107 protein-coding genes, 4 tRNA genes and 1 riboswitch (1 of these 112 only partly in view) are annotated in these 115,343 nt (G+C 28.4%); of the genes, 38 read left to right on the forward strand and 73 right to left on the reverse strand.

Features of this window, described 5'->3' with window-relative positions; genetic code table 11:
* The 3 genes in view from VC03_RS04860 to VC03_RS04870 are tightly spaced (each overlapping or abutting the next) and all read left to right on the forward strand, a layout consistent with a single transcriptional unit that may run on beyond the window.
* Positions 1–811: the 3' portion of a PTS fructose transporter subunit IIC gene (locus VC03_RS04860; protein ID WP_046328920.1), read on the forward strand. Its footprint begins 383 nt before the window's first position; the window shows 811 of its 1,194 coding nt (coding positions 384–1,194); its start codon lies beyond the left edge, outside the window; it ends in the stop codon at positions 809–811.
* Positions 798–1,994: a MalY/PatB family protein gene (locus VC03_RS04865; protein ID WP_052727709.1), complete on the forward strand. Its 1,197-nt coding sequence runs from the start codon at positions 798–800 to the stop codon at positions 1,992–1,994. Before VC03_RS04860 ends, VC03_RS04865 begins: the two co-directional genes overlap by 14 nt.
* A complete protein-coding gene (locus tag VC03_RS04870) occupies positions 1,969–2,952 on the forward strand; it encodes a M20/M25/M40 family metallo-hydrolase (RefSeq protein WP_046328922.1) in 984 nt (327 codons plus the stop codon). Before VC03_RS04865 ends, VC03_RS04870 begins: the two co-directional genes overlap by 26 nt.
* Before the next feature lie 308 nt (positions 2,953–3,260).
* On the opposite strand, the gene VC03_RS04875 is transcribed toward VC03_RS04870, so the two are convergent.
* From VC03_RS04875 to hpt, 8 genes are all read right to left on the reverse strand, one after another.
* The gene (locus VC03_RS04875; RefSeq protein WP_046328923.1) at positions 3,261–5,267 is read right to left on the reverse strand and encodes a YadA family autotransporter adhesin; all 2,007 of its coding nucleotides are present in this window, start codon (positions 5,265–5,267) and stop codon (positions 3,261–3,263) included.
* A gap of 145 nt (positions 5,268–5,412) precedes the next feature.
* On the reverse strand, positions 5,413–7,047 hold the full coding sequence (locus tag VC03_RS04880) for a TonB-dependent receptor (protein WP_046328924.1): 1,635 nt from the start codon (positions 7,045–7,047) through the stop codon (positions 5,413–5,415).
* Between the two features lie 294 nt (positions 7,048–7,341).
* Positions 7,342–8,115, reverse strand: a complete 774-nt coding sequence (locus tag VC03_RS04885) for a Nif3-like dinuclear metal center hexameric protein (protein ID WP_046328925.1) — start codon at positions 8,113–8,115, stop codon at positions 7,342–7,344.
* Positions 8,112–8,969: a hypothetical protein gene (locus VC03_RS04890; protein ID WP_046328926.1), complete on the reverse strand. Its 858-nt coding sequence runs from the start codon at positions 8,967–8,969 to the stop codon at positions 8,112–8,114. The genes VC03_RS04885 and VC03_RS04890 overlap by 4 nt, the downstream gene beginning before the upstream one ends.
* Entirely contained in the window at positions 8,966–9,418 is a 453-nt protein-coding gene (locus VC03_RS04895) for a DUF2207 domain-containing protein (protein ID WP_046328927.1), read from the reverse strand. The genes VC03_RS04890 and VC03_RS04895 overlap by 4 nt, the downstream gene beginning before the upstream one ends.
* On the reverse strand, positions 9,415–10,845 hold the full coding sequence (purB, locus tag VC03_RS04900) for an adenylosuccinate lyase (RefSeq protein WP_046328928.1): 1,431 nt from the start codon (positions 10,843–10,845) through the stop codon (positions 9,415–9,417). The genes VC03_RS04895 and purB overlap by 4 nt, the downstream gene beginning before the upstream one ends.
* Before the next feature lie 2 nt (positions 10,846–10,847).
* Positions 10,848–12,128 (reverse strand): adenylosuccinate synthase, encoded by a 1,281-nt coding sequence (locus VC03_RS04905; RefSeq protein WP_046328929.1) that lies wholly within the window; start codon positions 12,126–12,128, stop codon positions 10,848–10,850.
* Between the two features lie 222 nt (positions 12,129–12,350).
* Positions 12,351–12,881: a hypoxanthine phosphoribosyltransferase gene (gene hpt, locus VC03_RS04910; protein ID WP_046328930.1), complete on the reverse strand. Its 531-nt coding sequence runs from the start codon at positions 12,879–12,881 to the stop codon at positions 12,351–12,353.
* Between the two features lie 146 nt (positions 12,882–13,027).
* On the opposite strand from hpt, the gene VC03_RS04915 reads away from it, so the two are divergent.
* The 4 genes from VC03_RS04915 to VC03_RS04930 all read left to right on the forward strand — a co-directional run bounded on the left by VC03_RS04915 (position 13,028) and on the right by VC03_RS04930 (position 14,406).
* Positions 13,028–13,103 (forward strand) — tRNA-Val (locus VC03_RS04915).
* Between the two features lie 5 nt (positions 13,104–13,108).
* Positions 13,109–13,185 (forward strand) — tRNA-Asp (locus VC03_RS04920).
* A gap of 3 nt (positions 13,186–13,188) precedes the next feature.
* Positions 13,189–13,264 (forward strand) — tRNA-Phe (locus VC03_RS04925).
* 59 nt (positions 13,265–13,323) lie between these two features.
* Positions 13,324–14,406 carry an MGDG synthase family glycosyltransferase gene (locus VC03_RS04930; RefSeq protein ID WP_046328931.1) on the forward strand — a complete coding sequence of 361 codons (1,083 nt, stop codon included), beginning with the start codon at positions 13,324–13,326 and terminating at the stop codon, positions 14,404–14,406.
* A gap of 26 nt (positions 14,407–14,432) precedes the next feature.
* Here the strand turns inward: VC03_RS04930 and VC03_RS04935 are convergent, their stop codons facing one another.
* Entirely contained in the window at positions 14,433–15,254 is an 822-nt protein-coding gene (locus tag VC03_RS04935; RefSeq protein ID WP_046328932.1) for a hypothetical protein, read from the reverse strand.
* Positions 15,255–15,376: 122 nt separating this feature from the next.
* On the opposite strand from VC03_RS04935, the gene VC03_RS04940 reads away from it, so the two are divergent.
* The 17 genes from VC03_RS04940 (at position 15,377) to lysS (ending at position 32,926) form a co-directional block, all read left to right on the forward strand.
* Entirely contained in the window at positions 15,377–16,084 is a 708-nt protein-coding gene (locus VC03_RS04940; protein ID WP_046328933.1) for a queuosine precursor transporter, read from the forward strand.
* Positions 16,085–16,087: 3 nt separating this feature from the next.
* Positions 16,088–16,852 carry an exodeoxyribonuclease III gene (locus VC03_RS04945; protein WP_046328934.1) on the forward strand — a complete coding sequence of 255 codons (765 nt, stop codon included), beginning with the start codon at positions 16,088–16,090 and terminating at the stop codon, positions 16,850–16,852.
* A gap of 33 nt (positions 16,853–16,885) precedes the next feature.
* Positions 16,886–16,969: transfer RNA gene (locus VC03_RS04950), tRNA-Leu, on the forward strand.
* 22 nt (positions 16,970–16,991) lie between these two features.
* Entirely contained in the window at positions 16,992–17,786 is a 795-nt protein-coding gene (locus VC03_RS04955; RefSeq protein WP_046328935.1) for a hypothetical protein, read from the forward strand.
* Entirely contained in the window at positions 17,786–18,481 is a 696-nt protein-coding gene (gene trmB / locus VC03_RS04960) for a tRNA (guanosine(46)-N7)-methyltransferase TrmB (RefSeq protein ID WP_052727710.1), read from the forward strand. Before VC03_RS04955 ends, trmB begins: the two co-directional genes overlap by 1 nt.
* Before the next feature lie 8 nt (positions 18,482–18,489).
* Positions 18,490–20,112 (forward strand): uracil-DNA glycosylase, encoded by a 1,623-nt coding sequence (locus VC03_RS04965; protein ID WP_046328936.1) that lies wholly within the window; start codon positions 18,490–18,492, stop codon positions 20,110–20,112.
* Positions 20,109–21,569 carry an IMP dehydrogenase gene (guaB, locus tag VC03_RS04970; protein WP_046328937.1) on the forward strand — a complete coding sequence of 487 codons (1,461 nt, stop codon included), beginning with the start codon at positions 20,109–20,111 and terminating at the stop codon, positions 21,567–21,569. Before VC03_RS04965 ends, guaB begins: the two co-directional genes overlap by 4 nt.
* The gene (gene ligA / locus VC03_RS04975) at positions 21,569–23,551 is read left to right on the forward strand and encodes an NAD-dependent DNA ligase LigA (protein WP_046328938.1); all 1,983 of its coding nucleotides are present in this window, start codon (positions 21,569–21,571) and stop codon (positions 23,549–23,551) included. The genes guaB and ligA overlap by 1 nt, the downstream gene beginning before the upstream one ends.
* A gap of 22 nt (positions 23,552–23,573) precedes the next feature.
* Positions 23,574–24,578, forward strand: coding sequence for an aspartate--ammonia ligase (gene asnA / locus VC03_RS04980; RefSeq protein WP_046328939.1), 1,005 nt, complete (start codon positions 23,574–23,576; stop codon positions 24,576–24,578).
* Positions 24,578–25,249, forward strand: coding sequence for a dTMP kinase (locus VC03_RS04985; RefSeq protein WP_046329313.1), 672 nt, complete (start codon positions 24,578–24,580; stop codon positions 25,247–25,249). The genes asnA and VC03_RS04985 overlap by 1 nt, the downstream gene beginning before the upstream one ends.
* Positions 25,246–26,472, forward strand: a complete 1,227-nt coding sequence (hisS, locus tag VC03_RS04990) for a histidine--tRNA ligase (protein WP_046328940.1) — start codon at positions 25,246–25,248, stop codon at positions 26,470–26,472. The genes VC03_RS04985 and hisS overlap by 4 nt, the downstream gene beginning before the upstream one ends.
* A gap of 1 nt (position 26,473) precedes the next feature.
* A complete protein-coding gene (gene aspS, locus VC03_RS04995; RefSeq protein WP_046328941.1) occupies positions 26,474–28,201 on the forward strand; it encodes an aspartate--tRNA ligase in 1,728 nt (575 codons plus the stop codon).
* A 240-nt stretch (positions 28,202–28,441) separates the two neighbouring features.
* The gene (gene mutL / locus VC03_RS05000; RefSeq protein ID WP_046328942.1) at positions 28,442–30,085 is read left to right on the forward strand and encodes a DNA mismatch repair endonuclease MutL; all 1,644 of its coding nucleotides are present in this window, start codon (positions 28,442–28,444) and stop codon (positions 30,083–30,085) included.
* A 50-nt stretch (positions 30,086–30,135) separates the two neighbouring features.
* Positions 30,136–30,594 carry a 23S rRNA (pseudouridine(1915)-N(3))-methyltransferase RlmH gene (locus VC03_RS05005; RefSeq protein WP_046328943.1) on the forward strand — a complete coding sequence of 153 codons (459 nt, stop codon included), beginning with the start codon at positions 30,136–30,138 and terminating at the stop codon, positions 30,592–30,594.
* Between the two features lie 12 nt (positions 30,595–30,606).
* Positions 30,607–31,062 carry a hypothetical protein gene (locus VC03_RS05010; protein ID WP_046328944.1) on the forward strand — a complete coding sequence of 152 codons (456 nt, stop codon included), beginning with the start codon at positions 30,607–30,609 and terminating at the stop codon, positions 31,060–31,062.
* 6 nt (positions 31,063–31,068) lie between these two features.
* Positions 31,069–31,446, forward strand: coding sequence for a hypothetical protein (locus tag VC03_RS05015; protein ID WP_046328945.1), 378 nt, complete (start codon positions 31,069–31,071; stop codon positions 31,444–31,446).
* Position 31,447: 1 nt separating this feature from the next.
* Positions 31,448–32,926 (forward strand): lysine--tRNA ligase, encoded by a 1,479-nt coding sequence (lysS, locus tag VC03_RS05020; protein WP_046328946.1) that lies wholly within the window; start codon positions 31,448–31,450, stop codon positions 32,924–32,926.
* A 24-nt stretch (positions 32,927–32,950) separates the two neighbouring features.
* Here lysS and VC03_RS06885 read toward each other — a convergent pair whose 3' ends face one another.
* The 5 genes from VC03_RS06885 to VC03_RS05045 all read right to left on the reverse strand — a co-directional run bounded on the left by VC03_RS06885 (position 32,951) and on the right by VC03_RS05045 (position 43,552).
* Entirely contained in the window at positions 32,951–35,233 is a 2,283-nt protein-coding gene (locus tag VC03_RS06885) for a YadA family autotransporter adhesin (RefSeq protein WP_046328947.1), read from the reverse strand.
* Positions 35,234–35,382: 149 nt separating this feature from the next.
* Positions 35,383–37,155: a YadA-like family protein gene (locus VC03_RS06890; protein WP_046328948.1), complete on the reverse strand. Its 1,773-nt coding sequence runs from the start codon at positions 37,153–37,155 to the stop codon at positions 35,383–35,385.
* Positions 37,152–37,958: a hypothetical protein gene (locus VC03_RS05035; protein ID WP_046328949.1), complete on the reverse strand. Its 807-nt coding sequence runs from the start codon at positions 37,956–37,958 to the stop codon at positions 37,152–37,154. Before VC03_RS05035 ends, VC03_RS06890 begins: the two co-directional genes overlap by 4 nt.
* A gap of 211 nt (positions 37,959–38,169) precedes the next feature.
* A complete protein-coding gene (locus tag VC03_RS05040; protein ID WP_046328950.1) occupies positions 38,170–41,274 on the reverse strand; it encodes a YadA-like family protein in 3,105 nt (1,034 codons plus the stop codon).
* Positions 41,275–41,803: 529 nt separating this feature from the next.
* Complete coding sequence (locus VC03_RS05045) at positions 41,804–43,552, reverse strand: YadA family autotransporter adhesin (protein WP_046328951.1); 1,749 nt, start codon at positions 43,550–43,552, stop codon at positions 41,804–41,806.
* Between the two features lie 229 nt (positions 43,553–43,781).
* Here VC03_RS05045 and VC03_RS05050 point away from each other — a divergent pair, with 229 nt between their 5' ends.
* Positions 43,782–44,138 carry a hypothetical protein gene (locus VC03_RS05050; RefSeq protein WP_052727711.1) on the forward strand — a complete coding sequence of 119 codons (357 nt, stop codon included), beginning with the start codon at positions 43,782–43,784 and terminating at the stop codon, positions 44,136–44,138.
* 31 nt (positions 44,139–44,169) lie between these two features.
* On the opposite strand, the gene VC03_RS05055 is transcribed toward VC03_RS05050, so the two are convergent.
* The 16 genes from VC03_RS05055 to VC03_RS05130 all read right to left on the reverse strand — a co-directional run bounded on the left by VC03_RS05055 (position 44,170) and on the right by VC03_RS05130 (position 58,928).
* The gene (locus tag VC03_RS05055) at positions 44,170–44,634 is read right to left on the reverse strand and encodes a type II toxin-antitoxin system HicB family antitoxin (RefSeq protein ID WP_046328952.1); all 465 of its coding nucleotides are present in this window, start codon (positions 44,632–44,634) and stop codon (positions 44,170–44,172) included.
* Positions 44,635–44,882: 248 nt separating this feature from the next.
* Entirely contained in the window at positions 44,883–47,447 is a 2,565-nt protein-coding gene (gene ppc, locus VC03_RS05060) for a phosphoenolpyruvate carboxylase (RefSeq protein WP_046328953.1), read from the reverse strand.
* 6 nt (positions 47,448–47,453) lie between these two features.
* A complete protein-coding gene (locus VC03_RS05065) occupies positions 47,454–49,037 on the reverse strand; it encodes a DEAD/DEAH box helicase (RefSeq protein WP_046328954.1) in 1,584 nt (527 codons plus the stop codon).
* Complete coding sequence (gene ylqF, locus VC03_RS05070) at positions 49,027–49,908, reverse strand: ribosome biogenesis GTPase YlqF (RefSeq protein ID WP_046328955.1); 882 nt, start codon at positions 49,906–49,908, stop codon at positions 49,027–49,029. Before ylqF ends, VC03_RS05065 begins: the two co-directional genes overlap by 11 nt.
* Positions 49,901–50,575, reverse strand: a complete 675-nt coding sequence (gene rsmI, locus VC03_RS05075) for a 16S rRNA (cytidine(1402)-2'-O)-methyltransferase (protein ID WP_046328956.1) — start codon at positions 50,573–50,575, stop codon at positions 49,901–49,903. Before rsmI ends, ylqF begins: the two co-directional genes overlap by 8 nt.
* Positions 50,575–51,876, reverse strand: coding sequence for a S41 family peptidase (locus tag VC03_RS05080; RefSeq protein WP_046329315.1), 1,302 nt, complete (start codon positions 51,874–51,876; stop codon positions 50,575–50,577). Before VC03_RS05080 ends, rsmI begins: the two co-directional genes overlap by 1 nt.
* Positions 51,866–52,615 carry a TlyA family RNA methyltransferase gene (locus tag VC03_RS05085; RefSeq protein WP_046328957.1) on the reverse strand — a complete coding sequence of 250 codons (750 nt, stop codon included), beginning with the start codon at positions 52,613–52,615 and terminating at the stop codon, positions 51,866–51,868. The genes VC03_RS05080 and VC03_RS05085 overlap by 11 nt, the downstream gene beginning before the upstream one ends.
* Entirely contained in the window at positions 52,612–53,058 is a 447-nt protein-coding gene (locus VC03_RS05090) for a divergent PAP2 family protein (protein ID WP_046328958.1), read from the reverse strand. The genes VC03_RS05085 and VC03_RS05090 overlap by 4 nt, the downstream gene beginning before the upstream one ends.
* Positions 53,051–53,377, reverse strand: coding sequence for a YhbY family RNA-binding protein (locus VC03_RS05095; protein WP_046328959.1), 327 nt, complete (start codon positions 53,375–53,377; stop codon positions 53,051–53,053). The genes VC03_RS05090 and VC03_RS05095 overlap by 8 nt, the downstream gene beginning before the upstream one ends.
* Positions 53,364–54,080: a 23S rRNA (guanosine(2251)-2'-O)-methyltransferase RlmB gene (gene rlmB, locus VC03_RS05100; protein ID WP_046328960.1), complete on the reverse strand. Its 717-nt coding sequence runs from the start codon at positions 54,078–54,080 to the stop codon at positions 53,364–53,366. The genes VC03_RS05095 and rlmB overlap by 14 nt, the downstream gene beginning before the upstream one ends.
* The gene (murA, locus tag VC03_RS05105; protein WP_046328961.1) at positions 54,077–55,345 is read right to left on the reverse strand and encodes a UDP-N-acetylglucosamine 1-carboxyvinyltransferase; all 1,269 of its coding nucleotides are present in this window, start codon (positions 55,343–55,345) and stop codon (positions 54,077–54,079) included. The genes rlmB and murA overlap by 4 nt, the downstream gene beginning before the upstream one ends.
* Entirely contained in the window at positions 55,338–55,913 is a 576-nt protein-coding gene (locus VC03_RS05110) for a DUF1694 domain-containing protein (protein ID WP_046328962.1), read from the reverse strand. Before VC03_RS05110 ends, murA begins: the two co-directional genes overlap by 8 nt.
* A gap of 61 nt (positions 55,914–55,974) precedes the next feature.
* Entirely contained in the window at positions 55,975–56,979 is a 1,005-nt protein-coding gene (locus VC03_RS05115) for a PTS transporter subunit EIIC (protein ID WP_046328963.1), read from the reverse strand.
* Between the two features lie 277 nt (positions 56,980–57,256).
* Positions 57,257–57,529 carry a type II toxin-antitoxin system RelE family toxin gene (locus VC03_RS05120; protein ID WP_046328964.1) on the reverse strand — a complete coding sequence of 91 codons (273 nt, stop codon included), beginning with the start codon at positions 57,527–57,529 and terminating at the stop codon, positions 57,257–57,259.
* Positions 57,519–57,785 (reverse strand): hypothetical protein, encoded by a 267-nt coding sequence (locus VC03_RS05125; RefSeq protein ID WP_046328965.1) that lies wholly within the window; start codon positions 57,783–57,785, stop codon positions 57,519–57,521. Before VC03_RS05125 ends, VC03_RS05120 begins: the two co-directional genes overlap by 11 nt.
* Positions 57,786–58,301: 516 nt before the next feature.
* Positions 58,302–58,928, reverse strand: coding sequence for a hypothetical protein (locus tag VC03_RS05130; RefSeq protein WP_046328966.1), 627 nt, complete (start codon positions 58,926–58,928; stop codon positions 58,302–58,304).
* A 179-nt stretch (positions 58,929–59,107) separates the two neighbouring features.
* Here VC03_RS05130 and VC03_RS05135 point away from each other — a divergent pair, with 179 nt between their 5' ends.
* Complete coding sequence (locus VC03_RS05135; protein ID WP_046328967.1) at positions 59,108–59,581, forward strand: hypothetical protein; 474 nt, start codon at positions 59,108–59,110, stop codon at positions 59,579–59,581.
* 48 nt (positions 59,582–59,629) lie between these two features.
* Here the strand turns inward: VC03_RS05135 and VC03_RS05140 are convergent, their stop codons facing one another.
* The 12 genes from VC03_RS05140 to VC03_RS06610 all read right to left on the reverse strand — a co-directional run bounded on the left by VC03_RS05140 (position 59,630) and on the right by VC03_RS06610 (position 74,167).
* The gene (locus VC03_RS05140) at positions 59,630–60,088 is read right to left on the reverse strand and encodes a DUF441 domain-containing protein (protein ID WP_046328968.1); all 459 of its coding nucleotides are present in this window, start codon (positions 60,086–60,088) and stop codon (positions 59,630–59,632) included.
* Positions 60,089–60,359: 271 nt separating this feature from the next.
* On the reverse strand, positions 60,360–61,169 hold the full coding sequence (locus tag VC03_RS05145; protein WP_046328969.1) for a DUF4198 domain-containing protein: 810 nt from the start codon (positions 61,167–61,169) through the stop codon (positions 60,360–60,362).
* 70 nt (positions 61,170–61,239) lie between these two features.
* On the reverse strand, positions 61,240–62,430 hold the full coding sequence (locus VC03_RS05150; protein ID WP_046328970.1) for an acetate/propionate family kinase: 1,191 nt from the start codon (positions 62,428–62,430) through the stop codon (positions 61,240–61,242).
* A 2-nt stretch (positions 62,431–62,432) separates the two neighbouring features.
* Positions 62,433–63,194, reverse strand: a complete 762-nt coding sequence (locus tag VC03_RS05155; RefSeq protein WP_046328971.1) for a hypothetical protein — start codon at positions 63,192–63,194, stop codon at positions 62,433–62,435.
* A 63-nt stretch (positions 63,195–63,257) separates the two neighbouring features.
* Complete coding sequence (locus VC03_RS05160) at positions 63,258–66,320, reverse strand: YadA-like family protein (RefSeq protein WP_046328972.1); 3,063 nt, start codon at positions 66,318–66,320, stop codon at positions 63,258–63,260.
* A gap of 122 nt (positions 66,321–66,442) precedes the next feature.
* On the reverse strand, positions 66,443–68,572 hold the full coding sequence (gene nrdE, locus VC03_RS05165; RefSeq protein ID WP_046328973.1) for a class 1b ribonucleoside-diphosphate reductase subunit alpha: 2,130 nt from the start codon (positions 68,570–68,572) through the stop codon (positions 66,443–66,445).
* Positions 68,572–68,964 (reverse strand): class Ib ribonucleoside-diphosphate reductase assembly flavoprotein NrdI, encoded by a 393-nt coding sequence (nrdI, locus tag VC03_RS06740; RefSeq protein WP_046328974.1) that lies wholly within the window; start codon positions 68,962–68,964, stop codon positions 68,572–68,574. The genes nrdE and nrdI overlap by 1 nt, the downstream gene beginning before the upstream one ends.
* A complete protein-coding gene (gene nrdF, locus VC03_RS05175) occupies positions 68,965–69,972 on the reverse strand; it encodes a class 1b ribonucleoside-diphosphate reductase subunit beta (RefSeq protein WP_046328975.1) in 1,008 nt (335 codons plus the stop codon).
* A 66-nt stretch (positions 69,973–70,038) separates the two neighbouring features.
* Complete coding sequence (locus VC03_RS05180; RefSeq protein WP_046328976.1) at positions 70,039–71,181, reverse strand: cation:proton antiporter; 1,143 nt, start codon at positions 71,179–71,181, stop codon at positions 70,039–70,041.
* A 41-nt stretch (positions 71,182–71,222) separates the two neighbouring features.
* Positions 71,223–71,294: riboswitch (Fluoride riboswitch) on the reverse strand.
* A 51-nt stretch (positions 71,295–71,345) separates the two neighbouring features.
* A complete protein-coding gene (uraA, locus tag VC03_RS05185) occupies positions 71,346–72,608 on the reverse strand; it encodes a uracil permease (RefSeq protein ID WP_237223916.1) in 1,263 nt (420 codons plus the stop codon).
* 266 nt (positions 72,609–72,874) lie between these two features.
* On the reverse strand, positions 72,875–73,231 hold the full coding sequence (locus VC03_RS05190) for a nuclear transport factor 2-like protein (RefSeq protein ID WP_046328978.1): 357 nt from the start codon (positions 73,229–73,231) through the stop codon (positions 72,875–72,877).
* A gap of 15 nt (positions 73,232–73,246) precedes the next feature.
* Positions 73,247–74,167, reverse strand: coding sequence for a YARHG domain-containing protein (locus tag VC03_RS06610; protein WP_052727712.1), 921 nt, complete (start codon positions 74,165–74,167; stop codon positions 73,247–73,249).
* A 118-nt stretch (positions 74,168–74,285) separates the two neighbouring features.
* Between VC03_RS06610 and VC03_RS05200 the strand changes: the two genes are divergently transcribed.
* The 4 genes from VC03_RS05200 (at position 74,286) to VC03_RS05215 (ending at position 77,729) form a co-directional block, all read left to right on the forward strand.
* Positions 74,286–75,569 carry an amidohydrolase gene (locus VC03_RS05200; protein WP_046328979.1) on the forward strand — a complete coding sequence of 428 codons (1,284 nt, stop codon included), beginning with the start codon at positions 74,286–74,288 and terminating at the stop codon, positions 75,567–75,569.
* Between the two features lie 165 nt (positions 75,570–75,734).
* Positions 75,735–76,337, forward strand: coding sequence for an ABC transporter ATP-binding protein (locus VC03_RS05205; protein ID WP_046328980.1), 603 nt, complete (start codon positions 75,735–75,737; stop codon positions 76,335–76,337).
* On the forward strand, positions 76,327–76,956 hold the full coding sequence (locus tag VC03_RS05210) for an ABC transporter permease subunit (protein WP_046328981.1): 630 nt from the start codon (positions 76,327–76,329) through the stop codon (positions 76,954–76,956). Before VC03_RS05205 ends, VC03_RS05210 begins: the two co-directional genes overlap by 11 nt.
* Entirely contained in the window at positions 76,953–77,729 is a 777-nt protein-coding gene (locus VC03_RS05215; protein ID WP_046328982.1) for a MetQ/NlpA family ABC transporter substrate-binding protein, read from the forward strand. Before VC03_RS05210 ends, VC03_RS05215 begins: the two co-directional genes overlap by 4 nt.
* Before the next feature lie 104 nt (positions 77,730–77,833).
* Here VC03_RS05215 and rpsT read toward each other — a convergent pair whose 3' ends face one another.
* From rpsT to VC03_RS05355, 29 genes are all read right to left on the reverse strand, one after another.
* On the reverse strand, positions 77,834–78,097 hold the full coding sequence (rpsT, locus tag VC03_RS05220; RefSeq protein ID WP_046328983.1) for a 30S ribosomal protein S20: 264 nt from the start codon (positions 78,095–78,097) through the stop codon (positions 77,834–77,836).
* A gap of 67 nt (positions 78,098–78,164) precedes the next feature.
* Positions 78,165–78,425 carry a hypothetical protein gene (locus VC03_RS05225; protein WP_046328984.1) on the reverse strand — a complete coding sequence of 87 codons (261 nt, stop codon included), beginning with the start codon at positions 78,423–78,425 and terminating at the stop codon, positions 78,165–78,167.
* Positions 78,422–79,345 (reverse strand): DHH family phosphoesterase, encoded by a 924-nt coding sequence (locus VC03_RS05230; protein WP_046328985.1) that lies wholly within the window; start codon positions 79,343–79,345, stop codon positions 78,422–78,424. The genes VC03_RS05225 and VC03_RS05230 overlap by 4 nt, the downstream gene beginning before the upstream one ends.
* 10 nt (positions 79,346–79,355) lie before the next feature.
* The gene (locus VC03_RS05235; protein ID WP_046328986.1) at positions 79,356–80,027 is read right to left on the reverse strand and encodes a site-2 protease family protein; all 672 of its coding nucleotides are present in this window, start codon (positions 80,025–80,027) and stop codon (positions 79,356–79,358) included.
* Positions 80,021–80,608 (reverse strand): TrmB family transcriptional regulator, encoded by a 588-nt coding sequence (locus VC03_RS05240; RefSeq protein ID WP_046328987.1) that lies wholly within the window; start codon positions 80,606–80,608, stop codon positions 80,021–80,023. The genes VC03_RS05235 and VC03_RS05240 overlap by 7 nt, the downstream gene beginning before the upstream one ends.
* Positions 80,605–81,918: an MATE family efflux transporter gene (locus tag VC03_RS05245; RefSeq protein ID WP_052727713.1), complete on the reverse strand. Its 1,314-nt coding sequence runs from the start codon at positions 81,916–81,918 to the stop codon at positions 80,605–80,607. Before VC03_RS05245 ends, VC03_RS05240 begins: the two co-directional genes overlap by 4 nt.
* A gap of 1 nt (position 81,919) precedes the next feature.
* Positions 81,920–82,714, reverse strand: a complete 795-nt coding sequence (locus tag VC03_RS05250) for an endonuclease/exonuclease/phosphatase family protein (RefSeq protein ID WP_046328989.1) — start codon at positions 82,712–82,714, stop codon at positions 81,920–81,922.
* Between the two features lie 41 nt (positions 82,715–82,755).
* Complete coding sequence (gene efp, locus VC03_RS05255) at positions 82,756–83,328, reverse strand: elongation factor P (RefSeq protein WP_046328990.1); 573 nt, start codon at positions 83,326–83,328, stop codon at positions 82,756–82,758.
* An 18-nt stretch (positions 83,329–83,346) separates the two neighbouring features.
* Positions 83,347–83,982 carry an SIMPL domain-containing protein gene (locus VC03_RS05260; RefSeq protein ID WP_046328991.1) on the reverse strand — a complete coding sequence of 212 codons (636 nt, stop codon included), beginning with the start codon at positions 83,980–83,982 and terminating at the stop codon, positions 83,347–83,349.
* A gap of 12 nt (positions 83,983–83,994) precedes the next feature.
* Positions 83,995–84,615 carry an MBL fold metallo-hydrolase gene (locus VC03_RS05265; RefSeq protein WP_046328992.1) on the reverse strand — a complete coding sequence of 207 codons (621 nt, stop codon included), beginning with the start codon at positions 84,613–84,615 and terminating at the stop codon, positions 83,995–83,997.
* A 13-nt stretch (positions 84,616–84,628) separates the two neighbouring features.
* The gene (locus VC03_RS05270; RefSeq protein ID WP_046328993.1) at positions 84,629–85,453 is read right to left on the reverse strand and encodes a mechanosensitive ion channel family protein; all 825 of its coding nucleotides are present in this window, start codon (positions 85,451–85,453) and stop codon (positions 84,629–84,631) included.
* Positions 85,454–85,463: 10 nt separating this feature from the next.
* Complete coding sequence (gene ychF, locus VC03_RS05275; protein WP_046328994.1) at positions 85,464–86,567, reverse strand: redox-regulated ATPase YchF; 1,104 nt, start codon at positions 86,565–86,567, stop codon at positions 85,464–85,466.
* Complete coding sequence (locus VC03_RS05280; RefSeq protein WP_046328995.1) at positions 86,564–87,082, reverse strand: uracil-DNA glycosylase family protein; 519 nt, start codon at positions 87,080–87,082, stop codon at positions 86,564–86,566. The genes ychF and VC03_RS05280 overlap by 4 nt, the downstream gene beginning before the upstream one ends.
* Before the next feature lie 5 nt (positions 87,083–87,087).
* Entirely contained in the window at positions 87,088–87,855 is a 768-nt protein-coding gene (locus tag VC03_RS05285; protein ID WP_046328996.1) for an MBL fold metallo-hydrolase, read from the reverse strand.
* Positions 87,856–87,939: 84 nt separating this feature from the next.
* Positions 87,940–89,058 (reverse strand): GTPase, encoded by a 1,119-nt coding sequence (locus VC03_RS05290; protein ID WP_046328997.1) that lies wholly within the window; start codon positions 89,056–89,058, stop codon positions 87,940–87,942.
* The gene (gene xerA / locus VC03_RS05295) at positions 89,051–89,959 is read right to left on the reverse strand and encodes a site-specific tyrosine recombinase/integron integrase (protein WP_046328998.1); all 909 of its coding nucleotides are present in this window, start codon (positions 89,957–89,959) and stop codon (positions 89,051–89,053) included. Before xerA ends, VC03_RS05290 begins: the two co-directional genes overlap by 8 nt.
* Complete coding sequence (topA, locus tag VC03_RS05300; RefSeq protein WP_237223918.1) at positions 89,959–92,181, reverse strand: type I DNA topoisomerase; 2,223 nt, start codon at positions 92,179–92,181, stop codon at positions 89,959–89,961. Before topA ends, xerA begins: the two co-directional genes overlap by 1 nt.
* Positions 92,156–92,995 (reverse strand): DNA-processing protein DprA, encoded by an 840-nt coding sequence (gene dprA, locus VC03_RS05305; protein WP_052727714.1) that lies wholly within the window; start codon positions 92,993–92,995, stop codon positions 92,156–92,158. Before dprA ends, topA begins: the two co-directional genes overlap by 26 nt.
* 8 nt (positions 92,996–93,003) lie before the next feature.
* Positions 93,004–93,729, reverse strand: coding sequence for a tetratricopeptide repeat protein (locus VC03_RS06615; protein WP_052727715.1), 726 nt, complete (start codon positions 93,727–93,729; stop codon positions 93,004–93,006).
* 8 nt (positions 93,730–93,737) lie between these two features.
* The gene (gene asnS, locus VC03_RS05315; RefSeq protein WP_046329000.1) at positions 93,738–95,105 is read right to left on the reverse strand and encodes an asparagine--tRNA ligase; all 1,368 of its coding nucleotides are present in this window, start codon (positions 95,103–95,105) and stop codon (positions 93,738–93,740) included.
* An 88-nt stretch (positions 95,106–95,193) separates the two neighbouring features.
* The gene (locus tag VC03_RS05320) at positions 95,194–96,615 is read right to left on the reverse strand and encodes an ATP-binding protein (RefSeq protein WP_046329001.1); all 1,422 of its coding nucleotides are present in this window, start codon (positions 96,613–96,615) and stop codon (positions 95,194–95,196) included.
* Between the two features lie 911 nt (positions 96,616–97,526).
* The gene (gltX, locus tag VC03_RS05325; protein WP_046329002.1) at positions 97,527–99,005 is read right to left on the reverse strand and encodes a glutamate--tRNA ligase; all 1,479 of its coding nucleotides are present in this window, start codon (positions 99,003–99,005) and stop codon (positions 97,527–97,529) included.
* Between the two features lie 74 nt (positions 99,006–99,079).
* Positions 99,080–99,214 (reverse strand): hypothetical protein, encoded by a 135-nt coding sequence (locus VC03_RS06875; protein WP_257719619.1) that lies wholly within the window; start codon positions 99,212–99,214, stop codon positions 99,080–99,082.
* Between the two features lie 138 nt (positions 99,215–99,352).
* Positions 99,353–100,903, reverse strand: a complete 1,551-nt coding sequence (locus VC03_RS05330) for a phospho-sugar mutase (RefSeq protein WP_052727739.1) — start codon at positions 100,901–100,903, stop codon at positions 99,353–99,355.
* A complete protein-coding gene (locus VC03_RS05335; RefSeq protein ID WP_046329004.1) occupies positions 100,893–102,482 on the reverse strand; it encodes an NAD(P)/FAD-dependent oxidoreductase in 1,590 nt (529 codons plus the stop codon). The genes VC03_RS05330 and VC03_RS05335 overlap by 11 nt, the downstream gene beginning before the upstream one ends.
* Positions 102,479–103,678 carry a BaiN/RdsA family NAD(P)/FAD-dependent oxidoreductase gene (locus VC03_RS05340; protein ID WP_046329005.1) on the reverse strand — a complete coding sequence of 400 codons (1,200 nt, stop codon included), beginning with the start codon at positions 103,676–103,678 and terminating at the stop codon, positions 102,479–102,481. Before VC03_RS05340 ends, VC03_RS05335 begins: the two co-directional genes overlap by 4 nt.
* Positions 103,668–104,369 (reverse strand): epoxyqueuosine reductase QueH, encoded by a 702-nt coding sequence (locus VC03_RS05345; RefSeq protein ID WP_046329006.1) that lies wholly within the window; start codon positions 104,367–104,369, stop codon positions 103,668–103,670. Before VC03_RS05345 ends, VC03_RS05340 begins: the two co-directional genes overlap by 11 nt.
* Before the next feature lie 98 nt (positions 104,370–104,467).
* Positions 104,468–105,586 (reverse strand): tetratricopeptide repeat protein, encoded by a 1,119-nt coding sequence (locus VC03_RS05350; RefSeq protein ID WP_046329007.1) that lies wholly within the window; start codon positions 105,584–105,586, stop codon positions 104,468–104,470.
* 53 nt (positions 105,587–105,639) lie between these two features.
* Positions 105,640–106,413, reverse strand: coding sequence for an alpha/beta hydrolase (locus VC03_RS05355; RefSeq protein ID WP_046329008.1), 774 nt, complete (start codon positions 106,411–106,413; stop codon positions 105,640–105,642).
* Positions 106,414–106,543: 130 nt separating this feature from the next.
* On the opposite strand from VC03_RS05355, the gene VC03_RS05360 reads away from it, so the two are divergent.
* From VC03_RS05360 to VC03_RS05395, 8 genes are read left to right on the forward strand one after another with little or no spacing between them, the layout of a single operon-like run.
* Positions 106,544–106,783, forward strand: coding sequence for a type B 50S ribosomal protein L31 (locus VC03_RS05360; protein WP_046329009.1), 240 nt, complete (start codon positions 106,544–106,546; stop codon positions 106,781–106,783).
* Between the two features lie 55 nt (positions 106,784–106,838).
* Positions 106,839–107,468 (forward strand): uracil phosphoribosyltransferase, encoded by a 630-nt coding sequence (upp, locus tag VC03_RS05365; protein WP_046329010.1) that lies wholly within the window; start codon positions 106,839–106,841, stop codon positions 107,466–107,468.
* Positions 107,469–107,485: 17 nt separating this feature from the next.
* Complete coding sequence (gene tsaE, locus VC03_RS05370) at positions 107,486–107,971, forward strand: tRNA (adenosine(37)-N6)-threonylcarbamoyltransferase complex ATPase subunit type 1 TsaE (RefSeq protein WP_046329011.1); 486 nt, start codon at positions 107,486–107,488, stop codon at positions 107,969–107,971.
* Positions 107,940–108,611, forward strand: a complete 672-nt coding sequence (gene tsaB, locus VC03_RS06715) for a tRNA (adenosine(37)-N6)-threonylcarbamoyltransferase complex dimerization subunit type 1 TsaB (RefSeq protein WP_046329012.1) — start codon at positions 107,940–107,942, stop codon at positions 108,609–108,611. Before tsaE ends, tsaB begins: the two co-directional genes overlap by 32 nt.
* Positions 108,612–108,614: 3 nt before the next feature.
* Positions 108,615–109,493, forward strand: a complete 879-nt coding sequence (ftsY, locus tag VC03_RS05380) for a signal recognition particle-docking protein FtsY (protein WP_084710373.1) — start codon at positions 108,615–108,617, stop codon at positions 109,491–109,493.
* A 12-nt stretch (positions 109,494–109,505) separates the two neighbouring features.
* Positions 109,506–110,510: a phosphate acetyltransferase gene (gene pta, locus VC03_RS05385; protein WP_046329013.1), complete on the forward strand. Its 1,005-nt coding sequence runs from the start codon at positions 109,506–109,508 to the stop codon at positions 110,508–110,510.
* Positions 110,511–110,523: 13 nt separating this feature from the next.
* Positions 110,524–111,720, forward strand: a complete 1,197-nt coding sequence (locus VC03_RS05390) for an acetate/propionate family kinase (RefSeq protein ID WP_046329014.1) — start codon at positions 110,524–110,526, stop codon at positions 111,718–111,720.
* On the forward strand, positions 111,695–112,354 hold the full coding sequence (locus VC03_RS05395; protein ID WP_144406238.1) for a TMEM164 family acyltransferase: 660 nt from the start codon (positions 111,695–111,697) through the stop codon (positions 112,352–112,354). The genes VC03_RS05390 and VC03_RS05395 overlap by 26 nt, the downstream gene beginning before the upstream one ends.
* 32 nt (positions 112,355–112,386) lie before the next feature.
* Here the strand turns inward: VC03_RS05395 and VC03_RS05400 are convergent, their stop codons facing one another.
* Together VC03_RS05400 and VC03_RS05405 are read right to left on the reverse strand one after the other, a co-directional pair.
* A complete protein-coding gene (locus VC03_RS05400) occupies positions 112,387–113,259 on the reverse strand; it encodes an NAD(P)-dependent oxidoreductase (RefSeq protein WP_046329016.1) in 873 nt (290 codons plus the stop codon).
* Positions 113,259–115,241, reverse strand: coding sequence for an elongation factor G (locus tag VC03_RS05405; protein ID WP_046329017.1), 1,983 nt, complete (start codon positions 115,239–115,241; stop codon positions 113,259–113,261). The genes VC03_RS05400 and VC03_RS05405 overlap by 1 nt, the downstream gene beginning before the upstream one ends.
* Between the last annotated feature and the right edge of the window lie 102 nt (positions 115,242–115,343).

Here is a 115,343-nt window from a genome sequence, read left to right on the forward strand (position 1 = left end):
AGTTGATGGTGTTTTTGATAAAGTATCACCTGTTCCAAGTGGTTTCTTAGGAGCTATATTAATCGCTATATTTGTCGGATATACTGTTAAATGGCTAAATAAACATATTAAATTACCTGAAAATTGGTTAGCATTTAAAACTACATTTTTAATACCATTATTATCAGCTGTATTATGCATGATAGCTATGATTTTCGTAGTAACACCAGTAGGTGGATGGATAAATATACAAATTAGAAATATTCTAGAATTAGCTGGTAAACAAGGTGAATATGTTTATGCATTAATATTATCAGCAGCAACTGCTTTTGATTTAGGAGGACCTGTTAATAAAGCAGCAGGATTTGTTGCATTAGGATTTACAACTGAAAAAATATTACCTTTAACAGCAAGAAATATTGCTATAGTAATACCTTCTATTGGTCTTGGATTATCAACTATGATAGATAGATTATTAGTCGGTAGAAGAGTATATAATAAAGAATTCTATGATGCTGGTAAAACTTCTATGTTCTTAGCATTTATGGGTATAAGTGAAGGTGCTATACCTTTTGCATTAGAAAATCCTATGTTTGTTATCCCACTATATGTAATATCTGCAATAATAGGATCATTAACTGCAATTTTACTTGGTGCTGTACAATGGTTCCCTGAATCAGCAATATGGGCATGGCCATTAGTAGAAGGTTTACCACAATATATACTTGGTATTTTAGTAGGTTCAGTTATAATTGCTATTGTAAATGTATTCTATAGAAACTATCAAATTAAAAATGGAAAAATACAAGTAGATGACGATGATGAAATATAATTTTGATGAAATTGTTAATACAAATAATGATATAAGAAGAAAATGGAATAAAGATATAATTAAAAATATTTTTAATATAGAACCTACTGAAAATTTTATACCTTTGTGGATAGCTGACATGGATTTTAAAGTACCAGAAAATCTAAAAAGCGAAATAATAAAGTTTATTTCAGAGTCAAATATGGGTTATACTTTTCTTACTGATGACTTCTTTAATTGTATAATAAATTGGTATAATAAAAGGAAAAATATCGTATTAAAAAAAGAATGGATAAATATTACATATGGTACTGTTGGAGCATTACATATATTAAATCAAGTATTTCTGAATGAAAATGATTGTTCACTTATACTTACACCAGTATATGAACCATTTAAAAATGCAGCAACAGATAATAACAGAAATATTGTAACATCTAAATTAATTATAAAAGAAAATCGATATTATATAAATTTTTTAGATGTAGAAAATAAAATCAAAAAATTTCATCCAAAATTATTTATCCTATGTAATCCACATAATCCATCTGGAAGAATATGGAACTTAAATGAATTAAATAAAATTGCTAAATTATGCTATGAAAATGATGTTATACTTGTTTCTGATGAAGTCCATTCTGAAATGATTCATATTGGAAAATATTATAGTTCCTTAAATATTGATAATAGATATATTAATAATTTAATTGTTTTAAGTTCACCTAATAAAGCTTTTAATCTTGGTGGACTTAAAACATCATATTCTATCATACCCAATAAACTACTAAGAGAAAAATTTAAATGTGGAATGAAAAAAAATTCTGTAACATCTCCTAATATAATAGGTTTAATTTGTTTAGTTACAGCATATAATAAATGTGAAGATTGGTTAGATGAATTAACAAAATATATTTATGAAAATTATAAACTTTTTTCATCTAATTTAGAAAAAATAGGACTATCTTATCAAAAAATGGAATCATCATATCTAATATGGGTGAATTTAGAAAATACAAAAAAAGATGGAAAATGGTGGACAACTAAACTTAAAGAAAAAGGAATATTAGTTGAAACTGGTTATGATTTTATTGAGAATGGAGAAAATTTTATAAGAATAAATTTAGGTATCCCAAGAAAATATCTATTTAAAGTACTAGAAATAATGAAAGAAGAATGTTATGAACTTACTAGAAACTCTAAGTAATTTAGATGCTGTTGCTTCTAATGAAGATGAAATTAAAAACTTTTTAAAAACTGAATTGTCACAATATGCAGACGAAATTCTGTATGATAATCTAGGATCAATAATATTTAAAATTGGAAATAATGATAATTTTAAAATTATGCTTGATGCTCATATAGACGAAGTAGGTTTTATTGTAAAAAATATATTAGATAATGGAAAAATATTATTAAAAGAATTAGGGAATGTTAGTGATTATGCAAAATTTAATATTAGAGGTAGAATAACTACTACTTCTGGAAATAAAATATATGGTATAATTAATGGAGGTTCTGATGACTTACATTTCGATTTAGGAATAACTAATAAGAATGATATTGAAAAATTAGGGATAGAAGTAGGTAATATGGTTTGTTTTGCTACTGAATTTAAAGATTATAAAATAAATAATATTGTTGAAGGTAAAGCATTAGATAATCGTGTTGGATGTTACATTTTGGCACAAACTATAAAAAAATTAAAAAATAAAAATCTAAATTCAAGTATATATTTTGCATTTTCATCAAGTGAAGAAGTTGGATTAAGAGGTGGAAAAACTGCAGCTAGTTTAATAAATCCAAATATTGCTTTTGTAATTGATGTAGTTAGTGCAAAAAATGTATTTGATAATAGTGGTTTAAATACTCGAAAAAATGGAAATGGTTTTTTAATAGAAGTTTACGATAAAACTTTTATTCCATCTAAAAAAATGATTAATCTAGTTAAAAATATTGCTATAAAGAAAAATATTAAATACCAACTTGATACTATGAATGGCGGTGGAACTAATGCTGGAGAAATACATAAATTAGGAAAAGGTATTCCAAGTCTAGTAACTGCTATTTCTCTTAGATATTGCCACGGATCTCATAGTATGGTAAATATGAATGATGTAAATGATTTAATAAATGTATATGTTCAGTTATTACAAGAAATATAAAAAATGGAGTGTATAATAAAGTGTGTAAATTATAAAAATAATTTATGCACTTTATTTTTATTTAAAAACAATATATATCAATAGAAATAAATTGAAAGAAAATGAATTAATTTGTTATGTTAGTAAAAAAAAATAAATGTAGTAAAGCAATAAGCAAAGGCTATTGCCTAAAAGTGCTAAAGAGATGCAAGATGCTCTTTATGAGAAATATTAAAAATAGTGAGACCTATAATGCTTCTCATAGATTTTGAATACATTATATATTTAGTCTCACTAAAATAAAATTTACATAACTTGCTTGTCAAATTCTAATTTTTTTTAATTAATTTTCTTAATTCTTTCATTTCATTTTCTAATTCTTTAATTTTTTCGTTTTGTTCTTTACTTTCTTTCATATACTCTAGAATTTTCTTTTCCATTCTTTTTATAACGTCATCTTTTGTACTACTTACTACTGTCATACCAAAGCCTAGTCCTACTCCTACATTTCCTCTCATATTTGTTGATACTCCCAACTTATATGAAAATCTTTCTGTATTTCCACTGATTCCTACTGCTAATGCATGTTCTCCTCCATATGTTCCATATGCCCCTGTTATATTAACCAAACCTTCTCTTGGTTGTGTCATACTTGACATAGCTATTGCATTCGCTACTCCACCTAGGGCTAAGTTTGATTTTGCATTAATACCTTCTAATTTTTTATCTACTTCTGCTTTGTTATAGTAGTTTTCAGCTGAAAAAGAATTAGCCGCAACATAATCTTTTAATTGTTTTACATTTACTGCATCTGTATCAGCTGTTCCTTTTGCAACAAATTTTAATTGTCTTTGTGTAGTCTCATTACCAATTGATACTGCATTTTCTATTGCTTCAGAGCCATTACCTATTACTACTGCGTTATTTTTTTTATTAATTTTAACTTCATTCCCTAATACAATATTATTTTCACCATATATTTCATTATTATTACCATGTAATATATTATTATTTCCAACAGTAATATTTTCAACTCCAAATACTTGATTTTTATCTCCTTTAGTATAGTTTTTTTCACCTATAGAATTAGAACCATTACCAAAAGTTGCACTATTAGAACCTAATGTTACAGAATCAATACCTGCTGTTAAAGCATTAGTACCTATTGCATACGATCTAATCCCTATTGCATATGAAGAAGTTCCATATGCTAAATTATCTTCTCCTTTATATTCAATACTCTTTAAAAGTTCTTTCAATTCATTATTAAATTTTTCTTTCCATTCTGTAAAATATGCTACTCTTCCTTCATATTCATTTAACAAATCTTTTTCTTTTTCTACGTTTTTATTTAACTCATCATATGTTTTCCCTACATTGTAGTGTGACACTTTATTCCTAAAAGCAATTTTGTATAACTCTTCACTACAATTATCCATTTTATCAATTTCAAATTCTTTATGAGCTTCCAAAAAACTTTGTATTAAAGGCAATCTATATGTTTTTATTTTTGCCTTTATATCCTTAACATTTTCATTTATTATATTATTGTCTTGTGGTTTACCATAATATGGACTAATATCATATACATTACCTGCCATAGGCTCTTTTAATTTATAACTAATACAATCTGATAAATATTTTTTCAAATTTTTTTCATCATCTAATTTCAAATAATCCCAAACAACTTGATCATTAATAAATCCTTTTATTTTAGCCTTACTTAAATTAGAATTTCTATTATCATCAGCTTCATCTTTAAATGTAATATTTTCTATTGTTTCACCAACTAATCCTTTTTTATCTATTAAATAATCAGCTATTTTTCTTAAAGTAGCTCTGTAATCTCCAATTGGTGTACCAAACTTTTTATTAATTTCAATATTTTTTAATATTATTATATTAGCAAATTCTCTAAATTTTTCTCTATCATCTGTAACTTGTTTTAATTGTGTTTCTACTTTTTGTTTATCAATAAAAAAATCATTTATTATTTTCATTTGACTTTCTATAGAATTTATTCTTTTTAATTTATTTATATATTGTTCTTTTATATCCTTAACTCTATTATCTATATCTGCTTTTGTTTTTTGTATTTCATTTTCTATTTTACTCTTATCAATTAAATTTGAATTATAATATTCAAAATAATTATCTAAAGAATTAGAATTCGTTCCAATTGCAATACTATTTTTTGTTAAACTTATACCATCACTACCTTTAACATAAGAATTTTCACCTATTTCAAACTCATTTATTCTATTCTCAGATAAAGTAATACTACCAGTAATTACAAATAAAATTATTATTAATATTTGTCTTGTATTTTTATTCATTTCTACCTCTCCCTATCCCATTATATACCCCCCCCCCCGAAATTTTGTCAAGTTTTATTATCCAAATGTTAACTTTTTTTCATCAAAAAACCCTTAGCTACTATACTAAGGGTTTAAAACAATTATGTATCAAACGTATTGATAACTATTTCCATTCATATTTTAAGTTTAAACTTGTTTTAATTTGAGTATCTGTATACTTAAATTCTTTTCCAACTGTTTTAAATTTAACTGGAGTTTCAACACTTCCTGTTAATGTTAATGTGTCAGTTGGTTTGTATTCAGCTGATACTTTTGGTGTTAATGTTAATTCTGTACCTACTAATACTCCTTGTAGTGTATTTAATGTAAGGTGAGCTGTTGCTTCTGGTGTTACATTGAATTTTTCATTTACATCATATTTGTATTTTGCATTTACATCAAAATCAAATTTACCATGGTGTGCCATTCCTACTCCATTTAATAGTAGAGAAGCTCCTTGTAATTTAGATTTACCTGTTAATGTTAATTTTTCATTTAACATCTTGTATTCAGCTTCTAAGTTTACACCATATGTTACTATATCAGAACGTAATAAAGGTGTTTTTTCTAAGTTATAGTGTCCTAAGAATGGATTAACAGTTAATTTTAATCCTTCAACACCTGTATATATTGCTTTGAAGTCATATGTATCTGAGTAATTGTATGCTCCTATTGTATCTTTAAAGTCACCATCATCTAATTTTGCAACCTTATTTACATTTACTTTAAAGTCAAATGCTCCTTCTAATCTTAAGTCTTTTACACCTTCATAAGCTGCACCTAAGTGACCTGAAACGTAGTCTACTCTTTCTCCAGGTTTTACAACATTTTTAGCATAGTTATGTTTGATTTCAAGATTTGCTTTTACATCTCTTAATCCTTTAACGTATACATCTTTATCTTTTTCACTTTCAACAAAGATTTTGTGTGTTGATTTAACTATTGCACCATAATCAGCTGCTACATCATATGTTGCAGTATGGCTACCATTTAAGTATGCATATGTTTTGTTACTTAATGGGAAGTTAGTCTTAGAATTAAATCCAAATGTTAACATATCATGTTTGTAGCTTACTTGTCCTTCTAATTCTGCACTACCTTTATCTACATTTTTTGGAGTAACATTTTCAAGAGTTGCATCATTTCTAGCTTTATCTTTAGCTTTTTGTACAGCTTCAAAAGCAGCATTAACTTTATTTTTAGCGTCATCCATATTCGGTTTATTATTTATTAATTGTCCAAACATAGCTTTAAGTGATTCTGCAGATGCTGTTTTACTTCTCTTTAAATTGTTTGCTATTGGACCTGTTAGATTTTTTTCTGAAATTACTTTGTTTATTTCATCTCTTAATTTTTCTGTAGTTTCTTTTCTTGCTTCATCCACTCTTTTGTTTACATCAACGTGTTCTTCTAATACTCCCACAAACTTAGGACTAACACTTACCTTAACATACATATTAAGTCCTTCAGTTAATTCAGGTAATTCATATTTAGCCCATATGCTTGAGTGGTTTAATAGGTTTGGTTTTGTGATTTTACCTAATTCTAAGTCTTTTGCTACAAAGTCTCCACCAAAGCTAAATCCTGTTCCATTTACTTTAACTTCTGTTTTAACTCCTGTTTTCTTTGCTACAAATCTTGGCTTTTCACCTTTTACAAATGTAGCTTCATTTTCGTTGTATGCTTCAACTGATCCAGTTGTTGCTGCAAATGTAGTTACTGAAGCTATTAAGCTTGCTAATAGTAATGTCTTTTTCATAAATTTTCTCCTTTTTAATATAATATATTTATAGTAGTCAAGATATTTTACCTTAAATTAGAGGTAATAAGAATAAAGGTTTAATTAATTTGTTATTTATTTTTTAACCGCATTAATTTTAATATGTGTCAAGATTTTTATATAGTGATATTCTTTTATGTACAACTTTTTTAACCTTTTACGTATTTTTATATAATTAATAAAAAAATGTAGCAATATAGTATGACTAATATAAATTTAAAAATATTTTTATAAAAAAATGATGGAATTTTATCTTCCATCATTAATATATTATTAATAAATATAGACTGGATTGTTGTGAAACTCAACAATTTGTACATTTGTAATTTCTTTTAAATAGTTTGATAATAGGTCTACTGCATGAACTTCACTTTCAAGATGCCCAAAGTCTATTATACTAACACCTTGTTCTAATGCATCTTGTGCTTCATGATATTTAACATCTGCTGTAATGAATAAGTCTACCTTATCTTTTACCTCATTAAAAAAGTCCATACCTGATCCTGTTACAAGAGCAAAACTCTTTATATCTTTTTTTGTATAATACTCATCATATATTACTCTAAGTTGAGAAATATTTAACTTTTCTTTCACAACTTTCACCATTTCTTCAATAGTCATCTTTTTAGTTAGATCAAAATATCGAAGTGGTCTATTTTTAGTTTCATCCTCATACATTCTTTTTGCATCTAAATCTAGTAATTTAAACACATAGTCATTTAATCCACCTGTTGCAGAATCAAGGTTAGTATGCATAGCATATACAGCTATATCATTTTTTAAAAGACGCATAATTCTTGAGCCTATCATATCATCTTTTGTAATTTTCTTTAAAGATTTAAATATTAATGGGTGATGTGATATTATTACATCAACTCTTTCTTGTATAGCCTTATCAATAGCTTTAGAGTTAACTTCTAGGGCTATTAAGACCTTTTTTACATCTTTATCTTTGTCGCCTAATAGTAGACCAACATTATCCCAAGATTCGCAAATATTTTCTGGAAATTTTTCATTCAACTTATCTATCAATTCAGTTAATTTCACGCTTCCTCCGTTTCACTAACCTTTTTTAATATATCATTTAGCATTTCATCATACTTTTTATCCTCTATTTTCAATGCTTTGCATATATCATCTTTAGTATTCTTTTTATCTTCTAAATTTAAATACTTAATCAAAAGATTTTCTTCAAAATAGTTGAACATGAATATTTGTCTATTACTATTAAATTCATCAGTAACTTTTTCTGTATATGAGTATACATCGCCTAAATCCTCTATTTCTATACCTCTATACATTTGATCTAGATTTTCAAAGTATTCTTTCTTTAGGCCCATACCTTTCAATACACTATTTAATTCTTCATTCTTTTCTAGTCTATCTCTAACTTTTAAGTAGACTAGTATTGATATCTTAGTAGAAAATTCTTCATTTTCCTTCTTTATTTGTAGCATAAGTTGCTTAATAGCACAGTAAACATCAAAAATTTCACTTATCTTTTTTTCATCATACTTCTTAGATAATTTAGGATAGAAATTTTTTAAAAATTGTAAGGTTATTAAATTTGTTTCATTTATTAATTCAATCAATGAAAAGTGTGCCTTAATATTTTTAATAGCTTGTATTACACCTCTATCTATTAAGTTACTAAATACCTTATCCTTTATTCCTTCCTTATTTTCACCTTTTCGTATACTTTCTAGGTAAAACTTAGTTGTATCACTAATTTCTGATGTAGCATCTTTTTTATCATATGATTCTCTAACTTGTGCTATGTTATTATCAACAATATACGTAGAAAGAAGTAAAGCCTTAATATCATCTAAAATTAAAGTCTTTAACTCTAAATTTAAATCTATACTCTTACTTTTTTCTATTTTTTTCAATAATTCATTCATTTTTTCAAGCCCTCAACAAATTTTTCAACATCTTTTTCTACATATTTCTTATACTCTTCTTTGGTCTTTTTTTCTAAGCTCTTTTTAAATGCAACGCTTCTAACTATGCAGAATAAGCTTGCAAACCCTATTATACACATTAAAAGAATATTAGAATTAGGTTTAAAGCCAAAAGCGACTATGCATGTAATTATTAACATATATACAGCAAAAAAGATTACTTCTCTAAAGAATATTCTTTGTGCTCTTTTTACGTATTGTTTATAGCTTTCTTTTACTACTTTATTTAATTCATCTTGGTCATATTCTTTTAAAACTTCTTTGTAGTCTTCCTTCTTGTCTTCTATATACTCCCTTATTTTGTCAAAAACATATTCAGCTTGTACCAAATTATCTGAACTTTCTTTTAAGATATCTAATAATTTACGTATATTTTCTTTAACTGTCATAGAGTCACTTCCTCGTCTTCTATATCTAGATATTCTTTATTCTTTTCTAAAATTTTTCTAACCTTTTCTAGATACTCTTTTGTTTGTTCAACAGAAAATCCTATATATTTACTAGGTATTAATATATTATCTAATTCTTCCTTAGTTAATTTTAATCTACCATCAGAAACTATTCTATCTATTAAGTGATTATCATTTCCATGAATTTTAATACTCTTAACTTCTTCCATAGATAATTCTCTAATTATTTCATGTACTTCTTGTCTATCCATACCTTTTTTTACAGCATCCATTATTATATTCTCTGTTGCCATAAATGGCAATTCTCTAATTACATTCTTTTTTATCATTTCTTCATAAACTACAACACCATTTAATATGTCTTCTATTATCACCAATATTGCATCTACTGCTAAAAAGCTTTGTGGATATGAAAGTCTCTTGTTTGCTGAATCATCTAAAGTTCTTTCAAACCATTGTGTCATATGTACTAAATGTCCATTTAATTCTTGGCTTATTACAAACTTAGCTAATGAAGATACTCTCTCACATCTCATAGGATTTCTCTTGTACGCCATAGCTGAAGACCCTATTTGATTTTTACCAAAAGGTTCTTCTATTTCTTTTTCATGTTGCAACATTCTAAAATCATTAGTAAATTTATGTGCAGAACTTGCAAGTGATGCTAGTGTTTGTAATATATATGTATCTTGTTTTCTATCATATGTTTGTCCACTTACTTCTTGTTTTTTACTAAATCCCATTTTTTGAGTAACTAATTCATCAAGTTTTTTGAATTTTTCATAGTCATCTCCAAATAGTTCTTTAAAACTAGCACCAGTCCCTGTAGTACCTTTTACACCTCTAAATTCCAAGTTTTCTATTCTTCTATCAATTTCATCTAGGTCATACATAAATGACTTTAACCACAGTGTAGCTCTTTTACCCACTGTACTTAACTGTGCTGCTTGATAGTGTGTGTATGATAAGCAAGGTAAATCCTTATACTTATCAGAAAACTTAACTAAATTTTGTATTACAGCTAGTAATCTCTTTTTTATCAATATTAGTGCTTGTCTTATTTGTATCAAATCTGTATTATCACCAACATATGCACTTGTAACTCCTAGGTGTATTATCCCTCTAGCTTTTGGGCACACATCTCCAAATGTGTATACATGAGCCATGACATCATGACGTAATTTTTTCTCATATTCTCTAGCCACATCAAAGTCAATATTTGAGATATTATCTTTCATTTCTTTTAATTGTTCATCTGTAATATTTGATAAACCTAATTGCTTTTGTGATTCTGCTAATGTATACCACAATTTTCTCCAAGTTGTAAATTTATTATCACTAGAAAATATATACTGCATTTTCTTACTTGCATATCTAGTACATAATGGATTTTCATATCTATTCATACTTAAAACTCACTTCTATATATATTTTGTGTTCTTTCAGGCCCTACTGATACTAATGATACCTTAACACCTAAATGATTTTCTATAAACTCAATATATTTTCTACAATTTTCAGGTAATTCACTATATTCTTTGATATTAGTAATATCTTCAGTCCATCCTTTAAATGTCTTGTATATTACTTTAAATTTCTTAGATTGTCTTAAACTACTAGGATAACTGTCGTATACCTTACCATCTATTTCATAACCTACGGCAACTTTAATTTCTTCTAATCCTGTTAGTACATCTATTTTTGTTAATACTATATCAGTTAAACCATTTATCATAGTTGCATATTTACCCATAACAAGATCTAACCAACCACATCTTCTTGGTCTACCTGTTGTAGCTCCGTATTCATATCCTTTTTTTCTAATTAATTCTCCTAAATCATCTAATAGTTCAGTAGGATATACACCTTCACCTACTCTTGTTGTGTATGCTTTCATTACACCTAATATTCTATCTATTTTCTTAGGACCTACACCAGTACCTGTACATACTCCACCTGCTGTTGGTGATGAAGCTGTTACATATGGATATGTTCCAAAGTCTATATCCAACATTAAGGCTTGTGCACCTTCAAATAGAACTCTTTCACCTTTTTCTATTGCGTTATTTAATACGCTAACACAGTCAACAACCCTATTAGAAATCTTTTCTGCTAGCTTCATATATTCATTATACATTGTATCAAAATCAAAAGTTTCTTTACCGTATCTTGTTAAAATATCATTCTTTTCTTTTAAGTTCCATAAAAGTTTGTCTTTAAATCTATCTTTATCTAAAAGATCTCCTATTCTTATACCATTTCTTGCAATTTTATCGTTATAGCAAGGACCTATACCTCTTTGTGTAGTCCCAATCTTGTTTTCCCCTAAAGCTTCTTCTTTAGCTTTATCAATTGCAATATGATAAGGGAATATTATATGTGCTCTTTCATCGATGTATAAATTAGATAAGTCATATCCTCTTTTTTCTAATTCTTCCATTTCTTCTAGTAAGACCTTAATATCTACTACTACTCCAGCACCTATAATGCACTTACCTTTTGAACTAATTATACCTGATGGTAATAGGTGTAGTACAAACTTATCCTTTCCTACTACTACAGTATGTCCTGCATTATTCCCACCTTGAAATCTAACAACATAATCTGCTGTTGGTGCTAAAACGTCAATAATCTTACCTTTACCTTCGTCACCAAATTGTGTTCCAACTACTACAAATGTTTTATCCATTATTCTTCCTCCTGTACAACTCCAAAATTTAGCCCTTTTATATTATTTAATTTGCTCTATTTTTCCATACATATATTACACTATTATTCATAAAAAAGTAAATAGTTTGTGTATAAAAAATAGTTACTAGGCAAGTAACTATTTATACTGTTTTTTTTATTCTTGAAACGAATTCCCTTTACAACAATTTTATATCATATTTTAAATTATTGTTCAACTAACTTATTCTTTATCTTGCACAACTTCTCCTAAATAAGGTAATGTTCTATATTGTTGTGCATAATCTATACCATATCCTACAATAAATACGTCTGGTATTGTAAATCCTACATAATCTACCTTAACATCATGTATTCTTCTTGAAGGTTTGTCTAATAGGGTACAAATTTTAAGGGTTTTGGGATTTCTTTGTAATAGAAATTCCTTTATTTTGTATAATGTTGTACCTGTGTCTATTATGTCTTCTATAATCAATACATTTTTACCACAAATATCTTCATCTAGATCTTTTTTTATGTTAATATTTCCACTAGTATTCATTTCATTACCATAGCTAGAAACGCACATAAAATCTATACGACATTTACTTGTAATTTTTCTTGAAATGTCAGCTAAAAATAGGGCTGATCCTCTTAATAACGCTACTAAAATTACTTCTTCATCTTTGAAGTCTTCTGAAATTTGTTTTCCTAATTCTTCAATTCTTTTTGCGATCTTTTCTTCGCTTATCAGTTCTTCAATATGATGTTTCAAATTAATCCCTCCATAATAATTGTTTCGTAAAAATGCTTTTTACTTTTTATTTTACCACTTATATGATTTTTTCGCAAATTATTCCCCACAAAATATTTTTTTGTTGACAATAGTTTTTTTTTATTGTACACTATGCTAGTAAGTGTGGTCGCATAGCTCAGTTGGGAGAGCACCTGCCTTACAAGCAGGGGGTCATTGGTTCGAGCCCAATTGTGACCACCATACGTGGAGGTGTAGCTCAGTTGGTTAGAGTGCTTGCCTGTCACGCAAGATGTCGCGAGTTCAAGTCTCGTCACTTCCGCCATTTGCCCAGATAGCTCAGTCGGTAGAGCAAGGGACTGAAAATCCCTGTGTCCGTGGTTCGATTCCGCGTTTGGGCACCATAACTCTTTAAATACTTTGAGCTATAGTTTAAAGTATTTTTTTAAATTCAGGAGATTTTATGAAGTATTTAATTTTAACCGCTGCAACAGGTGGTGGTCATATTCAAGCTGCTAACAACTTGAAAAAAGAAATAGAAAAAGATGGAGATACTTGTATTGTTTATGGGCTTTTTTCAAAATCTAAATTTAAGATTGTTGAAAAAGGTTATGATTTCTTATTAAATTCTAACCTACTAAAAACATATAGCCTATTATACAAAATATCTGACATTGACTTTATTAATCAATTCATTTTAAAGAATACCTTTATACACTACGAATTGAATCTAAAAAAAGTTTTGGAACAAGAAAAACCAGATGTAATAATCTCAACACACCCATTTGGTGTTCCGATTTATTCACAATTAAAAACACTATTTCATTTTAAAATACCATACATACAGATAATTACAGACTTTAAAGCTCACTCTACTTATATAGATAAAAAAGTAGATGCGTATATCACTGGTAGTGATTATACAAAAGAAACTTTAATTAACAAAGGTATTGATAAGGATAAAATATTTGTATTTGGTATACCTGTAAAAGAAGAATTTAGAAATACTACTTCTAAAAAAGATGATAATAGCTTTAATATATTAATTATGGGTGGATCTTTAGGTCTTAAAAAAATGGAAAATGTTGTTGATACATTGATGCATTCTAATTTGGATATAACATTAGATGTGGTTTGTGGTAAAAATATTAAATTGCAAAAAAGAATAACTAAGATTTTAACTAAGGATATTATCGAAGGAAAAGCTAATGTATATGGCTTTACTGATAAGGTTAGTGAAATTATGGATAGATCTAAATTGATTATTACAAAGCCTGGTGGTCTAACTTCTAGTGAAGCGATTAATAAGCATATACCTATGCTGATACCATTTTACATACCTGGTCAAGAAGAAGAAAATACAAGCTTCCTTGTTGAATCAAATATGGCACTAGAAATACGTAATATTAACTATATACCTGAATATGTTAAATTTTTAAAGGATAATAAGGAATATTATGAAAAGATGGTAGATAATATGAAAAAATTATCTAAATGCTATTCGGTTAGTAAGATTATTGAACTTGCAAAGAGTTTAAAAAAATAGCTAGTAGAATTAACTACTAGCTTTTTTTATGCTAACATAATGAATAAATTAAATGTCTTTAGTATTGAATAAAAGTCAACAACTGCTTCTTTATTTCCTTCTATTAAATCTACAAAAATATCTCTTATCTTATCTGTAAAATCTTTTACTGTCTTGATATCAGAAGCTTTTATTACATTCTTTTTAACGTTATTACCCTTTAAATATTTGAAGATATAGTCACATTGTTCTTTTGATAATTCTATTTCTTCTATATTCATACAATAAAAATCAAATGCAACCTTAGTTAAAACCTTATCGCTTTCTGTAACTGTTAAGACTTCTGTAAATTCTCCTCTTTTTCCAAATTCTCTATTAATTAAATTTAAATTTCTAATACATGCGTCTACTAGTCTTACTAAACCATCTATACAGTATGCATGTATATTTATCTTACCACGATTTTCTTTTCTAATATTAGATATTTTTTCTAAGACTTTATCAACCTTATTTTTAGTTAATAAGTCTAATACTTCTTTTTCTTCTTTAGTATCAGCCTTTATATCTTCTAACTTTCTTGTATTTTGTAAAAATTGAATTACACTACTGTCAAATTCTAAATAAAATCTTCCCTTTACTTCTTTGACTTCCTTTTTAGAATTTAGCTTACTTTCTATCTTAGAATCAATATATTCAGCTAATTTTCCTTCTTTATTTCTAATATCTTCACAAAATACTTTTAAGTCTTCTAAAGTCTTTATATTATTAATCTTTTCTTCATATTTTTTGTTAATATTGTTCTTATTGATAAAGTTGATTATACCTTTTTTTGTCATAGGATGTAACTTATTTTTCAAATTATCTGACATAGCTTATTCTCCTTTTTTTAGTTAAGTAAATTATATATAATTTAATATTCATAGTCAAGCATAGTTTGTGTTTTAAAATATTTTATGTTATTATTTAATAAATATTTTTAAAAGGAGATTTTATGGGAAGAAACGAACTTATTTGGTTTTGCTATTTAGTAGTTAATTACGGTTTTATACTGTACGCTTACAAAAAATGGGGTAAAATTGGACTTATGTTATTTATACCTCTTTCTATCATTGTAGCTAATATACAAGTCAATAAATTTATATGTCTATTCGGGATAGATGCTACTATGGGAAACATTGCTTATGGGGGTATATTCTTAGTTGCTGATATTTTATCTGAAAATTATGGTAAAAAATATGCAAAACATATTGTTAGTATGGGATTTTTAACAATGATATTTATGACAGTTATAATGAACATAGCTTTAAAAATATCACCTACACCTATTGATACATTACAACCACACTTAGAAGCTTTATTCACACCATTGTATCGTTTAACTTTCGCATCTCTTGTGGCATATGGTGCATCAAGCCTTATAGACGTATACTCATATCAAGCGATAAGAAAGGTTTTCCCAAGCTTTGGATCTATATGGATAAGAAACAATCTTAGTACCATATTCAGTCAAATTATTGATAGTGTAGTATTTACGGTTATAGCGTTTATAGGGGTAGTAGATACTAAGACTCTGCTTTCTTTCATCTTTACAACTTATGCACTTAAATTTATTGTAGCACTTTGTGATACACCTTTTGTGTATATAGCTGCACACTGGAAGAAAACTGGTAAAATTAAGGAATTAATAGAAAGCGAGTAATATATGTTAAAACTTTTTTCATGGAATGTTAATGGTTTTAGGGCTGTATTAAAAAAAGGATTTATGGATTTTTTCAATGAAGTAAATCCTAGTATTATAGCCTTACAGGAAATTAAGTTATCTAGTGGTCAAATAGACTTTTCTATACCAGGATATACACTGTATTGGAACTATGCAGAAAAAAAAGGATATTCTGGAACAGCAATTTTTACAAAAAAAGAAGCACTTAACGTTCAATATGGTATAGGTATAGAAGAACATGACAAAGAAGGTAGGGTAATATCTCTTGAATACGACGACTTCTTCTTTGTAACCGTCTATACACCTAACTCTAAAGATGGACTTTTAAGACTAGACTACAGAATGGAATGGGAAGATGCCTTTCTTAACTTCCTGAATGAATTAAAGAAAAAAAAGCCAGTAATTGTTTGTGGAGATTTAAATGTTGCACATAATGAAATTGACTTGAAAAACCCAAAAACAAACACAAAAAACGCTGGATTTACTATACAAGAAAGAAATAAATTTAGTAATTTAATAGATAACGGGTACGTTGACACATTTAGATACCTATACCCTACTATGGAAAATATGTATACTTGGTGGTCATATAGACAAAATTCAAGAGCTAAGAATACCGGTTGGAGAATAGACTACTTCGTTGTTTCAGATAACTTAAAAGACAAAGTTGAAGATTCTATAATTCATTCAGATGTTTTAGGTTCAGACCATTGCCCTATACAATTAAATATAAACTTGACATTTTAGGCTAAATTTAATAAAATAGGGTGTCATTTAGGTGCCTGGGTGGCGAAATGGTAGACGCATCAGACTCAAAATCTGACGGAGAAATCCATAAGGGTTCAAGTCCCTTCCTAGGTACCATTTTTATATATTAGGAGGAATTATGTTAACACTTGAGATGACTAGTGATGAATTAAAAGCTGTAGAGTATAACGAAGAAGCTATAAAAAATATTCTAGTTTCAAGAGCGATATATAACGAAAGCTACAATTATGAATTTAACGAAAAGGAAGCTGAAGAAATTAAATATCTTGAAAAAAATGAAATAATACGTTTATACATGCACAAAACTGTAGAACCTAGAGTTATTGTCACAGAAAACTCTATTATAGACAGATATAACAAGGATAAGGCATATTTTGATAATCAAAACATACCTTTTACAAAGGCTCATGAAATAATTAAGAGTCAATTAAATGCTGAAGTAAACTATGGTCTTGAACAAGATTTAGTTACTAATTTAGTTCATAATATGGCTGATACTGTAACTTTAAAAAAGGAAGATATTATCTTTTCTAAGGGAGATCCTGAATTAATTAAAACTATGGTTCTTTTTGAACTACTAACAATAGAAGCTAATAAAATAGACTTCTTCAATAAGTATGCAAAAGATATAGATATACTTAAAAAAGAAGTTAGAATTAAATACTACGTTAACCACATCTGTTCTAAAGATATTAAAATAACTGAAGAACAAGTAAGTAAGTTCTATGTAGATCACACAAATGATTTTTCAGGTGTAGATATACAAGTTGCATACAACAACATTGCATCATACTTATTCCAACAAGAAATGGATAAAAGAACTAACGAATACATACTAAGTATTTCAGAAAAATATCATTTAGATGAAGAAGTTAAAAAATACAAAAAAGATGACAAGGATGTAGTTAACTAATGATAGAATACAAAGGAAAAGAACTTTGGACATACTTTTTTAATAAACCTAAAAACCACTACAATCAATATATGTTTGAGATGATTAACTATGAATCTTTCCTATATTTTGATGAAGAAGAAATTTTATCTTTCAAAAAGAATTGGTCTAAAGTATTTAATAATACCAACCCCATATTTTTAGAAATAGGTTCTGGTAGTGGTAATTTTCTAATAGAATTAGCTAGTAAAAACCCTTTATGTAACTATATTGGTGATGAATTAAGACTTAAACGTTTAGTTTATGCTAGTAGAAAAGCAAAAAATCATAGTCTTAATAATGTTAAATTTATTAGAATTGATGCAAATAAACTAGATAAATTCTTAGATAATGGTGAATTATCTGGTGTATATATTAATTTCCCTGATCCATGGGAAAATGAAGAACATAAAAGAATACTATCAAATGATCTTTTGGAAAAACTATACCCAATATTAAAAGAAAATGGTAAAATATTTTTCAAAACTGATCATACTGATTATTACAACTCTGTTTTAAAACTTATTAGTAAGAATGAAAAGTATAAGTTGGTGTTTAATACAGATGACTTACACTCTACCGAACTAAGACATGATAATATTAAAACAGAATTCGAACATTTGTTTATAAACAAGATAAAAACAACTATTAAATACATAGAAATTATTAAGTGTTAGGATAATATATGAAACTCATATTAAAGCAATATATAACTCCTAGTTTAAAAACTAGGGATTTTGAAATTAATCCTCTTACAAATACACTTATTACAGTTGGTGATAAACTTACTTTCTATAATAAAGAATATAAGGAGATTAAAAGTTTTAAAAGAAAAATAAATAACAGTGATAATATACGATATATTAAAGAGGAAAATCAATTATTTGCTTCCTCTACTTTTTATATCACAACATCAAAAAATGAAGTATATAAATGCGATAGTTCTACTAAAAAAATAATAGATTGCATTTTTAAACCTACTAATACAATTTTATCTATTGCAGTTAGTCCTTTAGGTAAGATTGTATATATAGACTCTAGTTCATCAAATTTATGCCTTATTGATACATTAAATAAGACTAAAAAGGAACTAGAACTTGATGATATATATAGCAATAATTATTCTGTATATATCTATAACGAAAATGTAATACTAAAAAGCAGAAAAACTGATGAAAACTCTAATAATATCCGTATATTTACAGCCGATTTAGAAGAAATTAGTAATATCTCTTCTAAGGATAATAATATATTTATAAAACTTGTAGGTATTAATCTACTTATGACAAAATTGGACGGATATGTAGAAATATGGGATGCATCTACAAGTGAGATTTATGATTACAGCCATATTTCAGAGTATAAGATAACATATCTTGAAAACGATGATGAGTGGTTCTATTTTGGAAACTCTATGGGTGAGATTATAGTCACTAATGATAGATTCAAAGTAGTTAGTAAAATAAAGGTATTTAAAAGTGAAATAAAAAAACTCCTATACATCGAGGAAGATACACTTTATGCACTTAGCGAAGATGGAGAAATTGCTATTATCCTAATAGTTGATGATGATAATACTTCTGTTGTAGGTAAATTTATGAAAATGTACAATATTCATCATGACTATACAGAGTTTTTCACAACAGAAAAGGTTTCTATTATCGAAAATTTCTTAAAAAAATTAAATATGAATAAGAAAAGCTATTCTCCACATGATAATAATATCTTCAAGGCATTAGAAACTAGTATCATGGATAAAAAAGTTTGTATACTAGGTAAAGAACCTTACCCACAACCTAATCTTTCAACAGGGCTAGCCTTTGAGATTAAGACAAAATCATGGGGAACAAAATTAGTAAATAAATCTCTTAAAAATATACTAAGATTACTTTACTATTCATATACTAAAGAATTAAAAGATGTTAATGAAATTTTAGCAGATATAGAAACAGGTAAATTTAAAATTTTACCACCCGATAAACTATTTAAATCATGGGTTGATCAAGGTGTGCTTTTACTTAATACAGCACTAACAGTAGAAGTCGGACTACCTAGTTCACACCATAAATTCTGGGATGATATATGTAAGGACTTAATTAAATATATTTCTATAAAAAATCCTAATATAACATACCTATTATGGGGAAAAGATAGTCAACAATTTGAAAAATACATATTATCTGGTAAAAAGATTATGCACAATCACCCATCAAATAACATTAATTTAGAAAATCCTAATGACTTTCTAAATGGTAAATCGTTTGTTAGTACCATGAGTACAATAAACTGGTTAGGAGGAGAAAATTGAGTAAAATTATAGCCGAAGGATTAACATTTGATGATGTATTACTAATACCACAAGCATCTAGTGTAATCCCTAGTGAAGTAAGTTTAAAAACTAATCTAACAAAAGATATCGTACTAAATGTTCCTATACTAAGTGCTGCGATGGATACAGTTACTGAATCAAGACTAGCAATTAGTCTTGCAAGAGTTGGGGGTATAGGTTTTATACACAAAAATATGACTATAGAACGTCAAGCAGAAGAAGTTCATAGAGTTAAACGTTCTGAAAGTGGTATGATAACAAATCCTATTACATTAAATGTAAATTCAGTACTTCAAGATGCTGTTGATTTAATGAGAAAATACAAGGTATCTGGATTACCTGTAATAAACGATAAAAATGAACTTTTAGGTATCATTACAAATAGAGATATTAAATATAGAGAAGATTTAACTCCAAAAGTTACTGATGTAATGACTAAAGATAACCTAATTACTGCTAATACAGATATTACATTTGAAGAAGCAAAACATATCTTGCTTGAAAATAGAATAGAAAAATTACCTATAGTAGAAGGTAAAATATTAAAAGGTTTAATTACTATAAAAGACATAGATAATATTGTAAACTACCCTAATGCTTGTAAAGATAAAAAAGGTAGATTAAGAGTAGGTGCTGCTGTTGGTATAGGTACTGATACTCTAAGAAGAGTAGAAGCTTTAGTTGAAGCTGGTGTTGATATAATTACAGTAGACTCTGCACATGGACATTCTAAAGGTGTCATAGAAAAAATTAAAGAAATTAGAAAAGCTTTCCCTAACCTACCTCTAATTGGTGGTAATATTGTAACAAAAGAAGCTGCAAAAGACTTAATAGATGCTGGTTGTGATGCTGTAAAAGTTGGTATAGGACCTGGATCAATTTGTACAACTCGTGTTGTTGCAGGTGTTGGTATGCCACAATTAAGTGCTGTTATGGAAGTTAGTGAATACTGTAATTCTAAAGGCATAGGAGTAATAGCTGATGGAGGTATAAAGTTATCTGGAGATATAGTTAAGGCTTTAGCTGCTGGTGCTGATTGTGTAATGCTTGGTGGCTTATTAGCTGGTACAAAAGAATCACCTGGTGAAGAAATCTTATACAACGGTAGAAGTTACAAGAGTTATGTTGGTATGGGATCTCTTATTGCAATGAAAAGAGGAAGTAAAGATAGATACTTCCAATTAGAAGCTGCAACAGATAAATTAGTCCCAGAAGGTATTGAATCTATGGTTCCAACTAAAGGTAGTATAAAGGATACAGTATTTCAATTATGTGGTGGACTACGTGCTGGTATGGGATACTGTGGTACAAAGACTATCGCTGAATTAAAAGTTAATGGTAAGTTTGTTAAAATTACTAATGCTGGACTTAAAGAATCACATCCTCACGATGTAATTATAACAAAGGAAGCACCTAATTATTCTGGAGCAAAATAATGCTAGATAGATATTTAAAATTAAAAGAATTAGTAGAAAAATATTCATATTACTATTATGAAAAAAGTGAAACACTAATCTCTGATGAAGAATTCGATAAGCTTTTAAAAGAACTTGAAGATATTGAAAAACTACATCCTGAGTACAAAAATCAAAAGTCACCCACTCAAGTTGTTGGTGGTTTTGTTAATACAAAATTTACTAAAGTTAGACATAATAAACCTATGCTAAGTCTTGCTAATACATATAGTATAGAAGATATTAAAGACTTCGATACTAGGGTTAGAAAAATATTAAATAGACCTGTTATCTATGTATTAGAGTTAAAATTGGATGGAATTAGTATAGATTTACAGTACAAAAAAGGAAAACTTGTACTAGCCTTAACTCGTGGAGATGGTATTTTTGGTGAAGATGTTACAGATAATGTTTATCAAATACAAAATATACCTAAAATTTTAAAAAAAGATATAGACATTGAAGTTAGAGGTGAAATAATCTTACCTATTTCTGAATTCAACAGAATCAATAGAGATAGAGAAGCTAATGGTGAACAAGTATTTTCTAATCCAAGAAATGCAGCTAGTGGTACTATACGTCAATTAGATTCAAGTATAGTTGCAAGTAGAAAACTTTCTTGCTTCCTATACTATGTAATAAATACACAAGATTTTAACATTACTACTCACCTTGAAAGTATCAATCTTTTAAAAGAACTAGGTTTTGAAACTGCCAATGTTTTTGAAACATATACTGATTTTTCAAGTATGAAAAAAGCTATAGACGAATGGGACATAAAAAGAAAAAAATTAGACTTTGAAACTGATGGACTTGTTCTAAAAGTTAATGACTTATCTACATATGATATGCTTGGTTATACTGCTAAAAGTCCTAAATGGGCAATAGCGTATAAGTTTAAACCAGATCAACTATATACCAAAATTTTATCAGTTGACTATCAAGTAGGTAGAACTGGTGTAATAACCCCAGTAGCTAATTTTAAGCCTATTAATCTTTCTGGATCTATTGTTAAAAGGGCCTCAATGCATAATTTTGATGAAGTAGAAAAAAAGGATATTAGAATTCATGACACTGTCTTGGTTGAAAAAGCTGCTGAAATAATACCACAAGTTGTTAATGTTGATTTTTCAAAAAGAACAGGTTTAGAAGAAAAGATTATAGAACCTAAATTTTGTCCCGCTTGTAATGAAAAACTATATAAATCTGATAAATTAGTTGCTATTAAATGTATTAACCCCTTCTGCCCTGAAAGAATTATGCGATCTATTGAATATTTCACTTCAAGAGACTGTATGAATATCAAGGGATTGGGTGAAAAAATAGTAAAAAAATTAATTGATATTGGTTTAATTACTAATATATTGGATATATACAACCTACATAATTTTAAAAATGAATTAATTACCTTTGATAAGATGGGACAAAAGAATGTAGATAATTTAATAGGTAATATTGAAAAATCTAAATCTAATTCTTTTAGTACTGTACTTTATTCTTTAGGTATACCCTATGTAGGTAAAACTACAAGTAACCTAATTTGTGATAATATTACAGATATTGATAAACTAATTAATGCTAGCTTTGATGACTTAGTTAGTATAAAGGGTATAGGTGATAAGGTTGCAACTTCTATCATCGAATACTTTAAAGAAAAAAATAATATACGCCTTATTAAAGGCTTGCAAGAAATAGGCTTTGTACTTGAAACAAAACAAAAAGAAAAAAAATACAATAAATACATTAGTGGAAAAACATTTCTTGCAACTGGTACACTTAAAGAATTTACAAGAGATGAAATAAAGGATATAATCATAACTAACGGTGGTAAATACTTATCTAGTGTATCAAAAAATTTAAATTACTTAATTGTTGGTGATAAAGCTGGTTCTAAGTTAGAAAAAGCAAAGAAATTAAATATTGCCATACTAACAGAACAAGACTTATTAGATATGATAAAATAAAACAAAATAAAAGGAGACACTTATGGCAAACACAATTATACCTAAAGGATATAAATCAAAACATACTATACTTGAAACAGAAATATTAATTAAATTAATTAAAGACTTCTTTCAAGTAGAACTTGCAAAAGAATTAAAATTAACAAGACTTTCTGCACCACTTTTCGTTAGAAAAGAATCTGGATTCAATGACACTTTAAATGGTGTTGAAAGACCAGTTAGCTTTGATATGTTAGAAGAACCAGGAAGACAAATAGAAATAGTTCACTCTCTTGCAAAATGGAAGAGATTTGCATTAAAAAGATATGGTGTACAAACTGGTTATGGAATTTATACAGATATGAATGCTATTAGACGTGATGAAGAATTAGATAATCTACACTCTATTTACGTTGACCAATGGGACTGGGAAGCAATAATAACTAAAGAAGATAGAAATATTGACTTCTTAAAAACTATGGTTAAAAAAATATACAGTGTATTTTTAAGAACTGAAGATATGTTATCTAAAAAAATACCTGATTACAAAAAATTCTTAAGTAAGGATATCTTCTTCTTAACTTCACAAGAATTATTAGATATGTATCCTAATCTTAGTCCAAAAGAAAGAGAAAAAGAAATAGCTAAAAAATATGGTGCTGTTTTCATTATGAAAATAGGAGATCTTTTATCTAATGGACAAAAACATGACGGACGTGCTCCTGACTATGATGACTGGAAATTAAATGGAGATATTATTGTATATAACGAAGTTTTAGATATACCATATGAATTATCTTCTATGGGTATTAGAGTTGATAAAAAAGCTTTATTAGAACAATTAGAAAAAGCTAATGTAAAAGAACAATCAAACTTCCATAAAATGCTATTAAATGACGAATTACCATTAACTATAGGTGGTGGAATAGGTCAATCAAGAATTTGTATGTTATTCTTAAAAACTGCCCATATAGGTGAAGTTCAAGCATCTCTTTGGACAAAAGATATTGAAGAAGCTTGTGAAAAAGCAGGTATCAATCTATTATGATAGGAAAATTAATTGTTATAGAAGGTACTGATGGTAGTGGTAAACAAACACAATCTAATCTTTTGTATGAGAATTTATCAAATTTAGGGTATAAGGTTAAAAAAATTACTTTCCCTAATTATGAAAGTAATGCTTGTTATCCTGTTAAAATGTACTTAAATGGTGAATTTGGTAATAACGATGATGTAAATGTTTTTGCATCATCTACCTTCTATGCTGTTGATAGATATGCTTCATTTAAGACTACATGGGAAAAGCTATATAACGAAGGGTATATAATAATAGCAGATAGATATACTATTTCTAATATTATACACCAAGGTAATCGTATAACAGATGAAAAAGAATTTATGGAATACAATAAGTGGATAATAGATCTTGAATGGAATAAATTTAACCTTCCTACTCCAGACTTAATAATTCTATTGGATATGCCTTATACATATTCAAATCTTCTTATAAAAAATAGAAAAAATAAGATAAATGGAAGTATGAAAAAAGATATATTAGAAGCTGATGAAAAACAAAAAAAGCGTGCATATGATGTTACAAAAAAAATTGCTAAAATGTACGATATGAAAATCATTAATTGTACAATAAATGATAGTATAAAAGATATAGAAGATATTCAAAATGAAATACTAAAATTTGTAAAGGAGATTATTAAATGATACAAATTTTAAAAGGTATGAAAGATATACACTATGATAATATGGATAAGTTTTCTTTTGTAACTAAGACAGCTGATGAAGTATTTACAAGATATGGTTACTCAAGAATAATTACACCCATATTAGAAGAACTAGACCTATTTAAAAGATCTGTAGGTGATGAAACAGATGTAGTTTCTAAAGAAATGTATGTATTCAAAGATAAAGGTGATAGAAATGTTGCACTAAGACCTGAGGGTACTGCTGGTGCTGTAAGAGCATTTTTAGAAGCTAAATTATACAACATACAACCAGTTACAAAATGGTACTATTACGGAAGTATGTACAGATATGAAGCTCCTCAAAAAGGAAGATATAGAGAATTTAATCAAACTGGTGTTGAATGCTTTGGAATTAGAAATCCCCTACTTGATGCAAGCCTAATATCTATGGCTTTAGAATTTTTAGATAAGCTAGGTATTAAAAATTTAACTCTTGAAATTAATAGTTTAGGGAATAAGGAATCTAGAGTTAAATATATTAAAGCTCTACAAGAATACTTAATTAAAAACTATGATAAATTATCAGAAATATCTAAAGTTAGATGCTATAAAAATCCATTAAGAGTTTTAGATTCTAAAGATGATGATGAAATTGTTAGTAATGCACCTAGCTTATACGACTACTTTGATGATGAAAGTACCAAGTACTTTAAAGATGTTTTACACTACCTAGATAAATTTAATATTAAATATGTGGTTAATAACAAGCTTGTACGTGGTTTGGACTATTATAGCGATACTGTATTTGAAATTAAATCAAACGCATTAGGTTCTCAATCAACTGTATTAGGTGGTGGTAGATATGACAAGCTAATTGAAAACTTAGCGAATAAGTCTATACCTGCTATTGGTTTTGCTGCTGGTATAGAAAGAATCTTACTATTACTAGATGAAACCCTACTACCTAAAAAGAAAGAAAAAATCTTTATAGCCTACTTTGAAGAAACTAAAGATTACTTGTTTGATGTCTTAAATGAATTAAAAGACTGTGATGCAGAAATTAATTATGAATATACTATTAAAAACTTTAGTTCTCAAATGAAAAAGGCTAATAAGTTAAATGCTTCTCGTGTTTTAATACTAGGTGAAGATGAATACAAGAATAATAGTGTATCAATTAAGGACTTTGAAACTGGTTTACAAAAGACTGTAAAATTAAATGAATTGAAAGGAGAACTATAATATGTATAGAACAAATAAGCTAAATGAATTAAGAATAGCTGATTGTGGTAAAACTGTTACTCTTTCAGGTTGGGTATCTACTATACGTAATCTTGGATCATTTGCATTTATTGATTTACGTGATAGATATGGAATTACACAAATTTTAGTTAAAGATGACCTTACCGACTTAGTTAAAGATATTAAAAATGAATATGTCTTAAAAGTAACTGGTTTAGTACAAGAAAGATCTTCTAAAAATCCTAAATTAGATACTGGAGATATTGAAGTATTAGCTAATAGTATAGAAATTTTAAGTAAGTCTAAGGCCTTACCGTTTGAAATTAATGATGAAGAAGTTGCAAATGAAAGTTTAAGACTAAAATACAGATATCTTGATTTAAGAAAACCTAGAATGTTAAATAATATTATTAAAAGAAATACTATGCTATTCTCAATGAGAGAATTTCTAAACCAAAATGGCTTTCTAGATATTGACACACCAGTACTAGCTAAAGCTACACCAGAAGGTGCTCGTGACTTTATAGTCCCTAGTAGAATTCAAAAAGGAAGTTTTTATGCTCTTCCTCAATCACCTCAATTATTCAAACAAACTCTTATGATTGCTGGTCTTGATAAATACTATCAACTAGCTAAATGTTTTAGAGATGAAGACTTAAGAGCTGATAGACAACCTGAATTTACACAATTGGATATAGAAATGTCATTTGTTGAACAAGAAGATATAATAAATATGGCTGAAAAATTAGCTAAAAAAGTATTTCATGATGTAACTGGTAAGACTATTGACTATACTTTCCCTCGTATAGAATACAATGATGCTATGGAATTTTATGGATCAGACAAACCAGATACAAGATTTGAAATGAAGTTAATAGATATTAAAGACTGTGTTCAAAACAAAGGATTTAGTATCTTTGATAATGCTGAATATATAAAGGCTATTGTAGTTAATAAGCTACTATCTAGAAAAAATGTTAAAGACTATGAAGACTTTGTTAAGACATATTATCACGCAAAGGGTCTAGCCTTCGTTAAAAAAGAAAATAATGAATTAAGTTCACCAATATTAAAATTCTTTGAAAAAGAAACAATTGATAAGTTAGAATCTGTACTTCATTTAGAAAATAATGAAACAGCTCTAATAATCTCAGACACAAAAGAAATAGTTTTATCTAGTCTTGGTGCTCTACGTCTTAAGATTGCTGATGAACTTAACTTAATTGATAAAGATAAATTTAACTTCTTATGGGTTGTTGACTTCCCTATGTTTGAATATAGCGAAGAAGAACAAAGATATAAGGCATGTCACCATCCATTTACTATGTTGAAAAAGGAAGATATTCCTCTATTAGAAAAGAATGACTTAAAATATATTAAGTCTGACACTTATGACATAGTACTTAATGGATATGAAATTGGTGGTGGAGGTATTAGAATACATGATTCTAATCTTCAATCATTAGTATTCGATAGATTACTAATTGATAAAGAACAACAAGTAGATAAATTTGGTTTCCTACTTGAAGCACTAAAATACGGAGTTCCACCTCATGGGGGACTAGCATTCGGTATTGATCGTTGGTTGATGGTTATGCTAAATCAAAATTCTATTAAAGAAGTTATACCATTCCCTAAGACAAATAAAGGACAAGATCTATTAACTGATGCTCCTAGTGATGTTGACGAAAAGCAATTAGAAAAGGACTTACAGTTAAAAAAATTATAGACAATATTATGTTTAACTGATATAATAAATTATAAAACTAGAGTTTAGAGTACTAACAAATTTTTGGGCTTTACTCAAATTTACTGGGGGTGTCCCTAGATTACGTGCCTCAGGTTAATCACGAATGACTTAGAGCTTAAACGGATTCTGTACACGTTTTCTAAATACCTGCCACTTGTCTTTTCGTAAAAGGCATCCAAAAATTTGGTACTAACTCTAGTTTTTATTATGAGGTGATTTATGGGTATTATTAAAATTCTTGATGAAAATGTTTCTAACATTATTGCCGCAGGTGAAGTTGTTGAAAATCCTGCATCTATGCTAAAAGAACTCTATGAAAACAGTGTCGATGCTAAAAGTTCTAGTATAGAAATCAGTATGAAAAGTGATTTAAGCTATTTTAAAATTGTTGATGATGGTATAGGTATGAAAAAAGAAGACGTATACCTATGTATACAACGTCATGCAACATCTAAATTACAAAAAAAAGAGGATATATTTAATCTTAAAACATTTGGTTTTAGGGGTGAAGCACTTGCCTCTATTTCTAGTGTTTCAAAATTATGTATATCAAGTAAAACAGATACTGATAAACTAGGTACGAAAATAACGGTATATGGTGGGAATATAATAAACGATACAAGTGTTGCAATGAAGACTGGTTGTATTATTGAAATACGTGATCTATTCTACAATACACCAGCTAGAAAAAAATTTTTAAGAAAAGAAAAAACTGAAATAAGTGCAATAAAAGATATATTAGTTAAATTGGCTCTGTCTAATCCAATAATTAAAACTAAATTAATAATAGATTCTAAAGTAATATTCTCAACTTCAGGAACTAACATGGATAATACCATAATAGAACTACTAGGTAAAAATATATTTAAGAATTTAAAAAAGTTTAAGTATGGCTATCTTGGTAATCAAGAAATTTACCGTGGCACTAAAAACTATATCTACACCTACATAAACAATAGATACTGTAAATCTAACATAATTGAACGTGCAGTAATTGATGGATACTATACCAAATTAATGAAACATAAATACCCTTTTGCACTCATTCTATATGACATAGACCCTACGCAAATTGATGTGAATGTACATCCCTCAAAAAAGATTATTAAATTTTCAGATGATAAGATTGTATACAAGCAAATTAGAACTAGTATAGAAGAATTTTTCTATGAAGATGATAGAAAAACCTATACTCCTGTCATACATGAACAAAAAGAAGTTTCAATAAATGAAAATGTTAGTACAACACAACAAGAATTATTCACATATGATGCTCATGATGATGTCGTAGAAAAAAATAACTATGATATATTAGCCCAAGTATTTGATACGTATATTATAGTAAAAAACAAGGATAGCCTTGATTTTTACGATCAACATGCCATGCATGAAAGAATAACTTATGAAGCACTTAAGGACAAATACTACAATCAACAAATGGCAAAAAAACAGCTACTAATACCTGAGGTAATAGAACTATCTCTTACAGAAAAAAATGTATTACTTGCTAATATTAAAATATTTGAAGATTTTAAATTTGAACTTGATGAAATAAGTGAAACTGAAATAATTATACGTGCTGTTCCAGATTTTGAACTTAGAAACTCAAATGAAAGAATTATTAAAGGCATAATAGAATGCCTAATGGAGAATAAAACTGTTACAGATATTAGAGAAAAAGTAATAATCTCTATGGCTTGTAGAACTTCTATTATGGCTGGTCAAAAATTAAGCTATAATCAAATGACTGAATTAGTTAATAAGCTGCATGAAATAAATAAGTTTAACTGTCCTCATGGTAGACCCGTAATCTCTACAGTAACGAAAAATCAATTAGACAAATTATCTAAAAGAAAAATTTAGTTTTTACTTGTAATTTTTTTTAAAATATGTATAATAAGGTAGGATATTATATGCTAAAAATTAATATAATCACAGTTGGAAAAGTAAAAGAACAGTATATTAACGACGGAATAAAGGAATTTTCTAAACGTCTTTCTAAGTATGTTAGCTTAAAAATTGTAGAATTGGCTGAAGAGGCTGACAATGCCACTTCTGTCGATATAGAATCTAATAGAATATTAGCTTATCTTGAAAAAACTAAAGGTTATACTATACTTCTTGATTTAAAAGGAAAAGAACTTGATTCTGTAGAATTATCTAATAAAATATCTAAACTTACTATTAATTACAGTGAAATATCCTTTTTAATAGGAGGATCTAAAGGAATAAATAATATGGTACGAGAAAAATGTGATTATTCACTTTGTTTTTCTAAGTTTACCTTCCCCCATCAACTATTTAGATTAATACTATTAGAACAAATATACAGATCTATCTGTATAATAAATAATATAAAATATCATAAATAATGGAGGTTGAATATGTACTCATACGATGATGAGTTTACTTACACTATTGACGGAGAATTAGAATATTTTACATGTATTGGAAATGTTAAAATAAAGGATAACGAATATATTATTGGTGAAAATGACTATGGTCAAAAAAGGGCGTTTAAAGTTGACGAGGATGAAGAAGAACTTTACTTACTAGATGATGATGAAGAAGAATATGTTTTTGAATGTTTTCAAAGACAATCATTAGATGAAGATCCTGATTTTGGTGATTTAGATGATGATTATGAATATGAATCAAAATACATAGAAGGTCATAATGATGATGACGATAATGAATTTGATGATTTTGTTGATGACAATGAAAAAAGTAATTATCCTGTATTTGATTATGATGACAATGATGATAAAGATATTTATGATAGTGATATAGATGATGATAGCTTCATAAATGATTTACTTGAAGATGAAGAAGAAGAATAGAAGAAAATGATTAATATAGATATCTGTAGTGTATTTAATTACTATGATAGCAATACTGAGAATATTGATTCATTAAATCTTGAATTTATTAGGTTAAATAAAGAAACTCTTTATTGTGAAAATGAAAAACTCTATTTAATTTTAGAAGAAAATAAGATTACAATAAAAAAAGACGATAAGCTTAGCTATACTAAGGTATTTGACCTTGATAACTATACTACCGCCTTTTTAAAACTTGATAATATGGTTATGAATACTAAAATAAAAACCATATTCTTAAGAAATACTAATAACCATATTAATATTAATGCTAAAGAATATTCAATAAATGATGAGTTCTTATCTGAAATTAATATTAATATATATTTTAAAGGAGAAAATTAAAATGGCTGAACAAACAACTAGCTATATCATGGGTGAAAAACTTAAAAAAGTTCAACAACTACGTGATATGGATATAGAACCTTATGGTAGATTTTTTGATAAAAAAGATATGATAAAAGATATTTGGAACAACAAAGATGATAGCGAACGTATATTTATTACCGCTGGACGTATAGTTTCATACAGAAGAATAGGTAAAAATGGATTTGCTCACTTAAAAGATCCATCAGGTAAGATACAAATATATGTAAATAAAGGTGAAGTTGGCGAACAAGAATATGAAATATTCAAAAATATTGGTGTTGGTGATTTTATCGGTATAGAAGGTAGACTATTCTACACTCAAACTGGTGAATTAACACTAAGAGCTATAAAATACACTGTTTTATCTAAGAATATTCGTCCATTACCTGATAAGGTTCATGGTTTAACTGATGTTGAATTAAGATATAGACAAAGATATGTTGATCTTGTCATGAATGATGAAGTAATGGATACAATGAAAAAAAGATTTAAGATTATTAGCTACATCAGAAGATATTTGGAAAATAAGGGATTTTACGAAGTTGAAACACCTATGCTACATCCAGTTGCAAGTGGGGCTAACGCTAAACCTTTCGTAACTTTCCACAATGCACTAGATCAAGAAATGTACTTAAGAATAGCACCTGAACTATACTTAAAAAGACTATTAGTTGGTGGATTTGAAAAGGTATTTGAAATTAACCGTTCATTTAGAAATGAAGGTATTTCAATTAAACATAATCCAGAATTTACAATGATGGAACTTTATCAAGCTTTTGCTGATTTTAATACCATGATGGATATAGCTGAAGATCTAATATCTTCTCTTGCTTTCACATTATACGGTAAGTATGAATTAGAATATGAAGGTAAGATGATAAATCTTGCTAAACCATGGAGAAGAGTCACTATGGCTGATATAGTAAAGGAAAAGACAGGATTTGATATACATAAGGTTACATCTGATGAAGAAGCTATTAACTTTGCTAAAAGCATAGATATACCTTTAGATCCTAAGGTTAAATACACTAAATATGGTATCTTAAACTTACTATTTGAAGAAAAGGTAGAATCTACATTAATTAATCCTACTTTTGTTACAACTTATCCAAAAGAAATTTCACCTTTATCTAAAAATTCATATAAGAGTGAAGACTGGGTAGATAGATTTGAATTATTCATAACTGGTAGAGAATATGGTAATGCATATTCAGAACTAAATGACCCTATGGAACAAAAAGCTAGATTTGAAGACCAAGTTAAGAAAAAACAAGAAGGTGACGATGAAGCTTGCGATATGGACCTAGACTATATCAGAGCCCTAGAATATGGAATGCCACCTGCTGGAGGTCTTGGAATAGGTATTGATAGATTAACAATGCTATTAACAAATTCTGCCTCAATTAGAGATGTAATCCTATTCCCAACATTAAAGAAAGAAAAGAATATAGATTAAAAAATGCCAGACACATCTGGCATTTTAATTTTGACCTAATCTTTTCATGACTTTTTCAAGTTGTTTTTCTAATCTATTAGTCTTTTCAGTTTGTTCTTTTAATCTATTTTCAAGATCACTAATTCTCTTATCCTTACTATTTACACTACCAAGCATTACTCCAGCTCCAATACCAAAGGCAAGATTACCCTTACTATTAACTGATCCACTTAGTTTGTAGATAAAGTTTTGATTATCATTTGTTCCACTAAATCCAACAGCTACTGCATGAGAACCACCATAATATCCATATGATGCTGCTAAATTAAACTTCTTATCTCCCATTACTTGTGGTAGATTAGCCATAGCCACTGCATTTGATACTCCACCTAAAGCAAGGTCTGATTTCTTATCTACTTCTTTAACATCTTTTTGTAGTTGTTGTATATCACTAGTATTCTTTTCTACTTTTGTTCTAACAGCCTTTAATTGACTTACATTTACTGCATCTTTAGCTTTGACACCATTAGCTACATTTGTTATGACTTTTTCACCATCTTTAACACGTAATATTACATTCTTTTTTTCATCACTTTTTAACTTAGAATATTCTTCTTCAGATAAAACTTTTTCATCTAAAACATATTCAAATGTATTTGAACCTCCAACATTTTCATTTACTTTAAAGGTTGCTATATGTTCTTTTGGTGTTTTAGTTTCTGTTGGTGTAGGTGCAATTTGTGGTGTTACAGCAGGTTTACTAGTATTAGGTTGTGTTGTTTGAGATTGTTTACTAGTTTTATCATCATCTACTGATATATCAATACCATCTCCTTTTAACACCAAAGTATCTCCTAATTTAACGTTTATAGTTTTTTCTCCTGCTTTTACATTTATATATTGGTTCTTTATTACTTGTTTTAGTTGTGCAACATTAACTGCATCAGTATCTTCACTACCTGCTGCAAGTCCTGTTAATTGACGAGTCATTCCTGTATCTTCATTACCTATAGATACTGCAGCTCCTGTTGATTTCCACATACAAATTGCCTTATTATATGCCATTGAATTTTCAGCACTTAATCTTTCAACCTCTTCTTTTAAATTTTTATCATCGGGCTTAGTTTTTAATTCATCTTTTTTTACTTTCAAATTATTATATGCCTTAACCCATTCATCATATTTTTCATCATTCCCTATTTTTTTATTCAAATCTACTTTATCAACAAATGGAACATAACCTAAAGTCCCTTTATCTCTATTTGATATAGAACCATAACCTAAAGCTACACCAGTTTCATAATTTACTTTTGAACTTACACCTAATGCTGTTGCAAATCCAACATTAGCATTTGAATAAGGTCCTATCGCTAATGACCAGTTACCATTTACATTTGCTTTATATCCATATGCCATACTTGCTAGTCCTATAGCATTTGAATTACTACCACTTGCAATTGTATAGTTCCCTATAGCATTTGAATCACGACCAATTGATATAGCATCTTCACCTGATGAAACTAAAAAAGATCCTAAAGCTAAACCATGTTGTCCTCCTCGGTATTCTTTTTCTTTTTCTTTTTCCCCATATTTATATTTAGATTCTGAACCTATAACTTCATTCCCATATCCAAATGACATTCCTAAATCTTCAACTTTAGAACTTTTACCGAAAATAACACTACCACCACTAATTGTATTTGTCATACCAGTAACTACATTTTGATCAGATCCTTTTTTATTGTATTCCCATACTGCTAATTCATTTTTTTTATCAGCATTTTTATTAATTGCTGTCCATCCAACTAAATTCCCTTGACCTATAACTACATTGTGTTCTCCAGATACTTTTGTAAGCTTATTATCTCCATTATAGTAATCTATTCCTACAACAACATTATATGCACCATCGACTTCAAGATTATTACCTAAAACAACACTATTATTTTTACCATTTTTTATACCTGTAAGTTTAGAATTTACACCAATTACAATACCATTATCTCCTCCTTTAGCACCATCATTAGTATAATTACTATTTGGACCTGTTTCATTTGAATTTACTGAAATATAATGTAATCCATCATTTAAATTTATTGTATATGCTTTATTATTTTCATCAATAACTACTAGCTTATACTTATTTTTTTCTTCATTTGTAAGCTTATTGTATTCTTCTTCTGTTAAAACTTTCTTACTTTGTGCATCAACATATATTTTAATATTATCTGCGTATCCTATACTACCATAGAATAAGAATGGTAATATTGTTAATATCATTAATTTAAGTTTAAATTTAAAACTAAACTTAATGTCATTTATATTCATATATAATCCCCTCCAACTCTGTATTCTACCCCCCCCCGCATATTTTCAAGGCTTTTTTAGCATTTTATATAAACATTTTTTAACATCAAAAAAGATGAAGCTCGCAACAGTTTGCAATACCTCATCTTTTTCCTATTAATGTTTATTAACTATTTATTCATTAATCTTTTCACAATATCTTCTAGTTTTTGAATTCTTTCATTTTGTTTTCTAATATTTTCTGCAAATATATTATTTTGTTTAGTTAATTCTTCTATTTTCTTATCCTTACTATTTACACTACCCATCATAACACCAGCTCCAATACCAAAGGCAAGATTACCCTTACTATTAACTGATCCACTTAGTTTGTAGATAAAGTTTTGATTATCATTTGTTCCACTAAAGCCTATAGCTAACGCATGAGAACCTCCATAATATCCATATGATGCTGCTAAATTAAACTTCTTATCTCCCATTACTTGTGGTAGATTAGCCATAGCCACTGCATTTGATACTCCACCTAAAGCTAGGTCTGATTTCTTATTTGCATCCTCTATCTTTTTATTCATTTCTTCTTTTTCCTTGGCTAATAGACCAGCACCTTTTGTTATATCCTTGAAAAAGTCTTCTTCCTTAGCATTAGGCTTATTTTTCTTTTCTTTCCATACTTCAAAGGCACTCTTTCCATCTTGTCCATCTTTTCCATTTTTTCCATCTTGCCCTTTATCACCTTTATCGCCTTTTAACCATTTAACAAAGTCTCCTTCACTTTTGCCTGCATTACCATCTTGCTTTAACCAACTTTGATATGCTGATTCACCATCGCCTTTTATTCCTTGTTCTCCTTTTAATGAATCAATAAAATCTAATTCAGTTAAGTCCTTCAATTTTTTATTATGCTTATCTGCATATTCAATAGCTTTAGATGATGTAGCCCATATATCATATGCACTCTTTCCTGCTTTTAATGTAACTTTTTTATCTACATAACTTCTCATTGCTTTTAATTGAGCAACATTAACTGCATCTGTATCTTCACTACCTGCTGAAAGACCTGTTAATTGACGAGTTATACCTTTATCAGGATTACCTATAGATATTGCACTAACTGTACTAAAATACGGTGTTACTCCTTTAATTTTATCTTCTAATTCTTCTAATGCTGTATCTAATGTTTCTCTTTCAGTTTTTAAACTTTTTATTTTTACTTTTTTTTCATTTAAATCTCTTTCCAAAGAATCTTTTGTTTTTTTAATTTGTTGCAAAATATAATTTTCATGGACATTAGTTTCATTAAATTCATTAAGACCCTTTATATTAATTTCATTTTTTTCATTTTCTTTTTCTAAATTTTTTATGTCATAAATATTATTCTTTATTTCCTGTTTTTTATCTTTTATTTTTTTTATATAATCAGTGTATTTTACACTTTCATCTAATCCTAAATCTTTATTTGTATATTCTTTATCTTCAACAACATTATATCCATACTTCCCTTTTTCTCTATCTGCTAGTGCTTCGCTACCTATTGAAAATCCTTCTTCAATTTTTGTTACTGCACCTTTTCCTATAGATACTCCTTCAGTTGCACTAGGTTCTACAGTTCCTCCTGAAAGTGCAAGTGAATTTTTAGCCTTTGCATAACTCCAACTACCCATTGCAATTGCATTATTCCCATATGCTTCTGATTCATAACCACTCGCAAATGAACTATTACCATAAGCTTTAGTATAATATCCAAATGATATTGATTCTTTACCTGCTGAAAGTGTATTATATCCATAAGAAATTGAATGAATTCCTGAAGATATGGCATTTTCACCACCTGCAAATGTTCCTTTATTACCTGCAACACTTTCTATTCCTATTGCGAATGCTCCTTGTCCATATGAAGCATTTCTAACACCTATAGCAGTTGAATTATTACTTGGTTTATTCATTTCAAATAAACCAAATTTTTTTTAAAACTATAATAATTATTTTTCCAATCATAATTTATAGCATAAGGCTTATTTTTCTCCTTAATTCCAGGATTATCTCTTTCTTGTTCATAGCCAATTATTAATTCTTTATCCTTTATACCATTGGATATCTTCTTTTTAATTGGTTTCAATTGCATTCCAGCACTATTCCCCCAACCCAAAGCAATGTTAGAATTTAAATCTTGTCTACCCCAATTATCTTTTCCTTTATACACGTTATTATTAAACATTGCTAAGTATTGTGCAGTATCATCATTAGCAGTATATATATTCCCATGCAATCCATCAAATTGTAAAGCTCCTAGACTAAAATTATGGTTATTTAAGTCTAACTTTGTTTGTGCAAATGCTCCTCTTACAAATTTTTCATTACCTATACTTACACCTGAAATTATTTGATTTTTACCATCAAGATTAATAAATCCTACAGAAAATTTAGCTTCCCCTCCATTTTCACCATCTTCTTTTATTTCTATTTTAACGCCTGGATACGTTCCACCATTTTTTGATGTTTTAAATTTACCAATTTCTATATTTTTTAAATCTTTTTCTATTTGTTTTTTTACTGCATTTGGTATTTTTTTATCTATTTTTTTCCCTAATTCATCATCCAAATAGTCTAACCATTGATTTATTCGATCATCTACATAATCATTTATTTTATCTACATCTCCATTAGCATATATATTACTTACTCCTGTAAGGAATATACTTGAAATAATTAAAATTAAATTAATCTTTTTCTTACCACTTTTTTTCATACTAATACCTCAACTTAAAAATATTTCAGATAATTGTACCCCCCCCCATTCTATTTTCAAGGTCTTATTTAGTATTAGTAAATACCTTTATTAACTTATCAATGACTACATTATTACTTTTTATTATATATTGTGTTTTATTATCTCACATTTTTTAACTGTATGTAAAAAGACAAGTACACTTTCATATACTTGCCAAAATACTTATTATTTATTTTCTAATAATTGATTCTAATTTTTGTATTATTGTATCTTGTTGAACCATTCTTTGCTTTATTGCACTGTTTTCTTTTTTTAATTCTTTTATTTCATCATCTTGATTTCTATCCTTTTCTATTAATTTTTCTATAATCTTATCCTTACTATTTACACTACCCATCATAACTCCAGCACCAATACCAAAGGCAAGATTACCCTTACTATTAACTGATCCACTTAGTTTGTAGATAAAGTTTTGATTATCATTTGTTCCACTAAATCCAACAGCTACTGCATGAGAACCACCATAATATCCATATGATGTTGCTAAATTAAACTTCTTATCTCCTGATACATTAGGTAAGTTAGCTATAGCTACTGCATTTGATACTCCGCCTAAAGCTAGGTCTGATTTCTTATTTACTTCCTTAATATCATTTTTTATTTCAGTTATATTATTATTAATTTCTGTTTTAAAAGTAGAGAATTCTATTTTATCTTTTTTTGCATTACCTTTTATTGTTTTTAAATCTTTAACCACAACTAAATAATTATCATTATTATCATCTGGCTTAGTACTTGGCTTATCTGATGTAGATCCTTGTGATACAGTTGTAGGGTTAATAGAACTTTCAACATTACCTACTTGTAATTTATCTACTGCTTTTATGATAATATCTTCTGCTTTAACATCTTTACGGTTATTTTTTTCTATAACATAGTATCCTTGTGCATCTCTATATACCTTTTTATTATCCTTTTTTGAATAATACTCAAATGGGTTTGAATAGTAGTCTACATAGTTTTTTAGTTCTTTTAATTGTGCAACATTAACTGCATCAGTATCTTCACTACCTGCTGCAAGTCCTGTTAATTGACGAGTTATTTTTTTATCAGGATTACCTATGGATACTGCACCATATGTAGATTTCCATGTATAATTTTCTGCATTATTAGGTGAAAGATATCCTAAAACACCTTTTTCACGATTACTCAATGAATATGAACCTAGTGCTACACCATTTTCAGTATTAGTTAAACTGTAATCACCTATTGCAACACCATGCATTATTTCATTATCTTCTTTTTTGTAACCATATATTTCGCCATTTTCATAACTAGAAAATACATATTCTGCATTTTCACCTGTTGTCTTATTCTCTTTATCATTCTCATCCTTAAATACAATTCTTTTACCTTTAGCAATTGTTGCAGATTTTCCAAGTGCTATAGATCCACCAAATGCTATTGCATTATGCCCTAATGCTATTGATGGTGCTTCAAATTTTTCTGGACTTGTTGATTTTGAAAATGCACCTTCTCCTATACTAATACTATTATACCCTTCAGATCTGCTTTCCATTCCAAAAGCAATATTTCTTGAACCTTTAGAAACTGCATAATTCCCAAGCGTAATATTTTCACTAGGATCAATATTATCTCTTATTTTATATGTATTTGCATTATATCCTATACTTATTTCCATTTGACCTGCTTTTGCATTATGACCAATTGCAATTGCAGAATTAAAAGTCGCACTTGCTTCATCTCCTATAGCAATTGTACTACTACTATTATCATTTGAAGCAAATGCTTTATTTCCTATTGCTATACCATTATTAATTGATTTAGTTTCATTACCTATAGATATACTATTTTCACCAGTAGATTGAGCTGTATTACCCATGGATATACTATTTTCACCAGTAGATTGAGCTGTATTACCTATAGATACTACAGCTTTTCCTAAACCTTTAGTCATATTACCGATTACTACATTTGATTCAAATTTATTATTTTCTTCATTAGGTGAACTTGCATTATATCCTATAACTACAGAATTATTTGTTTTATTTTCTGTATTATCACCTATTGTTATTGAATTATTACTTAAAGATTTAGCATTAAATCCTAAAGCTACAGAATTATCTAAAGCTCTAGAAAAAGCTCCAACTGCTGTACCTTTTTGACCTTTAACATGAGAAAAATATCCTATAACTGTGTTATAGTCATCAGTAGGACTATTTAAATTTTTCTTTAAGAAGAATTTAATTTCTTCTCCTTTTTCATTTTTTATAGTATGTTCACCATATTCTTTAAAAAACTCTTCTTGTATTTTTTTCTTATTTGCTAAAGTCCCTGCTTCAATTTCTATTTGCTTTTCAATATAGTCTCTTATGAACTCTTCACGTTTATCTTGAGGAATATTTTTATCATCTGCTTCACGATTGGCTAGCATTTTAAAATTCTTATATTCATTTTCATCTTTATTTTTTTTAACTAAATCCTTTGCATATTCAAGAATTCCATTTTCATTTAATATTGCTTTTTCTGTGTTACTACTAGTTGCATAAGTACCTACAACAACGGAATTATTAGAATTAGCCTTTGCATAATTACCTACAACTGCACTATTTTCACCAGATAAAACTTCATATCCAACTCCAGATGTGCCTTTTTTTACAACAGCATTATTTGAAAATAGAGTTATTTTTGGTGGGCAATATTTTTTACCATCTTTTTCAATTAATACATCTTTTATTTCTTTATTAATTTCATTTTTTAATTCTTCATTTGATTGCTTTAATTTTTTAAAATTTTTTCCATATATTTCTATTATATCCTTACTTAAACCTTCTCTAATATATCTTCTTATAATTTCATCTTCTGACTCTTTATTTTTAGGCATTGGGTTTTCAGCGGAATTATTCTTATTATATTCTTGTTCTCCTTTAAAATAATACCCATATAATCTACCAGTATACATACTGAATGTTTCAGGATCATTATCTTTAAATATTTTTTTCTCTAATTCATTTGTTATATTTATAATACTATTATTATATATACGATCGTTAAATTTTGAATTATCAATAATATTATTGAAATACTTTACTAACTCCGTTGTATGTCTATTTAATACTTCATTTTCTGCCATATCATTAATTTTTTTGTATTCTTTATCATCCATCAATTTCAAATTCACTTTTACATTTTTATCATCTATATGTACACCATAACCTTGTGCACCTACAACATCATAATGTTCTGCAAATGTGTAACTACAAATCATTGACAGAATAATAAGATATATTTTATATTTACCTAATATATTCATAAAAACCACCTCTTTTTGAATATTAACACTTACAACAAATAATTGCAAAAAATTAAATAAATATTTAGATATACCTATTTTTTTGAGTGCCAAAAAAAAAAAAAAGCTAAACTTCTCTTATTTTTATTAAGAAAATTGTTTTAATTAGGGTGAAATATGTGTATTATATTAAAAATAAGGAATATTGCAAATTTAAATTTACTTGTCAACTGTAAAGAAAAAAAGATACAAAACACCGATAAAACGCGGCATAATGTATCCATTAAACATATTAATTAATTTATATTTTCCCTTCCTCAGCCAATTTCAGCTCTTTCTTTAATTCATTTTTCACTTCTTCCTTAGAATTTCTCTATTAAATTCTTCTGAAGTTAAATCTGACAAAAAAAGGGGTTTTCCATTATTTTTCATAATATTATCACTCCTTTAGTTTGTATCATATCATAATATATTTTGATTAACAATATTTATATTTGAAAATGGAGAATAAAAAAGCAAGCATACTTTTATACACTTGCCCAAATACTTATTATCTATTTTCAATAATTGATTCTAATTTTTGTATTATTGTATCTTGTTGAACCATTCTTTGCTTTATTGCACTGTTTTCTTTTTCTAATTTAGTTATTCTTTCATATAGTTCTTTTACATTAATATCTTTATGTTCCATGCTTTCTTCCTTATTACCAAGCATTACTCCAGCTCCAACTCCAAGGGCAAGATTTCCTTTATTGTTTACTGATCCACTTAGTTTGTATACTAATCTTCTATCCTTTGTTACCCCACTAAAGCCTATTGCTAATGCATGAGAACCACCATAATATCCATATGCTGCACTTAAATTATGTCTATAGTCTGAATATGAATTCACTTGTACTAAATTAGCCATAGCTATAGCATTTGCTACTCCACTTAATGCTAGGTCTGATTTTTCTGTAGAACCTTTTACTTCACTTTTTAATTTTTTCAATTGTGCAACTGTTACTGCTTCATCATCTTCTGCTCCATCTGCTAATCCTTGTATTCTTCTTTTTATTTTTCCTCCTCCAACTGATACAACATAATGTGGAGCATTTTTTTGATCAGTTAAATATGCACTTTTCTCAGATAACTTAGTTTCACTAAATGAACCTAAAGCTACTGAATCGCTAAATGTTGCTTTACTACCAGCTCCTATAGCTACAGAATTTACAGCATTAATTAAACTAGCACTAGCTCCTATAGCTATACCAAAATCACTATTTTTTGCACTTATATTTGTACCAAATATATTTGAACACTTTGAGTTATTTATTTTATTGTTATTACCTAAAAGTTTTGTTTTTTCACTTTCTACTACTTCATTTGATTCTCCAATTGCAGTTGTTTGTTTTGAATTTGTAATTGTGTTATTTTCACCAATTGCAGTTGTTTGATCAGAATCTTTAATTGCATTATTATTTCCTTGTACATTTGCATGATTACTATTTTCTGCTTGTATATTTGTACCAAATATATATGAATACTTTGATTTATTTATTTTATTGTTATTACCTAAAAGTTTTGTTTTTTCACTTTCTACTACTTCATTTAATTCTCCAATTATACTTGTTTGTTTTGAATTTGTAATTGTGTTATTTTCTCCAATTGCAGTTGTTTGATTAGAATTTGTAATTGCGTTATTATTTCCTTGTACATTTGCATGATTACTATTTTCTACTTGTATATTTCCACCAAATATATATGAATAATTTGAGTTATTTATTTTATTATTATCACCTAAAAGTTTTGTTTTTTCACTTTTTACTACTTCATTTAATTCTCCAATTGCAGTTGTTTGATTGGAATTTGTAATTGTGTTCTTTTCACCAATTGCAGTTGTTTGATCAGAATCTTTAATTATGTTTTTATTTCCTTGTATATTTGCATGATTACTATTTTCTGCTTGTATATTTCCGCCAAATATATATGAATACTTTGAGTTATTTATTTTATTGTTATTACCTAAAAGTTTTGTATTTTCACTTTCTACTACTTCATTTAATTCTCCAATTACACTTGTTTGTTTTGAATTATTAATTTTATTCGATGTCCCTAATATATTTGAAAAATTACTATTAGTAATAGTATCACTTGCTCCAAAAATATTTGACCAATTACTATTAGTAATCTTTGAAATGTTATATGGACTAATAATTATACTTGTTGGATCATTTACTTCCTTATTTTCTATAGTTTTAATTTCTGCTTCTGATATCATACATCCTAAAAGCATAATAAATAATATTGTTTTTTTCATTTATATCACCTCAAATAGTATTTTAGTACCCCCCCCCCGAAAAAAATCAATGTCTTTTTAAATATATTTATGCACTTTATTTAACTTTTTAAATATATATCTCTGTATCCCAACATATATATATTGTATTATACTACACACTTTTTTAACTTTATAATCTATATATATTAATGTACAAATATATAAATTAATTGTATGATATATCATATTTTAAATCGAAAGGATAACAATGCTAACATTAGAAGATTTGCCTAAATTAAAAATTTTTGCTGATAATTCAAATATTAAAGTTAATTTCTCTAAAATTGCTAAAGAATTAGGAAAATATAGAAGAACAGTAAAAAAAATATTATTATGGTTTCAAAAAAAAACTAAGACTAGAAATAAGCCATCTAAATGTGATAAGTTCTATGATACAATCATAGATTTACTTGAAAATAGACATGAATCTTTTTATTACATCAGTAATTTATGGAATTACTTAAATGATAATTATAATATGAATATATCGTATTCTACTTTTAGAACATATATTCTTAAAAGGAAAGAACTTTATTCATACTTTAAAAACACAAAAAAGGTATAAGCAATATTACCTATACCTCTCAAATTCTTTTTTACATTATATAATTTTCATCTATATCATCTATTCCAAGCTCTTTCATCAATGCTTCTTTTAAAACTTTAGAAAAATTTATATTATTTCTCTTTCCAATTTTATTTAACCATCTAGGAATTGAAACATTTTTTCTAATAATTTTTTTATCTGATAATTTTAAAAATCTATAATAATCAATAGGAACTAATGTCTTAAAATATTTTGCATTTTTTATCTCTTCATCAGTGCTATTTAATTCTTTTTTCATAAACTCTTCAACATCTATTTTATTAATATCTAAAGGAGTTGGAAATTCCTTATGTTCTTCATAGTAGTCATTTAGTTGTATTCCTAAAAACTCAGTAGCCATATAAAAAGCATCATTAATATTTTCGCCTTGTGTTGCACAAGGAAATCCAGGAAAGAAAACAGAGTATCCCCCTACTTCTTCTTCAAAAAATATTGCTGGATAAATTAAAATCATTATAACCTCCTAATTTGTTTAAGGATTCCTTTTTCAAGATATTTTCCTAACTCCTTACTATGAAAAGGTGCTATAGTAGCCCTATTTGAATCCATTGGCATACTTTCCACCTCAAGATTATTATACACAATTTTTGTGTATAATTCAATGTGTTTTTAGATTTTTTTCAAGAAATTCCTCTATTATTATGATTTAAAAGTATACTTAAACAAAAAAGCAAGCATACTTCCATACACTTGCTCATTTTCTCACCCTGAATTTCTTAGACCTGTTGCAATTCCATTTATACATGTATGTATTGCCTTTATTAGGTCTTCGTCATCCATTCCTTCTCTTCCTTTTTTCAATAGCTTAATTTGTAAGTTATTTAAAGCGTTAAAGTATGGCATTCTGTTTTCTAGGCTCTTTTTTAATTCTAAATTATCTTCTAATAGTTCTTTCTTTTCTGATACTTCAAGTATTAACTTCTTAGTTAGGTTATATTCCTCTAATATATCAGCAAAGATCTTTCTTGCATTTTCCTTATCATCATCTAATTCTATATATTCTCTAGCTATATCCATATCTGTCTTAGCTAAAAGCATATCTACATTAGATATTTGTGTTCTAAAGAATGGGAATGTCTTATACATCTCCTTTAATTTACTCATATCAGCACTTTTTAGAGCTGTACCTAGTCCATACCAGCCTGGTAGCATTATTCTTGCTTGTGACCAAGAAAATACCCATGGTATAGCACGAAGATTTTCTATGCTTCTACCTTGTTTTCTAGAAGAAGGTCTTGAACCTAAGTTCAACTTAGATATTTCTACAATAGGTGTTATTGTGTAGAAGAAGTCTATAAAGCCTTTTGTTTCAAATACCAAACTTCTATATTTTCTATAACTAATATCTGACAAGTCTTTTAAGATATTTTCATAATCTTTAAAGTCTTTTTTTGTATTACTCATGCTAACTTCAAGACTTGAAGTTACTAATGCTTCAAGGTTATATATCCCGTTGTTATAGTTTCCGTATTTAGCTTCTATTATTTCACCTTGTTCAGTTAATCTAATCTTACCCTTTATACTTCCACTTGGTTGAGCAAGTATAGCTTCATAACTAGGTCCACCACCACGTCCTACTGTTCCTCCTCTACCATGGAAGTAACTTATACTTACTCCATATTTTTCACCTAATTCTATCAAATTCTTTTGTGCTTGATAAAGTGAAAAACTAGATGTTAGATATCCACCATCCTTATTACTATCTGAATATCCCAACATTATTTCTTGTTCATTGTTGTTTTTCTTTAATAGTTCCTTAACTAAAGGAATATTAAACCATTTTTCCATTACTTTAATAGAATTTTGTAAGTCTTCTATAGTTTCAAATAAAGGAACTATATTAACATCCAAATTAGCTTCCTTTAAGAATATTAATGCTTCTAACATATCTGAAACACTAGTTGTGTGTGATATTATATTATGCTTTATTACATCTTTTCCAAACATATCATGCATTTTTTTAGCTGTTGTATATATATCTAATTCTTGCTTTAATAAATCGCTTTTAGGTATATTATCACTTGATAAAGGTCTTGGATCATTTTCTAATATATTTAGTAGTAGTTTACACTTTTCATCTTCATTTAAATTTAGATAATCTTTATGTATATTAGCAGATTTCAATAATTCATCCACACATTTTTCGTGTATACTTGAATCTTGTCTTAAGTCCACTGTAGATAAGTAGAAACCAAACACTTTAACTGCTGTTATTAATCTTTCTAGTGTACCTTTTACTAAAATTTCACCACTGTATTTCTTTATTGAATCTTCAATTTTTTGTAAGTCGCATAAGAACTCATTACTATCCTTATACCCTTCTAAATCTGTATTATCAGGCATAGTAGTTGTATCTAGTTCTAGCATATATGCTGTTGCAATTATTCTGTCTTTAATATAGCTAATGGCTCTTCTATATGGTTCTTTTTGTCTATGTATAGATAAATCATGTGACTTATCTACTAATTCTTGTACTTCTTTAGAATAATTTACAAGTTCATAACTCATAGAAAATTCACGGTACAACTTAGACAACTTAGAAATATATTCATTAAATATTACACCACTTGCCATCTTTATTGTCTTATTCAATGTATGTGCTGATACATAAGGGTTACCGTCTCTATCTCCACCTACCCATGTACCTATTCTTACAGGAATTACAGTCTTTTTAATTCCATATTCTCTAGCTAATTTATTATACTTTAGAATTAAATCAGGTATTGCAGACAAGAATGTTGTGTTATAGTAACTCATAATATTACTAATTTCATTATCTACTCTTAATTTTGTACTTCTTAAAGTATCTGTTTGTAGTAAAATATTGATATCTCTTTTTAATGCTGTCTCCCATTCATTTCTATCAATCAAATTACTCTTAACAGCATCATATGCCTTAATTAAATCATATATATTTGCCATTAAATCTAGTATACTTTTTCTTTGTATTTGTGTTGGGTGTGCTGTTAACACTGGTGTTACTTCTATTCTTTCTATTGCTTCCCTTTTTTTCTTGTTTAAAAAAGCATGTTCTAGATTTTCTCTTTTTATCTTGCCCTGATTTTTCTCACATATCATTTTCTTAGATGATATTGCATCTTCTGCTATATTAATTAAAAGTGGTATAAATGCTAAAACTCTCGATAATTCATATGCTTTCTCGTATGGAATATTATCGATATTTTGTGTTAATGCCGCTTTTTGTATATCCTTGTCTTTCAAGGAATTAATTAATGTATTAACCAAAATTTCAATTTCTTCACTCATTTCATATTACCTTCTACCTTTTTTTGATTTTGACTTCCCATTTGATATTTCTACTATAGGTTTTTTTGCATCTTTTCTATTCATTGCCTTCATTATTTCTTCTGCTTCCTTGAATGGAACAGTGATAAATGAAAACTTATCCATAATCTTTATGTCCCTTATCTTTCTACCTGGAACTTTTGCTTTTTTATGTAATAGTTCTAGTAGTTTTGATGGTTTCATACCATCTCTTTGTCCTAGGGCTATGAACAGACGAGTTTTATCGTCTACTTTTATGCTCACATCTTTTATTTCGTTATAGTTTTCCTTTAAGAATTCATCATCATATACATGTCTTAATAGTGATGCTACAATTACATCATGATTTCTATTTGACAATATCTTTCTTGCTAAATCCATATATTGACCGTAGTCATCTTCTAGCACTATTTCATCTATACTTGCTAATAGATTTTCTTTCTTAGCTTCTAATATTTGTTCAACATTAGGAACACTTTCTTTAACTATTTCAGATTTTGTTAGACGTTTAATTTGTAGCAACTTATTAATTTCCTTAGGTGTTACAAATGTTACAGCCACTCCCTTTTTACCAGCTCTTCCTGTTCTCCCTATTCTATGAACATAGGCTTCTGGTTCTTGTGGTATAGAGTAGTTTATTACATGTGTTAAATCTGATACATCTATTCCTCTTGCTGCTACATCTGTTGCAACTAATACATTTAATATTTTTTGTTTGAATAAATCTAGTGTCTTTTCTCTTAGACCTTGTGTAATATCCCCATGTATACATTCAGCACTATATCCTCTTGCCTTAAGTTTTTTAGTTACTTCATCTACATCTTGCTTAGTCTTACAAAATACTATTCCATAAAAATCTGCCCTATAGTCTAATACTCTACATAATGCTTCAAACTTATCATCTGGTCTTACTTCAAAGTATATTTGCTTTGTTAAATTAGTTGTTAACTCTTTCTTTTTGACCTTTATCTTCTTAAAGCTAGGCATAAACTCTTTTGCAATAGCTAATATTTCATCTGGCATAGTAGCTGAGAAGAACAACATTTTCTTATCATCATTAGTACTTTTTAAAATTTCCTTTATGTCGTCTATAAATCCCATATTAAGCATTTCATCAGCTTCATCTAATATGAAATATTCTAATTGTTTTAATTTTAATGCCTTCTTATTTATCATATCCATTACACGTCCAGGTGTCCCAACAACTATATCCACACCTTTTTTTAGTGATCTTAATTGTGTTTCTATTGATGCTCCACCATATACTGCAAGTATACGTATATCCTTATCACCCTTTAGTGAATATATTTCTTCTGATACCTGTACAGCTAATTCTCTAGTTGGTGTTAAAATTAAAGCCTTTACATCTTTTGTAGGTTCTAAAAGTTCTAGTATAGGCAGTGAAAACGCTGCTGTTTTACCCGTACCTGTTTGTGCTTGACCTATTAAGTTAGTACTCTCTTTTAAAAGTTCGGGTATAACTAACTTTTGTATTTCTGTTGGCTCAGTAAATCCTTTCTCCATAATCGCTTTTAGCGTAGATTCGCTAAGTCCTAATTCATTAAATTTCATCTATTTCCTTTCTTGGTAACTCAAGGAAGAATTTTCCTAATTTTCCTTGTCTATAATCTTTTAAAATTCTTTTTGAAACTTGTTCATAATCAAATTCCTTTGTGTTAATTAACAATCTGTTCTCTATTTTTTTTAGTAAGACGTGATAATCATCATCACCTTCTTCTATTCCATATACACTATATACATTACCTAATATTTCATATTCCTTCATCTTCTTAAGTAATTCTATACATACTTCTTCTATAGGTAGCACATCATCTCTTATTGATCCTGTTATGGCTAAGTTTACTGCTACACTATGACTATCAAATTTAGGCCATAATACACCTGGTGTATCTAGTATGAAGAAATTATCATCTACATTTATCCATTGTTTACCTCTAGTAAAACCTGGCATATTACCTACTCCAGCTTTACTTTTACTTGACAGTCTATTTATTAGCCTAGACTTACCTACATTTGGTATACCAGCTATAATAGAACGGATTTGTGTTTTTCTTAAACCTTTTTTAGCTACTTTTTCAAGCTTTTTATTGTATAATTCCTTTATCTTACTCTTAATATCTTTAATATTCATTCCTTTTTCTGCACTTATGGGAATAATGTAGTCGGCTGTATTAGTTTTTAAAAAATATTTTTTCCATATATCTAATTTATTTTTATCCACTAAATCAACCTTGTTTAGTAAGACTATTCTTGTCTTATTCCCCACTATTTTCGATATTTCAGGATTTCTACTTGATAATGGTATTCTTGCATCTAATATTTCTAATACCACATCAACTTGCTTTATTTCTTCGCTAAACATATCCATAGTTTTTTTCATATGCCCTGGATACCAGTTTATGCTTGTTTTATCACTATTCATCCTTATCACAAAGTCCTTTTATTATCAACACCATTTCACCTTTTAGAGGTTTTTTCTCTACCTTATCTATTAAATCTAATACCTCTCCTCTAATAACTTGTTCGTAGACTTTAGTTAATTCCCTTGCAATAACTATATGTCTATTCCCTAAGTAGCTATATATATCTTTTAAAGTTTTAAGTAATCTATTTGGTGATTCAAGAATGATAATAGGGCGTTTTTCCTCTTGTAGACTTAAGAATAGAGTTTGTCTACCCTTCTTTTTAGGTAAAAATCCCTCATACGCTATTCTTCTCATACTATATCCAGATATACTAGCTGCACTTAAAATTGAAGAAGGTCCAGGTACAGTAACCACCTTTATTCCCTCCTTCAATGCCTCATTTACCAACTCATATCCTGGATCAGATATACAAGGCATACCAGCATCTGTAACTATTGCAATATCCTTATCTTCTTTTAATATGTTGATAATATTTGGAATTTGATGCATTTTGTTATGTTCATGATATTGATATATAGTATTCTTTATTTCATAATGATCTAATAGTTTTCTTGTTACTCTCGTATCTTCTGCAAAGATATATTCGACCTCTTTTAATGTTCTAACTGCTCTAAAGCTAATATCTTCTAAATTTCCAATAGGAGTACCTACAACGTATAACATTACTTACCTTCCTTTAAATATTCAATAGCTCTTTTTAACTGAGTATCTCCTTCTTTAATCATCTTGTCTGCTTCTTTTTTACCATGTATTTCAACTAATAGTTTTTCTATTTCTTTCATTCTATTTTTCTTTGCTTGTTCTGTTTCTGAGCTATATCCCTTACTTGATAATAGAGTTTCCATCTTTACTGTAATATCTGGTTCTATTCCTTGTTTATTAATATTTTTACCCTTAGGTGTGTACCATTTAGCAATAGTAATTTTTAATGCATCTCCTGATCTAAATGGTAATATATTTTGTGCAACACCCTTACCATAAGTCTTTTCACCTATTATTTTCGCTCTGTTATAATCCTTAAGTGTACCTGTTAATATTTCTGATGCTGATGCACTTCCTTTATTAACCAACACTACCATAGGCCCTGTATATATTTGCTTATTTGTTCTCTTAAATACTGTTTCATTACCATTTTTGTATTTTAAGCTAACAATATTGTCTTCCTTAACAAATAGAGAGGCTAAGTCTACAGCTTCTTTAAGTGATCCACCTGGATTAGTTCTTAAATCAAAGATTAATTCTTTCATACCCTTAGATTGAAGATCCTTTATTGCATCATCTATTTCTTTTGCTATACCATCACCAAATTGAAGTAAACTAATATATCCAATATTCTTATCTAACATCTTGTATTCAACATTATCTAATTTAATATTATCTCTTACTAGGGTAATAACTAGAGGTTTTTTTAGTCCCTTTCTTACTACTTCAACAGTAACACTAGTTCCCTTTTTACCTTTTAACATCTTAGAAGTTTCTGTTGCTGTTTTATCACGTATGTCTTGATTATCAACTTTAGTTATTCTATCCCCTATTTGTATACCTGCTTTAAATGCTGGTGAACCTATAAAGGGTGATATTACTTCCATTGATTCACCTTTTTGTTTTCTAATTGACATCCCTACACCTGAATATGTACCATTTAAACCTTCATTCAAGTCTTTAAATTCTTCTTTAGATAAATATTCTGAATATGGATCATCAAGATCTGACAATATTCCTCTTAAAGCTGCTTGATATTGTCCATCAAGTGTTAATTTTTTATCACCAACCCATATTTCATTAACAGTATTAATAGTTTCAATTATTTTTTGTAATTGTGTAATATCCTTAAAGCTTGCCTTATTTGAAGATGTCGCACTTAAAGGCATCGTAGTTGTTTTAGCATTGCAATATTTTGAAACACTTACTGTCATTAATATTCCAGCTAAAAAACATAAAAAATATCTTATCTTACTTTTCATTTTGTTCCTTTCTAACATAAAGTAAATATTCAACATTTCCTTTTGTTCCTTTTATAGGGGAAGTTTCAACGCCCAATATATTAAAACCTTTATCTAAAAAACAATTTACAACTTTTTTTATTGCCATATCATGAGCATCTTTATCCCTAACTATTCCATTTTTACCTATATATTCTCTTCCTACCTCAAACTGTGGTTTAATTAAAAGTACAGCTTGTGCATCACTCTTACTAAGTAAATATACATAATCAACTATTTTTGTTAGAGAAATGAAGGAAACATCTGCTACTACTATATCTGCTAACCCTTTTACTAACATATCTTTTGTAACCTTATTAATATGCATATTTTCTATACTTAATACTTTTTCATTCTGTCTTAGGGTATAGTCCAATTGATTTGTACCAACGTCTATACTATACACAAAGCTTGCACCGTGTTGTAAGCTACAATCTGTAAAACCTCCAGTTGACGCTCCAATATCTAATACTATCTTATCATTAAAGTCTATATCAAAGCGTTTTATAGCCCCCTCTAGCTTAAGTCCTCCACGACTAACATAGGCTAATTTTTCTTTTATTCTAATACTTTTAAGATCTTCTTCCTTAAACATAGTACCAGCTTTAGTTACAGCATGTTCGTTGATTATGACGTTTCCTGCCATAATTTCCCTTTTTGCTTTTTCTCTTGTACTAAAATATCCTTTTTCACAAAGTATTAAATCTAGTCTCTTTTTCATACTAAATATCCTTTTAATATTACTGTTATTATTATACCTAATAAGCAACCCATAAACACTTCAAAAGGAGTATGTCCTAAAAATTCTTTAAATGATTTAAATTCTTCACTTTTGAATATATCCTTGTCACTAGATATTATCTTATTAAGTGCCTTTGCGTGCTTACCTGCTTCTCTTCTAATACCTGTTGCATCATACATTACTACAATTGCTAATACAAAGGTTATTGAAAATAGGGGGCTTGCAACTCCATACACCAATGCCATTGCTGTACATAGTGAGCTAACACTAGCAGAGTGTGAACTGGGCATACCACCTGTTTCAAATATTTTTGAAAAATCTGGTGATTTACCCTTTAACATAGGCATAAATATTTTTAATCCCTGTGCTATTACTACAGACAGAATTACGATTAATAATATATTATTTCTATTTTTATCCATTTCTATTTCTCTTTCTAAATTCTAAGAAATCGCTTGTAATCTTACCTTTTTTATTTTCCTTAAAGAATATCATAGTATGCCCTATATCATATACTGCAACACATTTTGCATACTCTTCTATTTCTTTTTGTAAATCACGTGTAATTATCTCATCTGAATTAGATAATATTTTAATTTTAATTAATTCCTGCTTTGTTATCGCCTTATTGATACTATCTAAAACAGTTTCATTTAACCCTTGTTTACCTATTCTTACCACTGGCTCTATATCATGGGCTAATTTTCTTAAATAATTTCTTTCTTTACTACTTAACTTCATTTTGCTCCTCTTGCATTTTAGCTAAAAATATACCCGTTGCAACACTTACATTTAATGAATTAATTTTTCCTAATAAAGGTATCTTAACTATCATATCACTATGTTCTCTTACTTTTTTTCGTATACCATTACCTTCATTACCTACAACTAAGACTTTCTTTTTAGCATATTCTATCTTATCGTATTGTTTATCGCCTTCACCTGCTGCAGCATAAACAAAATATCCATATTTTTTTAACTTATCTATTGTATCAGAAATGTTTACAACTTGTACTATATCCATATGTTCTATTGCACCAGCAGATGATTTGATAACAGTTTCAGTTACCTTAACATTATTTCTATCTTGTATTATTATACCCCTAACTCCAAAGCACTCACACGAACGAATTATGGCACCAAAATTACCTGGGTCTTGTATTTGATCTAGTATAACTATTAATGACTCATCATGTATTAATTCTTTTTCTAAAAAAGCTTCTAAAGTTGTATAATAGTCGTATTCTAATAAGTATCCTACTATACCTTGTGAATTATCAAATCTTTTATTGGTATAGTTTATCTTAATATTATTAGTACTTGCTATTTTTAATAGTTTTTTTATACTCTCTTTTTTTATACCTGTATATATTTCTATCTTTTCAAAGCTTTTACCACTATCAAGTGCTTCTATTATTGGATTCATACCTATTATTTTCTTCATATTTCAAATTTCTCCCTCTTAATATCTGCACCTAATTTTATTAGCTTTTCTTCTAATTTTTCATATCCTCTATCTACATGATAAATTCTATTTAACCTAGTTTGTCCTCTTGCAACTAGCCCTGCTATAACTAAAGCTGCTCCTGCTCTTAAATCAGATGCCATAACATCTGCACCACCTAGATGGTCTACACCCTCAATTATTGCAGTATTGTGATGTATCTTAATATTTGCACCCATTCTATTGAATTCTGCAACGTGCATAAACCTATTTTCAAATACAGTTTCTTCTATTTCACTCTTTCCTTTAATTAAGGCTAGTAAAAGCATTGTTTGTGCTTGTGCATCTGTTGGAAAACCTGGATGTGGCATAGTGATAATATTTGCAGGTTTCAAATCTTTTACCTTACCTATTACTTTTAATATATTGCCATCTTTAACAAATTTAACCCCCATAGATTCTAATTGTGACTTAAATATTCCTAAATCTTCTAAGTTTCCGTTCTTTATATACATCTGCCCTTCTGTAACAAGAGATGCTATTACATAAGTTGCTGTTTCTATTCTATCTGGCATTATACTGTATTCCACAGCATGTAATTTTTCTACACCCTCTATTTCTATTTCATCTGTTCCAAGACCTTTAATTTTAGCTCCCATTTTAATTAAGAACTTACCTAAGTCAACTATTTCTGGTTCTTTTGCTGCATTGATTATTCTAGTTGTACCTTTTATCTTAGTTGCAGCTATTAAAATGTTTTGTGTTGCACCTACTGATGGAAAACTTAAAACTATATCATCACCTTTTAAATTGCTAGAATCTACATACACATAACCATGTTCTTGTATAATCTTAGCACCTAATTTTTCAAATCCAAATAAGTGTAAGTCCACAGGTCTTGAACCTATAGAACAACCACCAGGTAATGAGATTATTGCTTCATCAAGATTTGCAACCATAGGTCCCATTACTAAAAAAGATGCTCTCATCTTTTTTACTATTTCATATTCTGCCTTATTATTTGTTATTCCGTTATTTAAAATTTCATATTCATGATCACCAATTTTTGTAACTTTTAATCCCAATGATTCTAAAAGTTTAAATAGAACACGTATGTCTGATAGATTAGGTACATTCTTTATTGTATACTTACCTTTTTCAATTAGTGTTGCTATAATTATCGGCAATGCTGCATTTTTTGCTCCACTTACTTCTATAACTCCATTTAAAGGTTTTCCTCCTGTTATTACGAATCCATCAACCATATATCTTTCCTCCTAATTTTTCTTCTAATGGGCATTTTTCTCCACAAAGTTTATCAAAAAAACTTAGCTCCATGTATTGATCTTTTAACTCTGGTAAAAGTTTTTTTACTATTTTCATATATCTATGACTTATCTTTTTACCTAAAGCCTCATAATATACAATAGGCATACCTCTTTCTTTAATAATTTCTAATCTAGATTTAACGACGGGATCTTTTTTTCTATCTACTGCATCATCAGCACATACAACAAGGCATATGTCGCTTTGATAAGATAATCCATCTACTATTTTACAACTTACCCCATAAGTTTTAGCTAAATCTATATATTTTTTTAAGAATTTCATATCTACTTTTCTTGATAAAATCATTTTAGTTGCTATTTTCTTCTCCAAAGCCTTAGAGACCTCAGGGTAAGCTAACTTTTCTTCTACTTCCTCCTTAGTTAGTGCAACTATAACCCTTTCTTTATATATCCCTAAGAATTGATTTTTTTCATAAAAAGCTTTTCCAACTCTTTCTCTCTCTTTTTCTAATTTTTTTAACACATCATTTTCTAAATTTTCCATAAGTAAATAGTAACATAAAAGCGTCATAAATGCAATAAAAATAAGCTACACATAAAGGTAGCTATTGTTTATTTTTATTCAAAAAAATTGTGATTATAAGGGGAATAAAAAATGCTAATAGTAGGCCTATAAAAAATTCTAACCACTTTGCTACAGGTATAGCTATGAACCCTAATACACTAGATATACCTAATGTAAATGATAATATGTGATTATATGAAATATATATAGATGCTATCATACTCCCTATTAAAGATGCATAGAAAGCTTTTCTTTTCTTTAAAGTTACACCAAACATTGCAGGTTCGGTTATACCCATTAGGGCTGAAAACATTGCAACTTTTTGTACATTTTTTTCTTTTTTATCTTTTTCTGTTAACATAATGGCTAAAACTGCACCTGCTTGAGAAACATTAGACATTGTTGCAATGGGTGTAATAAAAGTACCACCTGTCTTTGAAATTTCAGCTATTAATTGTGTTTCTATAGGTAAAAAAGCATGGTGTAGACCTGTTACAACTAGGGGTGCATATATTAACCCTAGTATACCACTACCTATATATCCAAATCTTGTGTAGATATAGCAGATGAATTTAGTTAACATCTCCCCTAAGTTATATAGCATAGGTCCTAAAAGGAAAAAAGTCAACCCACTTGTTATAACTATAGCTATAAGGGGAATAACCATTTCACCAACATTTCCTAATATATATTTTTTTAAAAATTTTTCTATCTTAACTTGAATGTAGCATAAAACTATTATCGGTAATACTGTTGCAGTATAATTTACATGATAAGTAGTATAGCAACTTTCACTTACTAATATTAGTCCCAAACTTGCACCTAAATACACATTACCACCATATGCTTTTGCTGCAGAATAGCCTAGTAGGACTGGTAGTAGCATCAATGGTGCTTGTGATACAACAAAAAACATATCATGTAAAAAAACTAATTTTGGAAAGTGTAATAATATCTTAGCTACACCACCTAATAACCCGCATATTAGAAATATGGGGATTATAGGGATAAATATATCGCTTAATTTTGTAATAATTTTTTTCATATCTCCTCCAAGTATATTATACTATTTTTTAAAATCGAGTAGGGACTAAAATATAGCCCCTATCACACCACTGTACGTGCCGTTTGGCATACATATGATAGCATATCTATCTATTTTTTTATACTTTTTCGTCATTTAATTATACAGTTTTTACTTTTCAATTTTTTTGTTTTAATATAATTTGCTTAAATTTGCTCTTCTAAGCTCCAAAATCAAAAAAGGGGTGCTTTTTTTGTGCCCCTTAACTTTTAAAATCTCTTAGAATGAAAAATATGGCTTATTTTTTATATATTTCACCCCTGCTATCAATATCAAAAACTAATATGACAATTTCAGTATCTATAATTCTAAATATTGCTCTATAATCTCCTATTCTCATTCTAAATATATCATAATAATCTTTATGAATATATTTTTTTATATCATATTCAAATATTTTATTTTTATCTTTTGAAATTTCATCAAATGCTTTCATAAATTTAATTCCATAAATTTTGTTTTTCTTTATAAACTTTTTAGCTTCTTTTTTATATAAAACCTTATAAAACATCTTCTAATTTCAATTCCTCTCCACTTATATCTGAAAAATCAATGTTTTTACTATCTATTTCTAATTGTTCTTCTTTTGATAATAAAGAAATATTTGAATTTAAAAAATCTAATAAACTTATTTCTTCTTCTTGTTTTATTCTTTCTAAGGCTGTTTCTCTTAAAAACTCTGAAAAATTATATCCTTTTTTTAAAATAAAATTTGAAATTAAATCATAATCTTCTTGCTTTAAAGTAATATTTTTACGAATAGTCATAAATAGGTCTCCTCCTTCTCAATATGTTTCATACTCACTATACATATCATACACATTATATCATTTTTAATTATAATTTTCAAATAATCTTTTTATAAAACATCTCACTCCAGAATTTTTTGGAGTCAAAAAATACTCAAATACGCTCTCAGAAGCTCTAGAATACACCAGATTGTAAATTCAATGCATTAGGCTTATAATAACGAGAATATTCATTATCCAATCGAGTAGGGTCTAATATGTGCCCCCTCTCACACCACTGTACGTGCCGTTCGGTATACAGCAGTTTAATTCAAATAATAATCCAAACAACTTTGAAGGGGCTGTTGCAAAGTGACTAATTTTTATTGAAATTTTTCATTTTGTTAAGCTTAGTTTTGATGAGAGTATTAGAGTATAAAATAGATAATGTTATGTCAGTAAATAAAATACAAGAAGCATTGAAAAGCTGTACTTGTAGAGAATATAATAAAGGAATAAAAAAAGAAAGGCTAAGCCTTTCTTAGATAGAATATATTAGTGTTTATGATGATGATTTGCTAATTTAGTTAAATCCATTTCTGATATAAACATAGCTGTTCTTGTTAAGTTCTTTTCCATTTTTTTAGTATCGTCATATTTAGAGAATAAAATTATTGTAAATCTTCCTTTTTCTTCTGTAAATACTCTGTCTTTTGTTTCTTCATTTATAGTCATCTTACCATTGAAAGTTAATCCTTCTTTCTCTTGTAATCTTACTTTTGTATATTCTTTATTTAAAAAGTCTACATGGAAATGTGGGAATCCACCATTGTATGAATGGAAATTCATTTCTTTTTCAAATTTAGAAGAATTGTAATCACTTCTATCGAATAATAGGATAGCTACTTTTAGGTGTGCACCATTTTTAGTCTTTTGTATTGTGATTAACTTATTAGCTGTTTCGTAACCATTTTCAGTTTTTTCTACATCAACCATACCAAATTCACCTATTTTAGCATGTAATTCACCTTCATGTGTTCCAATAGATAAGTCTGTGTTTAATGATCCTTTTACTGAATGATAATTAACTGCATTTTCTAATTTTGCTTCTTCATGATGATGTTCATGAGCAAATGTTAAAAATGATAACATAAATGTTAAAGTAAGTAGTATTTTTTTCATATATATTTCTCCTTCTTTTTTTTGTACTGTAAAGTATACAGCCCCTCCTTTATTTATATAATTTAATTTATATATTGTTTTTATTGGGTTGTAGCACTTTCTATAAAAAAAATTGTGATACCTCCCATTTTTCTTGTATAATTGAATCGCTTAACACAACCAAGAAAGGGTGATATCACGTGTCAATTATAGCAAATTTTATTAATAATATTCAAGACCTAACTTTTTCAAATGTTATTTTATCTCTTAATAATCAAATTAATTCCTTAGATGAAATTTCTAGATCTCCTCTTTATGAGTATTTTAAGCTTGATAAAGAGGCTATTAAAGTCCCTATTGTTAGTTCTCCTTCTCTTAATTACAAAGAAATACTTTCTAATGGTAATTTTAAGCATTCTAAGGCTTATTTAAAGCCTAACTTCCCTAATCCTAATCAACTATGTCCTAAATGTAATTCTACTAAAGAATGGCATTACATGCATACTAAAACTCAAAAAAGATGTAAGTTATGTCTTAAAACTTTCATTTTTAGTGAACCTAATAAATTTAATACATCTATTTTATCTAATGAAAGTTTAAAATTTTATTGCCCTTATAGAATTAAAGCTAAAAATGAAATTATTAAAGAGCATGGAAAATTAAATCCTACTTAACTATGAAAGACTTATATGGCATTAATATATCACATAGTATTTTATTTTTTATCTAATAAAATTTCCTATTAATTTAATAATCACAAAAGTCATACCAGAAGCTATTATAGGTCCAACAGCAGTCCCTCCTAGTGATACTATTCCTATTATTATACCTATACTACCAGCTATAACTACATTAGGACTAATACTTTGAAATTGTATTCCTTGTTTTGATAATAGTGAAGCTATTATTCCTATTATAACAGCGATTAATCCTTGATAACTTGTAAATGTTTCAATTAGATTTTTTATACTTATTTGACCTAAAGCTATTGGCGATAATATTGCTATTGTTAATATAAACACTCCAAATTTTAAGCCTTTTGACTTAAAAAATCCTAAAGTTTTATCTTGAAAAGGTAAAATGCTAAGCAATAAAACTATTATAGATGCATAAAGTAAACCTTTATTTTTACTAAAATAGCCAACTACACACATTAAAACCAAAATTATATATTTATCCATTTTTACCCTCTTTTAAAATAATGTTAAAAATGAGAACATAATTGTTAAAGTAAGTAGTATTTTTTTCATATATATTTCTCCTTCTTTTTTTTATGTCTCGATTATATCTTCTCATTTTTTTTATGTCAATAAGCTAAATTCAGTTATTTTTTAGATACTTTTTTAAAAATTCCCTTAATTTATATCCTAACATAGAAAAAAATTTTTTGGATATTTTTCAGTTATATTCCAAAAAAAGAGTAAAAAAAGAGAAGGTTTACACCTTCTCAATCTATTTTTGAACTTCTATCCATAAAACTGCATCGTGTTCTACTTCTTTACCGTCTAATGTTTTCTTAGTAGCAGCATCTATTACTGAGAATCCCCATTGTCCTTTTTCAGTAGGAACAAATGAGAACATACCATTATCATCTGTTAATATTACTGCTGTTGAATGTTCTGTTTTAGGTTTACCTACAAACATACCATCCTTTATATCATAATTTTTAAATTCAACTTCAACTCTTTTATTCTTTGCTGGATTTCCATTTTCATCTACAACTTTTGCTGTAAATACTTGGTTCTTCCATACATTTGTTGGATCTATATGTGGTATTATTTCTGGTTCACCTTTAGGCATTTGACGTTCTTGCCATTCATCACTTTCTGTATCGCCCTTCTTTATGTATACTTTTGTTGCTTGTTTAATATATCCATCTTCACTCTTTTCAAAGTATGGTGCTGGGACGAAAATAACTGTCCAAACCCCTGGTCTCAACCCTTCTTTAAAATTAAAATCGTATGTGTATGCTAAAGCCTTATTATCTTTTTTACCAAATTTTGTCTTTATTAATTTATCCTTAGCATTTATTACAGTATCTCCCTTTTTTAATAGAAAAGCTTCAACTGGTTTAATTTCACCCTTAGCATTCTTCCCTATATCCATAGAGAATCCATTTTCTGCTGGGTGTGTAAATAACATATCAAGTTTAACATTCTTTGCTGAACTATCAATAGCAAAATTAGATGTACTTATCATTTGAAAATGTGCAAATGACAATGTACTTAATAATATTGTTAAAGAAAAAATTGATTTCTTCATTTTTTTCTCCTTTCATACTTATATCAATATTATCTTCCTTTTGCCTTTATTTGTCAACAAAATATTTTTGCTATAAAACTAATCTTTCAACATCTAGTGCAATCATAAGCTCTTCATTAGTTCTAATTCTATATACTTTAACTTTAGAATCTCTATCGGTTAACAGTACATCGTCATTAGTTCTCATGAAATTATGCCCTTTGTCTAACTTTACACCTATAGCCTTCAATCTATCACAGACATATTCTCTTGTTTCAGGTGAGTTTTCACCTATACCTCCTGTGAATATTATTGCATCTAATCCACCTAATTCTACATAGTATGAACCTATATAGCTTGCTATTTTATTACAAAATACATTAAGTGCTAACTTTGCATTCTTGTTACCCTTATCAATTAGTGATAGTATATCCCTATTATCTGAGCTACCACATAGCCCCTTCATACCACATTCTTTATTAAGATAATTTAACATTTCTTTTTCATTAAATTCCTTAACATTAGATAAGTACTCTAATATTGATGGATCTATATCTCCACTACGTGTTCCCATAGGAAGCCCTGCTAGTGGTGTGAATCCCATAGTTGTATCAAATGATTTTCCATCTTTTACTGCTGTAATTGATGCACCATTACCAAGGTGACATACTATTATATTCTTTAAACTAGAATCTATCTTATCCAATTTTTTTACTATGTATCTAACTGATGTCCCATGGAATCCATATTTTCTTATTTGATACTTTTCATAATCTTCATACTTTAGTGCATATATATATTTTTCTTCTTCCAATGTTTGATGGAATGATGTATCAAATACTGCTACATTAGCCTTATCTGGCATAAGTCTTTTACACACATTGATTCCTTTAATATTTGCTGGATTATGTAATGGTGCTAAATGTGACACACTCTCTATATCCTTTAACACTTCATCTGTAATTACTGCAGAATCTTTAAAGTATTCACCACCATGAACAACTCTATGTCCTATCGCATCTATTTCAGAATAATCCTTTAATACTCCTATTCTTTCGTCTGTTATAAGGGAAAGGACCTTTTTTATTGCTTCTTCGTGATCATGAAAGTATACTGGTACATTCTTATCCTTCAAATCTTTCTCTACATTTGTTACTGTGTATATTGAATTTTCATGCCCTATTCTTTCACACAAACCTTTCATAAGTGTTTTTTGCGTATTTGTTTCAATTATTTGAAATTTAATAGAAGAACTCCCACTATTTAATACAAAAACTTTCATAATTACCTCCATGTTCTTAAAAATTCTACATTAGACATTCCATTATCTTCATCTAACATCTTTATTTCTTTTTCTTTAATTAATTTACTTACAACTTTATCAGCTTTAATACATATCGCCCTATACTTCTTATCAACTTTTGAGAGCATAGCTGTTGAGTATTCAATTTGAACTATGATACTGTATAAATATTTCTTATCCTGTATATTGTAATATCCCAAATTATTATCTACAAAGTTCAAAAACTCAGGCATATATTTTTTAGGCTCCTTATATATCATTTTAAGATGCCCTACTGTCATATTATCTAATATCCTATACTTCAAAGCTTGTGACATATTGTATTTTTCTATCTTATCGTATCTATCATTTAGTCTATAGTAAATGTATTTATTATTAGTTTTTTTAAACTTGCTTCTTAATTGACTCATATACCCTTTTTCTATATACATTTCTAGTATAAAGGGAATATCTCTAAATGTTTTCATCACCACTTCTATATTATACAACTTACCATTTTTAGGTAATGAGTCCATAAACAACTTAATATCAGGATTTTTTTCTATTATCTTTTCTTCTTCATCAATTAATTCAGATTCTTTTAATAAATCTGCATTAAAATATATACCAAATAGCCTTTCATTTGCATCTATATTCTCATTTTCATTTATTGCTTGTAAATAACTGTCTCTATTGTCAAATCTTTGATACAAATTCGAAAAACTCAACGTAGATAAAAACAAAAGTATTAAAATTCTTTTCATATCTCCTCCTAATACTTTATTATATCACATATACAAAAAAAGTGTAAAATTACACTTTTTTTTCTATTTCTTAATTAATTTAAGGACTTCATCAAGTTTCTTTTCAAGATTAGAAATCTTATCTCTTTGTTCCTTAACTGTTTCTTTTAGTTTCTTAACTTCTGTACTTTCAATGTAGTCATTTTCTTCACCAAGCATTACTCCAGCTCCAACACCGAATGCAAGATTTCCCTTATTGTTTACTGAACCACTTAATTTATATACAAAGTTACGTTCTTCATTAGTTCCACTAAATCCTACTGCTAATGCGTGTGCTCCTCCATAGTATCCATATGCTGCACTTAGATTATGTCTATGTTTTGAATATGAATTAACTTGTACTAGATTTGCCATTGCTACTGCATTTGCTACTCCACCTAATGCTAATTCAGATTTCTTATTTGTTTCAACTACAGTATTAGATATATTGCTTACCTTTGCATCAACATCAGCTTTATTATAGTAATTATTCTTTAGATGTTCATTTACTTGTGTATCTGTTACTAATCTGTTATTAGGTTCAGATATATCTGAATCTTTAGATAATTTGTTAATTAAGTTAGTTTCACCTTCTGTAGTTAAGTTGTTTGCATTTATATCTAATTTACCTTTTAATGCTTCACCTACTTTAGTATCTGTAACTAATCTATTAGTTGGTGTAGTTAGATCTGATCCTTCACTTAATTTGTTAGTTAATTTAACTATAGACGCGTCATCTAGGTTAGTTCCATCTTTATCTAATTTGTTAGATAAATCTTGTGTAGCTTGATTATTTAACTCTTGCTTAATGTTATTAACATAAGTAAATATATCTCCACCTTTAACTAATCCTGTATTACCACTAACAATTTTACCATTACCTAGTTTATTTTGCCATACATTTAAATTAAATTCGTTACTTTCTAAATTACTTCCATCAAGTAGTGCATACTTATTAAATTGTTCAGTTAATTTAGTGTTCTTAGATAAATCAAGATCAGTTGCTAATTTGTCTTTATCAAACACTAGACTATAATGGTTAGGTTTTTGTACATCTTTATTTACTGTGATATACTCATCACCTTTAACATCTACATCTTCACTACTTAATTTACCACTTACTTTAGTGTTAATATTGTTTATTTCCTCAGTTATATATTTTTTAACTGTTCCACCTGTTACTAAATTGTTGTTGTTATCTTTGATTTCACCTGTACCTAATTTAGTAGTTAAAGTAGCTACTCCATCATCTGTTATATTTTTAGCATCTATATCTAATTTTTTGTTTAATTCGGTATATACTTTTCCTCCTGTAACTAATCCTGTATTACCATCAGCAATTTCTCCATTACCTAGTTTAGTTTGCCATGTAGTTATGTCTATATTATCCGCATTCGCATTCGCTTTACCTTTTAGTGTTGCATTATTTGATAAATCTAAATCATTTACTAGCTTTTCTTTATTGAATGCTAATGTATATTTACTTTTATCATTTGTATCCTTAGTTGCTGTAATATATGTATCTCCTGCTACAGTTATATCTGATAATTTTTTGTTTAATTCGGTATATACTTTYCCTCCTGTAACTAATCCTGTATTACCATCAGCAATTTCTCCATTACCTAGTTTAGTTTGCCATGTAGTTATGTCTATATTATCYGCATTCACATTCGCTTTACCTTTTAGTGTTGCATTATTTGATAAATCTAAATCATTTACTAGCTTTTCTTTATTGAATGCTAATGTATATTTACTTTTATCATTTGTATCCTTAGTTGCTGTAATATATGTATCTCCTGCTACAGTTATATCTGATAATTTTTTGTTTAATTCGGTATATACTTTTCCTCCTGTAACTAATCCTGTATTACCATCAGCAATTTCTCCATTACCTAGTTTAGTTTGCCATGTAGTTATGTCTATATTATCCGCATTCGCATTCGCTTTACCTTTCAATGTTGTATTATTTGATAAATCTAGATCTTTTGCCAACTCATCTTTATTGAATGTTAAGGTATATTTCTTACCTGTACCACTTACTGATATATAGTTATTTGCACTTTTTACATCTACATCTTCTGATTTTAAGTATTTGCTTAATTCTTCTTTTTTAGCATAATCATCTAATTGTTCAACATTAACTGCATCTGTTTTATCTGTACCTTTTGCAACAAATTTTAATTTTCTTTGTTTTTTATCATTACCAAATGATACAGCATCTTTTACTGCTGTACTTTTATCTCCAAACACTATTGCATTACTAATACCATCTATTGTTACATTACTACCTAAAACAATATTTTTTTCTACTTTTTTCTTGTCTGTACCTATTATATTGTTCGAACCAAATGATATATTTTCATCTCCATATACCTTATTCTTATTTCCAAATATTTCATTTTCATTATATTTAGCTTTTGGAGTTTGAGGGACAAATTTTCCACTTCCATGTTCTGTTCCACTTGAAGTTAGTGTTTCTGAATATACCTTATTATCATTCCCAAACACTAAATTCCCCTTAATAGTTTTTTCTTCAGTCCCAACCTTATTATTATTTCCATGCACTTGATTTGAATCACCATACACTTCATTTTTATCACCTAATGAATAAGTTTTATCACCTTTTGTATATGACTTGTCACCTATTGTAAAGGTATTTTTTCCTAATGTTGTTGTTTCGTTACCTATAGCGTAGCTATTATTACCTCCATCTGGAACTATACCTAATAGTTTATTTTCTTCCTTTGTTATTTCTAATTCTTTTTCAGAAATTTTAATTCTTAATTCTGCTTGTTTTTCTGTATCAGTTGTATTTCTTAATTCTTTTTCTAAATCTTTTTTTTGGTCATTTAATTCCTTTAATTTTCCGAGAATTTCCTTTATTTTATCTACATCTTTTCCATCTTTACTTCCGACTATTGAATTATCACCAAATACATATCCATTTTTTGCAAAACTATTTCTACCTAGTGCATTACTTTTAATAATATAGTCCCCTTGTGCGGACATTGAAAAACTCCCAGTAATCATAAACAAAATTATTAGTGCTCTATTTACTGTAATCTTCTTTTTCAAACTAGACTTGACATATTTTTCGATATTTTTCATTTTTTACCCCCTATTTTTTTAAACACATATTTACCGAGTCTAATAGTATCCTACCCCCCCCCCACAATGTTTTGTCAAGTATTTTCGCAAAAAAAAAATGACCATTTTGGTCATTTCCCTCTCTATATCACACAACTTGTGCAAGTGTGGTCTTCACTTCCTTCCAATATATCCTGTCTTATTCTCAAATAATATATTGATGGACACTTCTTACTAAACGCTCTAATATATGCCTTATTTAAATCTCTTGTTGTTGCCTTATCTGTCATGAATAGAGTTAATGAAATTGCTTGGTCAACATGTTTTGCTGCAGCTGCTGCTACATCTATTATCCATTCTGATCCTATTTCATACGCCCCTTTTTCATAGTACTTATAGTTCTTATCATCTATCATATATGCAGGTACATATACTCTTCCTAACTTACCTTCTTTTCTAACTTCTATTGGTGATACAACTGGTTGTAAGCTTGGAGTACATGATGATACATAACTAATTGATCCTGTTGGTGCAACTGCTAATAGGTGGGCATTAGCAAGTCCAGATTCCTTAATATCTTTTGCTAATTTTATCCAATCTTCTTTTGTTGGAAGTTTTAACATATATTTTTCTAATAAGTTCTTTACTTTTTCACTGCTTATTGTAAATTCATGTTCTGTATACTTTTTGAAATATTCTCCTGTAGCATATTCACTATCCTCAAATCCTTCAAATACTCCTACATTTTTTGCCAGCTTATTTGACGCCTTAAATGCATAATATGCTAGAGTATAGAAGAAAGCATCAGTAAAGTCTACTGCATCATTTGATGCATAATATATTTCATTTGTTGCTAAAAAGCCATGTAAATTCATTGCACCTAGTCCAACAGCATGATTTTTTTCATTACCCTTACGTATACTTGGTGCACAGTCTATATCCGTTAATCTTGAAACACTATCAAGACTTACAATACAAGTATCTATTATCTTCTCCATATCGCAAGCGTTTTCCATCATCTTAGCAATATTAATAGATCCTAAGTTACAACAAACATCTTCTCCAATATTTTCAAAACTCAAGTCTTGTTTAAAGGTACTAATCGTATTAACTTGTGCTATTTCAGAACACAAATTAGACATTACTATTCTTCCTTTTTTCTTTTGAGGATTTCTCATATTTACTGTGTCATCGAATAATATATATGGATATCCTGATTCAAAATGCAATTCTGCTATCGTTTGGAATAGCTTTCTTGCACTAATATATGTCTTTTTGATTCTATCATCTTTTAGTAGGTTATAGTACTCCTTAGTTATACTAATATCGCTCATAGGTACTCCATACACTCTTTGTATGTCATATGGTGAAAAAAGTGCCATATCTTCATTGTTTTTTGCTAAGGTAAATGTAATATCTGGTATAACTAAACCTAGGGCTAGTGACTTTATTCTAATCTTTTCATCTGCGTTTTCTCTCTTAGTATCAAGGAAAGTCATAACTTCTGGATGGTGTACATTAAGATATACAGCCCCTGCTCCTTGACGTTGACCTAATTGATTAGCGTATGAGAAGCTATCTTCTAATAACTTCATAACTGGCACTATACCTGTGCATTGATTTTGTATTTTCTTAATAGGAGCTCCAAATTCTCTTAAATTTGTTAAACATAACGCAACTCCACCACCACGTTTTGATAATTGAAGGCTTGTTGATATTGCCCTTGAGATTGACTCCATATTATCTTCAACTCTTACTAGATAACAAGATACATATTCACCACGTTTTTTCTTACCTGCATTTAAGAATGTAGGTGTTGCTGGTTGAAATATACCTTTTAGCATTGCATCTAATATATCATATGCACTTTTAATATTACCTTTTGCTAATAATAGGGCGTTCATAGATACTCTATCAGTATATTCTTCAAGATAATATTTACCATCAAAGCTTTTTAAACAGTATGAGTTATAGAACTTATACGCACCCATAAAATTTAAAAATTTAAAGTTATACTCCTTAGCTTTTTTGAATAGATCTATTACATCTTTTCTATCATACTTATCTAATACTTCTTCATCATAGTAGTCATTTTCTATTAAATACCCTATTTTTTCTTCTATGCTAGAAAACTTTTTTGTATTAGGTTCTACGTGTTCTTTAAAATACATATCAACTGCCTGTTTATCAGCATAAAAATTATGCGTATTATCTTGATTTTGTATCTTTGTAACTGCATTTAACGATATATACTCTTGTGACAAATCTTTCATTACTTCATCCCTTCTAATATTTTCTTTACTTCTTCTACATCCTTTGTAGTTCCTAAAAGCTCAAATTGGTATAGCAAAGGTACATTTATCTTCTTTGAGATTATGGGTCCTGCTATACAATATGTATCTCCAAAGTTTGTATTACCCGAAGCTATTACACCACGGCACAACTTCCTATTATTCTCATCATTTAAAAAATGTATAACTTGTTTTGGTACAGCTCCTCTAGTATCACCATTACCTCCACTGTATGTTGGAACTATTAAAATATATTCTTCATCTACAGTTATACTTTCTTTTATCTTAATAGGTATTCTAATTCCATCTACTCCCAATTTATCTACAAATCTTTTTGTATTATTTGATATTGAAGAAAAAAATACTACTCTCATTTAAAACTCCCAATCCTCATCTTCTGTTTCTTCTGTTACACCCATAACATATGATGAACCATTACCTGAGAAGAAATCATGATTTTCATCTGCTCTTGCAGATAATTGTGCAAATACTTCTGGCTTTATTTGTGTTTCTTCTTCAGTAAAAGGAGAATCATATCCTAAATTTTGCAAGAATTTTCCAGCATTATACACACTAAATTTAATTGCATCTTCTGCTAGAGAAAAGCCTTCATACAACTCATTTAAGTAATCTTTTTCTAAGTCTATTAATTTATACAATAAATCAAAAACAAACTCTTTCATTTCTTTTTGCTTTTCAACAGACAATTTCTTTACTTTTTGTTGGTATTTGTATCCACTATAGTAATTATGTATTACCTTATCACGTAGTATTAGACGTATAATATCTGATGTATTAGGTAATTTTGCACGTGATGCTAAGTAGAAAGGTAAATAGAATCCTCCGTATAGCAAGAACCCTGGCATAAGTGCTGCTGCTACCTTTGATTTTAAAGGATCGTCTCCTGTGTAATATGGTATTAATATTTCTGCTCTTTTTTGTAAGCTTTTGGTATGTATAACCCACTCATGTGCTTCCTCTATTTGTTCACTTGTACATAGTGTTGAAAATATTGTTCCATATGATCTTGCATGTACAGCAACCATAAATGCAAAGTTAGTATATATTACTTGTTCATGATCTGTAAGTGAATTTTTAACTTGGGCAACATCACCTATTGTTGCTTGAATTGTATCTAATAGTGTTAATCCTGTAAATGTTCTTGTTATTAACCTTTGCCAATTTTCGTCCAATGTATTCCATGATGGTAAATCATTTGATACTGGTATTTTTTCTGGCAACCAGAAGTTTTGAACTACTCTATTCCAAACTTCTAAGTCTTTTTCATCATCTATTTTATTCCAGTTAACCGATCTCATCGGCTTATTCACACCTTTTGAAAATTCTAAAGGTGAAACTGACTCTTCAAAATATTTTGACATAGTTTTCTCCTTTTTTGTATATTATACTTTACTATACCACAAAATATATGAAACGTCAATTTGATTTTACACAATATATTGTTGTGTATTATCTATTAGATATGCCCCTATAGGTGCTGTGAAAAGTATGGCAATAGCTGAGATTGTAAGCACAAGACTTCCACAATTAAGACCCATAGCTAAAGGTACTCCACCTATAGCTGCTTGAACTGTAGCTTTTGGTATGTATGCTAACATACAAAATACTCTTTCTTTTGTATTTAAATTTGTTCTTAATACACAAATATATACTGCTAACATTCTGAATATTAGTATTAATAATATTAGTAGTATTCCTAATATGAAGTTTTCTTTTAAATACTCTACCTTTATACTTACTCCAACTAGGACGAAAAGTAAGATTTCAAATACTTTCCATAAGTTCATATATGAAGTATTTAACTTTTGACATATGTCCTTACTTCTATTTATTGTCATACCCATAACCATTAAGCTAAGTAAAACAGCTATTGGTAAAAAATCTTGTATTTTAATAGCTAAAAACGATATTGATATTAGGGTAATTGTCATACTAACACTATTCATCTCTATTTTCTTGTATATGTACAACATTACCTTACCTAAAATCACACCAAATACTATACCTAAAACTATTGATATTGGAAGTTTAACAAATTCCATATATGATAGGGTATTTTTGGATAATAGGGTTAAAAAGCTTGTGAAAAACACAATAACGTACACATCATCAACACTAGCACCTGCTAAAATCATTTCTGGTATTCCCTTTTTAATACCCACCTTATTCTCTATCATTCTTATCATACGTGGTGAAACAACTGCTGGACTAACTGCTGCTAAAACTGAGCCTAATAAGGCACCTTCTAGATGTGAAATTTTAAATATCATAGGTGCTATTATACTACAAGCTATCATTTCAAATGTTGCTGGTAAAAAGCATAATAGCATTGCAGGTCTACCTACTTTTTTTAAATTATCTAAATTAAGTGAAAGACCTGATCTAGTAAGTATTACTATTAATGCAATTTGTCTTAAATCGCTGGATATATTAAATATTTTAGGGTGCATAAATTTAGATATGCATATACCTACTATTATCATGCCAATAAGGCCTGGAATCTTAAATTTTTCTAATATTTTTGAAAAAACTAATCCTAATAAAAGGATTATTGCTAAACTTTGTAACATATTTACCTCCAAAAAAAAATGATTTCTAGCACTAAAAAAATCTTAGTGTAGAAGTCATTAGCATAAAGCAGTTTTGATATTTAATCATGGAGAACTTCATCTCCAATTTCATTATATACCTTTTAAAAAAAAATAGCTAGCCCAAAGGCTAGCATAATTTAATTTTAATTTCCATTTGTTAAGTTAAATTTGTTTAATACATAGAATATTAAGCTAATAATTACAGCTACAACACTTGCTAATACCATTCCTTTTAATTGGATACTGAAGAAGTTAACTTCTAGTCCACTTAATCCTGCGATAAATATTACTGAAGTTAATATTAGATTTTGTGTCTTTGAATAGTCTACTTTTTGGTCAACTAATAGTCTAATACCTGATGCACCTATCATTCCGTAAAGTAGGAATGTTACTCCACCTATAACATCACCTGGTATAGTTTGAATTAACATATTAAGTGGTCCTATGAACGCCATACATATTGATATTATTGCAGCTCCTGCTATTACATATACTGAATATACTTTAGTTACTGCCATTACCCCTATATTTTCTCCGTATGTTGTTGTTGGAACTCCACCAACTAATCCTGATAACATAGTAGAAAAGTTATCTGCAAATATACTTCTGTGTAATCCTGGATCTTCTAATAGATTTGTTCCTATTATATTACTTGTTACTACTTGGTGACTAACATGTTCTGATGTTATTACCAACAACACTGGTAGCATTGTTAATGATGCACTTAATGAGAATGAAGGTAATTGGAATGCTGGCATTGTGAATAGTTTTGCTTGTACTACTGGTGTGAAATCTATCATACCAAAGTACATTGCTGCAATATATCCTACTATTATTGAAATTAATATAGGTATAGTAGCGAAAAATTTTCTAAATATTACTGAACCTATTATTGCTGTTCCTAAAGTAATTAGAAATACTATAGCATCTGCTCTTGTTGCAGTATCTGTTAAGATGTTAGCTCCTATCTTTCCACCTCTGATAGTTACTCCTGCTAATTCAAACCCTATTAGTGATACAACAGCCCCCATAGATGCTGGTGGCAATACTATATCTATCCAGTTAGTTTTAAACTTGTAAATTAATAGAGCAAGAATACACCCTAAAAATCCAGTTGTTGCAAATGCTCCTGTTGCATAAGAAAATCCCATGTTTTGTATAATTAGTGTTCCAACACCTATAAACGCAAAACTTGACCCTAAATATGCTGGTGCTTTAGCTTTTGTTATTAGAATGAATAATAGGGTACCTATACCATTCATCAATAAGACTATACCTGGATTTACGTTAAATAATATAGGTACTAAAACTGATGCTCCAAACATTGCAAATGTATGTTGTAAACTAAGTGGTAATAATAGTGCTGCTGGCACTTTATCCCTAACTCCAATAATTCCTTTAACCACGATTATCCTCCTTTATTTTAAAAAAAAAGAAATAACAAAATTGCTACTTCTCAATGGTTAATTCCTGTAAAGTGTAAAGAATTCTAATAAGTTTTTATTTCTTTTCTTTTTTATCATTCCTAACACCTCCAACACTTCTTCAGATACTATACTACATTTTTTGGAAAATGTAAAGTTTTTTTTTAAATTTTTAATATAAAAATGCTAGCTTCTATGATTTATATATTTTATCATAAAAGATAGCATCATTATTTAATATATTTTTCTCAATTTTTACTTTCACATCCAAATTCTTTTAAAAATTTAATTTTATTATCTTCTGTCCAGTAAATTAATGACATCCCATCAAATTCACTAACTACATTATCATAAACACACTTAAATTTCCACTCTACAACAGTTTGATCTCCCTTATGAAAAAATTGTAATATGTCCCATAGAATAACTTCACCTTTCATATTCCATTCATTAAACCACTTTTTTACACTTTTACAATCTTTGTACTTTGGTCCCCAACTTTCAATATATATTACATTATTTGTAAAAATATCTTCTATACCTAAATCTTCTCGTTTAAGCCACATTGAAAACCACAAATAAATTATTTTTTCTCTTTTTTCCATAATATTTTCCTTATTTTAATAGCTATTTTCATATTCCTTTATTATTCTAACTATTTCCTTTTCCTTAGGAGGTAATATATCCATTATATATGTTGAAGGTTTGTACCAAGATTTTTTAGAAAAATATTCCTTGTATTTAACGTCAGTAAAAATATATCCCCTTCTTGCATAGAAGGTATTACGTATTATTCCAAGTTCATCTTTATTAAAATTATTTAAATAATCATAGTTCCCCTTATTTATTACTTCGTCATATACCGTATCTGCTGTTGTTAGATCATCATCTGTATAGTCTGTAGATTCTGTTGTAGATTCTGTATTTTGACTTGTATCTTCTGTACTATTTTGTGTATTTTCTGAATAATTTTGTGTTTGTTCGTATGTTTGTGTTTCCATATCCTTACCCTTTAAATCACTAAAAATATTTGTTGCAAAAGGAAAAAATGATATTAAGACTGCGTATTCTATAATACTAATTATGCTAAATATTCCACCAATTATTTGGGTGATAATAAAGATAATAGCCTTTGTATTTTCTCCACTATCTACTATCATTTTGTATTTTACTATATCTATAGTATTATCTATAGGTATATATCCATAAATCATAAGTAGTGCTTTTGAGTATTCATCTGCTGGAACTAGTCCGTTTAAAAGCAATCTTCTTGTATATGCCTTATTATACCAAAAACCTAAATATATTCTGTATAAAAAAATACCAATGTACATTAAAGCATATATCACAATACTACCACTAAAGGCCATTAAAACACATATTACAAATACAAGTATTTCTGATAAAAGCACTTCCAAGAACCCTATAATATCAAGTCTAAATAGTGGAACTAGCGACCCAAAATATACTGTAATATAGCTAAATCCTACAGCAGAATTCTTAATTTCTGTTTCACTTTTTAAAATTATTCTCTTTGCCATACATAATACTCCCGTTTTTTCCTTTATTATATACCAAAAAAACTTCAACTTCAATTTTTTATTACATTTTTTTTAATATTATGATAATATATGTAAAAGCAAAGGAGTGGAAAAATTTATGAGTATATTAATTAAAAATATTTCCTATCTTGATATAGAGAATGAAAAGATAGTAGATAATATAGATATACTAATTGAAGGCAATGTATTTAAAAAAATCGGAACAAATTTAAATATGTGTGCTGATAAAATAATAGACGGGAATAATATGCTAGCAACACCTGGATTTATTAATTCTCATACTCATCTTGGAATGAGCTACTTTAGAAATTATGCAGATGATTTGAGTTTAATGGACTGGCTTCAGACTAAAATTTGGCCAATTGAAGACAAATTAAATGATGACGATATTTACTGGTCATCTGTATTATCTTTAATTGAAAATATTAAAAGTGGTGTTACAACAGTTTGTGATATGTATTGTTCAATGGAAAAAGTTGCAGATGCAACTATACTACTAGGAATACGTGGTGTTTTAACAAGAGGTCTAACAGATTTTGATGGTAAAGGCAAACAAAGGCTGTTAGAACTTGATGAATTGTATAATAAATACAACAATGCAGGTAATGGTAGAATTAAAATAGTTCCTGGTCCTCATGCAATATATACTTGTAGTACAGAATACTTAAAAGAAATATCAAAATTAGCAAAAGAAAAATATGATAATATAATTAACATACATTTATCAGAAACTATTACCGAAATAGAAGATTCAAAAAAACAACATAACCTTACTCCTATTGAATATATATCATCTATAGGTCTATTAGAAAATCATGTAATAGCAGCACACTGTGTACATATTACTGATGAAGAAATAGAGCTAATAAAAGGAAAAGACTTCTATCCTGTGTATAATCCAAGCTCAAATTTAAAACTTGCAAGTGGATTTACACCTATTGATAAACTTTTAAAGAATAAGATAACTGTAGGTATAGGAACAGATGGTGATTCTTCGAATAATAATCAGGATATCCTAGAAGAAATTCATATAGGTGGAATAGTTAATAAGGCTATTGAAATGAATGAAAAAGTTGTCCCAGCAATAGAAATGCTTAAAATGGCAACGATTAATGGTGCTACTTCATTAGGACTTAAAAATCTTGGGGTAATAAAGGAAGGATTTTTAGCAGACTTAAATATATTTAATTTAGATTCTAATTCTTTCACACCAAGAAACAACCTTATCTCAGCATTAGTATATTCAGCTAAATCATCTGATATACAAACTGTTATCTGTAATGGTAAGATAGTAATGGAAGATCAGAAAATTCTAAGTGTTAATGAAAAAGATATACGGAATATCATACAAACCAGATGGGAAGAAATACAAAAAAGATAAAATGGAATGCAGCTGTGCTGCATTTTTTCATTATACGAAATATTAAATTCAAATATTTTTACTTATCCCTTTAATTTCTTAATTGTTAAAAGAATATTTTTTTAATTTGTAAAATATACTTGAAATTTGTTATTGTAAATAATACTATACAATTAAGGAGGCAAAATGATTAAAGTTACTAATTTAAAAAAACAATTGCCAGAATTCTGTATTGACTTAAATTTCACTATACAAAAATCATGTATATTTGGAATAGTTGGTAGATCTGGTAGTGGTAAAACAACCACTTTAAAAATGCTACAAGGTCTTTTAAAGTATGATAGTGGCAATATACAACTAGATGGAAGTAGTAATTTAATATTCCAAGATTTTAATTTGTTAAATAATTTAAATGTATTTGACAATGTTAATCTGGCTCTTAAATTAAAGGGTATAAAAGAAAAAGATACTGTAGTTGAAATTTTAAGTTTCGTAGGTTTAAAAGATTTTATGAATAAGTTTCCTAGTCAATTATCTGGTGGACAAAAACAAAGAGTCTGTATAGCAAGAGCCTTAGTTACAAGACCAGATATCATATTTTGTGATGAACCTACTGCATCACTAGATACAAAAACAAGTTTTGAAATTATACGCCTTTTCAAAAAAATACGAGAAGAGTACAAAACTACCATAGTTATTGTAAGTCATGATCTTGATGTTATTAAATACCTTTGTGATAAGGTTATGATAATGAAAGATGGTAAGGGGTTGATAAAAGATGGACTATGAATTAATACAAGCATTGCGTGAAACACTTATCATGATTACAATACCCACTGTAATATCAATATTATTTGGTATTCCCATAGGGGCTTGTATCTATTTAAAAAATAGATTCAGTATATTTTGTAATATATTCGTAAATACAATAAGAAGTATACCATACTTGCTGTTTGTAATACTCCTAATACCACTTACAAGATTAATATTCTCAACAGCATTTGGTGTTTTACCTGCAACTTTACCCTTATGTTTTGTAGGTATTGCTACTTTTTCAAGATTTGTAGAACAATCATTTTGTGATGTAAATACAGGTGTAATTGAATTAGCAAAATCTATGAAAGTTTCAAATTATCAATTAGTTAGATATTTTTTAATAGTTGAATCAAGACAAAGCTTAGTCCTAGGATTAACATCAAGCATGATAAGTATAATCTCATATTCAACTGTAATGGGTATTGTTGGTGGAGGTGGTATAGGTGACTATGCTATTCGCTACGGATACTATGAATTCAATATGCAAGTTGTATACAAAGCTATTCTTTGTATAGTAATTTTAGTGTTCACTATACAAATATTAGGTAAAAAAATATCAGAGATACTAGATAAGAAAGGAATAGATAAATGAAGAAAATTTTAACAGTATGTTTTAGTATGTTTTTAACAGTATTATCATTCTCAAATGATAAATTAATTAGAATTGCAGCTTCAGTATATCCAATGGAGAAAATTGTAAGAATTGCTGCAAAAGACTTAGAAAAAAAGGGATACAAAGTAGAAGTTAGAGTTTTAACTGACTACAAAACAGCAAATATTGGATTAAACGCTGGAGACTTAGATGCTAACTTTCATCAACATGAACCTTTTATGAATTTTTTCAATAAGAAAGCTAATGCACATTTAGTGAAAGTAAGAGCAATATATGATGTGTATGTTGGATTTTACTCAAAGAAACATAAATCAATTAACCAATTACCTAAAGGTAGTACAATAGCTATACCTAATGATCCAACTAATCAATCTCGTGCACTTTTAATACTACAAAAAGCTGGATTAATTAGACTAAACAAACATAATGGATTAGCTTCAGTAAATGATGTTATATGGACAAAAAATTCATACAAATTTATGCAAATACCTATACCATCATTAGTACAAGCATACCAAGAAGCAGATCTTGTATTTAACTGGCCTTCACATATGAGAAAAATAGGGGTTAGTGTAAAAGATGCATTATTAAAAGAAAAAGATGGTAATAACACATATGCAATAATACTAGCTTCAAGAAGCGATAACAAGAACTCTAAGAAAATTAAGGACCTTGAAAAAGCAATGACAAGTAAAAGTGTTAAAGATTTCCTAAGAAAAGAGTATAAGGAAGAAGGATATCCTGTATTCTAGATGTATATTAAAAATGGGGTTATGATTCAATTCATAACTCTTTTTCTTTACATAAAAAAATGCACTCCCATGAGAGTGCAAAATAATACATTTTTAAAAATTTATTATCCTAGTGCTTTAACTTTTAGAGATAATCTAGACTTGTATCTTGAAGCAGTATTTTTCTTTAATACTCCTTTAGTAACTGATTTATCTAATTCTTTGAAAGCTAATGATAAAGTTGATTTTGCTTCTTCAACATTCTTAGCTTCAACAGCTACAAGAACTTTTTTAACGAAAGTCTTAACTCTGCTTTTTATTGCTTGATTTCTAAGTCTATTTCTTTCTCCTAAAACAACTCTTTTTTTAGATGATTTAGTATGTGCCATTTTTCCTCCTTCATTAATTCAATAGTACCTTACAATATTAACATTTTTTATACAAAAAATCAAGTGTTTAATATCCCCCAATTTTACTATCTAAGATTTTACCTTCTTTGTCTATTCTAACCTCATATTGTTTACCATTTTGCATGGTAACAAAGTGGAAAATGCCGTTTTTTACATAAAATCCCACATCCTTATTATCCACTTTTTTTTGATTTTTTTGTTCTAAATATTCCTTATTCGTAGCATAAAGCTTTTTTCTAAGCCTTATACCATCTACTTGTGTACAAGATAAAACAAAGAACAATAAAAGTATAATTATTTTCTTCATTTTAATAACCTCTTTGTAACTTCTATTATTTCCTCTAACTTCTTATCTGTTTTAAAGCCTGATGCTAATATATGTCCACCACCATTAAATTTAGAAGCTATCATATTTACATCTGGTCCTTTAGATCTAAAGCTACCCTTAATTGTGTTATCACTTTCTTCTTGTAAGAATAATGATACATCAACATCGTCTATAGTCAACATATATTCTGATACACCATCTGTATCATCCTTTGTATATTCACTATCCTTAGGTAAGAAAAAGTACATGAATTTTAAACTTTCATCGTATACACCATTTACTATACTCTTTGAAAAAAGACTCGCCTTCTTTCTTGTTTTAGAGAATAGTACTTGATATATTTTATTCATATTTATACCAGATTCAGCTAATTTTGAAGCAACTAAAAATGTTTTATCTGTAACATTGTTATGCTTAAAATTACCAGTATCATTTATTATACCTAAATACATATATGTTGCTATTTTCTTATCTAGAGTAATATTAAATACATCTAAAAATCTATATATTAACTCTGATGCTGATGAAATATCTACAACGTAATTTATATCAAAATATTTTTTGTTACTTATGTGATGATCTATGGCTATAGTTTTTTTAGCCTTACTTATACTTTCAGTGTCTATAGCAACCCTTTCAATATTAGCAACATCTAAAGAGATTAATAAGTCTATTTCATCATTTACTTTATCATATATTTTAGGTAAATAGTCTAGTTTTTCCAAATACTTTGGCAATTCATCATTTATACAAACCTTTACTTGCTTAGTTGCATCCATTTTTTCTATCATATATTTAAACGCTACACAAGCACCTATACAATCTCCATCTGGTCTAACATGACCAACCAATACAATCTTATTAGCCTTTAATATTTCTTCCTTTATTTTTTCTAACATTCCATACACCTCATATATATTTAAATACATCCTGTATCATTACTATTATAGTCAAAGTTATTAAGAATAAAAAGCCTATAACATATATCTTTTCTTCTAATTTTTTATCTATTTTAACACCCACCATTTTTATTAATGTTAAATAGATTCTACTTCCATCAAGCCCTGGTATAGGTAGTAGGTTTATTATCCCAAGATTTATTGAGATGATAATAAGTAAAAAGGCACTTCCTTTAAATATTCCTAGAGCCTTTGTAGTGCTTACAACAGCACTATGTATACCAATAGGACCTGATAAGTCTTTTAATCCTGTTATATGTAAAAATGCTTCTACCATCTTGTATATCACACCTGTTAAGGAAACAAATGCTTTTACCACATCAAACTTACTAAAGTATAGTATTAATATATACGCTAAAAGAAAGTTCATAAATATTCCTGCAAGCATTATTACAATTTGACGTGGTTTACTAGTATTTTCTAAGCTTTCCTCATCTAATTTTACATAACCACCTAGTGGTAATAGTCTTATAGAGAATTTATTATACCCAAATATTTTAGGCCCCATACCTATTGAAAATTCTAGAACCTTAGTCTTAAAAAATACTGCTGTTAAAAAATGCCCTAATTCATGAACTACTATAACTATGCTTATTATCACTATCGTTAAAACTACTAACATTTAATTCCTTTCACAATCAAGCTATTTCTTGTGTATACAGCATTTGCATATACATCATTAATATTTGCAATTAACGCTATTTCATCATCAACTATGCAAATTAATTTTTCAGTATCATCTGTATTAATATGCTCTATTTTGCTAGTATCTTCAAAATATATATCTGTATATCCAGAAATTACTACCTTATTCTTAGCCTCCATAACCATATCTTTTATCTTTTCCTTTATATTCTCAAGGCCTTCAATATTGAATACTCTTTCATATTTTTCTTTGTTGTACATTTTATCTAAGTCTTGACCTATAGTTTCTAGGATATAGCTATATTCCCTTTTTAGTCTTTTTACTAAGTCTTGGGGATATATGGGGTTATAGTTTTTCTTGTCTGTTTGTGTTGGTATTAGGTATATTATATTCTTTTTAAGTAAGCTTTCTAGACCCATATACACTGTACTTCTAGGTTGATTCATAGCCTTTGATAACTGTGTACCATTTTGACCTTGTTTTTCTAATAACTCTATATATATTAAAGCTTCTATTTCACTAAAACCTATACACATTAATTTTTCTTTTACACTCATATTTTTCTCTTTATCCATTCCTTACTAACATATCTTCTTATACAAGGATATAGCTTTATCAAATCATCAATTCTTGCAACTATATACACGTAGTATACTGATAAGTGAAATACATTAATTGATATATATGTTAAAGGTATTCCGACTATCCACATTATTAATAGTTCAACTACCATACAGAACATTACATCTCCACCTGCACGTAATATACCAGATAAGTACAACATACTATATGAATAGAATACCATGCTTATTGATTGTGAATATACTAATTTTCTAGTAATACTATACATATTGCTATCCAAATTCATAAATCTTAATACTATAGGTGAGAATATATTCAATGCAATTACAACTATTATAGTAAAGATGGTATATAGCTTAAGACAATCATTAGCATATCTATACACTTTTTCTCTATCACTTTTACCTATTTCATTACCAATAATTATTGAACTTGCATTTGATAGACCTATGAATAGTGTGAATAAAAGTCCATTTATCCCTATTACTATCTGTATTCCAGAAAATGCTTCCGTCCCAAGACTACCAAACATCATTACTTTCATTGCATCAGCTATTACCCATAAAAGTTCATGTACAAATGTTAAAACAGATATGGCTAAAAGTTTTTTTGTAAATTCTATGTCTATATCCTTAAACTCTCTAACTTTAGGTAGTATAGGTATTCTTTTTATGATAAGGATAATGTATAGGTATATTGTAGTTACAATTCTTGCTATTAATGTCGCAATAGCTGCCCCTTGTACACCATATCTTGGTATAAGTATCATATTTAAAACTACGTTTATAACAAGGGCTGACATTGAAGAATACAGCGAATACTTTGGCTTATTAATCGCTCTTAATTGCATCGCAAATGAAAAACCTATGGAAAATAGAGGGAAAGTATATATTGAATACTTTAAATATTGTTTTGCATATTCAATAACCATACTATCTTTTGTATAAAATGTTATTACATTTTCTGGGCTATGATTTATTAGTATAAAAAAAGGAAGTGACATTAATAGTCCTAGTCCTATTGTTAATGCCATTATTTTCCTAAGATTCTTATAGTTTTTAACTCCATAATATTGTGCTGCTAGTACATTAGCCCCACTTAGTAAACCATAAACACTGCAAGTGAATATGAAAAATACTTGATTTGCTATTCCTAGTGCACTAATAGCTGATGTCCCTATCTTACCTATCATAAATATATCAACAAAATTTATTAAACTAAATATCATATTTTCAAATGCTATGGGTAGTGCCATTATTAGGATTCTTTTATATATCTTTTTCATGCTAATCCCTTTCATTATTTAACTCAATAAATATTAAAAGATGGTCTGATATATATTTCCTTACTTGTTCATAATTAGACTTTGTAAAATTATACACACCATATCTTTTAGTAAATGCTTTTAAATTTTTTAAATTTAGGAATATGTTGTCATAAGAATTAGCTAAACCTTTTTTAGATAAAGTCGTTTTATCTTCAATTGGATTTAATATATTTACCAGATTAAAATCCTTCTTTAGAATAGAAAAAGCCTTATCATTAGCTGGTAAATTAAAATCTCCTAGTATTATTATATCATCCTGATGTGTTTTATTAAAAAAATACTTATACACTTTTTTGTATTGGCTTGCCTCATAGGCCCTTTGTTTTTCATTTTTACCAAATACTGAATGAACTGGTATTAATACCATATCTAACTTATTAGATTTAATGTAAAAGCCTGATGGTTCTCTTATGAAGTCATCATCTTTGTCTATATAGCTTCCTAAATCTTTAATAATATCTACACTATCTTTTCTGTAAATTACTGCATAATGTTCTTTGTACTTCTTAGTTCCAACAGCTTTTGTCATTATATAATTATAATTATTAAGCCTTTGTTTCAACTCTTCTAAACCTTTATTATTCATAACCTCTTCTAGGGCTATAATATCGAATTTTGAGATTATCTTGCAAAATGCATCATAATCTTTTTTTGATTCTCCTAATCTTTCTGCATTAAATGATGCTAGAGTTATATTTTTAGAAAATGATATTAATTGTATGAATAATATTAAGGCTATTAATATTTTTTTCATAATCTCCTTTTTAAAAAAGACCTCATAGAGATCTTTTATTATTAATTTGCTCTTTCTATATATTCTCCTGTACGAGTATCTATTTTAATTTTATCTCCTATTTTACAGAATAATGGAACTTGTAATTGGTAACCTGTATTTATTGTTGCAGGTTTAGTTGCTCTACCTATAGTATCTCCCTTTAAACCTGGTTCAGTATAAGTTATTTCTCTTATAACTGTATTAGGTAATTCAACACCTACTGGAGTACCTTCATACATTAATACTTGTATTATCATTTCTTCTACTAAATAGTTTACAGCATCTCCTAAATCTTCTTCACGCATACTTATTTGTTCAAAAGTTTCTTGATTCATAAAATTGTATTCATGGTCCATTGCGTATAGAAATTGCATTTGATATCTATCTAGCATAATATCATCCATAATATCTGTAGTTAATACTATTATTTCTTGAGTCTTACCACTAATTAAATCTCTTATTTTAAATTTCATTTCAGCAGCTCTTTGTCTTTTACCTGATGTTGATTGATGTCTTTCTGCTTTTAAAATTATGTATGGAACACCATCCTTTCTATATGTGCTTCCTTGTCTTAATTCCATTGCTGGTTTCATATTTTCCTCCTAAAATTATTAATTTATTTCATATGTTGCTGTAACAGTTACAGAAACATTTTTATCGTTTATAACTAATCTTTCTTGCTTTATTTTAACTATTGAACCTAAGCCTTTAGAATTTTCTTTAGCTAGGTTATATGCCTTATTCTTTGCATCTTTTGAAGCTTTTTCTATTAGAGAATTCGCATTAATTTCTCCATATTTTACATCTATATCTGACAATGATATGTCTGGATATTGTGCACTGAACTTATTAACATCCTCTCTAATCTTCTTTATATCATCTAAATTTTTAGCTGTAAATGTATATACAGATGTTAGATCATATCCTATTACAGTCTTATCATCTTTTTTTGTAATAGGTGTTAAGTCTACCTTATCTTTTGTGTACTTATACTGTATATTATTAGAAATCTTATCTTCCTTATCGTACATTGCTTCATATACACTATCTATTTCTTTTGATGTAGTATCCAATGTCATTGTAAAACTATACTCATCTATGGGTCTTTCCATAGTAGCTGTACCTTTGACTATAACTACCTCACTTTTTTTGTTTATTCTATCTATTGCATTAGAAAATATCGCAACTGATATTATTGCACCCAAAGCTAATATTATTGCAATAACTATATCATACATTTTTTTCATATCTACACATCCTTAATATGATCCATAATAATTTTGATATTCTTCACCTATGGTAGTCGAATCTCCATGCCCAGGATAAACTATGATATCACTATCTAATTTTAATAATCTATTTAAACTATCACGCATCTTGTAGCTATCTCCTGTTGGAAAGTCTACTCTTCCATAAGCCATTTTAAATAAGGTATCACCTGTAAATATTATTTTATCCGATTCAATATAGTAACAAACACTACCAGATGTATGACCTGGTGTATGTAAGACTGTAATATCATCAAATATCACATCATTATCATTTAATTCTACTATTTTAGCATCCTTATTTATCACATACTCTGTACCATTAAATATTCTAGCTAATGAAATACTTGGGTCATATAGCTTTTCCTTATCTTCTTTCCCTATGTAGATAGGAACATCAAAGTTATCTAATAGCTCATTAATACTCAAAATATGGTCAAAATGTCCATGTGTTACAAGTATAGCCAAAAGATTTAACTTATTTTCTTTGATATAACTAACAACTTCACTAATATTATCCCCTCCAGGATCTATTAATAAGCAATCTTGTTTTTTTGATAATAAGTAGATGTTTTCATCTAGCACCGTACTTATGAATCTTTTAATTTCCATAAAAAATCCTTCCTTACTTCATATATACATCTAATTTATTATATGGTATTTCAATATTATTTTCATCAAAAACTTTCTTTATATTTTCTAAAATATAGTATCGGGCTTCTTGGTATTTACCTTTTTTTACATATACTTTAATATCAAAGTCTATTGATGAAGAATTTAAATCTACTACCCCTATTATAGGCTCACTTATAGTATAATCAAATAATTTTTCTTTTTCCCTATTAATTATAGATAATATCAGATTTTTTACTTTTTGTATATCACTTTCGTATGAAACACCAACTTTTAAGTCTAATCTTCGTATATTATTAATATCAATATTCTTTATTTCATTATTTATCAAATTCCCATTAGGTATTATCAAATACTCATTTTGTAGAGTTAAAATAGTTGTATAGAATATTTCAATTTTTTTAATTGTCCCTATATTTGAATTATAACTTATTAAATCTCCAACTTTAAATGGCTTAAATGTTAGTAAAATAACTCCACCACAAATATTACTTATTGTTTCCTTAAATGCAAACCCTAAAACTAGTCCTAATGCACCTACTAAGGCAAAGATACTACTTAAATTTATACCCACTAACTGTAGTATTATTGTTAATAGCACTAACTTTATTACTATATTACTAAGTGAATTAAAAAATGTTCTAACAGCTTTTTCTTTTAAAATCTTGCTATTTACCTTACATAATATTTTATGAAATATACTAGCTATTTGATTAAAAAATATTACTAGTAATATTGCTAATATGACATTAAAAAAATGTAACTTTACATATTTTAATAAATTATCTAAAGATAATAGACTACATACCTCTTTCATGAATATCTCCTTATACATTAAATCTAAAGAACATTACATCTCCATCTTTAACTATATATTCTTTACCTTCTAATCTCATTGCTGCATTTGTCTTAGCACCATTCCATCCTGAATATTCAATAAATTTATCAAAGTCTACTACTTCTGCTCTAATAAATCCTCTTTGTATATCTGTGTGTATTTCACCTGCTGCATTTTGTGCATTTGTTCCTTGCTTTATAGTCCATGCACGTACTTCTTTTTCTCCTGCTGTAAAGAATGTAATTAATCCAAGTAGTTCATAACCCTTAGAAATTAGTCTATTTAAACTAGGTTCTTTTATTCCTAATGATTCTATAAATTCTTTTCTTAATTCTTCATCTTCAATTTCAATTAATTCTGACTCAACTTTTGCAGAAAATACTACTGCTTCACTCATATTTTCCTTTGCATACTCTTTAACTATTTTTACATACTTATTCTTATCAGGATCTGCTAAGTCATCTTCTGAAACATTTAGAGCATACATCATTTGCTTTATTGTTAAAAATTGATATTGTTTAATTAATTCTAATTCATCTTCATCTAAATCTAAACTTTTTAGTAACTTCCCTTTTTCTAGGTGTTCTTTACACTTAATTAGTGTGTCTACTAAAAATTTAATATCTTTATTCCCACCTCTTAACATCTTTTGATTCTTAGTTAGATTTCTTTCAACTGTTTCAAGGTCTGAGAATATTAATTCATAGTTAATAATTTCTATGTCTCTTATAGGGTCTATACTACCTTCCACATGTATTATATCATTATTTTCAAAACATCTAACAACTTGACATATTGCTTGAGTATTACGTATATTACTTAAAAATTGATTTCCAAGTCCTTCACCCTTAGATGCTCCTTTTACTAACCCTGCTATATCAACAAATTCTACTGTCGCATTAACAACTGATTTAGGATTAATTAAATCTACTAATTTTTGTATTCTTTCATCTGGAACTGCTACTGTACCTACATTTGGTTCTATAGTTGCAAACGGATAATTTGCTGCCAGTGCGTTTTGTGTTTTTGTTATTGCATTAAATAATGTTGATTTACCTACATTAGGTAATCCTACTATTCCTATTGCTATCATTTATTTACTCCTCTTAATATATCTGCCATTTTCTTCTTTTCGTTATATGTCAAACTTTTAACTTTAAACATATCGTATATAGGGATTAAACCTATTCCGTAAAAATCATATACATTCCCTACACACTTTGAAATATCTATTACTAACTTTTCATTTTTTGTATTTGTATAGTATTTGTATAAGTAGTTAAAGACTTCTTCCCCTATACATACTATATATTTAGGTTTAACTAAGTATATTTCTTGTAATAGATATATCATGCTCTCTTTTCTTTCACTTTCTTCCACCAAATTTAGTGGTTCATACTTAACTAAGTATGTAAAATAGCAATTGTTTAAGTCTATTTTCACAAAATTAAATATATTACTTAAAACCTTAAAGTTCTCACTTCCAACAAGTTGCTTTTCAAAAGGATGGTCAAATACTACCAATATATCTGCATCCTTATTACCCTCTCCAAAGTATGGAGTATTTTTAGCATATATTTTTATTCCTGTTTCTAATTCTTCCCACATAATACCTACTTTTTAAAATCAAATAGCTTAGTCGCTACTTGCCCTGTTATATTAATTTTAATTCTTTTATCAATTTTTTCTTCAAGTGTCTTATACGCTATATTCGGTGTATTATTCTCTTCGCTAAGATGTAGCAAAAAAATTTCCTTTAATCTGTTATTTGATATATTTTCTAAAAAAGTTGATGCTTCATCATTTGAAATATGACCAACATTACTTTTTACTCTATTTTTTAAATCCCATGAATACCTACCATTTAAAAGCATTCCTAAATCATAGTTGCTTTCAAATGCAATATAGTCACTATCCATACAATTTTGTCTTACAATATTTGTAATCTTCCCTATATCTGTAACATATGATAGTTTTTCATTTTGATAATTAAATGTATAGCCCAAATTATGTTTTGAATCATGCATAACATCAAAATTTTCAACTAATACATTATCTAAAAAAACTTTTCTATCTTCTAGTACTACTATATTATCAGTATTAACATTACCTAATTTTCTTTGTATTTGTCTTAGTGACTCTTTATGAATGTATATAGGAATATTTTGTCTTCTTGATAGAGTACTAACAGACTTCATATGATCACCATGATCATGGGTGATAAAGATAGCATCTATATCCTCTAAATTTTGGTCTATAGTCAAAAGCTTTTCACGTATTTTTTTTACGCTATACCCTACATCAACTAAAATTTTCTTGCCACCTATTTCAATATAGCTACAATTACCTTTACTTCCACTACCTAATACTGCTAATTTCAATTTTATTAAATTCCTTTTCTATTGTGTTTATAGATATATTGTATATTATACCTAATATGATTAATATGAATATTATTTTTTTTATCATAACATTTCATCTTGCCTTTTATTTGCGTACTTTATTTTCTCTCTAACAATTACCTTAACTTCTTCTGGGTGCTTTATACTTAAAGTTACACTACTATTAGCTTCAACATACCCTAGACCTAATATATCTAGTGCATCATCTCTTGTTAGTGATATTTTATCTATTACAAATTTGTGGTTATAGTACTCATCAGTTTCTTCTTTACTTAACAACGTAAAGAAACCATTGGTCATAAGCTCATCTACCTTTTGCTTATTTGTCACATGAAATTGTATATTTTTAGAAGCATAACAGTCTAATTCACATTTATTCTCTACCATAATATATATTAAATTAGAAAATGTTAAGTACTGTCCTTCATTTAATCTCACCTTATTTTTCTGAACAGATTTACTATTTAAAAGTAGTACTGCTTTATCCTTAGGAAGCATCTCATTCATTCTACCTTCTGGAACTATACCAGGTGTATCTATGAATGTTATCTTTATATCCTTGTATTTTACAGTAGTCTTTATACTTCTTTTTGTAGTTCCAGAATATTTTGATGTAGTTAACTTATTAGACCCTATTAATCTATTAAGTAAACTTGACTTACCTACATTTGAGACACCTAGTACACAAACTTTAACTTGTTTTTTACCACATATGTCCTTTATTTTATGTAATATCCCATTTATACCCTCATTTGTTTTAGATGAAACAAAGCAAAAACTTTGAGGAAATATATTGTTTTCTATTATCTTTTTTCTAAACCATGAAGATATTTCTGGCATAGTGTAATTTTTTTCTAGTAAGTCTATCTTGTTTAATACTACTATTGATTCTTTTTCATCTAATAAGTCTAAAATTTCAGTTACCATAGAAGATTCAATATCAACAGCATCAAATATACCAAGCACTATATCTGCTTCTTTTATGCTTGCTATAGCTACATCTTTATACTCTTTTTTACTCATTGTTTCTTCAGGTATCTTACCATAATTTTTTAATCTAAAACAATTTTGACATATTAAATTATCTTGTAATAGAAGCTTTTCAAAGGGTACATATCCTTTTAAATTTTTATCTTCACTTTGTAATTTTTCTCCACAACCTTTACATTGTTTATCACTCATCTACTTCTTCTCCTTTTGAAAATGGCCTTGTTTTTAAATACATCTCTCTTAACTTATTTTTGCTTATATGAGTATAGAATTGAGTGGTTGCAATAGTTGAATGTCCTAATAGTTCTTGAACATAACGTATATCTACACCACTATTTAATAGTTCTGTTGCAAATGTATGTCTAAATACATGGGGTGTAATTTCCTTATCTATACCACTTTTCTTAGCATAGAACTCTATTATTCTTCTTAGTGATCTTGTTGTAAGTCTTCCACCTTTAGAATTACAAAAAACTATATCTTTATCATATATATATTTTTGCTTTTTAGCTTCTATATATTCTTTCAAATATTTTTTTGCTGTATTGCTAAAAAAAGTTATTCTTTCCTTATCACCCTTACCAATTACACGCAATTCTCTTTTATCAATATCTATCATACTTTCAGATAATTCTAATAATTCCATAGATCTTAGTCCACTTGAATAAAGTACCTCTAAAATTGTTCTATCACGAAGACCTAGTATGTTATTTGTATCTATACACTCTCTTAGCTTTGCTATATCATCTTTCAATAAAAAATTAGGCAATTTATTCTCAAACTTAGGTGTACTTACATATATTGCCTTATTTTCTTCTATTACATTGTTTCTTACCAAGTAATCAAAAAAACTTCTAACTGCTGAAACTTTTCTATTAATACTTCTTTTAGAAGACTTTTTTTCTACACTAAGGTAAGCTATAAAGGACCTAAGCGTTATTATCTCAACCTTACTAAAGTCCTTTATCCCCTCATTTTCTTCTAAGTATTCTATTAGTTGCGTTATATCATTTCTATATGATCTTATGGTATTATAGCTTTTACCTAGTATTACCTCGTTATAATAAAGGTATGCATCTAACTGTTTTCTCATTATTTACTCTTCTTTTTTAAGTTTTTAATGTTTTTACAATCTGGATATCCACTACAAGCTAGAAACTTTCCAAATCTTCCTTTCTTTATTGTAAATGGTTTTCCACATTTTTCACATTTACCTGCTTGTTTTATTAACTTTTCATTTTCTTCTTTTTCTTTTAAGATGTATTCGTTAAGTTCTAATACACCTTCATTTTCTTTTATTTCACCCTTTTTTAGCTTTGCTCTAATAAGGGGTGTAAGTGTAATTCTTTTGTTATCTTCACTAAAGTTTTCACTTTCAAGATAAGGTCCGAATCTTCCTATTTTTAAATAGAATTTAACACCTTGTTCTGTGTAGTCTGTAAGTTTACCTTGTTTTTCTTTTAATATCTTTTCTACTTTATCCTTAACTGCTACCTTACCACTTTTTATTTCTTCTTTAGGAACATCTATTCCCTTTAGAGAAATTTTTTCTTCTTCATTAGTTTCACTTATTAAGTATTTACCATATATACCTGTTTTAAGTATCATAGGAAGGCCCTTACTGTCCATTACATCACTAACTACTTTAAGACTTTGCATCTTATTTATATCTTCTTCATATTTTATTACATCTTGGTTTATAGTATTGTAGTATCTAGATAAAATATCGTGCCATTCTTTATGACCTTCTGCTATTTCATCTAACTCACTTTCCATATTAGCTGTAAACTTAATATCCATGATGTTTTTAAAATGTTCTTCTAATTCTTCTTTAACGCTATAACCTTGAACAGTTGGTATTAATTTTTTTTCTTCTATTACTACATACTCTCTTGTAATTAATGTGTCTATTATACTAGCATATGTAGATGGTCTACCTATACCTTCAGATTCAAGTTTCTTTATTATACTAGCTTCTGTAAATCTTGCAGGTGGCTTAGTTACACCTTCTTTTGTATTAACTTTTTCTATTTCTAATTTGTCATTTTCATGTATGTCTGGTAAGTCTTCTGTTAAGATATCTTCTTCTGATTTTTGATATTTATAGTACCCATCAAATGTTATCTTATTTGCTGTCCCTGTAAATTCTAAATTATCTTTTATAGATGTTATTTGCATTTGATCATATTTAACTGCAGCGATTTGTGATGTAATAAATCGTCTAAATATTAGGCTATATAGCTTGTTTTGATCTTTTGATAAGTATCCACTTATTTTATCTGGTTCAAGCTCTATATATGATGGTCTAATACCTTCGTGGGCATCTTGTGCATCACTCTTATTCTTTGATATGTATTTACCAACATACTCTTGTCCTAAATTTTTAACAATATATTCTTTTGCTTTTTCTTGTGCTTCTTTAGAAATTCTTGTAGAATCTGTTCTCATGTATGTTATTAAACCTTTTGTTTGCCCCGCTATATCTAATCCTTCATATAGCTGTTGAGCTATTCTCATAGTTTTAGATGCTGAAAAACCTAAATATGACGCTGCCAATTGTTGCAACGTACTAGTTTTAAATACTAATGGAGGTCTTTGTGTTTTCTTTTTAATTTCCACCTTATTAGCAATTAAATACTTATCAAGTTCTAATTTAAAGTCTTCATCAAAAACTTTATCTACTTTTTTACCATCTATTTTTGATAATTTTAATTCTACACCATTTTTTAATAAGACACTAAATTCCCTATAATTCTTAGGAACAAAATTTTTAATTTCATCTTCTAAATCACAAATTATCTTAAGTGCAACAGATTGTACCCTCCCTGCACTTGCATTTCTATTTACTGTCTTCCATAATAGGGGGCTTATCTTGTATCCCACTATTCTGTCTAATAACCGACGTGTTTGTTGAGCATCAACTAAGTTTAAATCTATTTCTCTAGGTGATTTTATAGCGTGCTTAACGGCTGTTGCTGTTATTTCATTAAATACTATTCTCTTAGTCTTTTCTGGGAATTTTATATAATTAGATATGTGCCACGCTATAGCTTCTCCTTCTCTATCTAAGTCGGACGCAAGATATACAATGTCTGCATTCTTAGATCTAGATTTCAAGTCTTTTAATATCTCACCTTTTCCCTTTATTGTCTTATACTTCGGTATAAATCCATTTTCAATATCTATACCTAATGTTGTTGTTGGTAAGTCTATTACATGACCGTATGAAGCTTTTACTTCATAATTTTTACCTAATATTTTTTCAATAGTTTTCGCTTTAGACGGTGATTCAACTATTACTAGATATTTTTTCACTTTTTTTCCTCCAACCATACTCATAAGCTATGTCATCAGAACTCCTAACAAGTTTTGCAATATTTTTAGCTATTAATTCATTACAACCTTCAAACGACTTGTTAAATATATCAGCTGGGCTAGTATATATTTCTTTGTTGTACATATTAGCAAATTTTGCAGTTATTAATGAACCTCCACTAATATATGACTCTGGTATATACACAAGTCTAGATAAACCTGCTATCAACCGATTTCTAATAACAAAATTGGCTTTTGTTAATTTAGTGTTAGGTTTAAATTCTGATACAACAGTACCATTACAAGATATATATTCTTTTAATTTCATATTTTCAATTGGATAACAACTAAATATATCCGTTGGCAATATTGCTATGGTATTCATACCATATTCTATTGCACTTTTATGTGCTATAGAATCTATACCTCTTGCCATACCACTAACTATTGTTATATCATAATCAGATAACCCCTTTATTATCTTCTTACAAGTAAGTTCCCCTAGTTTTGTATTTTTTCTTGTGCCCACTACAGCTACTTTAAGACTCTCATCAAGTCTTTTACCTTTAAGAAACAAAAATGTTGGAAAATCCTTTAAATTCCTCAAATATTCAGGATATTCATCATCAAAATACGAGATTACTCTAACATCTTCGTCTATAGTATAACTTTTACAATTTTCTATCTCTCTTTTCATATCATCACTTAATTTAGAAAAGTTGGATAATAGTAGGTCCATACTACTGTATTTTTTCATAAGTCTACGTATATCACAATTTCTAATGTTTGTATTAAGTAAATCAATCCATTTCATAACTCTCCTTAATGTGAGCTTAAAACATTGATGTCTTGTTGTATTCTTCTTGAATTATCATGACTTTGATATGTTCTTAAGTAAGATAGGGCTTGTTTGTAATTACCCTTACCCTTGTATGCCATCGCTAAACCTAAATATGTCTTAGGGTGACCAGAATCTCTTTTTAATAATTCATTGTACAATTGTATTGATTTATCAAATCTTCCTATCATTCTTGCTGCTGTTGCTGCTAAATATACATTTCTTGTACTTCTTGACTTATCACGTAATGCCAAATTCATGGCACTTTCATAAAGACCTTCTCTAACATACATCATTGCTAATGAGTGTATTGCTTCTGAATTACCTGTTGCAACTACTTGATTTTCATACTTTTTGTATCTTGCAAAAGTTGCACTATCAAATGTTTTTTCACTTGGTAAACTAGGTAGAGTACCTGTATCTGTTGCTGATAATTCATCATTGTTTTCTGTATCAATACTTTCACCAAGATTATTAATCACATTAGTTGCTGCATCTTTAATTTTTTTCTGTACATCATTTAATACTGACTCAATAGCACGTCTATCATCTTCTGAAGTTACCTTTTTTAGTGCTTCTTTCCCTTTATTTATTGCACTATCATATTTTTTGTTTTGTACATCTTTATCTATATTTTGTAAATCACCAATAATATCAGCAAAAACTAGTGTTGCAATTGAAATATATATTACAACTAATAATCTTTTCATATTCCCTCCTAATATTCAAGAGATTTGTTTGTTCTTGGGAATGGTAATACATCTCTAATATTTTCTACTCCTGTAACATACATTAACATTCTTTCAAATCCTAATCCAAATCCAGAATGTGGAACAGAACCATATTTTCTTAAGTCTAAATACCATTCATAATTATCTATGTTTAAGCCTTTTTCTTTCATTATTTTAACTAATTTATCATAATCTTCTTCTCTTTGGCTTCCACCTACTATTTCACCTATACCTGGTGCTAGAAGATCAACTGCTCTTACTGTTTTAGCATCTTCATTTAATTTCATATAAAATGCCTTAATGTCTTTAGGATAATCTGTTACAAATACTGGACGTTTAAATATTTGTTCTGCAAGGTATCTTTCATGTTCTGTCCCTAAATCCATACCCCAAACTACTTTTTCTTCAAATGTATGTTTTGAAGCTATTAATTTTTCTATAGCTTCTGTGTATGTAACTCTTGCAAAACCATTTTCTAGTATATTATTTAATCTATCTAATAGTCCTTTATGAACAAAGGTATTGAAAAATTCCATTTCATCTTTTGCATTTTCCAAAACATACCCTATTATATACTTCATCATATCTTCAATTACTTCTAGTAAAACATTTAAATCTGCAAATGCTATTTCAGGTTCTACCATCCAGAATTCTGCAGCATGTTTTTTAGTATTTGATTCTTCAGCTCTAAATGTTGGACCAAATGTATATGTATTTTTGAATGCACTAGCAAATGCTTCAACATGTAATTGACCTGTAACTGTTAAGTATGCGGGCTTACCAAAGAAATCATCTTTGTAATCTAATTTTTTTAAATTTTCTAAATCTAATGTTGTAACTTGGAACATTTCTCCAGCACCTTCAGCATCTGTACCTGTTATTAGAGGTGTTTGGACATATACAAAGCCTCTTTCTTGGAAAAATTTATGGATTGCATATGAAAGTAATGATCTTACTTTGAATACTGCGTTAAATGTGTTTGTTCTTGGACGTAGATGAGCTATAGTACGTAAAAACTCAACACTATGTCTCTTATTTTGCAATGGATAATTTTCATCACATGCATTATATACACTAATATTACTTGCTGATATTTCATAAGCTTGACCTTTACCTATAGATTTAACAACCTTACCAGTAACTTTTATTGATGAGTAAATGTTTAATTTAGCTATTTCATCAAAATTACTTATGTTTTCATCATAAACTACTTGTATTCCTTTAAATGAAGTCCCGTCATTAAATTCAATAAATCCAAAGTTCTTTTGATCACGATTCTTCTTTATCCATCCTGATAATGTAACTTCCTTATCTAAATATTTATCTATATCTTTTAACAATATTCTTAACTCCATAATCAATCTCCTTCTTATTCTTTATAGGGAATTATACCATTTTTTAGTATAAAAAAACAAGGTAAAAGAAAATAGCTAGTGAATCTAGCTATAAATTTAGTGTATAGTATTGCGTCTTATCTCTAGTTGATGACCCATGCCATAAAAGTATTTTTTTATCTTCTAATTTCTTTAAAAGTTTATAACAATATGAAGTACTTTTATCTATTATTCCTGTAGATATTTTAGTATTTACATGAGCCCCTGTATTGAACATATATTGTAAAATTCTTTTTTCGTCTTCTGTTAAACTACTAAAATTATTTTTCATTACACCTGATTGCCTATTTGCAATATTATTTTCTAAAGTTAATATTACGTTATATCCTATTTCGCTATATTTAGGTTTATTTAAAAACATATCATACATCTCACTATATATTCTTCTTACACCTTCATTCATTTCCTTAACATACCCAAATTCTGTTAATATCCTAGCTATCTTAGGATTTCTTGAATATCTTTGATTTAATATATTTTCTACTGTTACTATATTAGGTAGTAATCCTGGACTCATTATTTCTAATCTATCTTCAAATATGATGACTTTAATGTAATCGCCTCTTATAGAGTAATTTCTATGAACTAGTGAATTAACTATACCTTCAATCCAAGCAAATTCTGGATACTCTGGTACAGTCTTAAACATTCCATCATCATCTAGATACTGAAAATCTCTTAATAATGTACCTACAAACTCTTTAGATTTTTCTATAGTATCCAATATTGAACCATAAAATGTTTTTTCCTTTATTATATTTATACTTTTACCAAATAAGGCCTTAACTCCATTATACTTCACTACCTTTAACTTGGCTTGTGGTAAAAATCTTGTAGGATCATTACCAAAAAGCAGGATACAAGCATTAGTTAATTTGCCATTTTTCATTAAATTTCTAGCTTTTAACAAATCGTATGTAGATATATTCTCTACTTCCATTTTCTGCTTATACTTTTTTATTAAGCCCTCATCCAAATCTTCTAAAGTTGCATCTTCTACTATTTCATCTTCAAAATATCTTTGACCTCTATCGTATTGTAGCTGTATTATTTGTTCAGAATTCAATTTTACTGTTTTATCAAATTGTCTTAAATAAACATTATTATCATTACATTTAATAACTCTATTATTAGAAATTGGTACATTTATGATTAAAATCTCATCATCTTGTCCCTTAGAATTTTTAACCTCAACTCTATCAAACATAGGTAAAATAGGTGTTTCTTTTAATTCAGTAATTGATATATTAATATATTCTTCAATATTATGACTACCATCAGATTTGAATCCTGTTATTTCTCCATCATCCTCTATTCCAATAACTAATTCACCACCTTCAGCATTAGAAAATGCTACTAAATGTCTTAAAATATCAATTGGTCTTATTTTAGCACTTTTCCTTTCAAAATATTGACCTTCCTTAGAATTAACATAATATGAAATTGATTTTATATTTATTTTTTCACACATAAGACTACACCTATCCTCATTTTTTTATATTATATCATATTAAAATTCCTTTTATCTACTATTTTCTTAGTTTTCTTAACACCCCTTACAACACTAGTATTTACTAGGTATATAGCTATTGCCATCCTATCTCATTCGTTTTCTTAACACTTATCATACTTTTCTTAACACCACTTATAACACTAGTATTTACTGAGTTTACTTCATTTCATTTAACTTCTTAACCTAACTTCTTCGTTTTCTCTTAATTTTCTTTGTTTTTGTTCTATACCTCATATTTACTAGATTTACTTCATTTTATACAACTTCTTAACCTAACTTCTTCGTTTTTTCTTCGTTTTTGTTCTATACCTCATATTTACTAGCTTTGTTCCATTTTATACAACTTCTTAACACAACTTCTTCGTTTTTTCTTCATTTTCTTCGTTTCTGCTCTATACCTCATATTTACTGGCTTTACTTCATTTTATCCAACTTCTTAACATAACTTCTTCGTTTTTTCTTCATTTTCTTCGTTTTTGTTCTATGCTTAATATTTACTAGCTTTACTTCATTTTATCCAACTTTTTAACACAACTTCTTCGTTTTTTCTTCATTTTCTTCGTTTTTGTTCTATACCTCATATTTACTAGCTTTGTTCCATTTTATACAACTTCTTAACACAACTTCTTCGTTTTTTCTTCATTTTCTTCGTTTTTGTTCTATACCTCATATTTACTAGCTTTATTTCATTTTATCCAACTTCTTAACCTAACTTCTTCGTTTTTTCTTCATTTTCTTCGTTTCTGTTCTATACCTAATATTTACTAGCTTTATTCCATTTTATTCAACTTCTTAACGTAACTTCTTCGTTTTTTCTTCATTTTCTTCGTTTTTTCTTACCATAAAAAAAAATGCCCTAAGGCATTTTCTTAAAATTGATTTATTCTATCTAAACATCTCTTCTTACCTATTACTGCAATTACTGTGTATAAGTCTGCTCCTCTTGACTTACCTGTTAATACAGCACGAAGTGGCATTAACACTGCTGATGGACCTTCATTTAGTTCATCTTGTAATTCTTGTAATATATTCTTAGCTTCTTCTTCACTAATTTCTTCATCATGTTTTTCTAATTTTTGTTTAAATAGTTCTATAGCTTTTTTACCTACTTCACTATTTAATGCATCTAATATTCTAGTAACTGATTTTCTTTCTTTTTTGTTCATACCTTCCTTTATTTCAGGTAAAGTATATTTATCTTCAAAGTATATATCACTGTTTTGTGCTAGTTCTTTTAGTGTATGTGAACCTTCACGTATTATTTCAACTATTCTTTCATATTTTTCATTAGATATTGTTGATAGATCGTATAGTTCTTCATAGAAAGGACGAGCTAATTCTGCTAATTCTTTAACTGGTTTTAGTCTCATATGTTGGTTATTAACCCAAGCTAATTTAACTAAATCAAATACTGGACCCCCTAATGAGATTCTATCAAATGTAAACTCTTTAACCATTTCATCTAGAGTGAAGATTTCCTTTTCACCTTCCATGCTCCATCCCATTAATGCTAAGAAGTTTAACATTCCTTCTTTTAAATATCCTTCTTGTCTATAGTAATTTAATGACACTGGATTTTTTCTCTTTGAGATCTTAGTTTTATCTGCATTTCTAAGAAGAGGCATATGATACCAATTAGGTTCTTGCCATCCAAATGCTTTATACAATTGTACGTGCTTAGGTGTTGAAGCTATCCATTCTTCTGCACGTATTACATCAGTTATTCCCATCAAGTGATCATCTACAATATTTGCTAAGTGATATGTAGGGAATCCATCTGATTTTAATAGTACTTGATCATCAATACCACTATTATCAAATGCAATATCTCCTCTTAATTTATCTTTTACTATTGTTTGACCATCATATGGCATCTTTAATCTTATTGTATACGGTGTATTTTTCTTTTTTAAGTCTTCTACTTCTTCTTTTGTTAATTTTCTACAATGTCCATCATACCCTGGTGCTTGATGCATTGCTTCTTGTCTTTCTCTTAAAGCTTTTAATCTTTCTTGAGTACAAAAACAGTAATATGCTTCTCCTTTTTCAACTAATTGTTCAGCATATTTAGCATACATTCCCATTCTTTCAGATTGTCTATATGGACCACAAGGCCCTCCTACATCTGGACCTTCCTCATAATTTAGACCTAACCATTTCATTGCATCAAATATTTGTTGTTCAGATGTTTCTGAATATCTTGTTCTATCTGTGTCTTCTATACGGAGTATGAATTTACCTCCGTTGTGTTTTGCAAATGCGTAATTGAATAATCCAATATACGCTGTACCTACATGTGGATCTCCTGTTGGTGAGGGAGCTATTCTTACTTTAACTTTTCTATCCATTAAATTAGGTTCTCCTTTTTTCATATATGTTTTATGATATCATTAATATTTTTACTTGTCAATTTATGCTTCTTTCACACAAAAACTGTATAATCCCATTTTGGATAATTATCATTAACTTTTTGGTATCCACCAAATTCTCTATTTCTAGTTTCTTCTGTTTCTAATAAATATGAGACTTGATAATATTCTTTCAATATTTTTTTCATTTGTGCCTACAACATCTTTTTTATCTTTTAGTAAAGGGCTTTATTTTATCAATATATTCTTTTCTTTCAACAAAATCCATAGCATCACCTCATGTAGATTATACTATGGATTTTTCTGTATTTTAATATTTTTGTAGACTATACTCGACAAATTATTTTCTTAATTTCTTCCTTGTATTCTTTTGCTTTTTCTTCACCTATAGCATAAATATATACCTTTAATTTAGGTTCTGTTCCTGAAGGTCTAATTAGAATTCTTGTTTTATCAGGATAGTCAAATTGTAATACATTAGATTTTGGTAAGTTAGTATCATCATTTAAGTAGTCTATCTTCTTAATATCTAACTTTCTAAATTCTTCCATAATCTTTTTAATTTTTTCCTTACCCTTTTCACCATCAATAGTTAGATTTATTCTTTCTTCCCTATAATCCCCGTATTTATTACGTATACTTTCTAATTGTTCTATTAGATTACTTCCATTATTCTTGTAATATGCTGCCATTTCAGCAACCATCATAGTAGCACTAACTCCATCTTTATCCCTTGTTGTTGTTCCATAAAGGAATCCAAAGCTTTCTTCAAAACCAAATAAGTAGTCCTCTTCACTCTTCTTTATTATCTCACCTATATACTTAAATCCTGTCAAAGTCTTTTTAACCCGTATACCTTTAACATTATCAACCATAGGTGTAGATACTATTGTAGTAGCAACAACATTTCTTTTTGATGTATCTCTTGTTTTTAGGATATAGTCTAGGACCAACATTCCTATTTCATTTCCAGTTAAATATACAAATTTACCTTTATTAGGTACTACAACTCCTATTCTGTCTGAATCTGGATCATTACCTATTAATATATCACTATCTTTATCTACATATTTTAAAGCTTCATCAAACGCTTCCTTATACTCTGGATTTGGACTTTTTACAGTAGGAAAGTTCCCATCTGGTTTAAATTGTGTATCAACTATTTTAACTGTATATCCCATTTCTTTTAATATTTTTGTTACAGGTATACCTGCTGTACCATGTAGTGGTGTATATACAATATTTACATTACCTTGCTTTATACTAAGTTTTTTTATATCGGTTATAAAGCAATCGTCTATTGTTTTATCTAGTACAAAAATATTCTCTTTAACTTCATCTAGTTTAACGTCTTCTAGACCAACTTTCTTTATTTCCTCTATTATCCCATCAACATATGGAGGTACAACTTGCCCACCATCTTGTAAATATACCTTGTACCCATTATACTCCTTAGTATTATGGCTAGCAGTTATTGCTATACCTGCATTTGTTTTTAATTTACGTATAGCATATGTCATTTCAGGTGTACTTCTAACTCCATCGTAAATATATACCTTTATTCCATTGGAAGATAGGACTTTTGCTGCCTCATTTTGAAATAGTTCTGAATTAATTCTACAATCTCTTGCAATTACTACACTAAGTTCTCCTGTATATTCTTTTTTGATATAGTTTGCTAGACCTTGTGTTGCAAGGCGAATAATATACTTATTTAATTTATTAGACCCTAGCCCCATCTTAGCCCTTATACCTCCTGTACCAAAGCTAATATACTTGCAAAAGTTTTCATCAATCTCATCTTTATTCATTTTTCTCATTATCTTCTTATCTTCTTCGTCTATATATGGGCTATTTAGCCATTCATCATATATCATTTTGTATTTCCTCCAATATTTTTTCACTGCATTTAATTCCATCAACAGCAGCTGTCATTATACCACCTGCATAACCTGCACCCTCACCACAAGGTATTAAGCCTAAAACATTACAATACATTGTATCTTTATCCCTATTAATTCTAACTGGGGATGAACTTCTACTTTCTACACCTGTTAATACACTAGACTTATTAGAAAAATCTTTTAATTTTCTATTAAGTCCAACAAGTCCTTCTTTTAGTGCATCATTTAAGTATTTTGGTAATATTTCATTTAAATCTGCTAGTGTATACCCTATACTATAGCTTGGCTTAACATCTAATAATTTAGTTGTCTTAACTCCTGCGATATAGTCTTTAGCTAGTTGTACAGGTGCTTTGTAATTAGAACCACCTAGTAAGAATGCCTTATGTTCTATTTCTCTTTGAAACTCTATACCACTCATAACATCTTCTGGTAAATCACTAGGTTCTACATTAACTAAAACTGCGGAATTTGCATTTTCTAAATTTCTTTTATTGTAACTCATACCATTTATTGCAAGATAACCTTGTTCACTAGAAGCTGGTACAACTACACCACCTGGGCACATACAAAAGGTGTATACACCTCTACCTGTTTTTGTTCTAACATTTATCTTGTACTCAGCTGGTGGTAATTTTTTGGAATAGTTTTTACCATATTGACATTCGTTTATATACCCTTGCTTATGTTCTATTCTAAATCCTACAGCAAAAGATTTCTTTGTTAAGTAAACTCCACGATTTTTTAGCATATATATTGTATCTCTTGCACTATGCCCTATTGCTAAAATACAATAATCTGTCTCTATTTCATAGGTGCTTCCATCAGCTTTTTTTACAACTAAAGCCTTAAGTCTATCATTAGTATACTTAATATCTACTAACTGATTTAAAAATCTATACTCTCCACCTAATTTTTCTATCTTTTCTCTAACTTTTTTCACTACATTTACAAGTACATCTGTTCCAATATGTGGTTTTGCAATGTATGATATATTCTCATCTGCTCCAGCATTAATTAATTCGTCTATAACTATTCTTATTCTACTATTATGGCTATTAGTAGTTAACTTACCATCAGAAAATGTTCCAGCACCACCTTCACCAAATTGTACGTTAGATGTAACATCTAACTTACCTGTATTAAAAAAATTATACACATCAGTTATTCTATCATCTACTGCCTTACCACGTTCTAAGATTATGGGATTAAGTCCTGCTTTTGCTAGAATTAACCCTGCAAATATTCCTCCTGGTCCACTACCTACTATTACAGGTCTTAAACCCTTATACTCACTTAAGTTTGGTATAACGTACTTTTCATTTACTAACTTTTTAATTGTATTACCATCTACATATTTATCTTCGTTATCAACTTCAATATCTACTGAATATACTATATATATATTAGGCTTTTTTCTTGCATCTATTGCCTTATTTGAAATCTTAAATTCCTTTATTTTAACTTTTTCTCCCAATTTATCGTATATTGCTGTATATATATCACTTTTTTCATGATCTACGCTTAATTTTAATCCTGTTAATCTTATCATATACTATCTCCTACTAATAGACCTGTTGCAAAGGCAAATTGCAGATTATACCCTCCGCATTCTCCATAAATATCAAGAATTTCACCAGTAAAGTAAAGATTTTCTACTTTTTTAGACTCTAATGTTGTATCTACATCATTTGTATCTACTCCACCTGCTGTAACTTGAGCATTATTAAATCCCATAGTATCATTTGCTTTTATACTATACCCTTTTAAAAGTGTAGCTAATCTTTCTATACTCTCATACTCTATATCCCTTATTAAGATATTTAATTTTTCAAGTCCAGATTTTTTTAATAAGAACATACCTAATTTTTTAGGCAAAAATCCATTTAAAAATTCAGTTGTTTCTAAGTCTTTTAACATATTTTTTCTTTTGTATAAGTAAGGTAATAGGTCTTTTTTTGATATTTCTGGGACAAAGTCTACTACATATTCCATCTTAAACTTATACTTCGGTAAAAGATATGTTAAATTAAAAATAGTAGGCCCTGATATACCATAAGTTGTGAATAGCAATTCACCTTTTTCTTGCCTTACAATCTCACCTTTATACACTGCACTAACTATACAATCTACCTTTATGCCTTCTAACCCCTTTATATATTCTTTTTCTGTTTTAAGTTGCACTAAAATTGGTGTAAGTTCTGTTATCTTATGACCTAATTTTTTAGAAATTTCATATCCTGAACCATCAGAACCTAAATTAGGATAACTATACCCACCTGTTGCAAGTACTAATGACTTAGCAAAAAACTCATTATTAATACAAAAAACGCCATCTCTTTTTTTTACACTTTTTACTTCATATCCTAACTTTATATCTACTCCTAAAACTTCTAACTTTAAACGTATGCTATCAACCATAGAAGCTGCTTGAAGAGATCTTGGATAAGTTTTACCATTAGTTTCTGTATAAGGATAAATACCCATATTCTCAAAAAATTGTATAATCTTATCTGGTCCATAACTAGTTAATACATTTACAATATCTTTTGTATTGTTTCCAGTATAATTCTTGTATGTTGCATTAATATTAGTGAAATTACATCTACCATTACCTGTGACTAATAGTTTTTTCAAAATTCTATCTTTATGTTCTAAAAGCAAAACTTTTTTGTGATTCATTGCAGCTTTTATCGCACAAACCGTCCCCGATGCTCCTGCACCTATTATTATACAATCAAAAACCATGTTCTTTCCCTTCTTTAATAGTCTGTCTGAATTTATCCCTATCTGCTGCAAAAATACAACCACAGTAACATTGTCTATATACATTATATATCTCACATAATTCTATAGATCTTTTATACCCATTATTCTTTTTAAAATCTGATGGCAAGTACTTTGTCTTATATATACTTTGTATAGAAAACCCTATCTTATTAATCAACTGAGAATTTTTCATGGGGCTTATTGTAAGTGCTGAACCAAAATAGTCATAATTTAATTCTACTGCCTTTTTTGCAACTATATCTAACCTATATGCAAAACAAGCACTGCAACGAAGTCCTCCTTCTGGTTCTTTTTCCAAACCACGCATAATCTTAAAGAATTCTAGTGGCTTATATGGCTCTTCTATATACTTAACATTATTCCCAGTTTGCTTATTAAATTTTTCTATAAACGCTCTTTGTTCACTACTTCTTTTTCTATACTCATATTCTGGATGTATGTTTGAATTTGCAAAAAGTATGGTAATATCTGCATAATTACACATAAATTCTAATGTATATGTACTACAAGGTGCACAACAACTATGTAATATTACTTTTGGTTTTTCATCATGCTTCTTCCATTCTTCTATTACCTGCATAAGCATCTTTTGATAATTTATTACTTCATTAGGTCTCATTAGTTTTAATAGATCACTTGCATCAAACATATTATCCGCTCCTTTTTTCTTATGTCAATTATATTATTTTTTTAAAAAAAATGCTACTATTATGGGAATAATAGTAACATCTTTAATTAATTAATATTTTATTTAGCTTGTTTCTTTATTGCTTCTAATTGTTTTAATATATTATCTGCACCTGTAAGCTTATTTGCTACAGCTTTTTTAGCGTGTGTAATAGCTAGATCTATTTTACCTGTATTACCATATATTAGTGATAGTAAAAGGTCTGCATCTTTAGATTTATCTTTAAGTGCTAATTTTGCATATTTTTCTGCTGATTCATTTATTCCATTATTGTATAGTAAGACTGCTAATGTAATATTTTTAGCTCCTTTTTTCTTTAATAGATTTGCATATTTTGCTTCACCTTTGCTATCTTTAGTTATTGTTGATAATACAAATACATAATTTAAGTATTCATTAACAGCTGGTGAATTGTTGTAAGCTTTTTCTGCATATGAATAAGCTGTTTTAACATCTCCTATATAATTTAAAAATCTATTAGAAATTAAATAATAATTATCTTTATCTACTGATGCTCCATTTAAATATCTAGTTGCATTTTTAACGTCTTTTTTTGCTAAATAGTAATCTGCATAAGCTAAATATACACCAGACTTAATATTAACAAATTTTGAATTTGCTGCCTTATTTAAATATGATATACCATCTGATTCTTTATTTTCACCTAATAAAGCTCTTCCAAGTAATAGGTTAAAGTTATCTATTGTATCTTGTCTTTTTGTATTTTCAATTAATTTTACAATATCATTGAATTTAGATGTTTCATTTTCTACTTTGTATAGTGCTGCTAAAACTGATAAAGTATCTAAGTCATTTTTATTTAATCTTTCGTTTAATATTTCTAAATATTTAATTTTTTCTTTAGTTGTCTTAGCACTGTTTGCTAAATATATATTAGCTTGTACTGCTACTTGACTATTTGATTTTGGATTTTCAGCTGCCTTTTTTAAGTATTCAATAGCTTCTTCATTTGTTTTTGCATTTTGTGCTAAAAAATAATTAATTCTTTCATATTCTGCTTCTTCACCTTTTACATTTTTTGATTCTTTTAAAATTTTAATTGCTTCTTCATTTTTTCCTTTTTTAAATAAATCTTCAGCCTTATTTATATCTTCTTTTGGCCCAGCTATTGCTAATAGGCTTGTTAATAAAGCTGAAATTGCTATAATTTTTTTCATTTTATATCTCCTTTTTTTGTTTAAATTATACACTATTTTTTAAATTGTGTCTATTATTTTTGATTTTCATTCAAAAATTGTCTTATACTGCTCTCGTATTTGTCTTTACAATACATATCCATTTCTGAATGTTTAATGCCATTAAACTTAATGTATTCTTTCTTCCCATTATACTTATCATATATCTTTTTACTTTGATTTGGAGTTACAAAAGTATCAGCTGTGCCATGTAAGAATAAGATGGGTACATTTGTGTTGTTTATATTCTTACTTGCATTTATCCCCTTTATATCCACACCTAATTGTAAGAAGGCAACAATTCTTGCAAGTGGTAATACAGGATATTCAGGTAAATTAAATCTTTTCTTCAACTCTTGTTTAAATACTGAGTATATGTCATCGTATGGGGAATCGACTATAAGGACTTTAACATTTTTAGGAAAATCTTTTTCACCTGCAGCTTGAAGAACAGTTGCTGCACCCATAGACATACCATATAGTGTGATATCTTTATCTTTGTACTGTTTTAATATGTCTATTAATACTCTTTTTTCATTTTTACCAAATGTATAGTACTTACTTTGGTTATCGATTAATAGGACAGAATAATTCATTTTTAGGAATATGTCTTTTTCTCTTTCCATTCTTTTTGCATCCGTCTTATACCCATGTAGTATTACAGCCAATTTCTTATCATCCCGTTTTATATACTCCACATTAATTCCACGTGGATTAGGATTTTTCATTGCATATCGAACGAAATACTCACCTATTCCTGCACAAAGTATCACAATTATTGCTAAAATACTTAAAACTTTCTTCCTCATAATGTAGCTCCTTTCTGCAATTTACCTTATTATACTTTATGACAAATAATTTTACAATATTTTACTTTACTTTCATATGAATATATGATAATATAGTTTGAAGAAATAAACATGAAAGGAGTTTCCACAAATGAAAAAAGGTTTACACCCTGAATACAGATTAGTTGTATTTGAAGACACAAGCAATGGGTATATGTTTTTAGGAAAATCTACTAAAGAAACTAAAGATACTGCTACTTTTGAAGGTAAAGAATACCCTGTTATTAAAGTGGCTATAAGCTCAACTTCACATCCGTTCTACACAGGAAAATCAAAATTTGTTGATGAAACTGGAAGAGTTGATAAATTTAAGAAAAAATATAATTTATAATTTTTGCAGAGTACGTGCTCTGCTTTTTTTTGAAATAATTTAGGAGGTATATTTAATGGCAATTTTTGAATTTAATCACCCACTTATTGAACATAAGTTGACTAATTTAAGAAACAAGGATACTGACACAAAGTTGTTTAGAGAAAGTCTTTATGAAATAGCAGCACTTATGGTTTATGAAGCAACAAAAGACTTCAAGGTTAAGGACACTGAAACTACTACACCTATAATGACAACAACTACTAAAGTATTATCTCAACCAGTTACAATTGTTCCTATCCTAAGAGCAGGACTTGGTATGGTTGACGCTCTACTTGACTTAATACCTAATGCTAAAGTAGGACATTTAGGGGTTTACCGTAATGAAGAAACATTCAAGCCTACATACTACTATGCAAAAATGCCTACAAACATTCTTGAAAGTAAGGTAATAATAACTGACCCTATGTTAGCAACTGGTGGATCTATAATTTACACATTAGATTATCTTGTAAATCTAGGTGTTGATATTAAGAATATTACTGTAATGTGTATAATAGCCGCACCAGAAGGTATAAAGGCAATTATTGAAAAATATCCAAAGATAAATCTTTATGTTGCTGCTATTGATCAAGGTTTAAATGAACACGCATACATTTACCCTGGTTTAGGTGACGCTGGAGACAGAATTTTTGGTACAAAATAGGAAAAAAGTGGTATAATATGACTGGTATAAAACATACAAAATTAAATTTTAATGAAATAAATAATATCATTGATCACATTGCTAGTAAGATATCAGAAAATAAGGAAAAAAGTATTTGTATCGCCTTAATAGGTGATTTAGGTACAGGAAAAACTGCATTCGCCAAGAGACTTTTAAAGGACCTTGGCGTTTGTGTGCCTGTAAAGAGTCCAACTTTTACATTCTTAATTGAATATACTACCCCTAGCATTGACATCGCACATTTTGATGTATATAGAATTAGTAACGAAGATAGCCTTTATGAAATTGGCTACTTTGACTATATTGATGCTCCTGGTTTAGTTTTAATAGAATGGGCTGATTTAATACCTCATTCACTACCAGATAACTGTCTTTTCTTTAAAATAGAACATGATAGTTTAGACACAAGATATATATCAATATATACTATGAAAGATGGTGAAAAAAATTATGTTGACATTTACAATTACAACTTCAACTAAACTTGCTAGCATGAGTCTTTTTCAAGATGATCTTTTACTAGGATCTATTGACGTTAATGTTAAAAAGACCCATTCGGTTAATATATTAAATCAAGTAAAAAGTCTTTTTGAATGGACTGGTGAAAGTATACAAGATGTTAAACGTGTAATAATTTCTAAAGGACCTGGATCTTTTACAGGTATTAGAATAGCTATGTCTTTAATTAAAGGTATCTTTGCTTTAGAAAAAGATGTTGAAATTTTTAGCGTGTCTGAATTGGATGCTATATTCTATCCTGCAAAAGACTTAGCTAGTATTGTTGTATCTGGAATTGATTCAAGAAAAGGTAAAATATATTACAACATTCACGAAAATGGCGTAAAAATTAAAGATGATACTATAGGAAACATATATACTCTAGTTGAAGAATTAAAAAATACAAAGAAAAGTATTGTATTTGCTGGAGATATAGCATATAACTATAGAGAAGTGATTGAAACTTTAGATACTGTTAAAATAAGTTACCACAAACTCCTAGTTGATTCTAAAGTATTTTATGATATGTTTAAAGATAATCTTGCACAAAAAGAAGATATTGCAAGTATTCATCCATATTATCTTGAACAATCACAAGCTGAGCGTGAGTATAAAGGAGTGTAGAATATGTCATTACTTAAACCTAAAAAAGGATTTTTCACAAAATTAAAAGAATTTTTTGTAGGTCAAAGCATAACAGATGAACTATACGAAGAATTAGAAGAACTTTTAATCCAATCTGATATGGGTATAAAGACTACCAGCAGTATAATAGAAGAGTTAATGAAGAATAATTTTTCTACTACTGATGAAGTCTATGCTAAGCTAGAAGAAATATTAATAGGTAAGATAAATAAGTTTAGTGATAACTCACTAAGATTAGATAAGTCTAAAAAGAATGTAATACTACTTGTAGGTGTTAATGGAGTTGGTAAGACTACATCTGTTGGTAAAATAGCTAATATTATTAAAAACAGTGGCTATACATTAGTAATAGGTGCAGCTGATACTTTCCGTGCTGCAGCTATTGAACAACTAGAAGAATGGGGTAAGAGAGTTTCAGTTAAAGTAATATCACAAAAAAAAGGAACTGATCCTGCTGCTGTTGTTTTTGATACATTAAACTATTTAAACAGCGAAAACATACAGGTTAGTATAATAGATACTGCTGGAAGATTACATAACAAAAAAGATTTAATGGATGAATTGGGTAAAATTAAAAAGATAATAACCAATAAAATTGATTCTGCAAATATTGAAACTTTGCTTGTAATAGATGCTACAACTGGTCAAAATGGTTTAGAACAAGCTAAAATATTTAATGAAATAACCTCTATTACTGGTGTAATACTTACAAAATATGATGGAACAGCTAAGGGAGGTATAATATTCCCAATAATAGAAGAATTACAAAAACCTGTAAAATTCTTAGGTGTTGGTGAAGGTATCAATGACTTAAAAGTCTTTGATCCAAAAAGTTTTGTAAAAGAAATTTTTAATAAATAAGGGGGACATAATATGTCTAGAAATTTAATTGAAGAAATAAAGGAAGAAGTGCAATCTAACAAAAAGTGTATAGTGCTTCCTGAAACTGAAGATGAAAGAGTTATTAGAGCTGCGGCTAAAATTCTTAAACAAGGTTTTGCTAATCTTATCCTTATAGGTTCTAAAGATAAGGTTGAAAGCGATGCAAAAAAATACGGTGTTGATATAGCTGGTGTTAAAATAATAGACCAAACTAATTTTGACAAAATAGATGATTTTGCTAATGAATACGCAAAATTAAGAGCAAAAAAAGGTATGACTTTTGAACAAGCTAAGACTATCATGACTACTGACCCTAGATTCTTTGGAGCTATGTTGGTTAGAATGAAAATGGCTGATGGTATGGTAGCAGGTTCATTATCTCCTACTGCTAGTGTTTTAAGAGCAGCTATACAAGTAATAGGTCCTAAAAAAGGATTAAAAACAGTATCAAGTTCTTTCGTTATGCTTTTAAAGGATAATACTTATGGTGAAAATGGTACTATGGTATTCTCTGACTGTGGTGTTATACCAGAACCAACAGCAGAACAAATAGCTGATATTACTATCTCAGCTGTAGAAAAAGCAAGATTAGTTGCAAGAATTAAAGAACCTAAGGTTGCCCTACTTACTTACTCAACTAAGGGTAGTGCAGAAGGTGAAACAGTAACTAAGATGAGAGAAGCTAAAAAGATACTTGATGAAAAGAATGTAGATTTTGCCTATGATGGTGAATTACAATTTGATGCTGCTGTAGTTCCTAAGGTTGCTCAATTAAAAGCTAAAGGTTCTACTGTTGCAGGTAGTGCAAATGTATTCATTTTCCCTAATTTATCAGCTGGAAACATTGGTTACAAACTAGTACAAAGATTAGCAGGTGCTACTGCATTAGGTCCACTTATCCAAGGTCTTGCAAGTCCAGTTCATGATTTATCAAGAGGATGTAGTGATGATGATATAGTAAGTATAGTAGCAATTGCATGTTGTGAAGCAAAATAAGGAGAGAATATATATGAAAATATTAGTAATTAACAGTGGTAGTTCATCACTTAAATTTGAACTTATAGACACAGAAACTAAAAAAACTCTAGCCAAAGGAATTTGTGAAAGAATAGGTATTAGTAACCAAATATTCACTTACAAAAACAAGGTTACTGGTTACAATGAAATTGAAAAACCTACTCCTATGCAAGACCACAAAGTTGCAATACAAGTTGTACTAGAAAAATTACAAGATAAAACTAATGGTGTAATTTCTTCTATGGATGATGTAGATGCAATAGGTCATAGAGTTGTTCATGGTGGTGAATACTTCGATGATGCAGTACTAGTAAATGATGACGTTATTAAAAAAATAGAAGAATTGGCTGACTTAGCTCCACTACATAATCCTGCTAACTTAATGGGTATAAAGGTTATACAAAAACTATTACCTAATACACCACAAGTTGTAGTATTCGATACAGCTTTCCACCAAACTATGCCAGATTATGCATATAGATACCCTGTACCTGAAGAAGACTATACTGAATTAAAGGTAAGAAAATATGGATTCCATGGTACATCACATAAATTTGTAAGTAACAGAGCAAGTGAACTATTAGGTAAAAAAGATTCTAAAATTATTGTTTGCCATCTTGGTAATGGTGCCTCTATATCTGCCGTTAAAGACGGTAAGGTAATTGATACTTCTATGGGATTAACTCCATTAGCTGGTGTTATGATGGGTACACGTTGTGGTGATATAGACCCTGCTGTTCCTTTATACATCATGCAAAAGAGAAATTTAAGTGCTAGTGAAACTGATACTAGATTGAATAAGAAATCAGGATTATTAGGTATATTCGGTAAGAGTTCTGACTTTAGAGATGTACAAGATGCTATGATAAATGGTGATAAACGTGCTAAATTAGCATATGAAATGTTCTGTTACAGAGTAAGAAGTTACATAGGATCATACATAGTAGCACTTGGTGGTGTAGATGCAATAGCATTCACTGGTGGTATAGGTGAAAATGCATTTAGAGCTCGTGAAGGTATATGCCGTGGTCTTGAATTTTTAGGAATAGAATTAGACTATGAAAAGAATAAAGAAATGATTTCTGGAGATGTTGAATATTCAAAACCTACTTCAAAAGTTAAAATTTACAAGATAGAAACTGCTGAAGAATTAATGATAGCAAATGATGCAGCTAGATTGGTTAAATAGTATGCATATGTTTAATAAGGAATATATTTATGCTCTAAGTTTTGCGACTATAGTGCTTTTAGTACTTTTCTCTATGGGCTTTGTTGTAAGGAATAAGTATAAGTATGCTAAGTTTTTAGGTATAGTATTAGTAATATTTAAAGCTTTAGATATCTCATATATAATCTTTAAAAAATGGTCAATATTTACTAATTTTTCTTTAGTAAGTACTGTCGTTCTAATTAGTTGCATAATATTCTTAATTACAAATAACAGGATGTGCTTTAACCTATCATATCACTTTATGTATGTGATACTCTTAATACTACTATTTATCCCTATTAAATGTGATAATCTACTACACCTGTTTTTAATAACTACCAACTATTTCTTAATAATCTTAGCCATACTTTATGGTTCTTACTTCTTAAGACAAAAGGTGGTATTTGCAGGTTTAGTTTGTAGTATCATATCCCTATTTATCCTAATATCTTTTGCATATGTAGGAAATAAGGGATTAGGAACAAATATGTTTTTCATACAAAATAGCATAGTGCCATACTTTAATACATTATCACAACATATATACTTAGCTATTTTGATGATATTAAATTTATTAGGAATTTGTTTTATGTATGTTATAAAGAAAAATTAATCGAGGGTGTTTGCCCTCGATTTTTATACTATTCAGTTCACTCTATTTTGTATATTTCCATCAATATACTGTATAACATTATCAATGCATATTTTTAATCTTCTAACCATAGATTCATGAGTCAGATATGCAATATGATCTGTTACAAATACATTATCATATTCTTTTAGCAAGTCATAATCATTAAACACGTCTAAAGCTACAGCATAAATTCTTTTTTCTTTTAATATTCTAGCTAGATCATTTGTATTTAATACACTAGGACGTGCTGTATTTATTAAAATAGCAGTAGGTTTTAAAAGACTTAATTTATCATAATTCATGAAATTTTCTGTTTCTTTATTTAAAGGTATATGCAGAGTTAATATATCCGAACTTCTTAAAACTTCTTCTAGTGTGCTAGTACCTACCTGATGGGGATCATAGTATATGGTACTTGCTCCAAAACTACTAAATAATTTAGAAACTCTTTGCCCTATATTCCCATAGCCAATGATGCCAACTGTTTTTCCATGTATTTCATATCCAGAATGTACGCCTCTTTTATTCAACTCTCTATAAATATTCAATACTTGTCCTATAACAAGTTCAGCTACACATATATCTGAATATCCTCTAGAATTTGAAACAACTATTCCCATGCTTTTAGCTTTCTCTACATCTATATGATCAAAGCCTGTAAAAGCTATAGAAATATACTTTGTTTTTTCTAATTTTTCTAGAACTTCATTAGGAAATTTTGTATTAGCAATTACAAGTACATCACTGTCTTTTGCTCTTTCATACAATTCATTAGCATCTTTAGCTTTTGTTTCATAAACTACAAAATCAATTCCTTTTTCTTTAAACATATTCTTGACTTCTGTCATATCAACATTTAAAGGTTCTATCACTGTTACTTTCATTATTGGTTAGCTCTTTTCTTTTCTATGATCTTTACAGCAATTTCTTGTGGTACTTCTTCATAGTTTAAAAATACCATTTCAAATTTACCCTTTCCTTGAGTCATAGATTTTAAATCATTAATATATTTAAAAGTTTCCGCCATAGGTGCTACTGCTTTTAAGGTTTGCTTACCGTTGTATAAGCTTTCCATTCCTAGTACCTTACCACGTCTTTTACTAATATCTCCCATAATATCACCAACATAATCTTCTGGTATAGTTATGCTTAATTGCATTATGGGTTCTAACAATACTGGATTAGCTTCTTGCATACCTTTTTTGAATGCTAGTGAAGCTGCAACTTTGAATGCCATTTCTGATGAGTCTACTTCATGGTATGAACCATCATAAAGCACTGCCTTTATACCAGTAACTGGATAACCTGCTAATACTCCTTCTTTCATGGCTTCTATTAACCCTTTTTCAACGGCTGGGATATATGATTTAGGTACAGCTCCTCCTACTATTTCTTCACTAAATTCAAAGTGTTCCTTAGTATGTGAGAATCTAATTTTTACATCTCCATATTGCCCGTGACCACCAGATTGTTTTTTGTATTTACCTTGCACATCTGATGTTCCCTTTATTGTTTCCCTATATGGAACTTTAAGTTCTGTTACAATGACCTTAACTCCATAACGTTTTAGTAACTTTTCTATTATCCTATTAGCATGAATTTCTCCTTGAACACCTAATACTGTTTGTCCTGTTTCTTGATCACGTCTCCAATAGAATGATGAGTCTTCATCTCTTAATTTATGCAATGCATTAGATATCTTTTCTTCATCGGCTTTCTTTTCTGGAACTATGGCAATTAGCATTTGTTCTTTAGGAAATTCTATTGCAGGTATAGGTTCCATATTAGGATTAGTACTTAAAGTATCTGAGTTTTTGGTGTATAAAAGTTTTGTAAATACAACAATATCTCCAACTATTGCCTTAGGTAATTCTACTAAATTGTCATGTACCCAAGTATATATCTTACCTATTTTTTCTGTTTCCTTTTTGTTGATATTATACACTTCGGTATCGCTCTTTATTTCCCCTGAAACAACTTTAGCATATGACAAAACTCCTAAAAATGGATCTATTACTGTCTTAAATATTTGTGCACTAAAGTCTTTTACATGGCTTTTTACACTTACATTATCAATAGGTGATGGCATATATTCTCTTATCATGTTAAATGTAGTATGTAGTCCAATATTCTTGTAACTAGATCCGCATATTACAGGCACTAATGTTCCATCTAAAACACCTTTTCTTAATCCTTCATGCATTTGTTCTGTTGTAAATTCTTCACCTGCAAAGTATTTATCCATTAATTCTTCACTAGTTTCAGCTACAGCTTCTAATAACATGTCCCTTATTTCTGTATAATATATGTCTTTAGGCATAGGTGCATCATTACAAGATTTTCCGTCATATATTCTGGCATATAGGTCTACAACATTAATATGACCTTTAAAGTCTTTACCTGTTCCCCAAGGTATGTGGAAAGGTGCTATTCTTTTACCAAATTTTTGTTTTAATTCACGTATTATCTTGTCAAAATCTGCTTTTTCGCTGTCTATTTTGTTAATAAAGATTATCTTAGGAAGTTTTTTTTCATCTACCGCTTCAAAAGCTAATTCTGTACCTATTGATACGTCAGTTGTTGCATCCACTACAATAATTGCACCAGCAGCTGCTGCTAATCCTGATTTTACTTCTCCTACAAAGTCTGAATAACCTGGTATATCCAAAAAATTATACTTAATATTTTGATATTCCATTGTATTTAACATAGTTGTATTAGTCATTTTAAATATATCATTAGGATTTGAAATTTTATCTACTAACCCAACTGTATATTCTAAAGATTCAATGAAATTGCTTTTACCAGCACCAGTCTGACCCAACACTGCTATATTTCTAATATTTTTAATATCATAAATTCTCATATCTAACCTCCACAATCTTTATATACTATATTATATCCCTGTTTTTGTATTTGTGTATAACTGAAAAAAAATATTTTAGTTAAAAAACAAGAAGTGCGTATA

The organism is Sneathia vaginalis, from assembly GCF_000973085.1.
Lineage (GTDB): Bacteria > Fusobacteriota > Fusobacteriia > Fusobacteriales > Leptotrichiaceae > Sneathia > Sneathia vaginalis.

What these genes read in the sequence shown, in the direction of transcription:
- ligA (WP_046328938.1), top strand. Translation starts at nt 21,569, where the DNA reads ATGCTAGATAGATATTTAAAATTAAAAGAATTAGTAGAAAAATATTCA.
- VC03_RS05090 (WP_046328958.1), bottom strand. Translation starts at nt 53,058, where the DNA reads ATGGATAAAAATAGAAATAATATATTATTAATCGTAATTCTGTCTGTA.
- VC03_RS05230 (WP_046328985.1), bottom strand. Translation starts at nt 79,345, where the DNA reads ATGTTAGAAAAAATAAAGGAAGAAATATTAAAGGCTAATAAGATTGTA.
- rsmI (WP_046328956.1), bottom strand. Translation starts at nt 50,575, where the DNA reads ATGTTATACGTTGTAGGTACTCCTATTGGAAATTTAGAAGATATTAGC.
- VC03_RS05215 (WP_046328982.1), top strand. Translation starts at nt 76,953, where the DNA reads ATGAAGAAAATTTTAACAGTATGTTTTAGTATGTTTTTAACAGTATTA.
- VC03_RS05180 (WP_046328976.1), bottom strand. Translation starts at nt 71,181, where the DNA reads ATGTTACAAAGTTTAGCAATAATCCTTTTATTAGGATTAGTTTTTTCA.
- VC03_RS05350 (WP_046329007.1), bottom strand. Translation starts at nt 105,586, where the DNA reads ATGAAAAAAATTATAGCAATTTCAGCTTTATTAACAAGCCTATTAGCA.
- VC03_RS06885 (WP_046328947.1), bottom strand. Translation starts at nt 35,233, where the DNA reads ATGAATATAAATGACATTAAGTTTAGTTTTAAATTTAAACTTAAATTA.
- VC03_RS05395 (WP_144406238.1), top strand. Translation starts at nt 111,695, where the DNA reads ATGATGCAGCTAGATTGGTTAAATAGTATGCATATGTTTAATAAGGAA.
- VC03_RS04940 (WP_046328933.1), top strand. Translation starts at nt 15,377, where the DNA reads ATGGGAAGAAACGAACTTATTTGGTTTTGCTATTTAGTAGTTAATTAC.
- VC03_RS05200 (WP_046328979.1), top strand. Translation starts at nt 74,286, where the DNA reads ATGAGTATATTAATTAAAAATATTTCCTATCTTGATATAGAGAATGAA.
- ftsY (WP_084710373.1), top strand. Translation starts at nt 108,615, where the DNA reads ATGTCATTACTTAAACCTAAAAAAGGATTTTTCACAAAATTAAAAGAA.
- ychF (WP_046328994.1), bottom strand. Translation starts at nt 86,567, where the DNA reads ATGATAGCAATAGGAATAGTAGGATTACCTAATGTAGGTAAATCAACA.
- VC03_RS04870 (WP_046328922.1), top strand. Translation starts at nt 1,969, where the DNA reads ATGAACTTACTAGAAACTCTAAGTAATTTAGATGCTGTTGCTTCTAAT.
- VC03_RS05270 (WP_046328993.1), bottom strand. Translation starts at nt 85,453, where the DNA reads ATGAAAGAGGTATGTAGTCTATTATCTTTAGATAATTTATTAAAATAT.
- VC03_RS05245 (WP_052727713.1), bottom strand. Translation starts at nt 81,918, where the DNA reads ATGAAAAAGATATATAAAAGAATCCTAATAATGGCACTACCCATAGCA.
- rpsT (WP_046328983.1), bottom strand. Translation starts at nt 78,097, where the DNA reads ATGGCACATACTAAATCATCTAAAAAAAGAGTTGTTTTAGGAGAAAGA.
- VC03_RS05260 (WP_046328991.1), bottom strand. Translation starts at nt 83,982, where the DNA reads ATGAAAAAAATGTATGATATAGTTATTGCAATAATATTAGCTTTGGGT.
- tsaB (WP_046329012.1), top strand. Translation starts at nt 107,940, where the DNA reads ATGTTGACATTTACAATTACAACTTCAACTAAACTTGCTAGCATGAGT.
- aspS (WP_046328941.1), top strand. Translation starts at nt 26,474, where the DNA reads ATGTATAGAACAAATAAGCTAAATGAATTAAGAATAGCTGATTGTGGT.
- VC03_RS05235 (WP_046328986.1), bottom strand. Translation starts at nt 80,027, where the DNA reads ATGTTAGTAGTTTTAACGATAGTGATAATAAGCATAGTTATAGTAGTT.
- VC03_RS05205 (WP_046328980.1), top strand. Translation starts at nt 75,735, where the DNA reads ATGATTAAAGTTACTAATTTAAAAAAACAATTGCCAGAATTCTGTATT.
- purB (WP_046328928.1), bottom strand. Translation starts at nt 10,845, where the DNA reads ATGAATAGATATGAAAATCCATTATGTACTAGATATGCAAGTAAGAAA.
- asnA (WP_046328939.1), top strand. Translation starts at nt 23,574, where the DNA reads ATGGCAAACACAATTATACCTAAAGGATATAAATCAAAACATACTATA.
- tsaE (WP_046329011.1), top strand. Translation starts at nt 107,486, where the DNA reads ATGACTGGTATAAAACATACAAAATTAAATTTTAATGAAATAAATAAT.
- VC03_RS05335 (WP_046329004.1), bottom strand. Translation starts at nt 102,482, where the DNA reads ATGATAAGATTAACAGGATTAAAATTAAGCGTAGATCATGAAAAAAGT.
- VC03_RS05330 (WP_052727739.1), bottom strand. Translation starts at nt 100,903, where the DNA reads ATGATATATGATGAATGGCTAAATAGCCCATATATAGACGAAGAAGAT.
- xerA (WP_046328998.1), bottom strand. Translation starts at nt 89,959, where the DNA reads ATGAGAAAACAGTTAGATGCATACCTTTATTATAACGAGGTAATACTA.
- VC03_RS05280 (WP_046328995.1), bottom strand. Translation starts at nt 87,082, where the DNA reads ATGTGGGAAGAATTAGAAACAGGAATAAAAATATATGCTAAAAATACT.
- VC03_RS05400 (WP_046329016.1), bottom strand. Translation starts at nt 113,259, where the DNA reads ATGAAAGTAACAGTGATAGAACCTTTAAATGTTGATATGACAGAAGTC.
- murA (WP_046328961.1), bottom strand. Translation starts at nt 55,345, where the DNA reads ATGGTTGATGGATTCGTAATAACAGGAGGAAAACCTTTAAATGGAGTT.
- VC03_RS04875 (WP_046328923.1), bottom strand. Translation starts at nt 5,267, where the DNA reads ATGAATAAAAATACAAGACAAATATTAATAATAATTTTATTTGTAATT.
- VC03_RS05125 (WP_046328965.1), bottom strand. Translation starts at nt 57,785, where the DNA reads ATGACTATTCGTAAAAATATTACTTTAAAGCAAGAAGATTATGATTTA.
- VC03_RS05080 (WP_046329315.1), bottom strand. Translation starts at nt 51,876, where the DNA reads ATGAAAAGTAAGATAAGATATTTTTTATGTTTTTTAGCTGGAATATTA.
- VC03_RS05390 (WP_046329014.1), top strand. Translation starts at nt 110,524, where the DNA reads ATGAAAATATTAGTAATTAACAGTGGTAGTTCATCACTTAAATTTGAA.
- VC03_RS05015 (WP_046328945.1), top strand. Translation starts at nt 31,069, where the DNA reads ATGATTAATATAGATATCTGTAGTGTATTTAATTACTATGATAGCAAT.
- VC03_RS05115 (WP_046328963.1), bottom strand. Translation starts at nt 56,979, where the DNA reads ATGAAAAAAATTATTACAAAATTAAGCGATATATTTATCCCTATAATC.
- VC03_RS05055 (WP_046328952.1), bottom strand. Translation starts at nt 44,634, where the DNA reads ATGATTTTAATTTATCCAGCAATATTTTTTGAAGAAGAAGTAGGGGGA.
- VC03_RS06875 (WP_257719619.1), bottom strand. Translation starts at nt 99,214, where the DNA reads ATGAAAAAAATATTGAAAGAATATTATCAAGTCTCATATTTATTAGAA.
- VC03_RS05360 (WP_046329009.1), top strand. Translation starts at nt 106,544, where the DNA reads ATGAAAAAAGGTTTACACCCTGAATACAGATTAGTTGTATTTGAAGAC.
- VC03_RS04955 (WP_046328935.1), top strand. Translation starts at nt 16,992, where the DNA reads ATGTTAACACTTGAGATGACTAGTGATGAATTAAAAGCTGTAGAGTAT.
- VC03_RS04930 (WP_046328931.1), top strand. Translation starts at nt 13,324, where the DNA reads ATGAAGTATTTAATTTTAACCGCTGCAACAGGTGGTGGTCATATTCAA.
- nrdE (WP_046328973.1), bottom strand. Translation starts at nt 68,572, where the DNA reads ATGAAAGATTTGTCACAAGAGTATATATCGTTAAATGCAGTTACAAAG.
- VC03_RS05050 (WP_052727711.1), top strand. Translation starts at nt 43,782, where the DNA reads ATGCTAACATTAGAAGATTTGCCTAAATTAAAAATTTTTGCTGATAAT.
- VC03_RS05110 (WP_046328962.1), bottom strand. Translation starts at nt 55,913, where the DNA reads ATGGAAAATTTAGAAAATGATGTGTTAAAAAAATTAGAAAAAGAGAGA.
- VC03_RS05010 (WP_046328944.1), top strand. Translation starts at nt 30,607, where the DNA reads ATGTACTCATACGATGATGAGTTTACTTACACTATTGACGGAGAATTA.
- VC03_RS04895 (WP_046328927.1), bottom strand. Translation starts at nt 9,418, where the DNA reads ATGACAGTTAAAGAAAATATACGTAAATTATTAGATATCTTAAAAGAA.
- VC03_RS05085 (WP_046328957.1), bottom strand. Translation starts at nt 52,615, where the DNA reads ATGAAAAAGAGACTAGATTTAATACTTTGTGAAAAAGGATATTTTAGT.
- gltX (WP_046329002.1), bottom strand. Translation starts at nt 99,005, where the DNA reads ATGGATAGAAAAGTTAAAGTAAGAATAGCTCCCTCACCAACAGGAGAT.
- VC03_RS05130 (WP_046328966.1), bottom strand. Translation starts at nt 58,928, where the DNA reads ATGAAAAAAATACTACTTACTTTAACATTTATGTTATCATTTTTAACA.
- asnS (WP_046329000.1), bottom strand. Translation starts at nt 95,105, where the DNA reads ATGGAGTTAAGAATATTGTTAAAAGATATAGATAAATATTTAGATAAG.
- VC03_RS05005 (WP_046328943.1), top strand. Translation starts at nt 30,136, where the DNA reads ATGCTAAAAATTAATATAATCACAGTTGGAAAAGTAAAAGAACAGTAT.
- hisS (WP_046328940.1), top strand. Translation starts at nt 25,246, where the DNA reads ATGATACAAATTTTAAAAGGTATGAAAGATATACACTATGATAATATG.
- VC03_RS04880 (WP_046328924.1), bottom strand. Translation starts at nt 7,047, where the DNA reads ATGAAAAAGACATTACTATTAGCAAGCTTAATAGCTTCAGTAACTACA.
- VC03_RS05250 (WP_046328989.1), bottom strand. Translation starts at nt 82,714, where the DNA reads ATGAAAAAAATATTAATAGCCTTAATATTATTCATACAATTAATATCA.
- VC03_RS05225 (WP_046328984.1), bottom strand. Translation starts at nt 78,425, where the DNA reads ATGAAGAAAATAATTATACTTTTATTGTTCTTTGTTTTATCTTGTACA.
- nrdF (WP_046328975.1), bottom strand. Translation starts at nt 69,972, where the DNA reads ATGTCAAAATATTTTGAAGAGTCAGTTTCACCTTTAGAATTTTCAAAA.
- VC03_RS05190 (WP_046328978.1), bottom strand. Translation starts at nt 73,231, where the DNA reads ATGGAAAAAAGAGAAAAAATAATTTATTTGTGGTTTTCAATGTGGCTT.
- VC03_RS05065 (WP_046328954.1), bottom strand. Translation starts at nt 49,037, where the DNA reads ATGAAATTTAATGAATTAGGACTTAGCGAATCTACGCTAAAAGCGATT.
- VC03_RS05320 (WP_046329001.1), bottom strand. Translation starts at nt 96,615, where the DNA reads ATGTGTGAAAAAATAAATATAAAATCAATTTCATATTATGTTAATTCT.
- efp (WP_046328990.1), bottom strand. Translation starts at nt 83,328, where the DNA reads ATGAAACCAGCAATGGAATTAAGACAAGGAAGCACATATAGAAAGGAT.
- VC03_RS04905 (WP_046328929.1), bottom strand. Translation starts at nt 12,128, where the DNA reads ATGGATAAAACATTTGTAGTAGTTGGAACACAATTTGGTGACGAAGGT.
- VC03_RS04865 (WP_052727709.1), top strand. Translation starts at nt 798, where the DNA reads ATGATGAAATATAATTTTGATGAAATTGTTAATACAAATAATGATATA.
- upp (WP_046329010.1), top strand. Translation starts at nt 106,839, where the DNA reads ATGGCAATTTTTGAATTTAATCACCCACTTATTGAACATAAGTTGACT.
- VC03_RS05155 (WP_046328971.1), bottom strand. Translation starts at nt 63,194, where the DNA reads ATGAAAAGAATTTTAATACTTTTGTTTTTATCTACGTTGAGTTTTTCG.
- VC03_RS05095 (WP_046328959.1), bottom strand. Translation starts at nt 53,377, where the DNA reads ATGAAGTTAAGTAGTAAAGAAAGAAATTATTTAAGAAAATTAGCCCAT.
- VC03_RS04945 (WP_046328934.1), top strand. Translation starts at nt 16,088, where the DNA reads ATGTTAAAACTTTTTTCATGGAATGTTAATGGTTTTAGGGCTGTATTA.
- VC03_RS05040 (WP_046328950.1), bottom strand. Translation starts at nt 41,274, where the DNA reads ATGAATATATTAGGTAAATATAAAATATATCTTATTATTCTGTCAATG.
- VC03_RS05140 (WP_046328968.1), bottom strand. Translation starts at nt 60,088, where the DNA reads ATGGATAAATATATAATTTTGGTTTTAATGTGTGTAGTTGGCTATTTT.
- VC03_RS05290 (WP_046328997.1), bottom strand. Translation starts at nt 89,058, where the DNA reads ATGAGTGATAAACAATGTAAAGGTTGTGGAGAAAAATTACAAAGTGAA.
- VC03_RS05265 (WP_046328992.1), bottom strand. Translation starts at nt 84,615, where the DNA reads ATGGAAATTAAAAGATTCATAAGTACGGTGCTAGATGAAAACATCTAC.
- mutL (WP_046328942.1), top strand. Translation starts at nt 28,442, where the DNA reads ATGGGTATTATTAAAATTCTTGATGAAAATGTTTCTAACATTATTGCC.
- VC03_RS05355 (WP_046329008.1), bottom strand. Translation starts at nt 106,413, where the DNA reads ATGAGGAAGAAAGTTTTAAGTATTTTAGCAATAATTGTGATACTTTGT.
- VC03_RS04890 (WP_046328926.1), bottom strand. Translation starts at nt 8,969, where the DNA reads ATGAATGAATTATTGAAAAAAATAGAAAAAAGTAAGAGTATAGATTTA.
- ppc (WP_046328953.1), bottom strand. Translation starts at nt 47,447, where the DNA reads ATGAGTGAAGAAATTGAAATTTTGGTTAATACATTAATTAATTCCTTG.
- rlmB (WP_046328960.1), bottom strand. Translation starts at nt 54,080, where the DNA reads ATGAAGAAAATAATAGGTATGAATCCAATAATAGAAGCACTTGATAGT.
- ylqF (WP_046328955.1), bottom strand. Translation starts at nt 49,908, where the DNA reads ATGAATAGTGATAAAACAAGCATAAACTGGTATCCAGGGCATATGAAA.
- VC03_RS06615 (WP_052727715.1), bottom strand. Translation starts at nt 93,729, where the DNA reads ATGAAAAGATTATTAGTTGTAATATATATTTCAATTGCAACACTAGTT.
- dprA (WP_052727714.1), bottom strand. Translation starts at nt 92,995, where the DNA reads ATGAAATGGATTGATTTACTTAATACAAACATTAGAAATTGTGATATA.
- VC03_RS06610 (WP_052727712.1), bottom strand. Translation starts at nt 74,167, where the DNA reads ATGGCAAAGAGAATAATTTTAAAAAGTGAAACAGAAATTAAGAATTCT.
- VC03_RS06890 (WP_046328948.1), bottom strand. Translation starts at nt 37,155, where the DNA reads ATGAATAAACCAAGTAATAATTCAACTGCTATAGGTGTTAGAAATGCT.
- VC03_RS05345 (WP_046329006.1), bottom strand. Translation starts at nt 104,369, where the DNA reads ATGTTTGATGCAAGTGATCTATTAAAACTAATGAGACCTAATGAAGTA.
- VC03_RS05120 (WP_046328964.1), bottom strand. Translation starts at nt 57,529, where the DNA reads ATGTTTTATAAGGTTTTATATAAAAAAGAAGCTAAAAAGTTTATAAAG.
- VC03_RS05045 (WP_046328951.1), bottom strand. Translation starts at nt 43,552, where the DNA reads ATGAAAAAAACAATATTATTTATTATGCTTTTAGGATGTATGATATCA.
- VC03_RS05150 (WP_046328970.1), bottom strand. Translation starts at nt 62,430, where the DNA reads ATGAAAGTTTTTGTATTAAATAGTGGGAGTTCTTCTATTAAATTTCAA.
- VC03_RS05035 (WP_046328949.1), bottom strand. Translation starts at nt 37,958, where the DNA reads ATGAAAAAAAGTGGTAAGAAAAAGATTAATTTAATTTTAATTATTTCA.
- lysS (WP_046328946.1), top strand. Translation starts at nt 31,448, where the DNA reads ATGGCTGAACAAACAACTAGCTATATCATGGGTGAAAAACTTAAAAAA.
- VC03_RS05240 (WP_046328987.1), bottom strand. Translation starts at nt 80,608, where the DNA reads ATGAGTGTAAAAGAAAAATTAATGTGTATAGGTTTTAGTGAAATAGAA.
- VC03_RS05340 (WP_046329005.1), bottom strand. Translation starts at nt 103,678, where the DNA reads ATGGTTTTTGATTGTATAATAATAGGTGCAGGAGCATCGGGGACGGTT.
- trmB (WP_052727710.1), top strand. Translation starts at nt 17,786, where the DNA reads ATGATAGAATACAAAGGAAAAGAACTTTGGACATACTTTTTTAATAAA.
- VC03_RS05145 (WP_046328969.1), bottom strand. Translation starts at nt 61,169, where the DNA reads ATGAAGAAATCAATTTTTTCTTTAACAATATTATTAAGTACATTGTCA.
- pta (WP_046329013.1), top strand. Translation starts at nt 109,506, where the DNA reads ATGTCTAGAAATTTAATTGAAGAAATAAAGGAAGAAGTGCAATCTAAC.
- VC03_RS05210 (WP_046328981.1), top strand. Translation starts at nt 76,327, where the DNA reads ATGGACTATGAATTAATACAAGCATTGCGTGAAACACTTATCATGATT.
- nrdI (WP_046328974.1), bottom strand. Translation starts at nt 68,964, where the DNA reads ATGAGAGTAGTATTTTTTTCTTCAATATCAAATAATACAAAAAGATTT.
- VC03_RS05405 (WP_046329017.1), bottom strand. Translation starts at nt 115,241, where the DNA reads ATGAGAATTTATGATATTAAAAATATTAGAAATATAGCAGTGTTGGGT.
- VC03_RS04935 (WP_046328932.1), bottom strand. Translation starts at nt 15,254, where the DNA reads ATGTCAGATAATTTGAAAAATAAGTTACATCCTATGACAAAAAAAGGT.
- VC03_RS04965 (WP_046328936.1), top strand. Translation starts at nt 18,490, where the DNA reads ATGAAACTCATATTAAAGCAATATATAACTCCTAGTTTAAAAACTAGG.